At 69.2% G+C, this 111258-nt stretch carries 111 protein-coding genes, 1 other RNA gene and 2 pseudogenes (1 of these 114 only partly in view); 44 read left to right on the top strand and 70 right to left on the bottom strand.

What is annotated here, in order from left to right:
* A protein-coding gene (locus tag ACZ4WS_RS38685; protein ID WP_262505522.1) for a hypothetical protein crosses the window boundary here: on the bottom strand, positions 1–195 show its 5' portion. 129 nt of this gene lie to the left of the window's left edge; only the first 195 of its 324 coding nucleotides appear in the window; it begins with the start codon at positions 193–195; the stop codon falls past the left edge of the window.
* Between the two features lie 498 nt (positions 196–693).
* On the opposite strand from ACZ4WS_RS38685, the gene ACZ4WS_RS38680 reads away from it, so the two are divergent.
* The 4 genes from ACZ4WS_RS38680 (at position 694) to ACZ4WS_RS38665 (ending at position 3911) form a co-directional block, all read left to right on the top strand.
* A complete protein-coding gene (locus ACZ4WS_RS38680) occupies positions 694–1815 on the top strand; it encodes a hypothetical protein (protein ID WP_467987723.1) in 1122 nt (373 codons plus the stop codon).
* Positions 1812–2600, top strand: coding sequence for a hypothetical protein (locus tag ACZ4WS_RS38675; RefSeq protein ID WP_467987722.1), 789 nt, complete (start codon positions 1812–1814; stop codon positions 2598–2600). Before ACZ4WS_RS38680 ends, ACZ4WS_RS38675 begins: the two co-directional genes overlap by 4 nt.
* A 24-nt stretch (positions 2601–2624) precedes the next feature.
* Positions 2625–2813: a hypothetical protein gene (locus ACZ4WS_RS38670; protein ID WP_467987721.1), complete on the top strand. Its 189-nt coding sequence runs from the start codon at positions 2625–2627 to the stop codon at positions 2811–2813.
* A 387-nt stretch (positions 2814–3200) separates the two neighbouring features.
* Positions 3201–3911, top strand: coding sequence for a hypothetical protein (locus ACZ4WS_RS38665; RefSeq protein ID WP_467987720.1), 711 nt, complete (start codon positions 3201–3203; stop codon positions 3909–3911).
* Positions 3912–4126: 215 nt separating this feature from the next.
* Here ACZ4WS_RS38665 and ACZ4WS_RS38660 read toward each other — a convergent pair whose 3' ends face one another.
* Complete coding sequence (locus tag ACZ4WS_RS38660; RefSeq protein WP_467987719.1) at positions 4127–4597, bottom strand: hypothetical protein; 471 nt, start codon at positions 4595–4597, stop codon at positions 4127–4129.
* 114 nt (positions 4598–4711) lie between these two features.
* Between ACZ4WS_RS38660 and ACZ4WS_RS38655 the strand changes: the two genes are divergently transcribed.
* From ACZ4WS_RS38655 to ACZ4WS_RS38645, 3 genes are all read left to right on the top strand, one after another.
* Entirely contained in the window at positions 4712–5272 is a 561-nt protein-coding gene (locus tag ACZ4WS_RS38655; RefSeq protein WP_467987718.1) for a hypothetical protein, read from the top strand.
* A 365-nt stretch (positions 5273–5637) separates the two neighbouring features.
* Positions 5638–6231: a hypothetical protein gene (locus ACZ4WS_RS38650; protein ID WP_467987717.1), complete on the top strand. Its 594-nt coding sequence runs from the start codon at positions 5638–5640 to the stop codon at positions 6229–6231.
* Between the two features lie 197 nt (positions 6232–6428).
* Positions 6429–8402 (top strand): hypothetical protein, encoded by a 1974-nt coding sequence (locus tag ACZ4WS_RS38645; protein ID WP_467987715.1) that lies wholly within the window; start codon positions 6429–6431, stop codon positions 8400–8402.
* A gap of 110 nt (positions 8403–8512) precedes the next feature.
* Here the strand turns inward: ACZ4WS_RS38645 and ACZ4WS_RS38640 are convergent, their stop codons facing one another.
* The 8 genes from ACZ4WS_RS38640 to ACZ4WS_RS38605 all read right to left on the bottom strand — a co-directional run bounded on the left by ACZ4WS_RS38640 (position 8513) and on the right by ACZ4WS_RS38605 (position 14380).
* Positions 8513–8929, bottom strand: coding sequence for a hypothetical protein (locus ACZ4WS_RS38640; RefSeq protein WP_467987714.1), 417 nt, complete (start codon positions 8927–8929; stop codon positions 8513–8515).
* Positions 8926–9234, bottom strand: coding sequence for a hypothetical protein (locus ACZ4WS_RS38635; protein WP_467987712.1), 309 nt, complete (start codon positions 9232–9234; stop codon positions 8926–8928). Before ACZ4WS_RS38635 ends, ACZ4WS_RS38640 begins: the two co-directional genes overlap by 4 nt.
* Before the next feature lie 563 nt (positions 9235–9797).
* Positions 9798–10538, bottom strand: a complete 741-nt coding sequence (locus ACZ4WS_RS38630) for a class I SAM-dependent methyltransferase (protein WP_467987711.1) — start codon at positions 10536–10538, stop codon at positions 9798–9800.
* Between the two features lie 18 nt (positions 10539–10556).
* Entirely contained in the window at positions 10557–11948 is a 1392-nt protein-coding gene (locus ACZ4WS_RS38625; RefSeq protein WP_467987710.1) for a hypothetical protein, read from the bottom strand.
* Positions 11948–12715 carry a hypothetical protein gene (locus ACZ4WS_RS38620; protein WP_467987709.1) on the bottom strand — a complete coding sequence of 256 codons (768 nt, stop codon included), beginning with the start codon at positions 12713–12715 and terminating at the stop codon, positions 11948–11950. Before ACZ4WS_RS38620 ends, ACZ4WS_RS38625 begins: the two co-directional genes overlap by 1 nt.
* A gap of 40 nt (positions 12716–12755) precedes the next feature.
* A complete protein-coding gene (locus tag ACZ4WS_RS38615) occupies positions 12756–13343 on the bottom strand; it encodes a hypothetical protein (RefSeq protein WP_467987707.1) in 588 nt (195 codons plus the stop codon).
* A 154-nt stretch (positions 13344–13497) separates the two neighbouring features.
* The gene (locus tag ACZ4WS_RS38610; RefSeq protein WP_467987706.1) at positions 13498–13797 is read right to left on the bottom strand and encodes a hypothetical protein; all 300 of its coding nucleotides are present in this window, start codon (positions 13795–13797) and stop codon (positions 13498–13500) included.
* Positions 13798–13870: 73 nt separating this feature from the next.
* Complete coding sequence (locus ACZ4WS_RS38605; protein WP_467987705.1) at positions 13871–14380, bottom strand: nucleoside-diphosphate kinase; 510 nt, start codon at positions 14378–14380, stop codon at positions 13871–13873.
* Positions 14381–14957: 577 nt separating this feature from the next.
* Here ACZ4WS_RS38605 and ACZ4WS_RS38600 point away from each other — a divergent pair.
* Both ACZ4WS_RS38600 and ACZ4WS_RS38595 read left to right on the top strand, forming a co-directional pair.
* Complete coding sequence (locus tag ACZ4WS_RS38600) at positions 14958–15620, top strand: NUDIX hydrolase (RefSeq protein ID WP_467987703.1); 663 nt, start codon at positions 14958–14960, stop codon at positions 15618–15620.
* Entirely contained in the window at positions 15617–16030 is a 414-nt protein-coding gene (locus ACZ4WS_RS38595) for an NUDIX hydrolase (RefSeq protein ID WP_467987702.1), read from the top strand. Before ACZ4WS_RS38600 ends, ACZ4WS_RS38595 begins: the two co-directional genes overlap by 4 nt.
* Before the next feature lie 163 nt (positions 16031–16193).
* Here ACZ4WS_RS38595 and ACZ4WS_RS38590 read toward each other — a convergent pair whose 3' ends face one another.
* The 12 genes from ACZ4WS_RS38590 to ACZ4WS_RS38535 form a co-directional block, all read right to left on the bottom strand.
* Complete coding sequence (locus ACZ4WS_RS38590) at positions 16194–16457, bottom strand: hypothetical protein (RefSeq protein WP_467987700.1); 264 nt, start codon at positions 16455–16457, stop codon at positions 16194–16196.
* A gap of 83 nt (positions 16458–16540) precedes the next feature.
* Positions 16541–17188: a hypothetical protein gene (locus ACZ4WS_RS38585; RefSeq protein WP_467987699.1), complete on the bottom strand. Its 648-nt coding sequence runs from the start codon at positions 17186–17188 to the stop codon at positions 16541–16543.
* A 5-nt stretch (positions 17189–17193) separates the two neighbouring features.
* Positions 17194–17874 carry a hypothetical protein gene (locus ACZ4WS_RS38580; RefSeq protein WP_467987698.1) on the bottom strand — a complete coding sequence of 227 codons (681 nt, stop codon included), beginning with the start codon at positions 17872–17874 and terminating at the stop codon, positions 17194–17196.
* Positions 17871–18839 (bottom strand): endonuclease/exonuclease/phosphatase family protein, encoded by a 969-nt coding sequence (locus tag ACZ4WS_RS38575; protein ID WP_467987697.1) that lies wholly within the window; start codon positions 18837–18839, stop codon positions 17871–17873. The genes ACZ4WS_RS38580 and ACZ4WS_RS38575 overlap by 4 nt, the downstream gene beginning before the upstream one ends.
* A 40-nt stretch (positions 18840–18879) precedes the next feature.
* A complete protein-coding gene (locus ACZ4WS_RS38570) occupies positions 18880–20052 on the bottom strand; it encodes a bifunctional class I SAM-dependent methyltransferase/NUDIX hydrolase (RefSeq protein WP_467987696.1) in 1173 nt (390 codons plus the stop codon).
* 263 nt (positions 20053–20315) lie between these two features.
* A complete protein-coding gene (locus ACZ4WS_RS38565; RefSeq protein ID WP_467987787.1) occupies positions 20316–22166 on the bottom strand; it encodes an ABC transporter ATP-binding protein in 1851 nt (616 codons plus the stop codon).
* A gap of 59 nt (positions 22167–22225) precedes the next feature.
* On the bottom strand, positions 22226–22687 hold the full coding sequence (locus tag ACZ4WS_RS38560) for an NUDIX domain-containing protein (RefSeq protein ID WP_467987695.1): 462 nt from the start codon (positions 22685–22687) through the stop codon (positions 22226–22228).
* Entirely contained in the window at positions 22684–22857 is a 174-nt protein-coding gene (locus ACZ4WS_RS38555) for a hypothetical protein (protein WP_467987693.1), read from the bottom strand. The genes ACZ4WS_RS38560 and ACZ4WS_RS38555 overlap by 4 nt, the downstream gene beginning before the upstream one ends.
* Before the next feature lie 372 nt (positions 22858–23229).
* Positions 23230–24123 carry an endonuclease/exonuclease/phosphatase family protein gene (locus ACZ4WS_RS38550; RefSeq protein WP_467987691.1) on the bottom strand — a complete coding sequence of 298 codons (894 nt, stop codon included), beginning with the start codon at positions 24121–24123 and terminating at the stop codon, positions 23230–23232.
* A 97-nt stretch (positions 24124–24220) separates the two neighbouring features.
* Entirely contained in the window at positions 24221–24352 is a 132-nt protein-coding gene (locus ACZ4WS_RS38545) for a hypothetical protein (protein WP_467987689.1), read from the bottom strand.
* Between the two features lie 372 nt (positions 24353–24724).
* On the bottom strand, positions 24725–26371 hold the full coding sequence (locus tag ACZ4WS_RS38540; protein WP_467987688.1) for an aminoglycoside phosphotransferase family protein: 1647 nt from the start codon (positions 26369–26371) through the stop codon (positions 24725–24727).
* Positions 26372–26503: 132 nt separating this feature from the next.
* A complete protein-coding gene (locus ACZ4WS_RS38535) occupies positions 26504–27445 on the bottom strand; it encodes a hypothetical protein (RefSeq protein ID WP_467987687.1) in 942 nt (313 codons plus the stop codon).
* 589 nt (positions 27446–28034) lie between these two features.
* Between ACZ4WS_RS38535 and ACZ4WS_RS38530 the strand changes: the two genes are divergently transcribed.
* On the top strand, positions 28035–29219 hold the full coding sequence (locus ACZ4WS_RS38530) for an acyl-CoA dehydrogenase family protein (protein ID WP_467987685.1): 1185 nt from the start codon (positions 28035–28037) through the stop codon (positions 29217–29219).
* Positions 29220–29247: 28 nt separating this feature from the next.
* On the opposite strand, the gene ACZ4WS_RS38525 is transcribed toward ACZ4WS_RS38530, so the two are convergent.
* The 21 genes from ACZ4WS_RS38525 to ACZ4WS_RS38425 all read right to left on the bottom strand — a co-directional run bounded on the left by ACZ4WS_RS38525 (position 29248) and on the right by ACZ4WS_RS38425 (position 49179).
* Positions 29248–29808: a GAF domain-containing protein gene (locus ACZ4WS_RS38525; protein WP_467987684.1), complete on the bottom strand. Its 561-nt coding sequence runs from the start codon at positions 29806–29808 to the stop codon at positions 29248–29250.
* Positions 29801–30457: a GTP-binding protein gene (locus ACZ4WS_RS38520; protein ID WP_467987683.1), complete on the bottom strand. Its 657-nt coding sequence runs from the start codon at positions 30455–30457 to the stop codon at positions 29801–29803. Before ACZ4WS_RS38520 ends, ACZ4WS_RS38525 begins: the two co-directional genes overlap by 8 nt.
* Positions 30402–30773, bottom strand: a complete 372-nt coding sequence (locus tag ACZ4WS_RS38515; protein ID WP_467987681.1) for a DUF742 domain-containing protein — start codon at positions 30771–30773, stop codon at positions 30402–30404. The genes ACZ4WS_RS38520 and ACZ4WS_RS38515 overlap by 56 nt, the downstream gene beginning before the upstream one ends.
* Positions 30770–31183 carry a roadblock/LC7 domain-containing protein gene (locus ACZ4WS_RS38510; RefSeq protein ID WP_467987680.1) on the bottom strand — a complete coding sequence of 138 codons (414 nt, stop codon included), beginning with the start codon at positions 31181–31183 and terminating at the stop codon, positions 30770–30772. The genes ACZ4WS_RS38515 and ACZ4WS_RS38510 overlap by 4 nt, the downstream gene beginning before the upstream one ends.
* Positions 31183–32745 carry a histidine kinase gene (locus tag ACZ4WS_RS38505; RefSeq protein ID WP_467987678.1) on the bottom strand — a complete coding sequence of 521 codons (1563 nt, stop codon included), beginning with the start codon at positions 32743–32745 and terminating at the stop codon, positions 31183–31185. The genes ACZ4WS_RS38510 and ACZ4WS_RS38505 overlap by 1 nt, the downstream gene beginning before the upstream one ends.
* 717 nt (positions 32746–33462) lie before the next feature.
* On the bottom strand, positions 33463–34959 hold the full coding sequence (locus tag ACZ4WS_RS38500) for a hypothetical protein (protein WP_467987676.1): 1497 nt from the start codon (positions 34957–34959) through the stop codon (positions 33463–33465).
* A gap of 114 nt (positions 34960–35073) precedes the next feature.
* Positions 35074–35853 carry a 3-deoxy-manno-octulosonate cytidylyltransferase gene (locus ACZ4WS_RS38495; protein WP_467987674.1) on the bottom strand — a complete coding sequence of 260 codons (780 nt, stop codon included), beginning with the start codon at positions 35851–35853 and terminating at the stop codon, positions 35074–35076.
* A gap of 21 nt (positions 35854–35874) precedes the next feature.
* Positions 35875–36441, bottom strand: coding sequence for an NUDIX hydrolase (locus tag ACZ4WS_RS38490; RefSeq protein WP_467987673.1), 567 nt, complete (start codon positions 36439–36441; stop codon positions 35875–35877).
* Between the two features lie 5 nt (positions 36442–36446).
* Entirely contained in the window at positions 36447–37568 is a 1122-nt protein-coding gene (locus tag ACZ4WS_RS38485) for an adenosylhomocysteinase (RefSeq protein WP_467987672.1), read from the bottom strand.
* Between the two features lie 26 nt (positions 37569–37594).
* Complete coding sequence (locus ACZ4WS_RS38480; protein ID WP_467987670.1) at positions 37595–38596, bottom strand: NAD-dependent epimerase/dehydratase family protein; 1002 nt, start codon at positions 38594–38596, stop codon at positions 37595–37597.
* A gap of 32 nt (positions 38597–38628) precedes the next feature.
* The gene (locus ACZ4WS_RS38475) at positions 38629–39465 is read right to left on the bottom strand and encodes an aminoglycoside phosphotransferase/kinase family protein (protein WP_467987669.1); all 837 of its coding nucleotides are present in this window, start codon (positions 39463–39465) and stop codon (positions 38629–38631) included.
* Entirely contained in the window at positions 39462–40118 is a 657-nt protein-coding gene (locus tag ACZ4WS_RS38470; RefSeq protein WP_467987667.1) for a histidine phosphatase family protein, read from the bottom strand. Before ACZ4WS_RS38470 ends, ACZ4WS_RS38475 begins: the two co-directional genes overlap by 4 nt.
* A gap of 2 nt (positions 40119–40120) precedes the next feature.
* Positions 40121–40879 carry a phosphotransferase gene (locus ACZ4WS_RS38465; protein WP_467987666.1) on the bottom strand — a complete coding sequence of 253 codons (759 nt, stop codon included), beginning with the start codon at positions 40877–40879 and terminating at the stop codon, positions 40121–40123.
* On the bottom strand, positions 40876–41721 hold the full coding sequence (locus ACZ4WS_RS38460) for a class I SAM-dependent methyltransferase (RefSeq protein ID WP_467987664.1): 846 nt from the start codon (positions 41719–41721) through the stop codon (positions 40876–40878). The genes ACZ4WS_RS38465 and ACZ4WS_RS38460 overlap by 4 nt, the downstream gene beginning before the upstream one ends.
* A gap of 31 nt (positions 41722–41752) precedes the next feature.
* On the bottom strand, positions 41753–42265 hold the full coding sequence (locus ACZ4WS_RS38455; protein ID WP_467987663.1) for a P-loop NTPase family protein: 513 nt from the start codon (positions 42263–42265) through the stop codon (positions 41753–41755).
* A gap of 96 nt (positions 42266–42361) precedes the next feature.
* Positions 42362–43411 carry a glycosyltransferase family protein gene (locus tag ACZ4WS_RS38450; RefSeq protein ID WP_467987662.1) on the bottom strand — a complete coding sequence of 350 codons (1050 nt, stop codon included), beginning with the start codon at positions 43409–43411 and terminating at the stop codon, positions 42362–42364.
* Complete coding sequence (locus tag ACZ4WS_RS38445) at positions 43408–45126, bottom strand: carbamoyltransferase family protein (RefSeq protein WP_467987661.1); 1719 nt, start codon at positions 45124–45126, stop codon at positions 43408–43410. The genes ACZ4WS_RS38450 and ACZ4WS_RS38445 overlap by 4 nt, the downstream gene beginning before the upstream one ends.
* An 8-nt stretch (positions 45127–45134) precedes the next feature.
* Positions 45135–46088: a thymidylate synthase gene (locus ACZ4WS_RS38440; protein ID WP_467987659.1), complete on the bottom strand. Its 954-nt coding sequence runs from the start codon at positions 46086–46088 to the stop codon at positions 45135–45137.
* Positions 46085–47848, bottom strand: coding sequence for a hypothetical protein (locus tag ACZ4WS_RS38435; RefSeq protein ID WP_467987658.1), 1764 nt, complete (start codon positions 47846–47848; stop codon positions 46085–46087). The genes ACZ4WS_RS38440 and ACZ4WS_RS38435 overlap by 4 nt, the downstream gene beginning before the upstream one ends.
* A 92-nt stretch (positions 47849–47940) precedes the next feature.
* Complete coding sequence (locus ACZ4WS_RS38430) at positions 47941–48624, bottom strand: HAD family hydrolase (protein WP_467987656.1); 684 nt, start codon at positions 48622–48624, stop codon at positions 47941–47943.
* Between the two features lie 75 nt (positions 48625–48699).
* Entirely contained in the window at positions 48700–49179 is a 480-nt protein-coding gene (locus tag ACZ4WS_RS38425; protein WP_467987655.1) for an ATP-binding protein, read from the bottom strand.
* Positions 49180–49454: 275 nt separating this feature from the next.
* On the opposite strand from ACZ4WS_RS38425, the gene ACZ4WS_RS38420 reads away from it, so the two are divergent.
* From ACZ4WS_RS38420 to ACZ4WS_RS38390, 7 genes are all read left to right on the top strand, one after another.
* Entirely contained in the window at positions 49455–50840 is a 1386-nt protein-coding gene (locus tag ACZ4WS_RS38420; protein WP_467987654.1) for a Tat pathway signal protein, read from the top strand.
* Between the two features lie 75 nt (positions 50841–50915).
* Positions 50916–51401 carry a TrmO family methyltransferase domain-containing protein gene (locus ACZ4WS_RS38415; protein ID WP_467987653.1) on the top strand — a complete coding sequence of 162 codons (486 nt, stop codon included), beginning with the start codon at positions 50916–50918 and terminating at the stop codon, positions 51399–51401.
* A gap of 464 nt (positions 51402–51865) precedes the next feature.
* Complete coding sequence (locus ACZ4WS_RS38410) at positions 51866–52768, top strand: helix-turn-helix domain-containing protein (protein ID WP_467987652.1); 903 nt, start codon at positions 51866–51868, stop codon at positions 52766–52768.
* A gap of 12 nt (positions 52769–52780) precedes the next feature.
* Positions 52781–52978, top strand: a complete 198-nt coding sequence (locus ACZ4WS_RS38405) for a DUF397 domain-containing protein (RefSeq protein WP_467987651.1) — start codon at positions 52781–52783, stop codon at positions 52976–52978.
* 309 nt (positions 52979–53287) lie between these two features.
* Positions 53288–54664 (top strand): helix-turn-helix domain-containing protein, encoded by a 1377-nt coding sequence (locus ACZ4WS_RS38400; RefSeq protein ID WP_467987650.1) that lies wholly within the window; start codon positions 53288–53290, stop codon positions 54662–54664.
* A complete protein-coding gene (locus ACZ4WS_RS38395; RefSeq protein ID WP_467987649.1) occupies positions 54661–55545 on the top strand; it encodes an aminoglycoside phosphotransferase family protein in 885 nt (294 codons plus the stop codon). Before ACZ4WS_RS38400 ends, ACZ4WS_RS38395 begins: the two co-directional genes overlap by 4 nt.
* A 1208-nt stretch (positions 55546–56753) precedes the next feature.
* Complete coding sequence (locus ACZ4WS_RS38390) at positions 56754–58046, top strand: tyrosine-type recombinase/integrase (RefSeq protein ID WP_467987648.1); 1293 nt, start codon at positions 56754–56756, stop codon at positions 58044–58046.
* A 229-nt stretch (positions 58047–58275) separates the two neighbouring features.
* Here the strand turns inward: ACZ4WS_RS38390 and rnpB are convergent.
* The 6 genes and pseudogenes from rnpB to ACZ4WS_RS38360 form a co-directional block, all read right to left on the bottom strand.
* Positions 58276–58689, bottom strand: an RNA gene (rnpB, locus tag ACZ4WS_RS38385) — RNase P RNA component class A.
* Between the two features lie 112 nt (positions 58690–58801).
* Positions 58802–59518: pseudogene (locus tag ACZ4WS_RS38380) on the bottom strand (DMT family transporter); the annotation flags it as partial.
* A 112-nt stretch (positions 59519–59630) separates the two neighbouring features.
* A complete protein-coding gene (locus tag ACZ4WS_RS38375) occupies positions 59631–60455 on the bottom strand; it encodes an AraC family ligand binding domain-containing protein (protein WP_467987647.1) in 825 nt (274 codons plus the stop codon).
* A gap of 19 nt (positions 60456–60474) precedes the next feature.
* Positions 60475–60618: a TetR-like C-terminal domain-containing protein gene (locus tag ACZ4WS_RS38370; protein WP_467987645.1), complete on the bottom strand. Its 144-nt coding sequence runs from the start codon at positions 60616–60618 to the stop codon at positions 60475–60477.
* A 150-nt stretch (positions 60619–60768) separates the two neighbouring features.
* Entirely contained in the window at positions 60769–61347 is a 579-nt protein-coding gene (locus ACZ4WS_RS38365; protein ID WP_467987644.1) for a Uma2 family endonuclease, read from the bottom strand.
* A gap of 128 nt (positions 61348–61475) precedes the next feature.
* On the bottom strand, positions 61476–62909 hold the full coding sequence (locus ACZ4WS_RS38360) for an RNB domain-containing ribonuclease (RefSeq protein WP_467987642.1): 1434 nt from the start codon (positions 62907–62909) through the stop codon (positions 61476–61478).
* A 158-nt stretch (positions 62910–63067) separates the two neighbouring features.
* Here ACZ4WS_RS38360 and yaaA point away from each other — a divergent pair, with 158 nt between their 5' ends.
* Both yaaA and eda read left to right on the top strand, forming a co-directional pair.
* Positions 63068–63868: a peroxide stress protein YaaA gene (gene yaaA / locus ACZ4WS_RS38355; RefSeq protein ID WP_467987641.1), complete on the top strand. Its 801-nt coding sequence runs from the start codon at positions 63068–63070 to the stop codon at positions 63866–63868.
* A gap of 74 nt (positions 63869–63942) precedes the next feature.
* Positions 63943–64593: a bifunctional 4-hydroxy-2-oxoglutarate aldolase/2-dehydro-3-deoxy-phosphogluconate aldolase gene (eda, locus tag ACZ4WS_RS38350; protein WP_467987640.1), complete on the top strand. Its 651-nt coding sequence runs from the start codon at positions 63943–63945 to the stop codon at positions 64591–64593.
* On the opposite strand, the gene ACZ4WS_RS38345 is transcribed toward eda, so the two are convergent.
* Entirely contained in the window at positions 64577–64972 is a 396-nt protein-coding gene (locus ACZ4WS_RS38345) for a zinc-binding dehydrogenase (RefSeq protein WP_467987638.1), read from the bottom strand. The two genes, eda and ACZ4WS_RS38345, sit on opposite strands and share 17 nt — an antisense overlap.
* Positions 64969–65190: a hypothetical protein gene (locus ACZ4WS_RS38340; protein ID WP_467987637.1), complete on the bottom strand. Its 222-nt coding sequence runs from the start codon at positions 65188–65190 to the stop codon at positions 64969–64971. Before ACZ4WS_RS38340 ends, ACZ4WS_RS38345 begins: the two co-directional genes overlap by 4 nt.
* A gap of 99 nt (positions 65191–65289) precedes the next feature.
* On the opposite strand from ACZ4WS_RS38340, the gene ACZ4WS_RS38335 reads away from it, so the two are divergent.
* Entirely contained in the window at positions 65290–66138 is an 849-nt protein-coding gene (locus tag ACZ4WS_RS38335) for a helix-turn-helix domain-containing protein (protein WP_467987636.1), read from the top strand.
* On the opposite strand, the gene ACZ4WS_RS38330 is transcribed toward ACZ4WS_RS38335, so the two are convergent.
* From ACZ4WS_RS38330 to ACZ4WS_RS38320, 3 genes are read right to left on the bottom strand one after another with little or no spacing between them, the layout of a single operon-like run.
* Positions 66126–67505, bottom strand: coding sequence for a bifunctional RNase H/acid phosphatase (locus ACZ4WS_RS38330; RefSeq protein ID WP_467987635.1), 1380 nt, complete (start codon positions 67503–67505; stop codon positions 66126–66128). The two genes, ACZ4WS_RS38335 and ACZ4WS_RS38330, sit on opposite strands and share 13 nt — an antisense overlap.
* 20 nt (positions 67506–67525) lie before the next feature.
* Entirely contained in the window at positions 67526–68269 is a 744-nt protein-coding gene (locus tag ACZ4WS_RS38325) for a zinc ribbon domain-containing protein (RefSeq protein WP_467987786.1), read from the bottom strand.
* Complete coding sequence (locus ACZ4WS_RS38320) at positions 68266–69117, bottom strand: Nif3-like dinuclear metal center hexameric protein (protein ID WP_467987633.1); 852 nt, start codon at positions 69115–69117, stop codon at positions 68266–68268. The genes ACZ4WS_RS38325 and ACZ4WS_RS38320 overlap by 4 nt, the downstream gene beginning before the upstream one ends.
* Before the next feature lie 244 nt (positions 69118–69361).
* Here ACZ4WS_RS38320 and ACZ4WS_RS38315 point away from each other — a divergent pair, with 244 nt between their 5' ends.
* Both ACZ4WS_RS38315 and ACZ4WS_RS38310 read left to right on the top strand, forming a co-directional pair.
* Positions 69362–70567, top strand: coding sequence for a hypothetical protein (locus ACZ4WS_RS38315; RefSeq protein WP_467987632.1), 1206 nt, complete (start codon positions 69362–69364; stop codon positions 70565–70567).
* Between the two features lie 45 nt (positions 70568–70612).
* Entirely contained in the window at positions 70613–70777 is a 165-nt protein-coding gene (locus ACZ4WS_RS38310; protein WP_467987631.1) for a hypothetical protein, read from the top strand.
* A gap of 136 nt (positions 70778–70913) precedes the next feature.
* Here ACZ4WS_RS38310 and ACZ4WS_RS38305 read toward each other — a convergent pair whose 3' ends face one another.
* The 3 genes from ACZ4WS_RS38305 to ACZ4WS_RS38295 form a co-directional block, all read right to left on the bottom strand.
* Positions 70914–71852, bottom strand: a complete 939-nt coding sequence (locus ACZ4WS_RS38305; protein ID WP_467987630.1) for a 3-oxoacyl-ACP reductase — start codon at positions 71850–71852, stop codon at positions 70914–70916.
* A gap of 63 nt (positions 71853–71915) precedes the next feature.
* On the bottom strand, positions 71916–72992 hold the full coding sequence (locus ACZ4WS_RS38300; RefSeq protein WP_467987629.1) for a Zn-dependent alcohol dehydrogenase: 1077 nt from the start codon (positions 72990–72992) through the stop codon (positions 71916–71918).
* A 46-nt stretch (positions 72993–73038) separates the two neighbouring features.
* Complete coding sequence (locus ACZ4WS_RS38295) at positions 73039–73896, bottom strand: MaoC/PaaZ C-terminal domain-containing protein (protein ID WP_467987628.1); 858 nt, start codon at positions 73894–73896, stop codon at positions 73039–73041.
* Between the two features lie 269 nt (positions 73897–74165).
* Here ACZ4WS_RS38295 and ACZ4WS_RS38290 point away from each other — a divergent pair, with 269 nt between their 5' ends.
* The 4 genes from ACZ4WS_RS38290 (at position 74166) to ACZ4WS_RS38275 (ending at position 77912) form a co-directional block, all read left to right on the top strand.
* On the top strand, positions 74166–75077 hold the full coding sequence (locus ACZ4WS_RS38290; protein WP_467987627.1) for an ABC transporter ATP-binding protein: 912 nt from the start codon (positions 74166–74168) through the stop codon (positions 75075–75077).
* On the top strand, positions 75077–75796 hold the full coding sequence (locus tag ACZ4WS_RS38285; protein WP_467987626.1) for an ABC transporter permease: 720 nt from the start codon (positions 75077–75079) through the stop codon (positions 75794–75796). The genes ACZ4WS_RS38290 and ACZ4WS_RS38285 overlap by 1 nt, the downstream gene beginning before the upstream one ends.
* Positions 75797–75811: 15 nt before the next feature.
* The gene (locus ACZ4WS_RS38280) at positions 75812–77065 is read left to right on the top strand and encodes a sensor histidine kinase (RefSeq protein ID WP_467987624.1); all 1254 of its coding nucleotides are present in this window, start codon (positions 75812–75814) and stop codon (positions 77063–77065) included.
* A gap of 214 nt (positions 77066–77279) precedes the next feature.
* A complete protein-coding gene (locus ACZ4WS_RS38275) occupies positions 77280–77912 on the top strand; it encodes a response regulator (protein ID WP_467987785.1) in 633 nt (210 codons plus the stop codon).
* Between the two features lie 120 nt (positions 77913–78032).
* On the opposite strand, the gene ACZ4WS_RS38270 is transcribed toward ACZ4WS_RS38275, so the two are convergent.
* From ACZ4WS_RS38270 to ACZ4WS_RS38250, 5 genes are all read right to left on the bottom strand, one after another.
* Complete coding sequence (locus ACZ4WS_RS38270; RefSeq protein WP_467987623.1) at positions 78033–78863, bottom strand: hypothetical protein; 831 nt, start codon at positions 78861–78863, stop codon at positions 78033–78035.
* Complete coding sequence (locus tag ACZ4WS_RS38265; RefSeq protein WP_467987621.1) at positions 78863–79402, bottom strand: SigE family RNA polymerase sigma factor; 540 nt, start codon at positions 79400–79402, stop codon at positions 78863–78865. Before ACZ4WS_RS38265 ends, ACZ4WS_RS38270 begins: the two co-directional genes overlap by 1 nt.
* A gap of 51 nt (positions 79403–79453) precedes the next feature.
* Positions 79454–80872 (bottom strand): MFS transporter, encoded by a 1419-nt coding sequence (locus tag ACZ4WS_RS38260; RefSeq protein ID WP_467987620.1) that lies wholly within the window; start codon positions 80870–80872, stop codon positions 79454–79456.
* 170 nt (positions 80873–81042) lie between these two features.
* Complete coding sequence (locus ACZ4WS_RS38255; protein WP_467987619.1) at positions 81043–82260, bottom strand: lipid-transfer protein; 1218 nt, start codon at positions 82258–82260, stop codon at positions 81043–81045.
* A 10-nt stretch (positions 82261–82270) separates the two neighbouring features.
* Positions 82271–84511 (bottom strand): acyl-CoA dehydrogenase, encoded by a 2241-nt coding sequence (locus tag ACZ4WS_RS38250; RefSeq protein WP_467987618.1) that lies wholly within the window; start codon positions 84509–84511, stop codon positions 82271–82273.
* 219 nt (positions 84512–84730) lie between these two features.
* Here ACZ4WS_RS38250 and ACZ4WS_RS38245 point away from each other — a divergent pair, with 219 nt between their 5' ends.
* A complete protein-coding gene (locus ACZ4WS_RS38245) occupies positions 84731–86470 on the top strand; it encodes an MFS transporter (RefSeq protein ID WP_467987617.1) in 1740 nt (579 codons plus the stop codon).
* A 79-nt stretch (positions 86471–86549) separates the two neighbouring features.
* On the opposite strand, the gene ACZ4WS_RS38240 is transcribed toward ACZ4WS_RS38245, so the two are convergent.
* On the bottom strand, positions 86550–87488 hold the full coding sequence (locus tag ACZ4WS_RS38240) for an erythromycin esterase family protein (RefSeq protein ID WP_467987616.1): 939 nt from the start codon (positions 87486–87488) through the stop codon (positions 86550–86552).
* 170 nt (positions 87489–87658) lie between these two features.
* Here ACZ4WS_RS38240 and ACZ4WS_RS38235 point away from each other — a divergent pair, with 170 nt between their 5' ends.
* The 4 genes from ACZ4WS_RS38235 (at position 87659) to ACZ4WS_RS38220 (ending at position 91387) form a co-directional block, all read left to right on the top strand.
* Positions 87659–88309, top strand: a complete 651-nt coding sequence (locus ACZ4WS_RS38235; protein WP_467987615.1) for a class I SAM-dependent methyltransferase — start codon at positions 87659–87661, stop codon at positions 88307–88309.
* A 22-nt stretch (positions 88310–88331) separates the two neighbouring features.
* Complete coding sequence (locus ACZ4WS_RS38230) at positions 88332–89285, top strand: N-acetylmuramoyl-L-alanine amidase (protein ID WP_467987613.1); 954 nt, start codon at positions 88332–88334, stop codon at positions 89283–89285.
* Positions 89286–89443: 158 nt separating this feature from the next.
* Positions 89444–90265, top strand: coding sequence for a hypothetical protein (locus ACZ4WS_RS38225; protein WP_467987612.1), 822 nt, complete (start codon positions 89444–89446; stop codon positions 90263–90265).
* A 111-nt stretch (positions 90266–90376) separates the two neighbouring features.
* The gene (locus tag ACZ4WS_RS38220) at positions 90377–91387 is read left to right on the top strand and encodes an LLM class F420-dependent oxidoreductase (protein WP_467987610.1); all 1011 of its coding nucleotides are present in this window, start codon (positions 90377–90379) and stop codon (positions 91385–91387) included.
* A gap of 6 nt (positions 91388–91393) precedes the next feature.
* On the opposite strand, the gene ACZ4WS_RS38215 is transcribed toward ACZ4WS_RS38220, so the two are convergent.
* Positions 91394–91951 (bottom strand): hypothetical protein, encoded by a 558-nt coding sequence (locus ACZ4WS_RS38215; protein WP_467987609.1) that lies wholly within the window; start codon positions 91949–91951, stop codon positions 91394–91396.
* Positions 91952–92092: 141 nt separating this feature from the next.
* Here ACZ4WS_RS38215 and ACZ4WS_RS38210 point away from each other — a divergent pair, with 141 nt between their 5' ends.
* The gene (locus ACZ4WS_RS38210; protein WP_467987608.1) at positions 92093–92386 is read left to right on the top strand and encodes a hypothetical protein; all 294 of its coding nucleotides are present in this window, start codon (positions 92093–92095) and stop codon (positions 92384–92386) included.
* Positions 92387–92438: 52 nt separating this feature from the next.
* Here ACZ4WS_RS38210 and ACZ4WS_RS38205 read toward each other — a convergent pair whose 3' ends face one another.
* The 3 genes from ACZ4WS_RS38205 to ACZ4WS_RS38195 are packed head-to-tail and all read right to left on the bottom strand — an operon-like array spanning position 92439 to position 95688.
* Positions 92439–93509, bottom strand: a complete 1071-nt coding sequence (locus tag ACZ4WS_RS38205) for a prenyltransferase/squalene oxidase repeat-containing protein (protein ID WP_467987607.1) — start codon at positions 93507–93509, stop codon at positions 92439–92441.
* Positions 93506–94252 carry a class I SAM-dependent methyltransferase gene (locus ACZ4WS_RS38200; protein ID WP_467987606.1) on the bottom strand — a complete coding sequence of 249 codons (747 nt, stop codon included), beginning with the start codon at positions 94250–94252 and terminating at the stop codon, positions 93506–93508. The genes ACZ4WS_RS38205 and ACZ4WS_RS38200 overlap by 4 nt, the downstream gene beginning before the upstream one ends.
* On the bottom strand, positions 94246–95688 hold the full coding sequence (locus ACZ4WS_RS38195) for a glycosyltransferase family 4 protein (protein WP_467987605.1): 1443 nt from the start codon (positions 95686–95688) through the stop codon (positions 94246–94248). The genes ACZ4WS_RS38200 and ACZ4WS_RS38195 overlap by 7 nt, the downstream gene beginning before the upstream one ends.
* A gap of 240 nt (positions 95689–95928) precedes the next feature.
* Between ACZ4WS_RS38195 and ACZ4WS_RS38190 the strand changes: the two genes are divergently transcribed.
* A complete protein-coding gene (locus ACZ4WS_RS38190) occupies positions 95929–96609 on the top strand; it encodes a TetR family transcriptional regulator (protein ID WP_467987604.1) in 681 nt (226 codons plus the stop codon).
* 276 nt (positions 96610–96885) lie between these two features.
* Here the strand turns inward: ACZ4WS_RS38190 and ACZ4WS_RS38185 are convergent, their stop codons facing one another.
* A complete protein-coding gene (locus ACZ4WS_RS38185; RefSeq protein ID WP_467987603.1) occupies positions 96886–97119 on the bottom strand; it encodes a ferredoxin in 234 nt (77 codons plus the stop codon).
* A gap of 2 nt (positions 97120–97121) precedes the next feature.
* Complete coding sequence (locus tag ACZ4WS_RS38180) at positions 97122–98579, bottom strand: aldehyde dehydrogenase (RefSeq protein ID WP_467987601.1); 1458 nt, start codon at positions 98577–98579, stop codon at positions 97122–97124.
* A gap of 197 nt (positions 98580–98776) precedes the next feature.
* Here ACZ4WS_RS38180 and ACZ4WS_RS38175 point away from each other — a divergent pair, with 197 nt between their 5' ends.
* Positions 98777–99817 carry an MBL fold metallo-hydrolase gene (locus tag ACZ4WS_RS38175; RefSeq protein WP_467987600.1) on the top strand — a complete coding sequence of 347 codons (1041 nt, stop codon included), beginning with the start codon at positions 98777–98779 and terminating at the stop codon, positions 99815–99817.
* 42 nt (positions 99818–99859) lie between these two features.
* On the top strand, positions 99860–100300 hold the full coding sequence (locus ACZ4WS_RS38170) for a nuclear transport factor 2 family protein (protein ID WP_467987599.1): 441 nt from the start codon (positions 99860–99862) through the stop codon (positions 100298–100300).
* Between the two features lie 78 nt (positions 100301–100378).
* Here the strand turns inward: ACZ4WS_RS38170 and ACZ4WS_RS38165 are convergent, their stop codons facing one another.
* Positions 100379–101047 carry a phosphotransferase gene (locus ACZ4WS_RS38165; RefSeq protein ID WP_467987598.1) on the bottom strand — a complete coding sequence of 223 codons (669 nt, stop codon included), beginning with the start codon at positions 101045–101047 and terminating at the stop codon, positions 100379–100381.
* 311 nt (positions 101048–101358) lie between these two features.
* Here ACZ4WS_RS38165 and ACZ4WS_RS38160 point away from each other — a divergent pair, with 311 nt between their 5' ends.
* From ACZ4WS_RS38160 to ACZ4WS_RS38120, 9 genes and pseudogenes are all read left to right on the top strand, one after another.
* Entirely contained in the window at positions 101359–102588 is a 1230-nt protein-coding gene (locus ACZ4WS_RS38160) for a prenyltransferase/squalene oxidase repeat-containing protein (RefSeq protein ID WP_467987597.1), read from the top strand.
* Entirely contained in the window at positions 102585–103229 is a 645-nt protein-coding gene (locus ACZ4WS_RS38155; RefSeq protein ID WP_467987596.1) for an SCO2322 family protein, read from the top strand. Before ACZ4WS_RS38160 ends, ACZ4WS_RS38155 begins: the two co-directional genes overlap by 4 nt.
* A gap of 17 nt (positions 103230–103246) precedes the next feature.
* On the top strand, positions 103247–104560 hold the full coding sequence (locus tag ACZ4WS_RS38150; RefSeq protein ID WP_467987595.1) for an energy-coupling factor transporter transmembrane component T: 1314 nt from the start codon (positions 103247–103249) through the stop codon (positions 104558–104560).
* Entirely contained in the window at positions 104557–106284 is a 1728-nt protein-coding gene (locus ACZ4WS_RS38145) for an ABC transporter ATP-binding protein (protein ID WP_467987594.1), read from the top strand. The genes ACZ4WS_RS38150 and ACZ4WS_RS38145 overlap by 4 nt, the downstream gene beginning before the upstream one ends.
* Positions 106285–106352: 68 nt before the next feature.
* Positions 106353–107222, top strand: a complete 870-nt coding sequence (locus ACZ4WS_RS38140) for an ECF transporter S component (protein WP_467987784.1) — start codon at positions 106353–106355, stop codon at positions 107220–107222.
* Between the two features lie 346 nt (positions 107223–107568).
* A complete protein-coding gene (locus ACZ4WS_RS38135) occupies positions 107569–107985 on the top strand; it encodes an aggregation-promoting factor C-terminal-like domain-containing protein (RefSeq protein ID WP_467987593.1) in 417 nt (138 codons plus the stop codon).
* A gap of 212 nt (positions 107986–108197) precedes the next feature.
* Entirely contained in the window at positions 108198–109688 is a 1491-nt protein-coding gene (locus ACZ4WS_RS38130) for an AAA family ATPase (protein WP_467987592.1), read from the top strand.
* A gap of 382 nt (positions 109689–110070) precedes the next feature.
* Complete coding sequence (locus ACZ4WS_RS38125; RefSeq protein WP_467987591.1) at positions 110071–110760, top strand: YoaK family protein; 690 nt, start codon at positions 110071–110073, stop codon at positions 110758–110760.
* 168 nt (positions 110761–110928) lie between these two features.
* Positions 110929–111183 (top strand): annotated as a pseudogene (locus tag ACZ4WS_RS38120) (transposase); the annotation flags it as partial.
* Positions 111184–111258 lie beyond the last annotated feature (75 nt).

The raw sequence follows: 111258 nt of genomic DNA, 5'->3' as shown, positions 1-111258 counted from the left end.
CACCTTCAGATGCACGGCGCCGAGGATCGCGCGACCCAGCAGCACGAGCACGACGCCGGCCATCAGGGCTTGGATCACCGTCCGTCCGGTTGTCCCCAGCTGCCCAAATGGACCCCAGTCCGGGGACAGCCCGTTCACGAGGGTGCCGATGTCACCACTCGCAGCAAGATCCACCAGGTGTTGCGAAACGGGCATCCCCCGACTCCCTTCCACCCTCGCTTCGGAGGCAGACCCGAACCCGGGCCGTGACGTGGAAGGTACATACATGCAAACTTGACAACAAGTGTTTACAGATTGAGAGACTACCGCACAACGCCAGGAGTGCGGCCTGAGGGGCGCCCCCGAACTAGGCGTCAGGCGCAGGCTGCGGATCCCTCCCAGTCTCGACCGCTAGCCCTACAGGTTCTGCAAATGAGCAGCTCATAGTGACATTTGACCGATCCATGCGGTACCGGATCGCGCTCACGGGAGCCCCTTGAGTCGCCGCAAGCACTAGCGGATGACTGCGGCCCAGCGTCGCCACACACTCGACATGCCCGCCTCTCGGCAACCTCACGGGACCCAACCGCAGGTAGCTCTTACCTCGCGAGTGCGGTTCACTGATCACCCTGTCATCTACACACGTTTATGACTGAGGGTCGGATGAATGGGCTAGGGAAGACGGCCGTAGGCGTCGCCGCGGCAGGTGCCTCGGTGCTCTCGCTCTGTGTTCTCGCGGTCAGTGGTGCCACGACCGAAGCCAACGCCAACACCTGCCAGACAGGCCTCCAGCCGGTTGGAGACGGGGAAAGCGGAGCTGGCGCGGGAGGGGAAGCCCCCAAGTTCGACGGCACACAGGAAGCCAGCGAAACCCAGGTGACCGTGCCGCTACACCCAGAAGGCACGCAGAAGAGCGCAACGTGGAGCGCTCGACAGGTACGCAACGCAAGCACGATCACCAACGTTGCCCGCACACGGCACCTTTCGCCTCGGGCAGCGGTCATCGCCGTGGCGGTTGCCATGCAGGAGAGCACGCTCGACAACCTGCACCACGGTCACCTGGACAGCGTTGGACTCTTCCAGCAGCGGGCCTCACAGGGCTGGGGCACCGTCAATGAACTCACCGATCCCGTGTACGCGGCCGGGAAGTTCTACGACCAACTCATCAAGACCGACAACTGGCAGAAGAAGTCCCTGACCAAGGTTGCCGCAAGCATCCAACGTCCTGCCGAGAAGTACCGGAACGAGTACGCCAAATGGGAGTCGGCAGCCGGCTCACTCGTGGCCAAAACTTGGGGAACCCACGCCGTGACCTCGATCAGCACGGGCTGCGACGACCCTGCCGCCTCCGACGGAAAGGACCCCAACACCAAGTTCAAGGTCAAGAATCCGCGGACAGTTGCCCAGGCCATTGCCAGCGCCCGGAACGAGGCGGGCAAGACAGGCTGGTACCGGATGTGCGACAACTTCGTCGCTCAGGTCTACGGCTGGGGCTCCTCCGGATCCGCAACCGCCAACGTTCACTGGAACCGTCTCGTGGACGCAGGGCTCGCTCACCCCGGCAACGTGTCACCACCCCCAGGAGCGCTGCTCTTCTACGACACCGGCGAGTCAGCGGGGCACGTCGCCCTCTACCTGGGCAACGACCAGGTCGCCAGCAACGACGTCGGTGACGACTACCCACGCCAGGGCAAGATCGCGGTCGTTCCGCGGAAAGAGCTCACGAACGGCGCCTGGCGGCTGCGGTACCGCGGATGGGCCGAGCCGAGCTTCCCGAGCGCCGGCGGAATCAGCACCATCCCGCTCCTCCCGGACAAGAAGGTGGATCAGCAGTGAACGCAATACCTCCCGATGCGGTGCAGGTTCGGATCACTCCGGATGGGATCTGCTTCATTGACGAGGAGTACTTCACCCCACCCCCCGGCGTCACCGTCAACGAAGCCGTCCTGGCCCACCTCCAGTTGGAGGCTGCTGCGCTGGAGATGCCGATCCGCGCAGTGATCCAAGACGAGCAGGCCCGGTACACGACATCGATCCAGGTCAACACCGACGGCACGAGCCATCCCTTGGACGGCGAGGCGCGGGTCCTCGACAACCCAAACCTGCCGCAGTCGACCGTCAGGCCGGCACCTCCCACATCGCCGCACACCGCGGATCCCGTGCCAGCCGCCCGGCCGTATGAGCCGCTGCCTGAGCCCTACCGCGGACGGCTCGCTGCCGCATGCGCAACCGCCAACCAGAACCGCTTCACAGAAGCGGCCCACGATGCCGATCAGCTACTCACCGAGCTGTCCACCCAGTACGGCCCAAGCCACCTGTACACCCTGGCAGCCGGCCTCGTACGCGGTGACATCGCCTGGCTCGCCCAGGACTACCAATTCGGCCTGCAGATATGGATCTTCATGGCTCGGTCGTGGCACCTCCACCTCGGGCCACAGCACGGCTCCACCGTCCGCGCCGTCGGCAACGCACTGAGCTGCTGGTGTCGACTTCAGCCCAAGGACGCGAAGGCATTCGTCCCGCATGTCGTCAAACTCCTTCAGGACATCGCCATCCCGAACGGCGACTCGGCGGTTCAGACCATCAACCGGCAGGCGCAGAGGATTGCCCTGGCCAACTAGTGGACAAATGCGCATACTTGACGCATGAATCCCATACGCAACGGCCGCCTCATCATCTTCCTCCTGCCGTACACCCTCATAGTCACAGGAATCCTCGCCGCGTCGAAGGTCGCTGGCGCCCCGGGCGGCACCGGCGCTGCGTTCCAGGCCCTTGGCATAGCGGCCGTTGGCGGACTCTGGGCCTGGCGACGCGGTCGGCGCAACAGCTACTGATCTGCACCAAGTCGTGCTTCCGCCCCTGTCCCCCGAGTGCAGGGTCTGATGGAGTTATCCAGCAGCGTGAGCCTGCTCGTGCTGCTCTTAGGGCCGCTACCGGTAGCGGACACACCCCTCGAACCAGTTGGGGGGCGTCTGCGCGCGGTCGTCGCTGACGTCCACCAACACGGTTGCCGCAGTGGGCACCGGCGGGGCCGGCGGTTCCGCTTCATGGGCTTCGAGGAGCCGGAGCACATGGGGCGGCAACCGGTGAGGGCCACCCACGGCGAAAGGCCCGCCCTCGCCCCGATCGCGGCAGACGTGAGCGAGCCCTACCCGGTGCGGACGGGTGACCTGTAAGTGTGTCGCCGATCCGACCATCCTGGGGTGCGCGACGCTCCGGTCATGACGATGGTGGAAATCCAAGTAACCGAGGACCGTCTCGACATCACCGCCCTGGACGTTTCATTCGCCGATCTGCCTGTCGCCAGTGCGTCGGTCGCGCTGGTACGCGGGTTCTACGGTGACTTGGATGAACTGAGGGAAACACTGCGGGAATGCTTCGCCGATGACGCCTCGTGGTGCCGGGTCGGCAACGCCGTCCACACGGTGACCGACGGGGATGCCGAAGTGCGGCTGGTGCCGCGGTCGGACGTGCCGACCTGGCACGCGGACTACTTCCAGGCCGGTTGGGGAAGCCGTGAGGGGGCGCGGATTCCGCCGGAGTTTCGGCTGCAGTACGCCAGGTACGTGGACAGAAGGTATAAGGCGCGCGAATCCTGCCTCCAAGGCGAGGATCTACGCGCGGTGGCGGCCAAGGATGGGGCCGGGGGCGTCGACAAGCTGGTACGGCATCATCGTGCTCAGCTCGCCGAGTGGTACGACGCCCTAGACGTCCTGCTCCACTCGGTCCAAACCGGTCCGGACCTTCCGGAGTGGGCCACGTCGGTTGCCAAAGAGGAGCTGCTGGACTGGCACCGGACCCGCGAGTACCTGACGAGCGCCGTGCTCGAATACCACCATGGCGGCGACACCGAGCCGCGCCCCGAAACCGTGTTCGGCAATCTGTGCTTCCACTTCTCGGCAGGCTCGGTGGAACTGGTACCCGGCCTCTAAGCGGTCCCCCTGGGCCCCGGCGTGCGGCCCGGACGTGGGTCTTCGACCGCAGCTTCCGAGGCAAGTTGGCCAGCTGGTGAAGGCCAGCGCCCTGAGTATTCGCCCGGCGACGGGACACGAGCGCAAGGACCGTTGGTTGGCACGGATGATGCCGCGACTGCAGTGGCTGTGGGCCCTCCTGCCGACGGCTCCGGCCTGGCCTAGCAGCGTGCCAATTAAACGGACTCGCGGTCGGCTCCGAGATCGCGGCGCATCGCGTCGCGTAGCCGGGTGAGCGCAGCCTCATACTCGGCTCGGCTGGCGGCATACGCCTCATCCTCGGCGAGGGTGCCAACAGCGGTGAGGTCCCGCATGTCACGCAGGCGACGGAAGGCGTCCTCGGACGCGGCCAAAACGCCGGGTGCGGCCGTGATCGACATCTGGTAACGCATGCCGTAGCAAGGGGCGAAGCTGTCGCGGGCGGAGCGCTCCCGTTCACCAGGATCCAGGTCAGAGTTTCGGGCCAGGCTGCGAAAAGCGTTGCGGCTCTGGGAGAGACATGCGAGGTAGTCGCCGTACACGATGCGCCTTACGCCAACGAGGCGGTCGTCTTGCTCGCGTCGCCACCGACTGCGGTCGAGCAGGGCAGCAGAAGCGGTCGCGATCACGGCGCCGACTATGGCGCTGGCCAAAGTCATCCACGGCATGAGCGAGAAGATAGGACGGCACGTTGCTCAACCGAAACAGTGCCGAAGTGGCCATATACCAGAAGACCTTGTTGGGCGATGGTGGTGTCAGTGGCTTCTGCTATCTCCTCTGTCATGGGACTGTCACCGGAATTGCCCGCTGCCGTCTACGCCGTGCACCACCCGGACTTCGGGGCCGTCAAGACGGGCATCTGCCTGGAGCCGAGGCAACGCAGGATCGGTGTTCATCAGCGCCGCGGCTGGGTGCTGCTCGCCGACTTCGGTACCCCCACCGCTTTGGACGCCTCAGCCATCGAACGACGCGTCCTCGACGGGCTTGCGACGCCGGTGTGGGAGGCGACCGGGTTCGGCGCCCGCAAGATTGACGGATTACCTGGACACGGCCGCATCGCAGAATGCCGCCACTGCGGCACACCCCGCGCCACACCCTCCCTCCGTTTCCGGAGGGAGGGCTTCCTGACCCGCGAGCAGATGCCACAGGGCGGCAGCTCGGAGACCTTCGACGCCCGGCTGGTCAGCCCAGGGCGCATCCAGCTGGCCCTGTACTTCGCCGAAGCCGAGCAGCGGGCCCGGTATTACCCCGACCAGGAGGACGACAAGGATGCCTTCGAAGCCCGCCGGCTCCGGGTGGCCCGGCGGGTGGAGTCGGAACGCCTTCGCCGTCGTGTCTACTGAGCACCCCGATCACGACCAGAGGTGCCAGGACGCGGCCATCGTGTGGACGGGGGTCGATCTTGGCTTCTCACGTACAGCACATCTGCCGCACCCTCTACAGCGACCTGGACCACCACTACCCCCACACCGAGGACGTGCGCCGATACGTCGCTGCTGGCCATCGACTTCGCGGCCTTCGCGTGCGCCTTGAACCGGGTGACGGCTACACAGCCCCCACGGAACTTCTGCCACACGATGGATCCACCATCAACTCGGCCGAACCGTCCGTCGCCGCCTTGCGGCTCCTGCAGCGCATCCCCGCGGCCGAGGCTGGGGGCTCGGGGCGATGTTGGCGGCATGGCGGCTTCGCTCATACGGTAGCGGCCATGACCCAGACCCTCGACCAGCGCAGGGTGAGCGAGATCGCGCGTTCGCTCAACCGGTACGAATGGCGGCCCACCGTTGAGGAAATCAAGTGCGGTGCGGAGTTCTTCCAGCTGGTTCAGAGCCTGCAGGAGGCGGAGCACCCGGGCTTTCCCCGGGATACAAGCGCCAAGCCGTGGACGCTGCGCCTGCACACAGAGAATGTCGCCGTCCTGGCCGAGGAGATCACCCTGCTGCGGGAGGAATTCCTGCCCCAGTGGCGTGAGCGCCTGGCCGCCGGCTCACCGATGACCGAGTTGGTTGACCTGTACGTCCGGGGCGCGCAGCCGGTCGTGCAGCACGCGGACGCAGTCCTGGCCGCCTGGGAGCAAACCACCCTGCCGGAGCCGACCGCTGAGGAGATCGGCTACCGCACCCGGTACTCAGGTGCGGCAGCAAAGGACGTGGCGGCCCGGCTGCGGTACGACATCGCTGCCGCCTGGGAGAAGGAGCCTCCTCGCCGCTCGCTGTGGGAGGAGATGGGGCCGGCCTGGAACTTTCTGGGGGCGGTACGGTCCACGATGATGGCCGCGGTGAGCGGGGACGTTGAGTACTGAAGCGAACTCACCCCACATCTAGGTCCATTCGGCGCAGCCGGTGGATGGATCCCGCCCCCTTCTATAGCAGTCCCGCAAGAGGCACCCGCTCGGCGGCAGGGTGCGTTGGCCGCCGGGGCGCGTCCCCGGGCGCCGTGGGGTCGCAGGTTCATCTCAGCCAGGGGGATGGGCAGTTGCCTGCTGGATAGGATCTCGGCATGCCGAACAGCCTTGTACCGCACTGGAAAGCGGCGTATGCGCGAGCCCTGCAGCAGCACGCGCTGGACGGCAGCGAGCGGGACGTCTTCGCGTTGATCCTTGCACTGGTGGCCTTCGAGGACGGCGCCGCCGTCGAGGACATCTCGCTGTGGTCCGTGCGCTACCGGCTCGGTGATCCCCAGCAGTTGCACCAGACGCTGGCCGCCCTGCTGCCGGGCCCCCTGGACCACGTCGCCACCACGGTGGCGGACGGGCGGAAAGAGTTCACCCGCATCCGGATCGACGCCCTCGTCGATGAGCACGGACACTTCACCGGCCGCCCGGACCTGGAAGACCTGTTCACGCAGGAGATCGAGGCCGTCGTCCGTGACCGTGGCGCCTTTGCAGCACCCGCCCCGCTGGAAGGCCGGATCTGGCGCCGGTGGGCCGCCCTGCAGGCACCCCACGGCATCCCCTTCGAGGACACCCTCACGTCAGAGGAACTCGCAGCCCACGACGCGATGGGCCGAGACGGCGGCTATAAGGCGTCGGGCAAGACCGTGTTCGAGCACAGCGTGCAGCGCCTGATCCAGTTCCTCGACAGACTGCTCCTGCCGGCCAGCGGCGCGCCGCCTCTATACGGCGAGGTGCTGGTGACCGGCGGTGTGCACGAGGGGCGCAGCGGTCGGCTGCACGCGGTCACCTGGAGCGTCGATGACGAGCAGCGGGCGTGCTGTGAGCCGCCAGCCTCGTTCACGATCAGCTTCGATGACCGTCATGGCAGGGCGAACATCGCCCCGGCGGAGGTGATGCCCTTGCCGCAGTGGGACCGGCGCTTCGCCGTGGTGCACGCAGGACAGCCCATGCCCATGGAGTGGGGCGCCTGCGTGCTGCTGGCCGGCCCGGAGCCCGATGCGTCCTGGCAGCACAGCGTGATCACGGTGCTGGAGGACTGCTGGCAGCAAGTGGACCGCCTCGTCGTGCTCGTCCCCCACCGGCCCGACGGCCAGATGCCCTCCGATGAACAGGGACAGTGGCTTCGCGACGCCTACGCATGGGCCGATGAGATCATCAGCACGCGCGCACCGGTCCCCGGGCCCGGCGCTCTCCACAAGCCCGGACTCGCGTTTGATCTTGAAGGGGCCAGTGACCGTCTGATCCTGCACGTGGCCACACCTGACGAGGCAACCCGCCGGTGGGCGGGGCAGCATGCCGTCCCCGTGGCACCGACTCCGGCCGATGCTGCCGCCGCCGTACTCAACCGCCTCGGCCGCGGCTGGCGCCGCCAGGGCGGGGAGCGCCAGGTACGGCTCCCCGTCGTACGCAACTACGGCTACCACCAATGGCAGGATGCCCTGCGCCAGGCCGGCCGGCTGCTCGATGCCGCAACGATCGACTGGACGCACGCGGATCCCCGCCATCCGGGAGAAGCCTCCTGGTGGGCGATCACCGCACAGGTGAGGCACCCCGACGATCTCGTCACCGAGGAGTTGGTCGTCGGCCGGGGCGACGTGCTCAGCCTCATCGCCTTTCGGCGGCACCCGGTATGGACCGACAGCGAGGTCGTCCTCCTGCGCCACCCCCTCAGCCTCGGTGCCCCTCCGCCGATCGCCGGGCCGACTAGGTTCCCCCTGCGCCTGCCGACCGCGGACTTCGACAGTCCTCGCCATCTCCGAGGAGAGCACCAAGACCAAGGCGTACCGGCGCTGGCCCGCGAACTCGGCCTCGTCATCGACCGGGACCGGCTCCGTTCTCTGGACAACCGGCCGGAGTCCGCTCTCCTGGCCGCCCAGCGCCGCACCTGCTACCTGGAGTTGACCGACGACGAGTGCGAGGAGCTCAAGGCCCGGCACGAGGCGTGCGATGGCACCGCCGCGGCGGGAGCAGTGGAGGTCCACCGTGTCGCGGACCTGCTCTCCTCCCGTCTGCCAGGTGATGCGCTGGTCGACTGGGCCACCCTCGGCGTGATCATGCGGGCTGTGGTTCCCAGCTGACCCCTGCGAGAGGCGACACCACCGCGACAATGGCCCCCTGGTGATGACTGAAACCGCCTCGGTGCCACAGCACGCGCGGGACGGTGCCTGTGGCATCTCGGGTCATGGGCTTACGGGGTCGTGGCCTGCGGGACGTTGCGGATAGCGGCGAGCATTGCGAGGACTCCGGCATCGTCGGTGTTCTGGGTGGCGCGGATCAGTCCGAGGACCTGCCGGGCGATGGCGTCGTCGTCCCGGTTGCCGCGGTGACGGGCCCAGTGGAGCAGCGTCTGCCCGTACAGCGTCATCAACCGATCGTCGAGTGTGCCTGCGATCGGGGCGGGACGGCGCAGATCGGTGAGTACGGACATGGTGGCGTCGGGGACCTCGCCGACGGACGCGATCCAGTGCAGTGCGAAGCCGGCCGCGACGAAGTCGAGGGTGACCGGCGGCGGCACGCTCGCCCGGATCTGCGCCAGGCAAGCCGTGTCCTGGCGGACGACGGCCTCCAGGTAATCGACGGCCTGCAGCAGTTCGTCGCGGTTCACCGTGTTCCTCCCCGGATGATGTGCCGGGCCGAGCCGAGCATCAGCAGGGTCTGCTCGTGGTCGCCGGGAGGCGCTCCGGCCATCAGCTGCAGCCAGCCCAGCAGGACCAGGGCCAGGTCCTGGGCCTCGGTGTCGGTGGGGGTGTCGTCGGCCCATGCACGCAGAGCCATAAGGATCAGCGCCGACGCCTGCGCTCCGCGGTCGGTGGCCATCGTCTCGTGAGCCGTGTGGAGCTCGGCCTCGCTCGTGGTGTCGCTGATCTGGAATGCCTGGTTCAAGAGGGCCGGAATCAGCTCGTCTGCCATGCCGGCGATCGTGGAGGCGATCTGTCCAGGCGCGGCCAGGATCCGCGCGCTTGATGCGGCTTTCGGCGCGTCCTGCAGGAGTACGGCTTCGAGGTAGTCGAAAGCGGCTGCCCACTGAGGCGGGGACATCGTCACCGGTGCCCCCGCACACGGCTCAGCTGCGACGTGAAAGTGCTCTCCACCCGTATTCCCCTTCTCCAGCGCGCAGTTGACGCTTTGACACCCGCTGAACGGTACCGACGTTCGCGGCATCAAGGCCACAGTAGACCGCGCTCACCTGCGAGCCGGGCCCACGTCTGCCCAGTCAACGGCTCAGTGAGGGCACCGTGATGTTCCACGACCCCGCTCGTCATCCCCCCGTTGGCTGCGGGTGAATGGGCCAGCAACTGAAGCGCCGGGGTCGAGAGCGGGATGGCGGGGCGCCGCACCCATGGGCTGGTCTCCAAAATCTCTGGCTCAGTTTCGTGGAATCAGTCATGCCACGTTCGGTCGATTTCCGAGCGAGAAGGCGGCGAGGCTCGTGCGGTCGTTGCCAATCTGCAATGCGTCGAGCGCGGGCTTGGCTATTTCGTAGCGATGACGTAGATGCTGCCCCACTGCCGCTTCGGGTTGGCGATCGCGGGATCGAAGTCCCACGGGGCTACGGTACGGAAGCCCGCCTCGGTGAACATCTGTGTCAGCTTCTCATTGTCGTACGCCCAGAGGTGCGGCGTGTAGGTGGGATCGTCGTCCTGATCGCGGAAGACGTAGTTGATCAGGTCGAGGAAGGTGTTGATGTCGCCGAGGCAGTCGCGTTTGGCATACCACCGCTCGATCATCTCATCAGAGAGGATTGGATTGTCCGGGTAGTGACGGAGGACGAACGCGGCGTCGGGAACCCCTGTGACGAGCTCGCCGCCTGGGGCGAGCACGCGGTGAGCCTCTCGGGCGTAGTGCTTGGCGGAATTCGGATAGTCGATGTGCTCCAGGAAGTGCTCGGAGAACATGAACCCCACGCTGTCATTCTGCAGCGGTATGCCCTCGCGAATGTCCCAGAGCAGGTCGGCGGGCGGCACGGCGTCGATGTTGTAGAAGCCGTCGATCCGGTGGGAGCCACCTCCGATCTGAACCGTCTCGGGGGCCACGTCGATGTGCCCCTTCGGCCATGCCCGGCTGCTGGTCTGGTGGTACCTGCTGATCTCGATTTCTTTGGCGGCGGCACGCAGCGTGCGGGCGAGACCGTGGCTAGTCGAGGGCTCCTTGAGGAGGGCGGTGATCTGCTCGGCAAGGAGGTCGAGCGATGGCGTGGAACGGTTCGCGGTCATACGGGCTCCCTGTGGCGATCAGTTGGTTGAGGGCTCGGGGACCGACCACTTGTTGTTGCGCATCAGCGTGTACTTGATGTCCACGAGACGCGGCACGATGGTCAGGTTCAGTTGCTCGACGGGGTGTACGCGACCGACGTCGTCCTGCTCGGCCCGCCAGATGCGGTACTCCAAGTCGGGGTAGGCCGGGTTGATGCCGACCTCACCTTTGGGCATCGTGCCGTTGAAGGGCGCGAAGATGTCCATGTGGTTCCAGTAGTTCCACGCCTGGAGCGCCTTGTGTTGGTCGAAGTAGAAGTAGAAGTCCGGGTAGCGTCCGAAGGTGCGGAGCTCTCGGTGAATCAGGTGTCCAAGGAGCGGCCCTAGGTGGGTGGCGAGGCTGTCGAACTCCCAGCGGGTGTGGTGCCAGGCGTCCGGCACCTGGCCAGGAGTGAACAGCCTGGCGGCGACGAGGTAGCTGATCCGGTCGCGGAGATAGGCTCGGGCGTGCGCCGCGTTCACGGTGGCGTCGATCTGCCTCAGGAATTCCTCGAAGCCGGCCGGGGGCGGCCGGAATTTCGCCAGGTCGAATTTGCCTGCCATGCCGAGAGTGGCGAACAGCATGTCCTTATAGAGCCAGTTGTTGAGTTCTCCACGGGTTGCCAGCCTTTGGGTGTGCTCGCTGGTGGAATGAAGCATCAAGTATTCGGCCAGCGCCTCAAAGTACAGGTAGCCGAGAATCGGCATGCGAGGGATCGTCTCGTCCAGCAGCTCCAGGAACATGGCCGGTGCCACGTCGGCACCTCCGTAGACGATCGCCGCAGCGAGCGCGAGAAAAGTGGTGGAGTTCTTGGCGCGGCTAACAACGGTCTCGCGAAGCTCGTATCGCTCGGCGGTGGACAGCAGGTATTCGAGGTCGGTGTAAATATTTAGGTGGATCGAGCCGAGGCGCAGGTAATCGACTCCCGCGAGCCCGCGGTAGGCCCGTCGAGGACGGGTGATCTCGAATATCAGCGGGGTCGGCGTCCGGCCAGGTGTCCCGACTTTCGCCACGAAAGCAGGTGCTTCTTTGGTGAGGATGTACTCGGCCAGGTTGTGCATACGAAAGCCGCTGCCATTCGCGGTCAGCGGCGCACAGTAGATGCTGCCGACCAGGCATCCCCCGGAGGGGTAGAGGGAGCCATGCTGGCTGATCTCTTCAAGGGCGTGGGTGATGTGTAGCAAGTACAGCGGCCCAGTTCCGGTGAGTGCGTCGAACAGGGCGTTGCCACGCAGCAGGGCACCGTTGGGTGTGTCTTCTGCCCGTCGGGTCTCCCACGCGGCGGACTGCTGTCGCAGGGCGTCGGTGTGATCGTCTGTGCTGGAGATCAGTGGGGAGTCGAAGAAGGCGTGGGCGTCGGCCCACAGGTGGTAGCCGTCGCGGACGTCCATCAGCTGACTAACCCCCGCTGTTCCAGTGCCTTGAACACGGAGTCTGCGCTGTCGATGCCGGCGAGGTGCGCTGCCTCAGAAACGACGACGAGTTCGAACGCCGTGGCCCGCAGTGCGTCGAAGGCTGTGGTCCGGACCTTCGAGCTGTCTGGCCACCAGGACAGTTTCGGTTGGCGGTAGCGGTCGAGGGCGTCGGCTGCCTTGAGCAGGTCCGTGATCTCCTTGGCCTGGGCGTGGTCGGTCCTGTCGTCCGCTGTAAAGGCGGAGTACGGCACGTCGTGCAGACGCGCAGCGGTCGCTGCCCCCACGATGCGCCGGGGAGTGGCGGTCAGGTGGAAATGCGCCCAGACCGCGTCGGCGTTGTCCGTCAGCCACACCGCAGCCCGGGCTCCGTGGCCGCGGTCGTCCTTGTCATGCAGACGGCGGCAGTCGTGGACTGCTGCTGTGACGATCAGCGTGGCCGTGTCTTCCTCGGACAGGCCTGTGGCTTCTGCGAGGAGCGCGGCCAGCGCGGCGGTCCGCATGGCGTGGCGGATACCGTGCAGCGAGTCAGTGAGCCTCGGTTCGGCCAGCCACGTGACGGGGATGGCCGACCGGTAGAGGAGCCGTTGGGAGGCGGCCCGCAGCGCGTACGTCGGAGCGTCCGGGAAATTCGGCCTGTTGGCCTCGATCCATCGCACGGTGGCGTGATCCATGAACTGGTGGTGCGGAAGCTGCTTGCGTGCAGCCAGCTCGACCAGGCTGTCGGCTGGCGGGGTGGTGCTCATCGGGCCTACCCCCTCGGTGCCTCGGAAAGACGAAGGACAGTCAGGTCTGGGCTTCGATCTCCCCAGGGCCGGCGGCCTTACGGGCCTGTTCGGCAGCCTCGAACGCAGCAGTGAAGTCGGCCAGCTCCTGCTCGGTCATCAACGTGACCTCCAGCTCCTTGGCCACGGCGAAGATGCGGTCAGTCGCCTCATGCCGGGCGTCGTCACTCGCGTCGTCATCCAGTAGCACTTCGAACTCGGCGTGATGTCCCCACGCCTCGCTCCACTTGACGGCGATCTCCACGCCTCGGAAGCGGTAGTTGTGGCGCCGGTTGAACGCCTGGTGCATCTGGGCCTCGAAGCCCAGCGCGTTGAAGACCTGCACGGCCGCGGATACGTCCTCGCGAGCGATGGCGATCTCCGTCTCGGGGAATGCAACGCCCTGGCCGATCTTGCTGTGCTTGAGCGTGATCTTCGCTGATCCAGCGGCGGTGTTGTCGGTGACCTTCAGGAGCTTGTCCGGCAGGACGTAGAAGTAGATGTGCTTGTCGTCGCAGCCCAGGTCGGTGCCCTCCTGCTCCAGGCGGGCGACGAGCCGGTCGTGGGCCTCCTCGTCGAATCGGGCGCGCATTTCAATCTCTACAGGCAACGGTCTGGTCCCTTCTTTAGGCATGACTGATCCGCCCGAACCCGCGCAGGTGGCCTGTGCTGGTTCGGTAGGGGGCGGCATATGAGGTTGTACGGCGGCAGTGCGGGACAGCGCGACTGGCCGCGCACCGCCGCCTCAGTGGTCCATCGAAAGATCAGACAAGCTCGCCGAAGCGTTCACGTACAACGCCCTCGTGGAGGTAGTTCGGCAGAGCGACACCGCCGACGGAAGTGCGCCTGGTGGCGACCTGCTCCAATGTGTCGGCGGGGAAGCCTTCCAAGAGCTGGAGGCACTGCTTCACCCATTCGCGGGACTTCTCCCAGTCGCCCTCCTCCCGGAAACGGAAGGCCAGCGCGTAGGCGCTCTCCGCCGCCGCCCATCGGTCGGTCGCCAGTTCCTGCTGGAAGGTCGACTCCAGCTCCTGGACGGAGGCGGCGCGGGTCTGGTTGGTCATGGTGCCCTCTCTGCTAACGGTGGTGCCAGGTAGTGCTCAACGCGTCGAAGCGCGTGGGGTGACGTCGCCATGCTCAGTAGGTGTAGATCTCCGCAAGCGTGCGGTAGTCGTGCAGCTCGTCCTCGTCGAACCACAGCTCCACCTCCTGCTGGGCCTCCTTCGCATTGCCGGAGGCGTGCACGAGGTTGGCAACCGCCTTACCAGACGCGACGCTGGCCCCCTTGCTGTAGTGCGAGAAGTCGCCCCGGATCGTGCCGGCCGGCGCCTCGTTCGGGTACGTGCTGCCCACGATCTTGCGCACGGTGGCGATGGCGTCGAAGCCTTCGAGTACCAGCGCGATGACCGGTCCCTGCTGCATGAATCGGGCGGTGAACTCGTACACCTCAGCGCCCAGTCGCTCTTCGAGATCGAAGTAGTGGCGCCTGGTGAACTCGGCGTCCATCTGCTTCATCTTGACACCGACGACCTTGAGCGCCGCGTCCTCGAACCGGGTGATGATCTTCCCGGCGAAGCCCCGCACGAGCGCGTCGGGCTTGAGGAGCACAAGTGTGCGCTCCACCTTCTGTTCCTGCTCCTGCGCCATGGTTCTCTCTCATCTCTTCCGCAGGTGATGTGACGGACGTTCAGCGCGTCAGGGACTGAGGTTACCCGCGCCCGAAGGGGCTGATCATTTCTGCCAGTTGGGTTACGTACGCCGACGCTGACCTACTCCTCTTGTACGGCGATTCGATAGTCCGAAGGAGGTACCCGACTGGAGCAACGGGCGGCGATTCCTGCGGGTCGGCCTCGACCTGGCTGTGGCTGGCGTGCGCCGGCCCGTGCCCGACGGGGGGCAGACACGGGCCGGCTGCCGTCCGGGGGTGGTCGTGACGTCCCGCCCCGGACGGCGGTTCAGGGCGGTACTCAAGGCGCGCCATCACGCCAAGATCGCATAGGCACCAGCCAACTAGTCGATCTACAAGGGGACTTCCGCCTACCATGCGCAGACGGCTGCAGGCTCGCCAGTCCGGCATGCATGGGACGGATCGCGGGGTCTCGGTTGGCACAGCTGAGAGTCAACCGCTGATCGCATCGCTTCGCCATGAAGTGCCAGTGCAACGAGCCTGCAACTTCCGCACATTGACCATGCACCTTGCCGACCCGATCCGTGAGGCTCCGCGATGGAAGTGATCGACGTTTGGACCGGACACCGTGCGTGCATGCTCCAATCTGCTCTCCGCTTGACCCACGAGGCTTTTGCTGACCGCTTGGGCATCTCAACCCGAACGGTCGCCACCTGGCACTCGGACCCAGACGTCATACCGCGCTCGGACATGCAGCAACTCCTGGACGGCGTTTTCGAAAGCGCCCCAGCCACGGTCCGGCAGCGTTTCACTCTGCTGGTCGCGAGTTCTAGCAGCAAGAGCACGGAAGCCTCGGGGCCGCAGCCACAGACCCTGCGCGTCGCGATCGCAGTCGTCGTTCGCGACGCGGAGGTCCTCCTGGTCTGCCGTCGCGGCGACGACGCTTCCGGGATCACGTGGCAGTTCCCTGCCGGCGTCATCAAGCCGGGAGTCAGACCCGAGACCGCGACGGTCCGCGAGACGCTGGACGAGACGGGCGTGCACTGTGCTGTACGGCGAAGTCTCGGTGAGCGCGTCCATCCGGTGACGGGCGTGCAGTGCGTGTATTTCCTCTGCGAATACCTGGCAGGGGATGCGACGAACAGCGACGTGGTTGAGAACGTAGATGTGGCCTGGGTGCCGAAGAATGCGGTGGGCCGCTTTATTTCCGCCGACACGATCTACCCGCCGATCCTGGTGGCACTGGAGGAAGACGCATGATCGAGCAGACGACAGTAGAGCGACCGGGCATCGCAGCCGCGATCGTGGTCCAGGACGGTGCCGTGCTGATGGTCCGTCGCCGGGTCGCGGAAGGTCAGCTGTCGTGGCAGTTCCCGGCGGGCGAGATCGAGCCAGGCGAGAGCGCTGACCAAGCGGCCGTGCGTGAGACGCTCGAAGAGGTCGGCATGAACGTGACCGCGCTGAAGATCCTCGGAGAACGAGTCCACCCCAAAACGGGCCGAAGCATGTCGTACGTGGCCTGTGCCGTAGAGTCCGGGACTCCTTACGTCGCGGACGATGAAGAACTCGCTGAACTTGCGTGGGTCCAGCATGCCCAGATTCCTGAGTACGTGCCGTACGGCCTCTTCGATCCGGTGCAGGCTTATCTCGACGCCGCGCTGAGCAGGTAGCGCCTTGCCGCTGCAATTGGCCACTGGGCGTGCCCGGCGCAACTGCCGATCCTCGTGGGCCCCTGCTCATACGCCCCATCTCCCTTCACCCCCGCCACCCGGCCATTGCTGTGCACGGTAACGCGGATGACGGGCAGGGCTTGGCTCGGAGTGGTACGGGACATCAGGCCAGGCTGAGGCGGGTGGTGAGGGCTGCTGGATGGTCGGCATCCAGGGTATGCAGCGCGCGGTCGACGGCGGAGCGAGCCAGCTTGTGCGCGTCGGGCCACCGGAGCTGTTCGCCGAGGTTTCCGCTCAACCGGGCAGTGGTGATCACCGTGGCTGGGTGATGGGGTCCCAGAAAGCGTTCAAATGTGGTGAAGTTGCCTGCGTGAAGGGCTCGTTCCGCTTGCCGCCGTAGGTCGTCGTTCATGATGGCTGCGGTCATCAGCTGATGTCCCCTCTCCTTCTCCTTGGTGCGCCCCCGTCCTCCATGCGGCGCTGGCGCGTGTGAACGGTGCGACGGCCCTCTCAGGGCTTTCCCAGGGGAATGGCGGCAAGCGGCTCCCAGGTCATCTCCCAGCGCACGCCGCCGTCCGGTACCGGATGGGCGGTCCACTCCACTTCGAGCAGGTGGAGTCGGGAGACGGCGAGTGGAGCGTGGCTGGGCGTGATGCGCCGGAGGGCGCTCTGGAGCGGGTCCGAGTCAGCTTTCTCGTAGGCGTAGCCGAGGGATGCGTGACCGCGTCCGCTGTCATGAGCGATCGCCGGAGAGTCGTGGACTTCCCAGAGCGCGGCACGTGCCAGGTTCTGCAACGCGGTGAAGGGCTGGTCGGGGTAGGTGTCGAGCAACGTCCCTGCCCGGTTGGCGATGGGTGATCCGCACAGCAAGGTGAACGGATCGAAGTTGGAGAGCCGGGTGGTCAGTGCAGCGACGAGATCGGCACGCTGGGCCACGCCTATGCGATCGCTGGTCGCCCAAGCATCCATTTCTACGGTGACGTGCAGCAAGTCGTCGGGCAGGCACCAGATCGGATAGCCCCGCATGGCTGTACGGCAGCCAGCGGCGAGCGCGAACAGCTCGCTGTCTACGGCCGGGTCGGGCAGGATGTACAGGTGCAGCGCCCGGGCCCCTGACACCCACTCCCGGTGCTGGAAGACCGGAACGAACGGTTTCATGCCGCCTACCTCTCTCCGGGGTGGCCCAGGTGGATCTCATGAACGCGGCGGAACGTGTATCGGTTGGACACGGGGTCCTGCTTCTCCAGGACCAGCCACACAGACGAGATCCTCGCCCGGACACGGCTGCCCGGGCGCAGGCCCCGGCCCAGTTCGGAAGCCAGGCGGTCCGAACGCTGCGCCAGCTCGGGCGTGTCTGTGTCCATCAGGCCGTAGCCTCCCGTCATGTGCCCCCAGTAGTACTTCGCCGGGGAAGGCAGTCTCAGACCGGCGGCGAGAAGGCCGTCCCGCACCCGCAGATAGAACTCATGCAGCGCGGCTTCGGGGAAGACATCGGCCACGGACGCGGAGGCGGAGGCGCGGGGTGGGCCGATCTCGATGTCGATCGGTGCCAGGCTGGCCAGTTCATGCTGGAGGACGGGAGCGGCCTCGTGGAGTCGCCGCACGTCCACGCGGCTGCCCTGCTTGTCGAACCGCTCGATCTTCTGGACCGTCGCGTGTAGGTCCTCATCGGCGACCGTCGTGATCAGCTCAGGGTAGCGGTTGAGGATCTCGCGCATGCGGGCGAAGTACTCAGTGACCTGGGGCTGGTCGTGCGGCAGCCACAGCACATGCGGCAGGATCCGCTCCTCCTCCGGCGCATCCGCCGGAGCCCACAACCGCTGTTCCCTCAGGAAGCGCCTCACCGGTCGGCCTCCTCCGTGCGGATCTGGGCCGGGTCTAGAGAGATCCAGCAGATCCGGTGGTCGGATCCGGCCAGTGCCGCCTCGCTGCCGAGGACGCCGTACGCCGTCAGGGCGGGCGCGACGGGGCGGGTGGCAAGGATCAGGTCGATGCGGCGTTCGCCCCACGGGTCGGGGTCGCCCTGGCCGTCCTTCCAGTGCCCGACCGTCGCCTGCCACGGCGCACCGAGATAGGCTGCCGCGTCGACCATGTACCCGTTGCGCAGCAGGATTTCCGTCTGCTCCCGGTCGGCCAGCTGCTCGCCGCCGATGGTGCTGGCCTGGACCTGGTATTCGAGGTCGTCGTGGTCCTGCGTGGCGTATACCTCGTCGTCGTAGTAGCGCGCTATCCCGTCCGGGCCGGGTACCCGGGCGGCGGACAGGGCGTTGAAGTCGCCGACGACAACAGCGTGCTTCGCGCCTCCGGTCACGCGAAGGAGTCCCTTGAGGCGCTTGGCCTCCTCCGCGCGCCAGTTCGGACGGAAGGGATCACCGTGGTAAGAGACCATGGTGAGGGGCTCCGCTGCTCCGATGTCGAAGGCGGCCATGGTCAGTCCGTGCCAGAAGTCGGGGCTGCCTACTGGCCGGTAGCTGCCAGGGGCGTGGCTGACCGCGTCAGGGTTCCACAAAACTGCTGTGTACCAGGCGCGATGGGCGTTCGCGGCCATCGTCACCCCGTGCGGATACCCGGGGGTGGCGGGGATCGCGCCGGTCAGCCCACAGTCCACGGCGAACGCGTTGATCGTCTCGGCGGCTATGGCATCCCACTGCTCGCGCGGGTTGTTCGCCTCGTCGACCACGATCTCCTGGACGCCGAGAAGATCCGGTGCGAGTTCCCGGACAGCCGTCACCCGTGACTTCCAGGCGCTGCTGCCACGGGCGGCGATGTTGAGTTTGTAGGCGTTGAAATTTCCGATACGTACGGGCATGCGTTGTCTCCTTGGGGACGGTGGCTACTGTCCGTCTCGGTCACTGTGGGGTGACGGGCAGCGGGTCAGCGAAAGGGGTGAAGTGTGCGGGTGGGTGGTCGATGGGCAGGCCGGGGCGCCAGGCGGCAAGGATCTGTGCGCTGCACACGAACAGGCCGGACGGCAGGGCCTCCAGTGGCCACCAGCGCCAGTCACCCACGTTCTCTCCCTGCTGGTCGGCTGGTGTGCCGTCCCAGGTGGTGACGACTGCGCCCACCGTCATGCGCACGACGCTGCCGACGTGGTCGACGAGGGTGCCGAGCAGGCGGACGTCGGCAGGGCGGGCGGTCAGTCCGGTTTCCTCGGCGAGTTCGCGCACCACGGTCTCCGCCAGAGCCTCTCCGGGCTCCACGCTCCCTCCGGGCAGCTCGAACGTGCCTCGGTGGTGGCGGCCCAGCAGCAGGCCGTGCGGGCTGAGCAGGATGGCGCCGACGCCGAGCGCCGCGTGTGCCTGGGGCGGTCGAGAGGTGCGCGGGCGGGAGGTGATGCGGGCCGGACGGTGGACCTGAAAGAGCCGGTAGGAGGCGTGATTGGTCTCCTCCGGGGCGTCGAGGACGGTGATGGTCTCCACCCGCAGCCCGTACTGGACCAGGAGGTCCTCCCACAGATCCGGGGTGAGCACCCACATTTGGACGGTCAAGTCCCCGCCGCCAGCCAGGCGCAGAACCTCCGGTCGCGGGGCCACGACGGTCGCGGGGCCGTGGCCATGGGAGTTGGTGTGCAGGACGGTGAAGTACAGGCGTCCGCCGGGCTTGAGCGCCGCAGCCAAAGCAGGCAGCAGCCGGTGCGGGTCGATGAAGGGGAACGCGTTGACGGAGTAGATGACGTCGTACGGCACGGCCGCGTGCAGGTGCGTGACGGCGTCCGCACACATCAGGTTGAGCCCGGTCAGCTGGGGGTATCGGATGCGGGCGCGCTCGATCTGCGTGGGCGAGGAGTCGACGGCGTGCACCCGTGCACCATGGTCGCGGGCGAGATGGGCGGCGTGCCGGGCCGGCCCGCAGCCGAGGTCCAGCAGGCGCAGGCCCTGCAGGTCGCCGAGGATCTCGTCGCCTGGGCCGGTGCCGCCGGGACCCCAATCGATCCGCTCCAACTCCGCCAGAGGGGTGGCCCTCTGGAGGTGATGGCGGCCGTACTCCGTCCACACCTCGGTATTGGTTGCCTCGGGCTTCACCGTGCCGCTCCTTCGGTCGGCGCCAGCCAGATGCTGGCACGTGGGAGAGAGGCATCTGGGGCGAGTGCCTCGGACACCAGTCGGATGGCGGGTTGTACACAGGCCGTACGGATCTCGCCGAGGTCGAGGATCTGTTCGGCGCGCGCCGTGTGCAGGGTTGCGGGTGCCTCGTTTGGCGCGGCAGGAGTGGGAGACGGCGGTGGGAGAGGAGGAGTCACGGTGTTCCTTCGTTCTCGGGCAAGGGAGGAAGCGGTCGCCGTAGGTCACCGGTCCTGGGAAAGCGCCAGGAGCCGGGCGAACTCCCCGCCTTGGGCGGCGAGTTCCTCGTAGGTTCCCTCTTCGGTGATCCGGCCTTCCTGCATCACGATGACCTGGTCAGCGATCTTGGTGTTTTCCAGCCGATGGGTCACCACGATCGTGATGCGGTCCTCGGCCAGCGCCTTGAGCGTCTGGAAGATCTGGTGCTCGCCAGCCGGGTCGACCTGGGAGGTGGGCTCGTCCACGATCAGCAGTTCCGGGACCCGGTATAGGCCACGCGCGCACGCGACGCGCTGCCACTGCCCGCCGGACAGCTCCACACCGCTGAAAATCTCCCGGGCCAGCAGGGTGTCGAGTCCATCGGGCAGGTCCTCGACCGCTTCGCGCAGGCCCACGGCGTCGATCGCGTCCCACACCGGTTCGTCATTGTCGGTGCGGGGCTGCCCGAGGGTGACGTTCTCACGCAGCCGCAGCGGCCATTGCGCGAAGTACTGCGGGACGAGCCCGGTTGCACTCCAGACAGTCTCTGGGTCGACCTGGGCGAGATCAGCGCCGTTCCAGGTGACCTTGCCCTCGTCGGCCACGAGGATCGCCGCGAGCAGGCGGGTGAGGGTGGTCTTGCCGGAGCCGTTGACCCCGACGAGTGCGAGGATCTGTCCGCGCCGCAGGGTCAGCGAGACCCCGTCGACGGCCGGCTTGTCCTTGCCCGGGTAGCGGTAGACGACGTCTTCCACCCGGACCTCGTGGATCGGTGCCTGCACCGCCAACTCGCCCCGGTGCGGAGCCTTTTGCCCGGCCTCGTCGATGAAGTCGGCCATGTCGCCAAGGTAGAGGCTGGTATGGAAGACGGCAGCAGCACTGCGGACAACCTGGGTGAGCGCGCCCAGGGTGGTCTGGACAGCGAAGACCGCGGTGGCGGCAATCGCCAGCGCGATCCGCCCGGTGGCCGCCAGCCAGTACAACGCCGCCCATGTGGCCACCAGGAACACGCCGCCGCACACCGCCGACGCCAGCGCGATCCGCAGGGTCCGGGGCGCCGCCGCCAATGTCCGGGCGTCGGCCCGCTCGGAGAGGGTCCGGTACCAGTAGAGCAGGTAGCCGGTCATGCTGTTGGCGCGGACCTCGTCGCTGAATTTGGGGCTGGTGGCCCACCAGCGCATCATCCCGCGCGCGTTGCGGTTGGCCACGTTCGCGTAGTGGATCTCGTAGTCCACCCGCGCGGTGAGCACCGAGCCGATGCCGGCCGGGAGCACAGCCAGCAGCAGGAACGGCAGCAGCCGCCAGTCGAAGACTGACAACACCCCGCAAGCGGTGACCAGCTTGATCAGCGAGGACATCAGCTGCTGTGCGTCGGCGACCATCACATGCGTGCGCATCACCCCCATCTCGGCGGCTTCCTGCCGATCGTGGAAGCCGTCCTCGCTGTGGGTGGCCGCCTCTACCCGGCACACCGAGGCCACCAGCGTCGTGTCGGTCTCCGTGGTCAGCTTCGGCGTGATGCGCCGCTCGCCGTAGGCCGAGACTGCACCGGCGGCACGGGCCAGGGCGGCCATCACCGCCACGAAGATCAGCGCAGGCAGTGCTGCGTGCAGCCGCTCCTGGACGGTGCCGCCGTTGAGGAGCGGACGCATCGCGTGTGAGGTGGCGGCCAGCTGGCCGGCCGCAGCCAGGCCGACGGCCACCTGGCAGACCAGCAGTAGCACGACCGCCGTCCGGTCGACCGCCCAGGACATCCTGGCGATCCGCCGCAGTACCGAGGGAATCCGGGCGCACAACGCGCGGAAGGACACTCGGTCCATCGGGTTCACCGAATATTGCCCGGTGTACTTGATCTCCGCGGGCGCGGGCGGCGGCATTACCCGCCTGGACACGGCTGGATCGGGTCCAGAGCCCTGCGTGGGCACGAGCGGTCGCGTCATGCCGGGCCCCCGTTCGCCGTCACGGTGATGGTGCTGTACAGCCGCCCGACGGTGAAGTTGACCAGAACTTCTCGGGTGTAGGGGTGGCAGTCGGCGGGCGGATTCCCGGGGTCGATCCACACGATCGCGTCGTGCTTGAAGGGTTCGGCGTTGCGCGGTTCGCTCTGCCACCGCTGCGCGGTGAACGCTACGCCGATCACCCGGACCCCGTCCGTGTCCAGGTAGTGCACCAGCTGGCAGAACTCCAGGTCGTCGGCCGCGACGTGTACACCGGTCTCCTCGGCCAGTTCGCGTAGCGCGCCCTCGTCGAGGAACTCGTCCTCCTCCAGCTTCCCGCCGACCACGGTGACCTGGTTGGGGGCGGTCTTCGACGTCTCGTTGTGCCGGACGGCCAGGATGCGCCCGTCGTCGCGCTGCAGGAGCACCATCACGTTGGACGGGCTCAGGTAGGTGCTCACGCGGCCTGCACCTCCAGCGGGGCCAGCGTCGCGCGCCCGTGCTGGACGATCTCGCGGTCGCCGTTGGGCAGGCCGCAGGCGATGGCGCTCGCCGCGTCCAGGGCGGACAGGCAGCGCACGGCGCCGATGACCCTCTGGGTCCATTCCGGAATCGGTGTGGCGAAGCTCATGCCCCCCACCTCGGATCCGGACGTGAGCTATCCACCGAAAGCACGTGCATGGCGTCAACCTCGTGCACGGCACGGGCCAGAGTGGATGCGGTGACCTGGACCTGCCGTTCGACAGCGGGAGGAGCAAGCGTGAGCGTGGGAGCGGGATTCATGACTTCCTCCTGGGTGGCGGATGGTTGCGGCGACTCAACAACTTCCCTGCTGGGCAAGGCGTTACGGCCGATGAGGGACGACAGATCGGTCGAAAGTTCGACTGGGCTAGGTCGACCTTGGGAGGGCTGGGTGATGCGGCCGTGATGCGGCGTTCGATCACTCGCACAGGGGGTCGTCACCCGATCGAGGGCTTGCCGTGACGAGCGCACGCCCGAATCCCTACAGGGCGGTACTGAGGATGCGTTGCACGGTGGGGAGGTCGAAGGTGGCGACGACGAGGGCGTGGTCGGTCACCCGTCGGACGTCCTCGGTGTCTATGACCTCGACGCGCCGGAGGGCCGGCGCCCAGTCGGGGGTGCCGAGGATCCAGTCGATACGTTGCGGGGGGCCCTGGTCGGTGCGCTTCAGGCTGGCGGTGGGGGCCAGGGCCCCGGGCTGCCGGAGTACGGTGCCTGCGTGGTGGGCGAGGTCGGTGAAGACGGCTTTCGGACCGCCGGTGAGGATCTCGCTCGGGCGCGTGTCGCTGACGCGTACGCCGTTTCGCTCGATGGTGCGGTGCTGGAAGTGGACGGGGTCTTTGACCTTCGCCCAGTCGAGCGGTTCGGCGACTTCGTCGGCGGTGGGGTGGGGGTAGCTGTTGCCGTCCATGCCCGTCAGGGCGGTGCGGCCGTGGTCGGCGAGGGTGGTGAGCCGCCGGGCCTCGGTGGCGCGCAGGTCGGGATCGAAATGGCACAGGTGGCCGGATGCCAGATGAAGCGTCTTGGGGCAGCCCTTGAGGCGCACCTGGACGTGGGAGATCGCCTTCCACGGCAGATCGTGATCGGTATGGGCGACGATCTCGAACAGATGAGGATCGACCATCACGCCGGTCGGGTTCCGGCTGCGGCCTTCGCGCGGAGCCGTCATGAACGGGAACAGACCGCCGAGCGCAGTCGCCTCCTCGTACAGTGCGCGTTTGCCGTGGTCCCAGGCCCCAGTCAGCTCCTGCCGGAAGACGATGTGTGGCCGGTATGAGGCGAGGATGCGGTGCGCCAGACGACGCAGCTGGCTGCTGCCTCCGTTGTGCTCAAGGTTCCAGCAGGCAACGCGCAGTTCGGTGTCGTCGCAGGTCAACGGGCCTCCTTCTTCGACTTCCAGCGGGGTGTGTGCAGGGCAGCGCCGATCGACGGGTCGGCACAGCAAGCCGGACAGCGCCCGGCAAGCTGATGCGTCAAGCCGCGAGTGCGAAGCGGTCGTGGTAGATCTCGATGACGGCATCGAGGTCGTACGGCACGACCACGGTGTGGTGATCGGACAGGCCCTTCCGGACGATCGGGCAGGAGGGCCGCGTGGCGAGCGACATCCTCCAGGCCGGCGGTCAGCAGGTCCGGTCCGGGCGGGAGTCCGTCACCCGCTGTTCGGGGCCGATCTCGTAGTTGCGGTGGGCCCGGTGCTTCGGGCCCCTGAACTCCGCAAAGGTGGAGGTGCATACTGCCTCGGGGCCGCCGTCGTACCCGACGCTCGACAGCAAAAGGGGAACGATCCTTTCGCCGTAGGAGGTCTTCGCGCGCGCTCGGGGACGGTCCAGCCATGCGCATACGGGTTCTCCAGCGACGGAACGGGCTGAGCGGGTTGTCCCGCCTGCGGTAGGAGTTGGAACGGAAGAGATGGGCGGCACGGTCAGTGGGCGAGGCGGAGGGCGGAGTCTGTTGTGTGGTGCCGAGGGCGTGTTGCTTCAGGGGTCGGGGAGCCGGGGGACGTCGAGGGCGAGGGCAGTGTGCTCTGCGACGGACAGGTGGTCCACGGCCGCATCCAGGAGGTCAGTGCGGTGTATGCGCGCCTCGGCGTCGTCTAGTCGGATCGCGTTCCGCAGGTCCTCAACGGCGGCCAGAACGGCGAAATCGCCCAGCAGGTGCTGCTCCATCTCATCAAGGGGTCGGCCGTATCCCCTGATGAAGGCATCGCGCAGCAGAGGGCGGTTGGCCCACAGCAGCGACGGCCGGGCGAAGTCGACGGCGGCGGCCATCATCTGGGAGCAGGCGAACCCGGTCAGGCTCAAGGACCGTTGTGCACGCTGCCATCGCCACGAGGCGGGGCCGAAGGCGCCATGGCAGAAGGCACTCGGCAGCTGCGGCAGGTGTTCACGCAGGACGGCCAGTCGGCACCGAATCAGTGCGCGGTGGCCGGCGAGCACTCGGGAATCGGTCTGCTCCAGGACGTGGTCGACGTGGTCGACGTACAGCAGGGTGTTCCGCACAGCCTGGGTGTGGCGCTCGCCGACCCAGAGCGTGCTGTCGTGCAGGATGCGCAGCAACTGTCCGGCCTGGTCATGCGCGGCCTCTGTCATGTGCAGGCCCCTGTCCGGGGCGTCGTCCACGCGTTCGCCGCGTGGCTCGCGCGTCAGCAGTGCCCGCAGCCTGGGCTCGGCTCCGAGCAGGCGGGGCGCGCGTCCGGAGTCGAGGCGGCGGACGGCGTGCCGGTGCGCGTATATCTCTCGCTGGAGGTCGCCATGGGTCCGCACGACCCGCAGCTCGATGATCCCTTCCGGTGAGGACATACGCCACAAGCGGGCACCGGAGCCGTCGGTGGGCAGCGCCCACGCGGGGTGGCTACCCACCCAGCTCTTGGCCCAGGTGGCTATTTCCGCCGGGATGGGCGTCATGGTCCTTCTCGATGGAGTGGTCGGATTCCTGCTCAGCCCGTGCGGCGCCAGGGGATGGGCCCGAGCCGTTGGAATGCTGGCGTCGAAGCGGTGTGTTGGTCCCGCCGTCATCTGTGGTGGGGTGGTGTGCAGAAGTACCCCGGTGCCGGTAGACGTCAGCCGAAACGGCGGGAGGTCGGAGAGGGGCTGCGAGGGGAAGCGCGGAGAGACAGAGCGACAGGTCACGGCCTCCACCAGTACGGCGTGCGCAGCGAGGCTGCACCGGTTGTCCGCGCCGAACAGCTGGAGCAGGCGGGTGATGGAGGCGGTCACCGGGCCGACCTCGCGCTGAAGCTGGGCCGCGATATGCGGCCCCCTCAAGCCGGCCACGATGAGGTCCAAGACGACCTGGTCATCCTCATCCACGGAGGGCCGCGCGGGCGGACGGCCGGCCAGGTGCTCGCAGGTGACCAGACCGTACACGACGCCGAGCGCGGCGAGGTGTTCACGGTTGTCCGCTCCAAGCACGTGAGACAGCTGACGCGTCCGTGCGTCGACCTTGGTCACACTGGAGTAGCAGCCTTTGGCGATATCGGCGCGACGCCGCCCCGCCGCGATCAGACGCAGGATGGTCAGGTCCTCGGCCTCCAGGAGCACCGGCGCGCCAGCGGGCAGCGGCGCCGCAGGTACGTCGACCGGATCGGCCAGTGGTTTGTGCAGTTCTTCGCAGGCTACAGACATGGGCGTGGTGGGCGATCTCGATGAGGGCGGACGACGGACGCACTGCTGCCGGGCCACGGTGACCGCTCGTGCCGGTGCGGAAGGGGGGAGCAGGCGCCGGTCGGGCGACCGGGCCTTCTCGGAGTTCATAGATCAGGCGGCGGGACCGAAGCGGGCATGGGAGAGCGCGACGAGCGTGTCGAGGTCGTACGTTGCCATCTTGGTGTGGTGGTCGGAGAGGCCCGTCATGTCGACGACCTCGACGTTCACCACGGCGGGCAGCAGCCAGTCGGTGGTGTAGATGCGGTCGACGCGGTGGGCCGGGCCGTGGGTGTCGCATGCGTCCACGGTCGGGGCGACGGCCGAGAGGTCGGGGCCGCCGGGCAGGAGGGCGGCGTGCCGGGCGGCGTCCTCCAGGTGTGCGGTCAGCAGGATGCGGTCCGGCTCGGAGTCCATCACCCGCTGACCGGGAGCGATCTCGTAGCTGCGGTGAGCCCGGTGCTGCGGGTCCTTGATCTCGTCGAGCGTGGGGATCGGGTGTTCGCCGGGTACAAGCCGGTCCGGGTCGACGTAGCTGTTGCAGTCCATGCCGATCGCGAGCACGGGTAGCTTGCGCTTGACCGGGCCGTGCTCGGTCTCGTAGGTCTCGACGCGGTCGGCGAACCGCGTCACATCCTCGGCTTCGCCCTTCCGCTTGGTGGGCGAGTTGTAGGACAGGTGGGCGCTGCCCGCCACAACGTCGATGTTCTGGGTGCCGCGCACCCGCAGGGTCATCGCGGTGGGGTGCAGCAGCCATCCTGGCCACTCCGTGTCCCATACGGTGATCTGCTCGAACACCTCGGGGTCGTAGTACAGCGCGGTCGCGTGCTTTTTCGGGCCGAGTCCGCCGGCGAGCTTCAGGATGCGCTTCGACTCGCCGAACAGTTTGGATCCGCGGCCGGTCGGGGCATAGCCGAAGGTCTCCTGCCGACACAGGATCGTCGGGCGCAGCGCGGCCAGCCGCTGATGCACGGTCAGCCACTTCTGGTAGTCGCCGTTGCCGTTCAACTCGAAGTTGCAGCTGACGATCCTGATACGCCGAGACTGTGCAGACACCCGGAGGCAGTCCTTTCCATGTGGTCCAGCCGAGGAGGCCCGTTCGCGTACACGACGGGGGCGCGTACGCGAACGGGGTCTGGTTGCCCAGGCCCCCGGCCGGATGGACTGGCAGGGCGCAACCGGGCCGCACTCTCGCGGCACGCAGCGGACTACGGGAGCCGTAGTGCTGCGCGTCCGGAGTGCCTCAACTCTGGCCAGCGCAACAGCTCGTTGCTACCTGCGGCGGAATCGTTCGGCGATCGTTCGCTATCCGCCAGACCTGTCATGGGGCCGAGCATTCGTGCGCAATAGCAGCAAACGGGATTACGGGCGGTGGCGCCGGCGAGGCGAACGACCCTGAAACGATTCGACAGCGGTGGTGCAACGAAGGCGATAAATCGTCACGGTGAGAGGAGTGCTCACCTGGGACATCTGCCGGGACACGGCTCATGAATGGGAAGGGCACAGCCCGTTCGGGGCCGATCCTCCGGTTCGCTGAAGCAGCATCGGAGGTGAAGCCGTGGTCGATCTGTCGGCCCCGCGGCCGGTGCGTACGCCGTCGTGCGCACGGTGGTGGGGCCGAGGTCGTGTGTGAGGGAGGACCCTGGTGTTCGGCGGAGGCATCACTGAGCGCCACGAGCAGCTGAAGGCCGAGGTACGGGCGTTCGCCGAGACCGAGGTCGCGCCTCGTATAGCGCGCATGGAGGCGAGTGGCGTTGTGGAGCGGGACCTTGCCTGGGAGATCGCCCGGCGAGGGTGGATCGGCGTCACGATCGATTCCGCGTACGGCGGGATGGCCGCGGGCCACGTGGCGAAGGTGGTCCTCATCGAGGAGTTGGCCCGGGTGTGCGGGGCGATGGGGGCTGCGGCTCAGGCATCGCAGCTTCCTGTCGCGATGATCGACAACTTCGGCAGTAAGGACCAGAAACAGCGCTGGCTTCCGCCGATCGCAGCTGGCGAGGTCATGCCAACGATCGCCGTTACCGAGGAAGTTTCGGGCAGTCAGATCGGAGGCATGCAGGGCCGTGCCCGCCGCAGACGGGGCGGGTGGGTGCTGAATGCGCAGAAGGTGTACGTGGGCAACAGTCACCTCGCCAACCTGCACTGCGTGGTGGTGCGCACCGCCGACTCGGGCCCGGGAAGTCTGTCCGCGTTCCTGGTGGAAAGTGAACGCGACGGTGTGTCAGTGGGCCCGCAGGTGCCGGCGATGGGGCTGGCCGGGTTCTCCTTCGGCACGATCCTCTTCGAGGACGTGTGGGTGCCGGAGGAGAATCTGCTGGGAGCCGTGGGCGACGGCCGGGACGTAGCCGACTCTGCGAGTGTCCTGAACGGACGGACCAACCTGGGAGCAGTCTCCCTGGGCGTGCACCGGGCCACCGTGGATACGACGCTCGCGTTCGCGGCCGAGCGGCAACGCTACGGCCGACCACTGAGCGAACTCAGCGCGGTCGAACAGCGGTTGGGCCAGATGGTTTCGAACCTGATGACAGCCCAGACGGTCCTGTATTGGGCAGCCGACATGCTCGACCGGGGGGTGCCGTGTGACGGACAGCTGATGAACGCCAAGCTCGTCAACTACGAGCTGGGGACGGCCTCGGCGAAGCTGGGCATGGAGGTGCATGCCGCGTGCGGCCTGTTCACCGACCGCCCGATCGAACGGTGCTTCCGGGACGCGCATGCCATCTTCGCCCCGGCCGGTACTTCGGATGTACAGCGACTCAGGCTGGCGAAGTTCGCGCTGGGCACCGCGCAGCAGCCGGAGTGGGCGCAGCGATTCGCCGCTCCCACTTAGGCTGTGGGAGCGGCGGCAGCCGGCTGGGTCACAGCAACTGCTCGTGGACGCGGCTGTTGAGGAGGAACTGTGCCTGCTGGGCACGCTCCTTGATGAAGGCAAGCATCTGCTCGCCGTCCTCCTTGGGCCTCGGCTGCTTGCCGATGACGCAGACCGTGCCGATCGGCAGGGTGGGGTCTTGGGGGTCGAAGAGCGGGGCCCCCATGTAGGTGCGGATGCCGAACTCGTTGGCGACTTCGTTGGTGCGGAAGCGCGGGGAGAGGCAGACGTCGTACAGGGGCAGGGCCTTGCCGCGGTCGACGACCTCGGGGCACCAACCGTGTTCCAAGGACATCACCCGGGACATGGCGACGGTGTCGCGGGCGCTGGGGGGGACCCACAGGCCGGCGAAGTACTGCCGGTCCCCCAGGAAATTGACCATGGCCATTGCTTCGTCAGTGCCCGATTCGCGGGCGAGAGCGGAGGCGAACCGGTCGAATTCCGGGTCAGGCTCGCTGAACAGACCGAGTGCGTGGACACGGGCGAGCCGGGCCGGCGTCATTTCCCGCAGACGAGTCAGCTGGTGCGTGCCGGTGTCGGGATCAAGCATGTGTGCTCCTGGAGAGGGAGGGCAGCGGGGTGGGTGGTCGGTTACGGATCGCTTGGTCATGTGCGTGCTGAACGAGGGTGATCAGTGCATCGCGTCCCTGGCCGGTGTTGCGGGCGTCGCAGAGCACCACCGGGGTACCGGGGGGCAGGTCCAGCGCGTCAACCACTTCTTCGGGCTTGTAGAGGTCGGCGCCGACGAAGTGGTTGACCGCGACCACGAAGGGCAGTTGCTTGCTGAGGAAGTACTCCACGGCGGGAAAGCAGTCCTCGATCCGGCGGGTGTCGACGAGGACGACGGCTCCCACGGCGCCTTCGGCCAGGTCGGGCCACATGAACCAGAAGCGCTCCTGGCCGGGCGTGCCGAAGAGCAGGAGCACCATCCCCTGGCGGGGAAGTGTGATGCGGCCGAAGTCCAGGGCCACCGTGGTGGTGGTCTTGTCCTCCACTCCGTACACGCTGTCGGTATGGGTGCTGGCCTGAGTGAGGGTCTCCTCGGTCAACAGCGGTTCGATCTCGCTGACCGCACCGACGAGGGTGGTCTTACCGACTCCGAAGCCCCCCGCGATGAGGATCTTCCACGGCGTCAGCGACGCGTCAGAGTTCTCTGAGTCCTTCAAGGATCCTGTCCAAGACGATGGGGTTACGGGCATCTTCGTCCTCTCCGGCCATGGAGGGGATGAGGAAGCCCTGGTCGATGAGGTCGGAGACCACGATTTTCACCGCGTGGACGGGCTGCCGGAGCCGACCTGACAGTTCCCCTATCGAGCGGGCCTCCGGCTGGCAGAGGACGAATACCGCCTCCTCGACCAGGCCCTGCGGCGGGCTGTGCGCGGAGCTGCGTGCCCTCACCAGCGTGATCAGATCCAACTCGTGTGTGGGCACGGTGCGGCCCTGCGTGATCGCGTAGGGGCGCAGGTCTGCGATACCGGTGTCGACAAAGGGCTGTTGGTCGGAGGCCGTCATCATCCTGCTGCGGCGATACGCGGCGCGGTCGCCAGGGCCGGGCCGATGCTCTGGCCGAGCATGTTCATCTCGTATCCGATCAGGCCCACGTTCGCCTCGTGGGAGGCCAACACGGTCAGCAGCGCGCCCGGTGCAGGGTGGGTGACGAAGACGAGCCCGCTGTCGACCTCGGTGATGACCTGGCGGGCGCGGCCGACGCCGTCCGCGAACAAACGGTCGGCCCCCTTGGCCAGCGAAAACAGACTGCTGGAGATCGCGCTGACCTGGTCGGCGTCGTCGTTGTTGTCAATCCCGTAGGCATGCATGCGGATGCCGTCAGTGGAGGAGACGACAGCGGCCTGCGCATGCGCGACGCGTTCGACGAAGTCGCGCAGCAGCCCGTCGAGGGTTTCCTTCGTGGTCTTTCCGCTCATCAGGACATCTCCTCGTGGGTGGGGGCAGAGGTGGTAGTGGGAGCAGGTAGTTGAGTGGCGGGCTCGGAGGAATCGCTGGCGACGGGTGCGTGGAACCCTGCGGTGAATTGGGCCGCGAGCTGCGGATTGTGGGTGGCCTCCGGCTCCCTGGCGTCTTGGTCTTTCCGGAGTTGGGGTGCCATGTGGCTGCCGGTCCGCTTGGGCAAGGGCTTCCGGCCCGGGGTCGGGGCCACAGCATCGACAGGCGTCCCCGGGGCTGCCCCTGGGCTGCCGGGCGGTGCCGGGGCACCCGCAGTACGCGCTGTTGGGCTTCGGCCGTCGGCACCTGCGGGTTGCGGGCGATCTGGCACGGCACGAAGGGCGGCCGGCGCCGCAGCCACCGGCCGCTCCCTCCCTCCTGCGAGCAGGACACGCCCCGGTACGGGTGCCGCACCAGCGACGACGGCTGCACTGCGGGGCTGTTCGGTACCGGCCCTGTGGTGAGGCACGGGCTGCTGCTGGGGAACGAGCAGGTCGTGCGGAATCACCACGGCCGCCTGGGTACTGCCGTACCTGTTGCGCAGTAGCTCGACCCTGATGCCGTGGCGCTGGGCGAGCCGTGCGACAACGAACAGGCCGCTGCGGCCGTCCTGGATCAGGTGCTCGGCCACGTCGAAGCGGTCGGGCTCCCGCAGCAGCGCGTTCAGCCGGCGCCGCACGTCAAGCTCCAGCGGAAGCCCACGATCATCCACTTCGATCAGCAAGCCGTCCGGGACGTCCTCCGCTCGGACACAGACCTCCTGATCGGAGAACCTGGTGGCGTTCTCCAGCAACTCGGCCAGCAGATGAGTGACATCTGCGACCGCGAAGCCATGCAGGAGGCCGGCAGGCGCCTCGGTGACCTGGACACGGGCGAAGTGCTGAATCTCCTGGATCCCGTAGCGCAGCACGGCCTTGATGGAAACCGGCTGGCTGATGCGGTGCGACCGGTCGCCGCCGAGCACCAGCATGCTCTCCGCAGACCGTCTGATCTGCGTGATCTGGTGATCGACACCGTAGAGCTCGCCGAGCCGGTGCGGATGTTCCTCGTCCCGCACGACTACCTCCAGCCGGTCAAAGGCTGACACGCAATAGGACTGGAGCCTGCGGGCGACGTTCACGAACACCGCCAAGTGCTGCTGCTGCACCGCCTGGGCGACCGACGTCACTGCGAGCCCCTGGAAGGCAGAAATGGCTCGGGCAAGCTCCGCGAACGTGTGGCTTCCCTCCACCGTGTCGAGCACGGGCGGCCGAGCTGAGCGCTCACCTCGGCGTACGGCCTCCGTGTACTCCTGCAGGCCGGAGCTGCCCGTCTTCACTCGCCGGCGCAGGAACGTGAGCCATTCCCCGACCAGCTGGTCTTCTTCCTCCACCGTTCGTGCGATCAGCCGGACGTGCCGGTAGGCGATCACGAGGACGCCGCTGCCGACGGTTGTCGTGCCGACCACCAGCCAGGCCGCGTTTCCGGCGGAGAGACTTGCCGCGGCCGTAACGATCACCGCTGTGGCCAGGAGCACGAGCTCGCACGCCGCTGGCACCATCACGGCCCGTATGAGCCGACGCCGGAGGCCGTTGTCGTCCGCCGCCTTGTCGCGCGCGGCGTGCCGTCCGCTCTGGCGGCCGGCTCCCGCCGGGGCGGGTGGAAAGAGTTCAGACATCGATGTCCTTGAAAAAGACGGGTGGGCAGGCCCTTGGCTCGACACCGCATACCGCATCAGTCAGGCTCGACAGTCGACCCGGTGGCGCAGTACGTGCAGTCACCTGCTCGGGGCCGAACGCCGTGCCGCCAGAGGCAGAGGGGGCCGATCGGGAGAGCTGTCCGCCGCATCCAGCAGGACACGCGCGAGGCCAGCAGGCTCCCCCGGGAGGTGCACGGCGAGGCCCGATGCATCGTCCGCCGACGACTGGCCTCACCAACACCTCTGGTCCCGATCGGAAACCTGTTCCCAGCGGTATCGGGAGCACCGCACAGCCTGGCCCATACTGCTGATCGTTGCCAGTGCAACTTGAATCGTTCGGAGGTCGTTTCCGGCTACATGCACGCCTGCCAGCTCATCGCACTCGGCTCTGCGCATCATGGGAGATCGTTCGCGGGTCGTCGGCCAGGGCAAGCGATGTGGAAACGATTCACTCAGCCATTACCCAAACCCGCAGCGGGGAGCCTTGGTCGGCCGCCATCCCATCGGCGCCAGCTTGTTCCCGTCATACGGTCTGCCAGCACAGCACAGGCAAACAGAGACCGGCGGGAGCTTCCACAGTTTCTATCTGGCCGAGGGGGATTCGCCGAGAAAGGACAGTGCGCGCTCGATACCGCTGGGCTGGATCAGATGGCTTCGCAATTGAAGCAGGCCACTGATGCCGTAGGCGCTCAGTTCCCGGCACCGTTCGACCAGCCAACCCCAGTCGCATTCCAGGTAGTTCGCTGCTTGACGCAGTCTCTCGTGCGGCGTGCTGGCGGAGGTGATGCTGTGGGATCGTGCCTGATCGAGGGCATGGGCAAGAGAGTTGATCTCACTCTTGCTGGTCGTGCTGTTGACATGCCACACCGCGTCCGGACTCAACCAGTCGGCCACGACCGCCCGCCGCCGTGGGGCAAGTACGAATTCCGCGGTGTTCACCTGTGCCGGGTATAGACGTGCGGCCAGGCCGTAGGACTCCGTGAGAGCCATGGCGAGTAGCAGCAACAGCCGCTCGTACGGTTCGCTGCTCTTGACCGCGGATTCAGGGATGCAGAACACGCACCCGGGTGCGTCCTCTGCATCGGCCGAGCGCTCCTGGATCAGTTGCAGGACCTGGTGCCGTTCGGTGAATAGCAACCAGCCCGCGGCCTGGCCGCCGTACTGGACCCTCGACCACAGCCAAGGCGCTGCGTCGGTGGTGTCCAGGTGGCGTCGGAGATACGACGCGCATACGTGGGATCCGATCCAGGCTGCTCCGACGTCCGTGAGGTCGGGATAGGCGGCCCGAGCAGCCGCGGACCGCGGTTGGGTGAGATGGGCTTCCAGAGATCGTTGCTCGATGTGGAGTGCCTGGTCGTCGGCCAGGAGGCTGTCGTCTACGTTGAGCGCTGCCCAGAGCAGGGCGTAGACCAGCTTGTCGAGCCGGTAGGCGGCGGGGATCGGCAGTCTGTCGACCGGCATCAGCAGGTGGCGCCGCGCATGCGCGGCATCGATGACGTACAGGTCATCCGCCCCGCGCGCGCCCAGCGCCGCGATAATCAGGGCCCGCCGGCGGGCCTGGGTGAAGTACCTGAGATGCTCCCGGTCCTCGGGCCCGATGACCACGGTGTCACCTTGTGGCTCTGCCTCATACATCTGGACCGCCACCGACGTCCCGTCCAGGATCCGAAGCCCGTCGAGGTGCCAGACCCCGCCCGCACCTGGCATCGGCCCGTTGACGGACAGGTGCGAGCTGTCGAACCGGACGTCGAAGCTGTGCGCGGCGGCCAGCGATGCATCGTGAGGGACCCGTGCCAGCACCACCTTGCGCATCGGGGCCGGTCCCAGGAGTTCCTTCACGGTGTGGCCGAGCCAGAATTCGAGCAAGGTGGCAGCATCCCCCCGCGGCTCCTGTTCGCCGGCCAGCCAACGCTTGAACGTGAGTTTTGTGACGCTCACGGTCGCCAGGCGCGGATTGCCGTAGTGGTCTGCTGCCCGGGAGCCTGCATTCCCAAGTTGCCTCTGAAACACCTCGAACCGAAGCCACTGGCGCTTTTCCAGCACGGCGTACAGCAGTGTTGGACGCGTCAGCGTGTCCATGGGTCTTATTCTCCCGTTCTGTTACTTCCTACGGCGGTCTTAATTCGGTGATGTTCAGCAGGTCCTGCGGTAGCTGTCTACCTCAGGGAACTTCCGGTGTGAGGACCAGGAAGTTCACCCTGTGGCGCGAAGATCTGTTGTTGAGTGCAGGAGACGGAAGGCCCTGGCAAGATCCTCAGGTGTGTCAACGGCCACGCCCTTGTCTGCGACGGAAATCATCTGAACGCCGTGCCCGTGCTCCACCAAGCGCAGCATTTCCACGCCTTCGGCTCGTTCCAGTGGCCCCGGAGACAGCTCGGAGAACTGGCGGAGGGCGACGCCCGTGAATCCGTAGAGTCCCAACTGGCGCAAGTACCGCGGGCGGTCTCCTCGCGGATAAGGGATCGGCTGCCGCGAGAACATCAAGGCGTTTCCATCGCTTTTTAGAACGACCTTCACGACGTTGTGGTCGAGGACGGCTCCGACGTCGTCCAGCTCCGTGTAGGCGTTCACCGCGAGTGCGCCGGATGCGAGATGGTGCAGCGCATCGGAGACGGCGTCGATCGCGGTCGGCGCGATGAACGGCTCATCGCCCTGAACGTTGATGTAGGCGTCGGCGGAAAGGCGTTCAGCGCACTCCGCGACGCGGTCCGTGCCGGTGAGGTGCTCTTGGGTGCGCATGCATTCAATGCCCAGGCGATGGCAGGCGGCTTCGATGCGTTCGTCGTCCGTCGCGACGAGCACACCGTCGAGGCGTGTCGCCTCCATGCAACGCTGGTGCACGTGCCAGAGCAAGGGCTTGTCTCCGAGCTGAGCCAGGGGCTTGCCCGGGAAACGCGAGGCACCCCACCGGCACGGGATGATCGCTATGTGGCGGCGTGGGCTGGTCGGCTGTGCTGTGGGGACGGCGGTCATGGCGACTCCGGTCGGTGTGTCTCAGGAATGCGCGGAGCGGGGAAGCAGCGCCAGCTTGGCGCGGACGGTCGGCGAGGCGGTGTCCTCGGACGGCCGCCACTCGTAGCCGCTGACCTCCTCGGTCTGGAGGGTCACCGGGTGGTGTACCTGGAGCAGGAAGACGAAACGGAAGTCGATGTGCTGGTGTGCTGGCTCGCCCTTGGCAGGGTTGGCACCGATGTCGTGCACGTCGATGTCCAGGGGGACGGTCTCGTAGCCCGGGAGAGGGTGAACCGCGTCGCGGGGTATGCCGGTCTCCTCGGACAGTTCGCGCAGGGCGGCGTGGACGAGGTCCGGGTCCCCCGGTTCGGTGTGTCCGCCCGGCGCGAGGGCCTTGCCCGTTGCATTGTGACGAATGTGGAGCACGTCGCCGACGTCGTTCAGGACGATGGCGCTGCACGTGACGTGGGCGGGGAACGTCTTGCGGTGCGTGGGGTCTTCCACACCGGCCAGGGTGCTGAACAGCGGTTCGAGGAGCTGCCGCTCGCCGGGGTGGCGGGCTAGGTACGCCTCGGCGGTGGCGCGGATGTGGGCGGGTGACGGCGGCATGTGGTTCACCTGTCGAAGTGGTCGAGCCAGATCCTGGCGATGGCTTGGCGGTCGGTCGTGGGCATGCTGTGCAGGCCGGGCTGGAAGCGGCCGTGGCTCAGGGCTGCGGTGGCGGCGAGTATCTCGGCCTGGACGAGGTGGATGTAGCTGCCGACGGCTGCTCCGTGGACGAAGTTGACGGCGCCGCCGTCGGCGAGCACGTAGAAGTAGTGACCGGTGATCTCGTAGCGCGTCAGCTGGTCCCCCACCGGGATGCGCTGGTAGAGCTCGTGGAGGGGCGTGAGCTCCAGCTCGTCTTCTGAGGAGGTGACCGAGGCGAGATAGGCGCCGTTGCGCAGGGCAGCGAAGTCGTGCTGGCGCAGGGCGAGGTTTCCCGTGGCGCACAGGACGAGTTCGGCGTTCCTGACCGCGTCGGTGGTGCTTGCAGTGGTACGGAAGCCGTGCGAGTGCGCCTGCACGCGGCGGATGGGGTCCTTGTCGTAGACCGTAACCCGCAGGTCGTGGGCCCGGAGGGTCTGCGCGATGGAACGGCCGACTTTGCCGAAGCCGAGGACGCATGCGTTGCGGCTGGTGAGGATGTCGCCACGGGCGCGGACTAGGGCGTCGGTCGAGAAGACGATGGACCGGCCCACGAGGTGGTCCTCGCAGTCCTTGAGCGGTGAGCGAGCCACCGAGATGACGGGGCACTGGAGGTGATCGAGCGCCGCGTACCGCTGGTGCCCGTTCTCGGTGTCCTCGACGACGCCAAGGACACGGCCGGAGAACTTCTCGGTCACGGTGCCGAGGCTGGGAGCGAAGTAGCCGCCGATGTCCACTAGGACGACGTCCTGGCCGCCTGCAGTGTCCTCCACGTACTCCAGCGCACGGGTGGAGTCGGCGAACTGCTCCCTGCTGAGGTCGTGGACGGGATAGAGGCTCCGAACCTTGTCCAGTGTCCGCTGGTCGACGGACTTGGGCTTGGGCAGTACGGCACCGACGGTCGAGGTCGCGGACATCGCGCGCAGGAACGCCGGGCGTTCGGAGAGCAGGTGCGTGATGACGAGTGACGTGATCGGGCCGCCGGCGGGGAATTGCTCGGTGACGCGCCGGAAGAAGGCGTCGAGTCGTGCTCGCTCAGGACTCTCCACAGCAACTCCTCCTGATGTGCGTCTGATTAGGCAACTCGGCCGTACAAGGCGGGCTCGGCGGCCAGGGTCTGCATGTGGGCACGCATGCCGTTGTGGAGGTCGACCTGTGGCTTCCAGCCCAGTACCTCGTGGGCGTGGCCGGGGTGGGCGCAGGTGATGGGGACGTCGCCTTGGCGGGGGCTCTCCTGGTGCAGCTCTATGTCGCGGCCGACGAGGCTGCTCGCGATGCCGACGACTTCGAGGAGGGAGGCGTTGGAGCCGCCTCCCACGTTGATCACTCCGTGTGCGTCGGGAGCGGTGGCCGCGGCAATGGTGGCGGCAACGGTGTCGTCGATGAAAGTGAAGTCCCGACGCTGGTGGCCGTCCCCGTACAGGCGCAGTGGCTGTCCAGTCAGGGCGGCCAGCAGAACGCGGTGGGTGAACATGTCGGTGCGCTGCCGGGGGCCGTAGACGGTGAAGTACCGCAGCGCGACGACCGTGGTCGGGGAATGGGGCTGCGCGGCGTGGGCGAGGCAGAGTTGTTCCTCGGCGAGCTTGGTGACGGCGTACGGTGACGCGGGCTGCGGGTGGTCGGTCTCGATGCTGGGGCTGCCGTCGGTGGCGCCGTAGACGCTGGAGGAGGAAGCGACAACCAGGCGGGGGACGCGCATGCGGACGGCGCCGTCCAACAGTCGCTTGGTGGCGAGGATGTTGGAGGCGACGTAGTCGCTGAACTGCGCTCCCCAGGAGGGGCGGACACCGGGGATTCCGGCGAGGTGGAAGACGGCGTCCGCATCGATCAGGAGAGGATCGATCGCGCAGTTGATCAGGTCGGCGGTGACGTGCAGGTACCCCGGGAGCGACCGCAGGGGGGCGAGGTTGACCGCTGCGCTCGGGTCGGTGGCGGGGGCACGACGATCGACACCGATCACGACGGTTCCGGCCTGGACGAGGGCGTGTGCGAGATGGGAACCGATGAAGCCGGCGGCGCCGGTCACGACGGCGCGGCGGGGGAAGCTGGTGTGCGGGGGGCTCAGCTGCTGTGTCACGGGGTGTCTCCAGAAGCGGTGATGTTGACGGGTCAGCTCAGCCGGGCCAGCACGGTGCGGCCGTGGGCGGAGAGGGCGAGATCGTCCTGCTCGTATCCGCGGACCAGGGCGGTGACGGCCTCGATGGCTCCGAAGGATTCGAGAAGGCGCTGCTCGGTGTCGGTGGGGTGCCGCCCGTATCCGGAGTAGAACGCGTTCCGGAGATGGGGAGCTGCCTGCCAGCGGCGGAACTCCATGCGGGCGAAGTCCCGGATGCGGGCATCGCGCCGCATGTGTTCCAGGTCGTACAGGCCGAAGGAATCGCCCAGGTTCCAGTTCCGCGGCTGGTAGTCGAGGTGGCAGGCAGCGCTGTCCATGAGCGTGTTCGCCAGGACCTCTTCGTGTGCGGACAGCAGTCCGCGCTCGTTGGTGGAAATGAGGCCGGCGTGCTCGGCCCGGTCGATCCAGCGGGCCAGGCGGTCTGCCAGGTCGGGGCCGACGGCTCCGGAGCGTGGGATGAGGGTGGCCTGGTGGAGCAGCCGCAGGACGCGACCGGCCTCATGGTGGGCGTGTTCCTCTTCGGGCGATCCGGGGGCCACGGTGTCGGCCCGCATGCCGGCCAGCGCGGTCACCAGCAGTGTGTGCGTCCTGTCGTGCCAGCCGACCAGGTCCGGTACATGCCCGGTGAGGTGCTGCGACCAGGTGCGGTACGCCTGGACCTCTTGGACGTACCGTGGCCGGTTGCTGTGCTGCTTGGCGAAGTACCTGCGTCCCCGCCCATCGACCAGCTGGAGCAGCCGGGGCGGAAGACTCGGATCCTGCAGGACGCGGACGGAGCCGACCGTTTCACGGGCCAGTTCGAGACGCGGATCGACGGACGCCGTGATCACGAAGCGGCCTCCGTTACCGGGAGGAGCTGGTGCGAGGTGTCGTTGTGCCGGTCCAGAATCCATCGGGTTTGGTCCAGCCGGTTGCGGTGATGCTGCCAGCACGTGATCGATCCGTGCGTGACGGTGAAGCCCGCCGGGGCGCCGAGGGGAATGCCCAGGAGCAGGGTGTGGGCGGCAATCACGGTCTCGCCGTGCGCGGCGAACAGGACGCGGTCGCCCTCGTGTTCGTCTATGAGCTGTGTCAGGAAGGCGCCGGCGCGTGTGAGGTAGCCGTTCCAGGTGTCGGAGCCCAGCGCCCAGGGTGTGTCGGGGTGGGCGTGTGGTCCGCCATCCGCTGCGGTTTTCACCTCCGGCCAGGGCTTGCCGTCGGCGTCGCCGTGGATGGGGCCGTCGAGGCGCGCGTCCGTGGTGAGCGGGATGCGAAGGGCCTGGCTGAGGATTTCACCGGTCTGGATCAGGCGCAGGCGCGGTCCGGCGTAGAGCGCATCGAACGGCCTGTCCTGGTGCTCGGCGGCGAGCCGATGGGTGACCTGTTCCACCTGGGCATATCCGCGGTTGGTCAGCCCGGTGCACGTTCGCGGTCCTCCGACTAGGCCGTCGACGTTGCACTGGGCTTCGCCGTGGCGGACGAAGACGAGTTCGGTGGTGATCATGCTCAACCTCGGAATCGGGGGAAGGCTGGGGGCCAGCCGTGGAGGTAGCCGTTGCGCCCCCGGTACGGGGCGGTCAGGACGGCGTGCAGGGCGAGAAAGTCGTCGAGACGGTCGCGGTCCGTGGCACCGAGCCTTGAATCGTGGCGCCAGGCAGCCGCGTTGTAGATGGCCAAGGCGGCATCGATGGCTGTGCGCGGGAGCGGCCCGTACGTCAGCAGCAGCGTCGCGACCAGCTTCGCCAGGTCGTACGCGGCCGGGGCCAGCGTGAGGTCGTCGGTGTCGACGGTGAATAGCGCGCCCGTCTCGGTGACCAGGAAGTTGCGGGGGTTGCTGTCCTTGTAGAAGACGGCGGGGCCCTCCGCCGTCTTCTCCAGCAGCGCGAGCATCGCGTGCAGAGCGGCCTTGTTGGGCAGGTACCCCTGCTCCAGCCGTTTCCGAAGCGCGTTGCTGCGCGGGCCGAGGTAGTCAGCGAACGCGGTGCCGTCGTCGAAGCGGTGCGGTGAGTGCAGCTCGGCCGCGTGGAGGTCGCTGGCCCAGGCGTTGCCGTGGGCGTCGCCCAGCAGTTGTGCCAGGCGCGGCAGGTCCTCCGGCAGCGCTGGGCGCCCCTCGATCCACTGATAGCTCAGGCTGGTCGGCCCGATCACCCCCAGCGCCGGCAGCCGCAGGGGGCGCGCGTGCTCGGTAAGCCACCAGTGGTGACGAACGGCGGCGGCGACCTGCGCGGAGTCCGGGTAGTGCTTGGTGAAATACCCGCTCGTCATCCCGGGCCTCCCCCCGGCTTCGCCACGACATAGGTGATGCCGGAACGGACGGTGACCGGCCGGTCCGGCAGGAACTCGTGGAGGACTGCCGCCACCGCTCCCGGGTCGCCGTACAAGCCGGGAGCCAGGTCGTACTTCGGGTTGGTGGCCACGTACTCCGCGACGTGGTCGTGACCGTCGAAGGTGAACAGGTGCTCCTCGTCCTCTGTCGTCACCACGTCGAGCGAGGTGCCGACCAGTTCTGCGAGGTTGCCGCTGTGCGCGGAGACGTACAGGCTCTCGTGCCGCTCGGCCCTCGGGTCGAGGCCGGCCGCTGCGACCAGCTGATCCAACTCGCGGTAGCTGTCCAGGGACTTGGTGACCAGCACGGCCAGTCCCTCGGGGCCGAGGACACGGTTGATCTCCGCGACCACGGCCTGCGGGCGCGGCGAGTGGTACAGGCAGAACGCGGCGACGGCCAGATCGCACGAGTGGGTGGGAAGGGGGAGCTGGTGAAAGTCGCCTTGGAGGAAGCTCACCTGCACCCCAGGCAGGCGCCGGGAGCGTTCCCGGGCCTGCTCGATCAGGGCCGCAGCCGCGTCGAAGCCGACGACGCGGCTTGGGCGCAGCAGTTCGGCGAGCACCTTGCTGCTCGTGCCGCGACCGCAGCCGATGTCCAGGACGACACCGAGTCGGTCCGCTCGCGCGTGGTGTGCCCGCACCAGCTGGACAATCGTGTCCGGCACGGGCCGACCGTCGGTCTTGGCCCGCATCAGGGCGTTGGACCGGCCGGCGAGGCGAGACGGATCCCCGTAGAGGTCTGCTTGCCGTGCGGGGTCGAGGAAGGGATTGACCTCGGTCATGCCGCGCCCTCCCCTCGCGGGCGCGGAGGGCTCAGCTGTGTTGTGAGGCCACCTGGTGCAGCCAGCGGCGCGTGTGTCGCCGGTTGGTCAGCAGCACGACGTCGGCCCGGCTGGCGGCGAACTCGTCGATCTTGGCCATGACGCGGGGGCGCATCTTGCGGCGGTACGTCGCCACGTACTTGATCACACCCCAGTGGATCCGGTTGTGCACCCCGTTGCCCTTGTGACCGGCCCCGTGCCGCAGCTGTCGGGAGAAGATCCCGTACAGCGCGGAGATCGTGGACACGTCCATGAGGACCACGGTGTCGCAGGACTCCAGCCGGATCTGGAGCGTCGAGTTGTAGTTGCCGTCGATCACCCATCGCGGCTTGGCCACGAGATCCCGCTGCAGCTCGGCGAACTTGTCCATCGGCAGCGCGTTCCACTCGTCGTCGTAGAACGCGGCGTCCAGATGTGTCACCGGGGCGTCGAGGATCTTCCCCAGCTCGCGGGCCAGGTACGACTTGCCGCTGCCTCCGCAGCCGACAATGGCAACCTTCTTCATGGTGCTCCACCTTAGAGTCGCTTGCGTGCCCGAGCAGCCCGGCCGCCGGGACACATCCGGATGATCCAGGCACAGCGACCTGGAAGCTCTGTCGCATCAGGCTGCTCCTCGCTCGTCCGCGCCACGGGCGATGGTGTGCAGCACGCTCTCCAGCGCATCGACCTGCCGGCTCAGGCGGAACAAGTCCAGGCGTTCCAGACAGGCCCGTATCAGGTCCGCGTGCTGCTGACTGCCAGCGATCTTCCGGAGATAGGCGAGCCGTTCGATCACGTCTCGGGCGGAGGCCACGATCAGCTCGGCGGGCACGAACTCCTCGACACGGTGGATGTCGGCCGGAGCCAGTGGCAGGCAGCCGGCGAGCACCGCCTCGAAGATCCGCTGGGTCATCTGCCCGACCGCGGCGTACCGCTCGGGCAGCATGAGAACAGTGGCCAGGGACCTGCCGTACAGCTGGTGGGCCTCGGGGAAGGGGATCCGTCCGAGGAAGCGGACGTGCGGCCAGCGGTCGGTCTGGGTCCACTTGCCGCCGACGAGGTGCGCCACCTGTGCGGCGGCCGGGGCGAAGTAGCGGTCGAAGTGCGCGTCGCGGTCGTACTGGTTGCCGACATAGCCGAGCGCCAGGTCACGAGGCTGGGTGGCGAGTGCGACAGGGTCGGCTTGGGCCAGGAGCCGGTCGTCGACGGGGAAGAGCAGGCGGTGGGCGCCCGGCGAGGGTTCGAGAGCCGCTTCACACACGGCGGTGGTCAGGGTGCCGCGCCAGATGCTCTCGGGTCGCAGCGTGCGGTCCTTGTCCCAGATCACGGTCGGCGTGCCGCGTCGCGCGGTGTAGCGGGTGATGAGTTCGGCCTGGCGGTGCAGGTCACAGGTGTGGCCGTCGGTTCCGCACGGGGTCGTGTTGCGTCCGTCGATCGGCCAGCGCCATTCGAGGAACAGCGCGTCGATCTTCGGGGTGCCGCTGTCGAAGGCGTAGGTGCCGCCGAGGTCGTCGTCGGCTTCCAGCAGGTCGCGGTTGGCCTGGAGGAAGACGATCTCGTGCCCGCGGGCGCGGAGGGCGTCGATGAAGGGGCGGCGGTGGCTGCGGCCGCCGTCCGGGGTGTTGGTGATGCCGTTGCCGAGGAAGCCCCAGAAGCTGTATCCGATCTTCATTTGGTGATCCACCGGTCCTCCAGCAGCAGGGCGTCCAGGCCGGAGTCGGCCAGGCAGTCCAGGGCCATGGCCGGTGTCCCGCAGATGGGCTTGCCCTTGACGTTGAGCGAGGTGTTGATCAGAACCGGGACCCCGGTGCGGCGGGCGAAGGCGGTCAGGACCGCGTGCATGAACGGGTTCTGTGCGGCGGTGACGGTCTGCAGGCGGGAGGTGCCGTTGGCGTGGACGATGGCCGGCACCCGTTCGCGCGCGGTGTCCGTCACGCCGGAGGCCATGGACATGTACGGCGCCTCCTGGCCGAGCGTGAAGAACTCCCGGGCACGCTCGGCCAGGACCATGGGAGCGAAGGGCCGGAACGGCTCGCGGTATTTCACGGTGGCGTTCAGCCGCTCCACCACCCCCGGCTGGAGCGGAGAGGCGAGGATCGAGCGGTTCCCCAGGGCGCGGGGTCCGGCTTCCACCCGGCCCTGGAACAGGCCGACGATCATGCCGTGGGCGAGCTGGTCGGCGAGGAACTCCGCAGTCTCGATGCCCAGCATCTTCTGCTGCAACTCGGGCCACGGGGTGAGGTCGAGGGCGAGGTCGTGGAAGGACGGACCGAGGTAGCAGGCGCGGGCGATGCCCGACACGGGACGTCGGTTTCCCGCGTCCATGTGCAGGGCGACCGCGGCGCCGAGCGCGGTGCCGGCATCACCCGGGGCGGGGGGCACGAAGACCTCGTCGAAGATGCCGGCCTCGATGATGCGCCCGATGCTCACGCAGTTCGTGGCAACTCCGCCGCCGACGCACAGGCGGCGAGAACCGGTGATCATCCTGGCTCGCCGGGCCAGGTGCAGCATGACCTGCTCGGTGCGCTCCTGGAGCGCCGCGGCCAGATCCTGGTGGACGTCCAGGACCGGCTCCTTGGGGTGGCGCGCGGGGCACGTCTCGGCGATGAAGCGACGGGAGGTCCGGGGGTAGCCGGAGGACAGCGTGCGCGGGGGAAAGTAGGACGGGTCGACGAAGAAGCCGGTCGCTGTGGTGCGGACGGCGCGCGCGAACAGGTGCCGGAACCGCTCGGGGTCGCCGAGCGCGGCGAGGGCCATGACGGTGCCCTCCTCGTCTCCGCGACGCCACCCCAGGTGTTCGGTGGCCGCGCCGTACACGTAGCCCAAAGACGCCGGGTCATGGAGTGCCTCGACGATGCGGGTGCGCGGCCGGAGCGCGTTGTGTCCGTGGCCGATGGTGGTGGTCTGCCGTTCGCCGAGGCTGTCGACGACGAGCACCGCCGATTCCGCCCACCCCGAGGCGGCGAAGGCGGCCATCTGATGGGCCCGGTGGTGCTGAACCGGTGTGACGCGGGCGGAGGGGAACAGCCGGCCGAGAGCGCGCACGCGGTGCTGGGTGCGCCATGCCACCTTGGCGAAGCCGTGGGCTCTGGGCAGCGCCCGCTCGCGCGTCGTCGCCGACAGGGCCAGCCGCATGGCGGCCGGGGACTCGACGAGGTAGCGGGCGGGCTGGAAGTTGTACGCGACGGCGTCGACGTCGCCGGCGGTGAGCCCGGCCTCCTTCAGCAGCCACGCAACGGCATGGCGCGGATACGCCTTGGTGTGCTTGGCCTCGGACAGGCGCTCTTCCTCGACGAATCCGACCAGGTCCCCGTCGACCAGCAGCGCGGCGGCCGAGTCATGGGTGTAGGAGCACAGGCCGAGAATGACGGACGGAATGTGGTCCATGGCGAACGTCACCTGACCCCTGCCACAGCGCGGCCGGACCAGGACCCGGCACGGCGGTCCAGCTCGCTGTACCAGGACGTCAGCGCCGGGCCGAGCGGACCGTGGACCCGGTCGGCCTGCTGCCACGCCGCATCGCGCAGGCTGTTCTTCCACAACCGGTAGCTGTGCATCGTCTCGGACATGGCATCCCAGCCCGGATGCCCCGTCAGCTCCCCGGCCTGGACGTGCCGGAGCAGCGCGTCGAAGCCGTCCCACGGAGTGCCGAGGTCCGGCATGATCTCGCTCGCGGTGAGCGAGGTGAGCTGCTCGGCGTGGTCGAGGTGGTTCTCGTATATGTGCAAGGACCCCACCTGGTGGTGGAAGTCGCCGAGCTCGGCGCCGAGCCACCCCGCAACCAGCTCATGCAGGACCGTGTAGAAGAACAGGTCGTAGGGCATGCCGATCCACACGTCCTGGCCGCGCATCGTCGTCGTCATGTGCAGGCGGCCGGCGCGCAGGTGGAAGGCGAATCCGAGCGTGCACGGCACGTCCTTGTGCCCGGCGGCGTCCAGGGCCGGGTCGTAGAGCTGGATCAGAGCCCGGCGAGAGGCGGCGTCCTCCTTCAGGATGTCGACGACGCGGCGCAGCTGGTCGACCTTCCCTGCCCAGTTCCGCATCCGCGGCCCGTACGCGCCCCGCAGTACGCCGTCGTCCGCGTACCGCCGCAGCCGTGCGTTGTAGTCGAAGATCCACGGATCGTCCGAGCCGGAAAGGTGCCAGACGGTCTCGGCCACCGCGAACGCCGGGTTGAGGATCCGGGCCGGCGGCGCGTGCAGCAGACGAGCCCGGGGCTGGGTCAACCGCATGTGGACGTCGAGGACTTCGCGGGTAGCCATACCGCGGGGGGCCACCTTCTCCCCAGTCTTGGCCAGGGTGACGGCCCCGGCGAAGAGTTCGGCGACGGTGTCGGCAGTCAGGTTCATCGGGCAGGGACTCCTTCACCTCGCGGCTGAGCGGGATCAGCTGCGGAGGGATCAGCGGATACGGGATCGAGGGGCGTGGCGCCGTTAGGGCTGAGGATGAGGCGGGCGATGGCGGCAGCGCTGTCTCCGTGCCACCGGCACACGGCATCCGGCATCGGCTGGACAGGGGGCTTGTCGGGGCAGGCCAGTGCGGTGAGGGCGACGGTGAGGTCGTCGGCGCTGTGGCAGCGGTGAGCCAGGCCGTGGTCGGCCAGGCCGAGTGTGCGCTCGCCGGAGGCTCCGATTTCGAGGACCGGCACGTGGAGGAGGGCGGCTTCGATGCCGCAGGTCGAATAGGCGCTGGCCAAGGCGTCGGCGCCGGCCATGCAGCCGCGTGCGCCGACCTCCGGATCGGCCACGGCCACGCGCAGCTCGTCATCGCGGGGTTCGTCGGCGTGCGTGAAGAGGGAGGAGAACGCTTCGGGGCCCTGAGCGGGGTGCGGGGCGACGACGAGGCCCCAGTCACCGTCAGCCCTGCGCAGCCCCTCCGCGATCAGGTTGGCCTGAGCCCTGAGTCGGTCATGGCTGAAGGGCTGGCAGGCCCAGACCATGATCCGGGAAGGCACACGATCGTTGGCCGTGGCCATCAGCCGTGCCAGGTATCGCCGTTGAGCCGCGCAGTCGAGACCGGTGAGGCAGTCGAAGCGAGGCTGTCCGAGGACGTGCACTTCGGCGCTCGGATGACGCGCCCAGGCTTTCGCGAGCGGGACGTCGCGTTCACCCATGACCACGACGTGGCGACTGTGCAGGGCGGGCCAGGCCACGGCCTCTGCTGTCCACGCACCATGCTGGACGTGCACCGTGTTGAGGCCGTGGCGCTCGGCTACATGGACGGCGAGCGCGCCCAGCGGGCTCGTGTCGTTGCTGACCAGCACGGTGTGTGGCCGGGCAGCGTCAAGGACCTCGTCCAGCCGCCTCTCGATCTCCACAATCGCTCGCCACGACGGCTGGGTGCACCCTCCAGCCGTCTCCAGGACAACGGAGATCAGCCTGACGAGCCGGGCCAGGTACACGGTGTGTTGCTTCACCCGCACGATGCGGTCGCCGTCCGGCAGGTGGAGCCCGTCCACAGCGCCGGAGACGCTGAAGAGATCAGCGGGCAGTGCACCCAAACTCGCGCCCTCCGTATCCGGCGCGGTGCACCGATCGGCACCGTCGGTGGCCAGGTCGAGGAGCAGACTCCTCCCGCCCTCGCGTGAAAGGGCTTCGAGTACCGGGAGCACTGTGGCGGCGTGCCTGGATGACCACGACAACGCCACCACCTCGCTCCGCGGCCAAGCCGAAGCCACCAGTGCCGAGTCGGCGTCCGAACGGACAGAGGGGAGGTTGCGTAACTGTGCGGATCGCAGCGGATTGTGCGGAGCCGAAGCTCCGAGCACGAACGCCACACCGGACCAGGTCACGGTGTACGACCGGTACTCCCGCGAACTGCTCGACCGCAGCCCGACGAGCCCTTCGTACGGAGCGAGAGCCATAGCGCCGGGGGCGTTCCCGAAGGGCTCCCACGCGCTGAGGGCCATCAACTTACGGACGAGCTGCCCCACCAAGCGGCGCGCCGGTACGTGCTGCACGTGCAGCCATCCGGCGCCGCCTGGTGTCGCCGTGAGATGCGCGCCGTACGTTTCAAGGGCCTCCATGACCTGGTTGACGTGCTCGTCCACCTCGCCCGAGTCGAGCGGCAGGGCCTCCAGGTCCCGTGTGGTGATCCGGTCTGTCCGCACGGTGGCGAGACAGCCCTCTCCCACCAAGGCCCACGAAGGCTCTCCACCGAAGTCGGTCCGGACAAGGCCAAGAGCGCTGTGTCCAACCGCCTTCACAACAGCCCCCCTTCGACGAACGGGCCCTGGGGGGCACCGACGCCGAGGAGGTACAACAGCTGCCCGGGCGTATCGGCGACGGTGGGGCACGGCCCACTCGGACGGCCGTATCCCCAACCCGCATGGACATAGGAAACGCCGGCGCGGCGCGCTGCCTCCTGGTCGACCGCCATGTCGCCCACGTAGGTCGCCTCGGCCGGATCGACGCCGAGGTCGATCAGGGCAAGCAGGATGGGGTCCGGAGCAGGCTTACCCCGCCCGTGTCCGTCGGGCCCGCGGACTGTGACGAACGGGCAGCCGAGCCGCGCAAGAAGGGGGGTCGCCCGGGCTAGCGGCTTTGACGTCACAACGCCGAGGGACCAGCCATCAGCGGCGACCGCGAGAAGGACGTCTGTGATGCCCTCGAACTCTTGGGCCAGATGGGACGCAGCCGCAGACGCCTCGGTGTACGTCCGGTGAACTTCCTCTGCGTTGGCCAGGCCGAGGCGCCCCATGATGTCGTCGAAGGGGCGGCCGAGGTGCTCTTCGTACGCCTCGAAGGGAACGTCCACGCCGTGGACTTCTTGGACTGCACGCCACGCGATCTCCATCACAGGACGTGTGTCCACGAGAACACCGTCCAGATCGAAGAGGAGGCCACGCGGTGCCTCTAAGCCGCGGCCGTGCTTGCTCCCTGTCACACAGGGCGAAGCAGCGGGAGGTGCTTTGGGAGCCATAGCAAGGATCTCCAAATAGGGGCGAGAAGGATGGCGGGATCAGGAAGCGACGCTCGGTTCCGGACGACTGAGGAAGGCGAGCACCCGCTTGCCGGTTCCGTCCTCGGTAGGACGAGTGGTCCAGCTGTCGGCCATCGCCGATACGAGGCAAAGGCCGCGCCCGCTGGTGCCGTACTGCTCGGGAACGCGTCGGACGGGGGCGTACGGAGAGTTGTCCTCAACTTCGATGGCCACGACATCGGCTTGGACCGCGAGGGTGAGCGTGATCTCCTCGTCCCGAGTGCCCTGTGAGCCGGATGAAGCGTCTTCAACGCGTCGGCCATGGAGCTCGGCGTTGGTGGTGAGTTCGCTGACGATCAGCACGGCTTGATCCATGAGGTCTTCCAGCCCCCAAGCCGTGAGTACGTCGCGGGTGAAGGAACGGGCAGCGCTGGGGGCACGATCGTTGGCGGCCATCGTCAGGCTCTTCTGCTGTTCTGGGGCGTCGTTGCAGCCGTCCACAGTGTTGGGCTCGTTCATGCCTGCCTCCCGGCTGCGTGCGCCCGAGACGGCGACGGCCTCCGGCCCCAAGCCACTCCCAAGGCATCGATGCCAGCGGTCGCAGCGGCGGGAAGGCTCCTGGCGTCGGCACCAGACGTCTGACTGGTCTTCACCGGATTTCCTCCCGGGCAAAGGCAGTTGGTGGTTTCGTTGACCTTGAGCGAACCTCGAATGACGACGGGTTGGTATCCCCGGCCAGTCCGCGATGCCGTCAAACCCGTCAAAGATCGTTCTCTTGTGAACGGGGACGCCGGATGGCACATAGGAACGAACAACTGGCCGCTGTGATCGCGGAGACTGGCTGGTCGCAGCCCAAAGTCGCCGCGGCGGTGGTCAGGGTGGCTGCCGAGGTCGGTGCCGATGAACTGCTGACCACAAGCCGTTCGCACATCGCGATGTGGATCTCTGGCACCCGTCCCAGCGGCAGGGCACCCCGTATCTTGTGTGAGACGTTGTCTCGACGGCTGCAGCGCCCGGTCACTCTGGCGGAAATCGGGTTTCCGGCATCGCCCAGCGACCCCGACCCAGCATCCGAGTGGCGCGTCGATACGCTGACCGCGCTGGTGGATCTGGGGAGAAGCGACGTGGACTTGGAACGCCGCCAACTGCTGGCCGGCGCCGCCTACTCGGTAGGCGGCCTGGTGCTGCCCGGACAACAGTGGTGGGACGAAGCTCCGGAAAGAGCTAGGTCGCGCCCGGCTGCCACGTCCCGTCGCATCGGCATCAGCGAGGTTGCCGCGGTCCGAGAGATGACCGAGTTCTTCTCCAAACGGGACCAGCGGCACGGCGGGATGGATGGTCGCACAGCCCTCCGCCAGTACATCCTCGATGACGTCGCCCGATACGTCGGCGGTGTCTTCACCAGCGACGAAACGCGCAGACACCTTCTTGCCGCCGCCTCCGAAGCCGTCTACGTGGCCGGCTGGATGAGCTTCGATGCTTCGGAGCACGAGGCAGCACGTCGTTACCTCACCCTGGCGCTGAAGCTCGCCGCAGAAGCTGACGAAGCACCATTGGCCGGTCACATCCTTCGGGCCATGGCCCATCAGGCGATCGATTTGGGGCACCCTGGGGCCGGGGTGCGGCTTGCGACCGCATCCGTCGACCGGAAGCGGTACACCCTGGCGACACCACGTGAGCGCGCGCTGCTCGGCGTTGTCCGCGCACGCAGCCTTGCCATGGACGGACAGAGGCGCGAGGCGATAGCCGCGCTTCTCCGCGCTGAGGACGATCTCGCTGCCGCCGGACCCGGCGACGACGATCCGCATCGGGTGTGGTTCTTCCAGCAAGCTTCCCTGGCCCACGAGACGGCGCGCACTCTGTGGACCCTCGGTGACCTCGGAGGGGCTCTTCGCGAGTTCCGCAACAGCGTGCTGACCAGGAAAGCGGAGACTTTCAGCCGGACGCATGCGGTCACCTTGGGCTACATGGGCGCGGTACAGGCACACCAAGGCAACGTTGAGGCCGCCTGCCACACCTGGGCCCAAGCCCTGGACGCCATGGAAGGAGTCCAGTCGGGGAGGGCACGTGAGGCCGTCGTGAACATGCGCAGGGTGCTCTCCCCCTTCCGGAACCGAGGGATCACAGCAGCCGGAGAGATCGACGAGCGGGCTAAGGCCGTACTCGAACGAGTAGCCTGACGGCGCCGTCGTGGCGAGGACGACCACGAGCAAGCCGTGCGTCCCGCCCTGCTCACAGCGGAGAAGGGGAAAGCCGTGTCCACAAAGTCCATCGAAGTGCCTGTCATCGCAACCGTGGTTGGAGGGCACAAGGGGCGGCTCGACGACTTCAAGAGCGGCGTGGAATCGATCATCCGGCTGCATCCGGAGTTTCCGGTGGAGACGCTGCAGGGGATCGATGAGTTCTCGCACATCCAAGTCACTTGGTTTTTCAACTTCGGGTCTCCCGACGACGTCGCACTGCACGCTCGCAGCCCTCGCGACAATCCGGCCTGGCCAGCGACGGGGACCTTCGTGCACCACAACCACCGACGGCCAGCTCGACTCGCCACATCGTTCCCACGGCTGCTTCGTGTCGAAGGGCACGACGTGCATGTCACCGACCTCGATGCGGATGACGGCACGCTTGTGGTCGACGTGGTAGCGGTGTTCAAGGAGATGCTCCCCCGCGGCCCCGTTACGCAGCCGTCTTGGCCGAGCGAGATGCTGCAGGACTACTGGCGAGACGCTTCCGAACGCTAACTCGGCAGGGTGGATGGCGCCGAGGTCAATCCAGCCCCTTTCAACTCCATCGCGCCTCAAGGGCCCGTCGGTCGCGCACTGAACCTGTCCGATTTGGGGGCGACAGGCAGGCAGCGTTCGCACGGTCACCCGGTCATCAACCTCGTCGACCATCCCCGCGTGACAGGCAAGGGACTCAGCACGTTGGAGTTGAGTCGAAGGGATCATGGCGGCTGTCCTCGCGGTGGGGGTGGACACACTCGGATCGAGATCGCTCGCCGTTCCCGAGGAACTACTAATGGAACGGCTGAGGTGGAGTATGTAGCGCGTACCGCTCCTCATGTAACGCTCATGGCGGAAGTGTCCGCATGAGCGATCCGCGGTTTGCCAGGTCCGTAACGCCATGACTGTTCCGCCGTGTAACTTCCTTGTGGCTACTACGAGCCGAACCTGACACTGGAAGCACGATGTCCTGAGGGGGCCGCATGACCGACGAGCCGCACGGCTCCACGGGAGCCGTCGAGCCGACTCAAGGTCCCGGCCCGACGACCCGCCGCCGCCAGTTGGCGTTCCGATTGCTGGAGCTGCGCAAATCCAAGGGCCTCAGCGCCGAGGAGGCCGGCGAGCGTGCCGGCGTCTCCAAGGCCACAGTGAGCCGGTACGAGACCAGCAAGGGAAACGTTCGCTGGAACCAAGTTGACCAGCTCTGCAGGGTGTACCAGGCCTCCGACGAAGAACGTGACGCCCTCGTCGAACTGGCCAAGACGTCCAAGGCCACAAACGGGTGGTGGGTCCCGGACGCAGGTTCCGTGCCCAGCAAATTGGGCATGCTGATCGCCCTGGAGAACGAGGCCGACAGCCTCCGTCAGTTCGCTTCAAGCGTTGTCCCTGGACTCCTGCAGACCAGTAGTTACGCTCGGTCAATCAAGGGCACACCGGGTTACGAACTGCCGCCGGAGCAAGTCAAATCCTTCCTGGATACACGCATGCGACGACAGCAGCTGCTCGATCAGCCTAGGCGCCCTCGGTATCACGTCCTCCTCGACGAATCCGTCCTCCGTCGCCGCGTCGGAGGACCCGACGTCATGGCCGAGCAACTGGATCACCTACTCGAACGCGGCTCGGCACCGGGCACCACTGTGCAGGTCCTGCCGTTCGACCGAGGCGCATATTCCGCGGCTCTGACCGGCTTCATCATTCTCGGGGCTTCCGACCCCGCCTTCGACGTCATCTACGCAGAGAACACTTCAGGTTCGCTGTACCTGGAACAGGACGAGGAGCGTCGGCTGTACTCGGCAGCGTTCGACTACCTGCACGCCGAAGCCCTCTCGATAGAGTCCTCGGCGGAGCTGATCGCCGAGGCCCGCAAGAAGCACCTGCGCGCCTAACGAGGAAGACAAGTGATCGAACAGCCCAACTGGTTCAAAAGCAGCTACAGCGGCCAACCGTCAACAGACTGCGTAGAGGCCGCCTTCCTTGCTGCCACGCGGGTGAAGGTACGCGATTCGAAGGACCCGGACGGTCCTCACCACACCTTCGAAGGCGATGCCTGGATGTCGTTCATCAGCGCGATGAAGCAAGGGAAGATCGACTCCTAGCGAAGCCGTCTTGAACAAGCCTCGGCCCGGCGCTTCTCGGCAGCCGGGCCGAAGCGCGTTCAAGACGGCAGGCCCACCACCAGCCCCTTCAGGTTGCGACCCGCACCACGGCCGCATCTTCCGGGCTTTACCCGACGTACCGTCAAATTAGCTCAGTGCACGCCGAGATGAACTGCGGGGAGTGTTGACTGGCCTTGTTCACGCCGGTTCGCTGCTCTCCCGAGGAGTCCAACCACTCCCCGGAGATGCTGATGCGGACAGTGGACGTGCACGGCAAACTGTCCGCATCAGACTGTCGAGGGGGACGTCATGCCACAGAAGCCCAGGCCTCTCGATGACTCGCAGTCCATGGCGCATTGGTTCGGGGTGGAACTACGAACTTGGCGTGAGCTGCGAGGCCTCTCGACCACCGCCCTCGGGGCACTGGTGCACCTCAGCGGATCCTCAATCCAAAGGATCGAGAAGGCAGAGCGGCCATGCAACGCCGACCTGGCGGCTTCTCTGGACGATGCACTTGACGCAAGGGGGGCGCTGCGACGGCTCTGGCGTCGCGTCGAAGCTGATGCGGACAGCCAAGGCCGTGATGCGGACAAGTCCCAGTCCGAACCTTTGGTACAGGCCTCGAACCTGGCCGCACTGGGCACGCTAGGGGGAGGGACACGTGCTGAAGTCGATGGGAGTGACGTGGAACGTCGGTCGTTCCTCGCTGGTGGTGCCGCCGTACTGAGCCCGATGGGATTGGGAGCGCTTGGCAGTGCTGCACTGCCAAAGGTCATCCACAAAGACGACATTGAGCAGGTGTGGATGGCGTCGACCCTTCTTGCTCAGTGGGATAATCAGTATGGAGGTGCAGGTCTGGTCCGTAGTGCGTCGATCGGCTTGTACCGCTGGGCCACGTCTCTGCTTGACGTGCGATGCCCCGGTCGCCTGGAGCCCGAGCTGTTTACTGCGGTCGGCCGCCTCGCCATCGTGATGGGAGCGAGCGCATTTGATGCGTACGAGCATGACGACGCGCGGTTTTACCTGAGCGCAGGAGTCAAGTGCGCTGAACAGGCCGGAAATTGGCACCTCAGGGCGTCAGCAATGAACTGGCTGGCCCGTCAGGCGATCTGGGTCGGAGAACCAGACGACGGATTGACTCACGCAGAGAACGGCCTTGTGCGCTCCGATCGCCTGACGCCAAAGGAGCAGGCGATGTTGCATAACGCTCGCGCCCGCGCCTACGCCAAAATGCGGGACATCGACGAAGCAGTTCGAGCTATTGGCCGTTCGGACGAGATCTTCTCTCACGCCACGGAGGGCGAAGATGTCTCGTGGATGAGCTACTACGACCGCGCACAGCATCACGGCGACACAGGCCACGCGCTCTTCGACCTAACGCTGCTCGCCGGCCACTCTCCAGCTGCGGCAGCCGAACGTCTGGAGATCGCGATCGAGGAGCACGGAGACGGATACGTGCGATCCCGTGCGCTCTCCGGGACGAAGCTCGCTTCACTCCGAATGGCCACCGGCGACCCCCAGGAAGCTGTGACAGTTGGTCACCGCGCCCTCGACGAGGTTGGACGCCTTCGCTCTCAGCGCGCCGTTGACGACGTACAAGAGTTGCGACGCATCGCAGCTTCACGCAGCCGTAACGCCGGAGTCGCTGATCTGCGCGAACGCATCCGCACTACTGTTCAGGCATGACGTCTCCCCGCATCCACGAGTCGTTCGATGTTCTGCAGAAGATCGTGCAGGCGGTCGGCCTCAGTACGGACGGTGCGCAGCCCATACGCCTGGCCGAGAACGACCTATGGCGTCTTCCTGGGCAAGTCGTCGTGCGCATCGCCCGTAGGGGACAATCTGCCGCTGCGGCCCGCGAAGTACAGGTCACGCGATGGCTTGCGCAGAACAGCGTGCCAGCCGTACGGCCACTGGACATGGACCAGCCTGTATCCGTCGACGGGCGCGCAGCGACATTCTGGGAAGAACTACCGCCACACCATGCAGGAGACGAGTCGGACCTTGCCCCACTCCTACGCCGGCTGCATGAGTTGCCATCCCCAGCCTTCGCTCTGGGAGAGATAGCCCCCTTCGTGCGGATCGCGGACCGCATCAAGGCCACCCAATCTGTCAGTCGAAAAGATCAAGCGTGGCTCCTTCGACGACTAGAGGAGCTCCAGGCAGCATGGACCGACCTACCTCAGGGCCTACGGCCGTGCGTAGTTCATGGAGACGCTTGGGGCGGCAACACGGCGGTTACCTCTAACGGGGTATTTCTGATGGACTTTGAGCGCACAGCGGTGGGGCCCCCAGAGTGGGATCTGACCTCTACCGCCGTGGCTGCGGATACGTTCGGCAAGATCTCTCGATCCGAGTACGCGAAGTTCTGCGAAGCCTACGGACATGACGTCATGGACTGGGCCGGCTATCCGATAATGCGCGATATTAGAGAACTTCGGCTTACATCGTTCGCATTGCAGACAGCCGACGATGATCCCGTGATGCTGGAGCAAGCGAGATATCGAGTCTCATGCGTTCGTGGGCTTGCGGGTCCGCGGCCGTGGCACTGGAAGGCCGTAGCGTAGACGCAACTCTAGATGCGACATCTCGATCTGCACGTTGTCAAGCAGTCCGCATTGCAGCGCACTCTCTCCGTAGTGGCTCTAAGCTGTCAACGGCTGACACTAAACAGGACAGCGCCGTTTATCTTGCCACTGCATCGGGAGACTCTTCATGACGCCAGCCTCCTTTAAGACATCAGTACTCTGCCTCGCTAGTGCGTATGGCGACATCTTGGCCATGGCCCTTTCCCCTGGAAGCGATAACCAGGAAAGAGCTCTCTCATTCCTTGGCCTCGACGACGGAGCAGCGCGCAATTACGAAGAAGCCGTGCGCAAACTGCGTGTCGCACACGACGCTTGCCAGGCCGCCGGCCAACTCACTGGCCAAGCCGCAGCCCTAGAACTCTTGGGCAGCGCTGCCGAAGAGCAGGGGGACACCGAACTGGCCGGGCAGCGCTACAAGGAGTCCCTCTTCATCTACTTGGCCGTCGGCTCAGCAAGAGGTCCCGCCGTCAGGGACCGACTAGCGTCTCTGGGCTCGCCTCAGTAGGTCCGCAGTCCTCCTCATGCCCTTGGGAGCGACCCACAGAGGCCGCATCTCACGTTTTCTATCTACAGGTGTTTAAGACATCATTGGGCATAACATGCCATAGCACCCACTTCACACCTGTCGCATCCGGAGAGGTTGGGCTACCGTCACGTCGGTACATAAACACCTGTAGATGGATGGCTCTGGCGCGGTCGCATCGCGAGCTCTGCGTCCAGCCCAATCCACCACGGGTGAGGAGACGTGGCTACAGGAGGCTGGATCTTGCCGGATGCCAGGTTCAGAAGCAGGAGGGGTTCGGCTTCGAGTTCACCCGAAATTGCAGACTCGGGCGCCTCGATGAGCAAATCAAATAGGACATCCAAAACCACTCCATCGGATTCCGCCGATCGCTATATGATGCCCCGTGAGGTGGAACACCGACTTGGCATTTCACCTTCAACGCGGCGCCGGTGGACCAATCGAGGTCTTCTGCGCGCCTATCCTCTTGGCCCGTATTATCGACCCGGCCCAGGAGACAACCGGGAAGGAAATAGGAATGGCAGCCGGGTGCGCTACAGCGAGAAGCAGGTCAACGACCTTTTCGAGCGCATCAAGAGGGGCGAGCTCGCTCACTCTCCCAAACCGCCGGACTCCTAGGTGCTACGGGCTGAGAAAGGTTGACATTCTTCCATGGAAGGGGCACATGGCCGAGTCCGATGCACCGTTCGATCGGTGGCACAAGAGATACCCGAAACAGGGCGACGCGCCTTGCAAGTGCGGCACGAAGAGGAAACCGCTCTACCCGTCTTCTGACCACGGCCGCGGCCAGCAATGGCAAGCCCGCTACACGGACCCTAACGGGAAGCCGCGGCGGCCGGCCTTCGACACCTGGCAGGAGGCCCGGGACCACCTGGACGAGGTCCGAGTCGACATGCGTAACGGCACCTGGGTCGATCCTGACATCGGGAACGAGAAGGTCGAGGTCTTGGCGAACCAGTTCATCGCCGGAAGAAAAAAGCGGAACAAGAACGAGAACACAACTGGCACCTACGAGAGCCACCTCCGTACCCACATCATCCCGTTCGCGGGAAACCGGATAGCCAAGACGCTCAAGCGCCGGGATACGACGGCTCTCGTGGATCATCTGATCGACAAGCCCGGAATCGAGTCGTCCTACTACGTCGTCCAGATCTTCAAGACGTGGCGCATCCTGGTCAACTACATGGTTGATGCGGATGTCCCGCTCCCGGCAAATATCGTGTCCCGGATCGACCTGCCAGAGGTCGAGGACCGTGTCGAGGTGGTCCTCTCCCCCGAGCAGGTGGCGGACTTGGCGCGGGCCATGAGGGAAGTCCAGCCGCGGTACGAGATCCTGGTGTGGATCGCAGCGTGCGCAGGCCTGCGTGAGGGCGAGGCCTTCGGCCTCACGGAAAGCAGCGTTGCCTGGGACCAGGACCTCCTCTACGTCGAGGAGCAGCGGCAAAAGGGTAAGAAGGCGAAGCTGAAGACCAAGGCGAGCTATGCCACGCTGCCGGTCGACCACTTCCTCATGCAGCGCCTCGCTTACCATCTGGCGCATTTCAAGGGGCCTGCGCCGGTGTCCAAGGCGGCACAGCAGAAGCGCCGCCAGCGGGGCTATGTGCCGCCGCCCGACGAGGGACTGATCGTCACGACCGTACAGGGCCGGCCGCTGACACGGAGTCACTTCAACGACGTGTGGCGGAAGGCAGTGGAACTGGCCGGGCTTCCGAAAGGCACCCGGTTTCACGACCTCAAGCACTTCTACACGTCCCGGCTGGGCGCGGACAAGGACGACAGGCACGATCCGAAGACCGTGCAGGCGCTCTCCCGGCACGCCGAGTTCTCCGAGACGTGGGACACCTACGCGCATCCGCCGGTGGCCGTGCAGGGCGTGAAGGTAAGGACGTTCAGCCGTCTCTTCAGCCCGGCGCAGGCCGGCCCGACGGAGCCTGCCGACACCGAGCAGGCGGCGTAGCAGTGCTGGCAGACCTGGCCCGGGTGGCCGGGTGAACCGGTGGCTTGGGGACTTGACCCCAGTGGCCCCTGGTGTGCAAGACTCATTGACGCAACGAGGCTAACCATCGCGGCGTGAAGGGTGAGTTGGACCCGTGGAACGGCCAACCCGCCTGATTCGACCCCGATTCGACCCCGGAGGCGCAGGGAGGAGCGGACACCCGCTCTGACCAGGGCCGGAGGGGTGCGACAGGACGAGCCGGGCTGTACGCCGGGTTCTGTTCCGAGGGGTCCTCGCGGGCCCCTCGGCGACGGCCATCCATCTAGGACCGGCGTTGCCGCCGGCCTCGTGCGGTCTACCCGCGGACTCGGGCGGGCAGCCCTCGAACGTCCGCGCAGAGCCGCCTTCTCTTCCGAAAAAGCGGCCCCTCTTGACCTTGCTCCAGGTGGGGTTTACCTAGCCGCCTGAGTCACCTCAGGCGCTGGTGGTCTCTTACACCACCGTTTCACCCTTACCGAGAACCGGAGCTCTCGGCGGTCTGTTTTCTGTGGCACTGTCCCGCGGGTCACCCCGGGTGGCCGTTAGCCACCACCTTGCCCTGTGGAGCCCGGACGTTCCTCGGGGAGGTCCACAAGAACCTCCACGCGGCCGTCCGCCCGGCTCGTCTGCCGTGTCGACCATGGTACCGGGCGTGCGGCGCGCCTCGGTCCAGCGGTGGCGAGCACCGAGCCCGCCAGGATCAGGGCGAAGGCGGCGAGGATGCCGGGCGTCAGGCGTTCGTCCAAGAAGACGGCTCCCGCCGCCACCGCGACGGCCGGGTTCACATACGTGATGACCGTCGCCCGCGTCGGGCCCGCCTCCTTGATCAGCTCCAGGAAGGCCACGAAGGCGACGGCGGTGCAGATGACGCCGAGGCCGGCGAGGGAGGCCAGGACCTGCGGGGACGGGGTCGTGGCGGGCCAGGTCGCGGCCGCCGCGGGGGCGTAGACCAGCGCCGCCAGGGTGAGGCAGGGGGCCGTGAGGTGGAGCGACGGTACGTCCTTGAGGTGGCGGGCGGCTATCACGGGGGCGGTCGCGTAGCCGACGACCGTCAGCAGTACCTCGGCGAGTGAGCGGGCGTCACCGCCGGTCAGGTGCGGGACGGTGAGGACGGCGACGCCGGACAGGCCGAGGGCCAGGCCAGTGACGCGGCGGGCGCCGAGCCGTTCCGTGTCGCCGAAGAAGCGGGCCGCGGCCACGCCGACGATCGGTACGCCCGCGATCAGCAGGCCCGCGGTGGAGCTGGAGAGGTGCCGTTCGGCGTCCGTCAGGGTCCACCAGGGGACCATGATCTCGATGCACGCGAAGGCCAGCATGGGGCGCCAGTGGGCCCGTACGGTCCGGGCGAGGCCCCCTTGGCGCAGCGCGAAGGGGAGTAGCAGCGCGGCGCCCACCGCACAGCGCGTGAACACCACCATGGACGGGGAGACGCCGTCCACCGCCACCTTGATCATCAGGTAAGGGATGCCCCAAACCACTCCCATCAGGGAGAACAGAAACCAGCCGCGTGCAGTCATGCGGGCAGTGTCGGACGGGTCGGAGTGCGCTGTCTTGAACGCTGTTGCGCTACGCCGCCGGGGACACGCTCGCGCGATACGCCGCCGGGGTCACCCCCAGCACCCGCCGGAACCAGCGGGTGAGGTGTGCCTGGTCGGCGAAGCCCACGAGCGACGCCACCTCCGCCGGTCGCAGCCCGGACTCCAGCAGCCCCCGGGCCCGGTTCACCCGGTGCTGGGCCAGCCAGGCGTACGGCGGTATCCCCATCGTCGTACGGAAGGCGCGCAGGAGTTGGTAGCGGGACAGGCCCAGGTCGGTGGCAAGGGAGGCGAGTGAGGGGGGTGCCTGGAGTTCGTCGGCGAGGCGGTCGCGTACGGCGTGGGCTATGTGGGCCGCTCCCGGGACCGTGTCGCACACCGGGCGGGCTGTGGAGTGGCGGTGGGCCAGGGCCGTGAGCAGCCACGGGAGGCGGGACTCGGCCTCCAACGGGTCGGGGCAGGTGCTCAGTTCGGTGTGCGCGGCGCGGAGGGCGGCGGCCAGTTCGGGGTCGTCGAGGACGGGTTCGCGGAAGTGCGGGAGGCCGCCCAGGGTGCCTTCGGCGAGCAGGGACGGCTCCGCGTACAGGGCCCGGTAGGCGTAGCCGTCGCAGGCGGCCGGGCCGCCGGTGTGCATCTCGCCGGGTGCCAGGACGACGATCGAACCGGGGCCCGTACGGATCTGGCCGCCGCGGTAGTCGATGATCTCGGAGCCGCCCACGCACACGCCAATGGTGAACTCCTCGTGGGCGTGCGGGGCGTAGCGGTGCTGGTCGAAGCGGGCGGTCAGCAGGTCGAGCGGGGGCCCGCACCGGCCGAGGTGTGCCCTGGTCCAGCGGGCCTGTTCCCGTGTGCTCATCCCGCGCCCCCCTTCGGTCCTAGGGGTGCAACGCCTGGATGCCCCTCTTCCATGCCGCGGCCAGATCGGCGTCGCCCGGAAACCGTCCGTGGATTTCCAGGATGACCATGCCGTGGGCGAAGGCCCAGGTCGAGCGAGCCAGGTCCAGGTCTCCCCCGCACACCCGCAGCAGCGGGGCGGCGGCCCGGTCCTCCAGGCCCGGCGGCAGGGACGCGCTCGTCGAGGCCCTGGGGCGATGGTTCGGGGAGCCGGCCGGCGCTTGACCCGGCCGCGGCCGGGGTTCGGCACCGGCCGGGTAGGTGAGCGAGGGCGTTCAGAGGAAGTCTGTCGTGTCCAGGTCGAAGGCGAACGGCTCCGGGAGGGCGAGTGACTTGCCGAAGGGGAGCGTGCAGAGCTGCCGGTAGTCGTCCTTCTCGGGGTCACTGAAAAGCGTCAGTGAGCAGGCGTCGCGGTCGATGAGCAGGTAGAGCTGGATGCCGCCGCGCGCGTAGCAGCGGCGCTTGACCTCGCGGTCGGCCGCTGGCTTGGTGGACGTGACTTCGACGACCATGGCGACGCCCTCGCATGGCATCCAGGCATCGGCGCCCCGGAAAAGGCGCAGGTCCGTGGGTGCGAAGGTCGCGTCCGGGATCGCGTGGTTCTTCGGGCAGGCACCCCCGCTCTTCAGCTTCAGTCCCTTGTTCCCGGAGACGTCCATGTCCGTCCGGGACCGCCTGATCACCTGCTTCACGATCAGATTGATGTGGTCCTCGTGGTCCCCGTCCGGCGGCGGCGTCACGACGATCTCCCCCTCGATCAGTTCCGCCCGGAAACCCTCCGGGGTGTCCAGGGCGAGAAAGCCCTCCAGCAGGACCTCCGCCTGCGTGAGCGGCTCGTGTGCCATGGCGGTCATGTCACGCCCCTCCTTCGGTCGATCGCCAGACTGGGACATCGGGGGATCACCCGTCCATGAGATCGGGAACTGTTCCCTCGATCGTGGCACACGATCAAGGGCGCCGTCAGGGTTGCCCGGCCGGGCACTCACGCGGGCGCGAACTGCACCTTCGCCGTCCCCGGATCCGCCTGGGTCAGCCGCACCCGCAACCGCTCCCCCAGCGGCAGCGCGGCCGTGCCGCCCGCGATCCGCGCGAAGACCGCGGGGGACTCCAACTGCACGGTCCCGACGGTGGGTTCATGCTCCTGTACGTCCACCACGCAGCCTTCGAAGATGTCGCCGACCCTGTCCTTGAGCAGCGCGGCCTCCACGATGTCGACGCACTCGCGCTCGACGGTGCCCGCGCGCCGGGCGCCCTCGGCCATCTGTCTGGGGAGGTCGTCGAGGGCCGCGAGGACCCACTCGGGGGGCGGCTGGTCCGCGGCGGCCGCGAGGCAGAGCTCCGAGGCGTAACGGTCGGCGAGGCGGCGCAGGGGGGCCGTGCAGTGGGCGTACGGCGCGGCCACGGCGGCGTGGGAGGTGACCGCCGGGAGGACGCCGTCCCGGAACACCGTGTAGCCCGCGCCGCGCAGCAGCGTCGTGCACTCCTGGAGGAAGGCCGCGTGGTGCGGCCAGTGCGGGTCGAGGGCGCGGATGAGCTCTGCGTACGAGACATGGTGCGGCCAGTCGATGCGGAGGGCCTTGGCCGTCCGGCGGAGGCGGCCGACCGCGCCGTCGGGGGCGGCGGGCAGCGTGCGCAGCACCCCCGTGCCGTGCGCGAGCATCAGCTCGGCCGCCGTCATCCCGGTGAGCAGGGAGAGCTGCGCGTTCCAGCCCTCGACGGGGAGCGGGGCGCGGTAGACGAGTTCGTACATCCCGTCCTCGTCGAGGATCTCCTGCTCGGGGACGTTCAGCGAGATGCCGCCGCGCTCGACCTCCAGTCGTTCACGGGCCTCCCCGATCTCCTTGAGGAGGGCCAGCGGCTCCTCCGCAGTCCCCGCCCCGATCCGCTTCTGCACATGCGTGTAGTCGAGCTTGGCGCGGCTGCGTACGAGGGCACGGCGTACGTCGGTGGCCTCCGTACGGCCGTCCGTGTCGAGGTCGATCGTCCACAGCACGGCCGGGCAGGTCTGGTCCGGGAGCAGGCTGGCGACGCCTTCGGAGAGCTGGGTCGGGTGCAGCGGGACCTTCTCGTCCGGGAAGTAGAGGGTCGTGACGCGGCGGTGGACCTCGGCGTCCAGGGCGCCGCCGGGTGCGACGAAGGCGGCGACGTCGGCGATGGCGTACCGGACGCGGTAGCCGCCCTTCTCGCGGCGCGCGAGGTGCATCGCCTGGTCAAGGTCGGTGGAGGTCGGGGGGTCGATGGTGAAGAGGGGGATGTCCGTCGCGTCGTAGTCGGGCAGACGGGGTGGCCGCGCGGCCTCGGTGAGGACGTCGGGCGGGAAGCTCTCGGACACACCCAGCTCGGTCCGCAGTGCGCGGAGGGCGGCTCGCAGGGGAGCCTCCGGTGCACCGGTGACGCGTATGTGGCGGCGAGGCATACGGCGAGCGTAGGACGCGCTCCTTCACCTGGCACCCCGAGTTCGCCCGGCACTTCGCTTCGCCCGCCGGCCCGAGTTCGCCCGGCACCCCGAATTCGCCCGGCACCCCGAGCGCTTAGGCTGGCGCCGGGCCACACCACCGTTAGGAGAACCACACCGTGCTCGTGCTGCTGCCGCCCTCCGAAGGCAAGGCGCCCTCCGGCCGGGGAACCGCGCTGAAACTGGAGTCGCTGTCCCTGCCGGGGCTCACGGAGGCACGCCAGGCGGTCCTCGACGAGCTGGTCGAGCTGTGCGCCGGTGACCAGGAGAAGGCGCGTGAGGTGCTCGGGCTGAGCGAGGGCCTGCGCGGCGAGGTCGCCAAGAACACGGAGCTGCGGACCGCGGGCGCGCGCCCGGCCGGGGAGATCTACACCGGGGTGCTGTACGACGCCCTGGACCTGGCCTCGCTGGACGCGGCGGCCAAGCGCCGCGCGGGCCGCTCGCTGCTGGTCTTCTCCGGCCTGTGGGGCGCGGTCCGGGTGACCGACCGGATCCCGTCGTACCGCTGCTCGATGGGCGTGAAGCTGCCGGGCGCCGGGGCGCTGGGCGCGTACTGGCGTACGCCGATGGCCGCCGCGCTCCCCGAGGCGGCCGGGGACGGGCTCGTGCTGGACCTGCGGTCCTCGGCGTACGCGACCGCGTGGAAGCCGAAGGGCGAGGTCGCCGGGCGGACGGCGACGGTGCGCGTGCTGCACGCGCAGATGGTGAACGGGGTCGAGAAGCGGTCCGTCGTCAGCCACTTCAACAAGGCGACGAAGGGGAAGATCGTGCGCAGCCTGCTCAGCGCGGGCGCGGCGCCGAAGGACCCGGCGGAGCTGGTGGAGGCGCTGCGGGACCTCGGGTACGTGGTGGAGGCGGAGGCTCCGGCCAAGGCGGGCAAGCCGTGGGCGCTGGACGTGGTGGTGTCGGAGATCCACTGAGCAGCCACAGGTGATGCGTTGCAGCATGCGCAACGACCTTTGCGCATGCTGCACACCCCGGGCAGGATGAGGGCATGACTTCGCCGCTGCCCTCGTCCCCGCCTGCCTCCGTACTGAACCTCGCCCCCGTGGTCCCCGTCGTCGTGGTCACGGACGCCGCCGACGCCGTGCCCCTGGCGCGGGCGCTGGTCGCGGGCGGGCTGCCCGCGATCGAGGTGACACTGCGGACGCCGGCCGCGCTGGACGCGATCCGGGCGATCGCCGCGGCGGTGCCGGACGCGGTGGTCGGCGCGGGCACGGTCCTGTCGCCGGAGCAGGTGGCGGACTCGGTGGCGGCGGGCGCCCGCTTCCTGGTCAGCCCCGGCTGGACGGACGGACTGCTCGATGCCATGGAGGCGTCCGGGGTGCCGTTCCTGCCGGGGGTGTCGACCACCTCGGAGGTCGTGGCGCTGCTGGAGCGCGGGGTGCGCGAGATGAAGTTCTTCCCGGCGCAGGCGGCGGGCGGTACGGCGTATCTCAAGTCACTGGCGGGGCCGCTGCCGCTGGCGCGGTTCTGCCCGACGGGCGGCATCGGACCCGGCTCCGCGCCGGAGTATCTGGCGCTCCCCAACGTCGACTGTGTGGGCGGGACTTGGATGCTTCCCGACGACGCGCTCGCGGCCAAGGACTGGGGACGGGTCGAGAGCCTGGCGCGCGAGGCGGCCGCGCTCAGGCCACGCGGATGACGACCTTGCCGAAGGCCACGCCGCTCTCGTAGTGGCGGAAGGCCTCGTGCACCTCGTCGAAACCGAAGACGCGGTCGATGACCGGACGCGTCCCGTGCAGCGCCAACGCCTCCGGGTGTCTGGGGGTGTCCCCCAGAAAACGCAGCATGGACTCGAAGTGGGCTCGGCTGCCGACGAACACCCGGCGGATGGTCGCCAGACTCGCCGCGTACGCCGCGTTGGAGATCTCGATGCCCGGCCTGCGCGGGTTGCCGGTGATCAGCAGCACGATCTGGCCGTAGAGCGCGGCGGCGCGCATCGACTGCTCGATGGTGTCGGGTCCGTTGGTCTCGACGACGAGGTCGGCGCCACGGCCGCCGGTCAACTCCCTGACCGTCAACCCCCATTCGGGGTTCTCGGCGTAGTTGACGACATGGTCGGCGCCGAGTGCACGGCCTTCAGCGGGTACGTCCCCTTCATGATCAGCAGATCGCGCTTGTTGAGGGAGACGGCGCGGACGCGCACGAGGATCTCGCGGGGGCGGGGTTCGGGGCGGACCGCGTCGCGCTGGACGATGCCGTCGATACGGCCGAGCGTTTCGAGGTGGTACGCGCGCATGTCCGCTCCCTGAGGTGTGGTGATCAGTGACGGGTTCCATGCTGGTCGCGCCGCACGCGCACCTCAATTCCCGGCCGGGTATGACGTACAACTGACCCCATGACCACCAGCACCCCGACCGAACCCCCTCCCTTCGCTCGGGAGCTGTTGCGCTGGCGCACCGCTCGCCGGGTCAGTCAGCTGGAGCTCGCCTCGCGGGCGGGGACCACCCAGCGGTACGTCAGCTTCATCGAGCGCGGACGTTCGGTGCCCGGCCGGGAGATCGTGATCAGGCTCGCCGAGTCGCTCGGCCTGACGCTGCGGGAGCGCAACTCGCTTCTCCTTGCCGCCGGTTACGCGCCCGCGTTCGCCGAGTCGCCGCTCGACGCGGTCGCGCTGAAGCCCGTACGGGAGGCGCTGGACAGCATTCTCGAAGGGCACCTTCCGTATCCGGCGGTGGTGGCGGGGCCGCGGGGTGAACTCGTTGCGGCCAACGAGGCGTTCGACGTGCTCACGGAAGGGGCCGCCGCCGAACTGCTCGCACCGCCCGTCAACGTGCTGCGGCTCGCGCTGCATCCGCGCGGGATGGGGGCGCGGGTGGTGAACCTGGACGCGTGGGGGCAGCACATCGTGGAGAACCTGCGGGCCCGTGCCGTACGCAGCCCCGATCCGCTCCTCGACGCGCTGGTCGAGGAGTTGACGGGGTACGTACCGCCGAGCGCGCCCGGCGCGGACTATCTCGGCTTCGCCGTGCCGCTGCGACTGCGGTGCGCGGAGGGCGAGTTGAGGCTGCTCACCACGCTGACGTCATTCGCCACGGCGGTGGACGTCACGCTCGCCGAGCTCCACCTGGAGGCGTTCCTCCCGGCGGACCGGGAGGCCGCCGAGATTCTCCGCAAGCGTGCGGCCGAGCGGTCCGAGCTGTCCGAGCAGTCCGAGCAGTCCGAGCAGCAGTCTCAGCGCAGGTGAGAGGTGTCGTTGAACAACCGGACACTCGCGTTGCCGTCCGCGTAGTACGCCACCGCGGAGAGCGAGGCCGCGGACAGCTCCATGCGGAACAGGGACTCCGGTGGGGCGCCGAGAGCGAGCCGTACGAGGGTCTTGATCGGGGTGACGTGGGTGACGAGCAGGACGGTGCGGCCCGCGTACGAGGCGATCAGCTTGTCGCGGGTGGTGGCCATACGGCGGGCGGTCGCCGCGAAGCTCTCGCCACCGCCGGTCGGTTCGGCCTTCGGTGAGGCGAGCCAGGCGTTCAGGTCGTCGGGGTAGCGCTCTTGCACCTCGCCGAACGTCAGCCCCTCCCAGGCGCCGAAGTCCGTCTCCCGCAGGCCGTCCTCGATGACCACGTCGAGGCCCAGACGGGCGGCTACGGCTCCTGCGGTTTCCCTTGTTCGGGTGAGGGGTGAGGCCACGATCGCCTGGATGGTGCCGCGGGCGGCGAGTGCGGCCGCGGCTCGCTCGGCCTGCTCTCGGCCCACGTCCGACAGTGCCGGATCGGTGCCGCCGCTGCCCGAGAAGCGTTTCTGGGGAGTCAGGGGGGTCTCGCCGTGGCGCAGGAGTACGAAGGTGGCGGGGGCGCCCATGTCGGGGGCTGCGCCCCAGCCGACGGTCGGTGCCGTGGCGGCCACGTTCTGTGCGGCCCGTACATCTGCCTTCGCGGCTTCGCCGCCGGGCTCGTAGGGGGGTGCGCTGGAAGTCGTCGGGGTGCGGGCCGTCTGTGGCTGGTCGCGCCCACGCGGCGGAGCCGCAGATGTCACAGCCCCGCGCCCCTTAAGGGGCACTGCCGAACCCGGTGCCTTCAGGGCAGCGCGGGCCTTTGCCGCGCCCGCGGCCGCGTCCCCGGGCGGGCCCGACGGCTCGAGCACCGCGGACCGTGCCGCCCGCGCGTCCAGTTCCGCCGTCGACGCCGACGGCGACCACTGCTCGCCCCGCTTCCCCGCGTCCATCGCCTCGTTGGCCAGCCGGTCCGCGTGCTTGTTCTGCTCGCGCGGGATCCACTCGTACGTGACCTGGGAGGGCGGGACGATCCGGGCCGCCTCCGCAGCGAGGGGCTTCATGTCGGGGTGCTTGATCTTCCAGCGGCCGGACATCTGCTCGACGACGAGCTTGGAGTCCATGCGGACCCGGACGCGCGCGGTCGGGTCCAGTTCGCGGGCCGCTGTCAGGCCTGCCACCAGACCCCGGTACTCCGCGACGTTGTTGGTGGCGATGCCGATGTACTCGGCGCGCTCCACCAGCGTCTCCCCGGTGGCCGCGTCGATGACCACGGAGCCGTAGCCCGCGGGCCCCGGGTTGCCCCGGGAACCGCCGTCGGCCTCGACGATGAACTCCCGCACGCGACAGGCCCCTTACAGACTTACAGACCGGACTCGGACGTGCGCACCAGGATGCGACGGCAGTTCTCGCAGCGCAGCACGGTGTCCGGGGAGGCCGCCTTCACGTCGTTGACCTCGGTGATGTTGAGCTCCAGGCGGCAGCCCTCGCAGCGGCGCTGGTAGAGCCGGGCGGCGCCGACGCCACCCTGCTGCTCGCGCAGCTTGTCGTAGAGCTTCAGCAGGTCGGCGGGGATGGTGCCCGCGATGACCTCGCGCTCCTTGGTCGCCGTGGCGGCCTCGCCGTCGAGCTGCTCGAAGGCGGCGCCGCGGCGCGCGGTGGCGTCGTCGATCTTCGACTGGACGGAGGAGACGCGCTCGGTCAGCTCGGCGACGCGCTCCTGCGCGGACTCACGGCGCTCCATGACCTCCAGGACGACGTCCTCCAGGTCGCCCTGGCGCTTGGCGAGCGAGGTGATCTCGCGCTGGAGGTTCTCCAGGTCCTTGGGGGACGACACGGCACCCGAGTCGAGGCGCTTCTGGTCGCGGGCGGCGCGCTGGCGCACCTGGTCGACGTCCTGCTCCGCCTTGGTCTGCTCGCGGGCGCAGTCGCTCTCCTCGGTCGTCGCGGCGACGAGCAGGTCGCGCAGCTGCGTGAGGTCCTTGTTCAGCGACTCGATCTCGGCGTGCTCGGGCAGCGACTTCCGCCTGTGCGCGAGCTGCTGCAGGCGGGCGTCGAGGGCCTGGACGTCGAGAAGTCGGATCTGGTCGGCGGGCGCGGCGTTCAGTTGGGGGCTCCTGATGTGTCGGTATTCGAGGCCGCGTGGGCGGTCCAGGGGTCGGTGACCGTCTTGGAGACGTGGACCCTGAGGTCCCATCCGTTCCGGTCGGAGATCTCGTCGAGCTGGGCGGCGGCCAGCTCGCACCAGGGCCACTCGGTGGCCCAGTGCGCCGCGTCGAGCAGCGCGAGAGGAGTGGTGGCGCGGGCCTCGGAGACCGGGTGGTGGCGCAGGTCCGCGGTGAGGTAGGCGTCCACGCCGGCGGCGCGCACCTCGTCGAAGAGGCTGTCGCCGGAGCCGCCGCTGACGGCGACGGTCCGTACGAGCGTCTCGGGGTCGCCCGCGACGCGGATGCCCTGCGCGGTGGCGGGCAGCCGCTCGGCGGCGCGCGCGGCGAGTTCGCGGACGGTCAGCGGGTGGTCCAGCTCACAGACGCGGCCGAGGCCGCGCCGGCCGTCGGCGTCGGTCGGGTCCGGCACGAGGGGCCGTACGACGCGGAGGTCCAGCGCGCCCGCGAGGGCGTCCGAGACACCCGGGTCGGCCCGGTCGGCGTTGGTGTGCGCGACGTGCAGCGCGATGTCGTTCTTGATCAGCGTGTGCACGACGCGGCCCTTGAAGGTGGTGGCCGCCACCGTGGTCGTACCGCGCAGATAGAGCGGGTGGTGGGTGACCAGCAGGTCGGCGCCCAGCTTCACGGCCTCGTCGACGATCTCCTGGACGGGATCGACGGCGAACAGTACGCGCGTGACCTCCTGGCCGGGGTCGCCGCAGACAGTGCCGACCGCGTCCCATCCCTCGGCCCTCTCGGGGGGCCAGAGGGCGTCGAGCGCGGCGATGACTTCAGACAGACGGGGCACGGGGAAAAGGCTACCTGCCTTATGTCCGTGCCCGACCGGTCGCGGTGACTCGACCAGCGCCCCGGCGGCGGCCGGGCCCCTGGTCACCCGGGCCGCACCTCTGTCTCCCGTCCTCGTTCTGCACATCCGCCCCCGTTTCCTCAGGCGAATCGGGACTTGGCCACCCTTATGTGTGAAGCCGCCGCCCGGCGGTCCCACGTCTGTGCGTACGAAAACTACCTTCGTCGCCGGAGGTGACCGAACGATGACAGTCTGTGCCATCGAGTCCGAGTCCACGCCGGACCACGAGAACGAGTGGGTCGCCCCACCTGCCTGCGTGATCACCGCCGACGGCACCTACGCGGCACGCCTCGCCCTCGACGGCGAGTCCTGGTACCCGGAGCGCTGGACGCTGGACGGCCACGAGCCGTACGCCGTACCGCTGCCCACCCATCAGCCCGAGGAGCCCGGAACGGAGGTGCTGCCGCTGACCGACGGGCGGGTGCTGATCCACCGCGAGACGGACGGGCGGCACACGTTCTCGCTGCTGTACCCGACCGGGCCCGGCACCGGCGAGCTGCCGCTCGGTGCGGTGGAGTGTCCCGACGAGGGCACCCGGCTGCGGCTGCTGCCGCCCGCGCCGGGCGGGGAACGCGCGTACGCCCTCGCCGTCGGCCGGGGCTCCACGGCGGTGTGGCTGGTGGCGGGCGGCGCCTTCGGCCCCGAACATCTGGCCCAGGTGCCGGGCCACTGCTCGGGCGGGGTGTGGCTGGACGGCACGGAACGGCTGCTCGCGCTGGACCGTTTCCAGGACGGCCGGACCAAGACGGTCGTCGTCGACCTGGAGCGCGGCGGCGAGGTGTCGCCGCTCCTCCAGATCGCCGAGGCCAGCAACGACCGGCTGCTCCTCGCGGACCCCGACAGCGGACTCCTCCTCATCCGCTCGGACGCCCCGTCCCCGGGCCACGACCGCCTCGGCTGGGGCGTCCTCGGCAGCACCCTGCCGGTCCGCTTCCCGGAGTGCCTGCGGGCCACCGACTGCGCGGTGACGCCGTTCGCGATCCAGCCGGGGCAGGTACTGATGCCGGAGAGCTGCGCGGTCGCCCTGCGCGTCGACGGCCCGGCGGGCACCTGGCTGACCCTGTGGCGCCCCACCGAACGCCAGGTCCACCATCTCCCGGCCCCCGAGGGCTGGTTGGCGGGGACGGGCCTGTGGACCAGAGAGGGGGTGCTCCAACTGCCGTACGCGACGGGTGCGGTGCCGTGCGGGGTGGCGCGGGTGGGGATGGGGGCAGCCGAGGGGGTGGGGGAGCCGGCTCCCCCGGAGCGGGAGGCGGCCCGTCCCGTGCCACTCCAGCAGGCACTTTTGAACGGATGGGTAACGCCACCGGCCCGTCCGGCGTTTGCGTACCGGGCCGTCAAGGCCGAACCCCTGCCACCCGCCGACACTCCGGCCATGACCCCCGGTTAGAATCCCCCGGCTACAAGAAGGATCTTGTCAACGGGGTGAACACAGATGAGGGACACCAGCACCATGGATTGGCCGACCACTGACGTCCAGGAGACCGCGGCCCAGGCCGAGGGCCACGGCAAGCACCGCGGCCCGGTCTCCGGCCAGGACGACGAGGCGACCCCGCAGGGCCGCCACCGCAAGCCGTCCGGCCAGGGCAACGCGGCCTGACACAGGTCGAAGTGGCAACACGGCCCCGCTCGCCTCAAGGCGAGCGGGGCCGTTCTGTGCGGGGCTCCAGGGCCCCACGGACGACTGCTCAGCCCGGAGGGCCGACCGCCCCTGCCACCCACTCGTGCCCCGCCGCCTACTCGTGCTTGAGCCCGAGCACCTCCACCGCCGCGAACGTCTCGCCCTTCGGGCGGTCCGCGTAGTGCGGGGTGAGCAGCGCGTCCAGCTCGTCGTAGGTGAAGACGTCCTGCTTGGTGTCGAACTTGGCGGCCACACGCGGGCGTTCGACGATCGCGACCATGCCGCCGTGTACGACGAGGAGCTGGCCGTTGACGTGCGCGGCGGCCGGTGAGGCCACGTAGCCGACGAGCGGGGCGACATGCTCGGGGGCAAGGGGATCGAGTCCCTGGTCGGGTACCTCGAACCCGCCGAACACGTCCTCCGTCATACGGGTCCGGGCGCGCGGGCAGATCACGTTCGCCGTGACGCCGTACTTCGCGAGCGCCAGCGCCGTGGAGGTGGTCAGCCCGACTATTCCGCCTTTCGCGGCGGCATAGTTGGGCTGTCCGGCGGAGCCCGCGAGGAAGGCCTCGGAGGAGGTGTTCACGATCCGCCCGTACACGGGCCCGTCGACAGTCTTGGACCGCGCCCGCCAGTGCACGGCCGCGAAGTGGGTCGTGTTGAAGTGGCCCTTGAGGTGGACCTTGATGACCGAGTCCCACTCGTCCTCGGACATCGAGAAGACCATCCGGTCGCGCAGGATGCCCGCGTTGTTGACGAGGATGTCGAGCTTGCCGAACTCGGCGACCGCCAACTCGACCAACGCTCGGGCCTGTTCATGGTCGGCGACGTCCCCGGTGTGGGCGACGGCCCGGCCGCCCGCCGCGCGGATCTCGGCGGCGACCTCCTCGGCGGGCGTGGCCGACGCCTCGCCGGAGCCGTCCCGTCCGGGCTGCCCGAAGTCGTTGACGACGACGGCCGCGCCCAGCCGGGCGAGTTCCAGCGCCTCGGCCCGGCCGAGCCCGCGGCCCGCGCCGGTGACGATCGCGGACAGCCCTTCAAGTGGCAGTGACATCAAGGTCCCCTCGGGCAAGTGGCGGTGACATCAAGCTCCCTTCAGATCCAGGGAGTTGGCTGATCAGATCTCGATGCACGTACGCAGCGCGACACCCGTCCGCATCTGGTCGAGGGCCTCGTTGATCTCGGCCAGGGGCACCCGGTGGGTGATCAGGCCCTCCAGGTCGATGCGGCCCGCGCGCCACAGGGCGACGGTCCGCTCGTACGAACGCAGGACGTCGCCGCCGCCGTACATCGAGGGCAGGATCCGCTTCTCGTCGAAGAACAGCTCGAACATGTTGAGCTGGAGGAAGTCGTCCATGGCGCCCGCGCCGACGACGACGAGGGTGCCGCCGCGGCGGGTGTTCTCGTAGGCGGTGCGGGCGGTGGCGGAGCGGCCGACGACTTCGAAGACGTAGTCGAAGCCCTCGCCGCCGGTGATCTGCTGCTTGGCGCCCGGGAGTTCGTCCGGCGAGACGGCTTGGGTGGCGCCGAACCTGAGCGCGGCCTCGCGGCGGGAGGCCACCGGGTCGACGGCGACGATCTCGGCCGCGCCCTTGAGCCGTGCGCCCTGGATCGCGGAGATGCCGACGCCGCCGCAGCCGATGACGGCGACCGACGAACCGGCCTCCACATCGGCGGTGTTGAGCGCGGCGCCGAGTCCGGTGGTGACGCCGCAGCCGATGAGGGCCGCGATGTCGAAAGGCACGTCGTCGGGGATCGGCACCGCGCAGCCCGCGTCGACGACGACCTCCTCGGTGAAGGTGCCGGTGCCGGCGAAGCCGAAGAGATCGCCGTTGGGGCGCTTGAAGTTGGGCGTGCCCGCGTTCATGAAGCCGGCCAGACACAGTTCGGTCTGGCCGCGCTTGCAGGCGGGACAGACGCCGCAGGCCGGGAGCCAGCAGATCACGACCCGGTCGCCGGGCTTCAAGTGGCTTACTCCGTCCCCGACTTCGAGGATCTCACCCGCGCCCTCGTGTCCGGGGACGAACGGCGCGGGCTGCGGCAGCACGCCGCTCATCGCGGACAGGTCCGAGTGGCACAGCCCGGTGGCCCGCACCCGGATCCGCACCCTGCCGGGCCCGAAGCCCACCGCCTCGACGTCGTCGAGGACTTCGAGTTTGTCCTGGCCTATCTCGTGCTGTACGGCTGCGCGCATGGTGCGGCTCCCCTCAGGAAGAACGTCACGGTGGTGCGTACGACAGTCAGGCGTGCTCAACGATGGTGTCGGCGAGGACCGGCGCGTCGTCCCTCTCGACCGCGGTCACCGCCACCTGGACCGCGCTCTCCCGCCGCCACATCCGGATGCGCAGGGTCTCGCCGGGGAAGACCACACCGGCGAAGCGGGTGGTGTACGAGCGGACGCGGGCCACATCTCCGCCCAGGACCGTGTCGACGACCGCCTTGAGCGTCATGCCGTACGTGCACAGCCCGTGCAGGATCGGCCGGTCGAACCCGGCGAGCTTGGCGAACTCGGGGTCGGCGTGCAGCGGGTTCCAGTCGCCGGAGAGCCGGTAGAGCAGCGCCTGGTCCTCGCGGATCGGCCGCTCAACGGTCTTGTCGGGCGGTCCCGTCGGCGCTTCGAGGCGGGTGGAGGGGCCCCGGTCGCCACCCCAGCCGCCCTCGCCCCGTACGAAGATCTGGGCGTCGTTCGTCCACAACGGGCCTTCGGCGTCGGCGACTTCGGTGCGCATGACGAGGATCGCGGCCTTGCCCTTGTCGTACACGGCGGCGATGCGCCCGGTGGCGACCGCCTTGCCCTCGACCGGGATCGGGCGGTGCACTGCGATGCTCTGGCCGCCGTGCAGGACGCGGGCGAGGTCGACGTCGACACCGGGCATGGAGAGGCCGCTGATCACACCCGGTGAGCCCGCGCCCGCGACGGTGGCGAAGCTCGGCAGGACGTGCAGCCTGGATTCGAGGGTGTAGCGCAGCTCGTCGGGGTCGGTCGCGGGGCGGCCCGCACCGAGTCCGAGGTGGTAGAGCTGGACGTCCTTGTGGTCCCAGGTGATCTCGCCGGTCCGGGGTTCGGCGGCGACGGCCTTGGCGGCGTCGATGGGCATGGGGCTCCTGATCACTAGCACGAAAGACCTCGGTGCGGCCGTCCGCACCGTCGGCCGCACCGAGGTCGACACTGAGCCGCGGAACCCGCCCGTTCTAGAACGCGTTCCAGTCCGGCGACCCCTTGTATAGCCCAGCGTCCAGCACTTGTGAAGACTCCTGACACCATGTCAGATACGCGGGAGCCGGGTCGAGCGGTGACATTTGTCCTGCCCGATTCCGTACAAGCCCATCTGCCGGGCCCCACCCCCGCCTTCGTAGCGTCGTATCCATGGCACAGACGACTGGGACACCTCCGGCCGTGTCCTTCACGGGGGCGGTCAAGACCTTCGGCGACGTGCGCGCCGTGGACGGTGTGGACCTTGAGATCGCGCGCGGCGAGACGGTCGCGCTGCTGGGCCGCAACGGCGCGGGCAAGTCGACGGCCATCTCACTGCTGCTCGGCCTGAACGAGCCCGACGAGGGCTCGGTCGCGCTCTTCGGCGGGCGCCCGGAGAACGCGGTGCGCGCGGGGCGGGTCGGCGCGATGCTCCAGGAGGCGCGGCCCGTGCCGCGGGTCACCGTCCGCGAGCTGGTCTCGTTCGTGGCGGGCCGCTATCCGGCGCCGCTGCCGGTCGCCGACGCGCTGGAGCTCGCGGGCATCGCGGATCTGGCGGGGCGGCGGGTCGACCGGCTCTCCGGCGGGCAGACGCAACGCGTGCGGTTCGCGGTCGCGCTCGCCGGGAACCCCACGCTGATCGTGCTCGACGAGCCGACCGCCGCGCTGGACGTGGAGGCGCGGCACGCGTTCTGGGACTCGATGCGGGCATACGCGCGGCGCGGCCACACCGTGCTGTTCTCCACGCACTACCTGGAGGAGGCCGACGCGCACGCCGACCGGATCGTCGTCATCGACGGCGGCCGGATCGCCGCCGACGGCACCAGCGAGCAGCTCAAGCGGTCCGTGGGCGGCAACCTGGTCTCCTTCGAGCTGGCGGGCCGCGGCACGGAGGGCCTGACCCGGCTGCCGGGTGTGGTGTCGGTGGAGGTGCGCGGGGACCGGGCCCGGCTGCGGACGGACGACTCCGACGCGACGGTGATCGCGCTGGCCGGGCTGGGCGCGATACGCGGCCTGGAGGTCGCTCCGGCCTCGCTGGACGAGGCGTTCCTCGCGCTGACGGACTCTGCTCTGGAGACGGTGTGATGCTGGACTATCTGCGACTCGAAGTGCGCCGGACGCTGCGCGACACCGGCTTTGTGATCGGCGGCATCGCGATGCCGGTCATGATGTATCTCCTGTTCACCAACCTCGGTGGCGACGACGACGGCGGCTGGAAGACCGCCTCGATGGTCGGCATGGCCGCGTACGGCGCGGTGGGCTCGGCCCTCAACACCGGTGGCGGGGTCGCCGAGGACAAGGTGATCGGCTGGCTGCGGCAGCTGCGGGTGACGCCGATGACACCGCGCGAGGTGGTGCTCGGCCGGGCGCTGACCGGTTCGGTGACCGTGCTGCCCGCGATCACCGCGGTGCTGGCGGCGGGCGGTCTGGTCAACGGCGTGCGCCTGGACCTCTGGCAGTGGGCGGCGATCGCGGTGCTGTTGTGGCTCGGCTCGATCCCCTTCACGCTGCTGGGCCTCGGCAACGGCTACCGGCTGACCGCGCAGACGACCGGGGTGGCGAACATGGTGTGCAACCTGGGGCTGTCGGTGGTCGGCGGCCTGTGGTTCCCGCTCGCCCTCTTCCCCGGCTGGCTCCAGTCACTGTCCGCCTACACACCCACGTACCGCTTCGCCCAGCTCGGCACGTCCGTCGCCGACGGCAACGCACCGGCACCCGGCGCGGTCGCGGTCCTCGCAGTGTGGATGCTGGCGTTCGGTTCCTACGCTGTGGTCTCGTACCGCAGGGCCGCGCGGACCGTCTGAACGGGGAGCAGAGACATGTCATGCATGCGCAGCGTCACCGGGCGGGTGGACGCGTGGCAGGAGGCGCGGCGGCAGTGGAAGGCGGACATGGAGAAGTTCAAGGCCGGGCAGAAGGCCGCCCGGAAGTCCGGGAAGGTGTCCGCGGACCCGAACCCGGGCCCGCCGCCCACCGGGTTCGCCCTGCTGCCCTGGCTGCTGATGGGCATGGGCGCCTTCTCCAACCTCTTCCAGGGCAAGACTCCCAACCCCTGGATCGGCGGCCTGGGTCTGTTCGCCTTCAACTCCCTCTACATCTACGTGGCGTTCCGCGCCTTCGTGAAGGAGGCACGCGAGGCCCGCTCCACACGCGTGGCACTCGTCCTGATGGGCGTTCTGACCTGCGCTCTGGCCATCGGCTACGGCGGCAACTGGCTGTTGTTCTTCCCGCTGCTCGGCCTCGCGACGGGGGCGAGCCTCCGCGGCCCGTGGCTCGGCAAGGCCGGTTTCGGCCTGAGCGCGCTGGCGGGTGCCGTCGCCGGTGTCAGGGAGGGCTGGGACGCGATCAACATCGCGTACGGCACCTTCCTGTCCACCATGGTGACGGCGGCGATCCTGTCCCTCGCCGAGGCGGTACGGGAACTGCGCGCGGCCCGCGAGGAACTGGCCCGCCGCGCGGTCGAGAAGGAGCGCCTGCGCTTCTCCCGCGACCTGCACGACCTGCTCGGCCACACGCTCTCCGTGATCGTGGTGAAGTCGGAGGCGGCCCGCCGGCTGGCCCACCGTGACCTGGACGCGGCCCTCGTCCAGGTCACGGACATCGAGTCGGTCGGCCGCCAGGCCCTGACGGAGATCCGCGAGGCGGTCACCGGCTACCGCGAGGGCAGCCTCGCCACGGAAATGGACCGCGCCCGCTCGGCGTTGTCCGCCGTCGGGGTCGAGCCGGTCGTCCGCCAGTCGGGCCCGCCCCTCGTCCCCCAGACCGAGGCCCTCCTCGGCTGGGTGCTCCGCGAGGCCGTCACCAACGTCGTACGGCACAGCGGCGCGACCCGCTGTGACATCACGGTCGACGGCACCCCGGACCGCGTCCGCCTGAGGATCACGGACAACGGCGCGGGCGTGTCCCCGACCGAACCCGTGGACGGAATCGGCGGCACGGGCCTGAAGGGCCTCAGGGAACGCCTCGCGACAGCGGGCGGCTCACTGGAGGCGGGACCGGCCTCCCGCGGCGGCTTCCAGGTCAAGGCCGAACTCCCCGTGGAGATGGCGGACTTGACCGAGGCACCGGCCTAGTCGAGTCGATCCTTCGGCCACCTCGTCGCCCGGTTCGGGTCCGGTGCGAGGTCCGGTTCGAGGTCCAGTGCGAGGTCCGGTTCGTCGCCCGGTTCGAGGTCCGGTTCGAGGTCCGGTGCGAGGCCCGGGCCGTCCGAGAACTCCGCAGCTCCTCGACGCGCCGCCTCCGCGAGCGGCGCAGGTCTGCGCGCCCTACCCTTGCCCCGTGAACGAGATGCCCCGGGATCACCGGCCCGCCAAGTCCATTCGCGTCCTGCTCGCCGAGGATCAGGGAATGATGCGGGGCGCGCTCGCTCTGCTGCTGGGCATGGAGGCGGACATCGAGGTGGTCGCGCAGGTCTCGGCAGGGGACGTGATCGTGGACGCTGCGTTGACCCACCGGCCCGATGTGGCGCTGCTGGACATCGAGTTGCCGGGGATGAGCGGACTGGACGCGGCGGCCGAGCTGCGGGAGCAGGCGCCCGACTGCCGGGTGCTGATCCTCACCACCTTCGGGCGGCCCGGGTATCTGCGGCGGGCCATGGAGGCGGGAGCCGCGGGCTTTCTGGTCAAGGACGGGCCCGTGGAGGAACTGGCCGAGGCGATCCGACGGGTGCTGACCGGTGAGACCGTCATCGATCCGGCGCTCGCCGCGGCCGCGCTGAGCGCCGGACCCAATCCGCTCACCGCCCGCGAGTGCGACGTACTGAAGGCCTCGGTGGACGGCGCCACCGTCGCCGACATCGCGACGAAGCTCCACCTCTCCGAGTCGACCGTCCGCAACTACCTCTCCTCCGCCATCGGCAAGACGGGCACCCGCAACCGCATGGAGGCCATGCGGGAGGCCCGTCAGCAGGGGTGGCTGTAACCCTGGCCGGGACGGCTGCTCCTGGTGGGACCGTGTGCTCCCCGGGGCGAGGGCCGGCTCCCGGGGTGACCGCCCTCTCCCGGGGCCCGGCTTCGGAGCCGGACCCCGCTTCCTGTCACCTCACTTCGTCACCCTGACCGACTTGAAGCTCTTGCCCTCCGGGGCGAGGCACACGAACCAGTTGGTCGGGGAGCCCTTGGCCTCGCGGATCATCGGCTTGGAGTCCCGGCTGAAGCTGTCGCCCTCGGGCGCCCTCGGAACCTCCGTCATCGTGCCGTCTTTCCAGGTGCAGGTGACTTGCTGGGTGGTCGGCGCGACATCGCCGATCACCAGTCGCTGGGGTGCGTCGGCCTTGGCGGAGCCGCTCGCGTCCAGTGCCATCGCGCCGGAAACGAGGTACTCGCCCGACGCGGTGTCGCTCTTGTCGAACTCGCCCCACATCACCGTCTGCGAGTCATCGCCCACCATCAGGTGCACGAAGTACCAGTCCTTGCCGATCAGGCCCTTGGCCTCCTTCACTCCCACCGGCCGCACCCGGTACTCGCCCATCGCGGTCCACTGGCGCTGTGCCTCCGCCTGGTTCTTCGGCGCCGCCCACACGTCGAGCGTGACGCTCCAGTCCTTGCCGTTGTCGCGTGTGCTCGCCAAGGTGGTCCGCTGCGGCGCGTAGACATGCCGCTCCTTGGCCGTCGGCGGCTGGGTGGCGACCGGCGCGACGCTGTGCCCGTCACCGCCCGTCGCCCCGGCCAGCGCCAGCGTCCCCGTGGACCCGGCGATCACCAGGGCCGCGGCGGCCGCGACCGCCCAGCGGCGGGCCTTGCGGCGCCGTCCGCCACGGACCACCGCCTGGTAGGGGGCTATACCGATCTCCACCTCGTCCGCGGCCTCGGCCAGCAGGAAGGCGATGTCCCTGTGCGTCATGTCGTGGTTCGTCTCCCGGTCCGCGCTCATCACTTCCGCCCTCCGTGCGTCACCAGTTCGGCCAGGCCCGGTATGGCGCGGAGTTTCGCGATCCCCTTGGCCGCGTTGCTCTTCACCGAGCCCACCGAACAGCCCATCGCCTCCGCCGCCTGGCTCTCGCTCAGGTCCTCCCAGTACCGCAGCACCACCGCTTCCCGCTGGCGCGGCGGCAGTTGGGAAAGCGCCGTCAGCAGGGCGCCGCGGTCGTCGGCCTGGGCGATCCGGTCACCGCTGTCGGGCAGTTCGTGCGTGAGGCCGGAATCGTCCTTCGGCGCGAGGAACTCCTTGAGCCGTCTGCGGTGTTTGCGAGCATGCGCGTTGATCATCACGCGCCGTACATACGCCTCCGGGTCGTCGGCCGCGCCGACCTTGCGCCAGGCCACGTACACCTGCTCAAGCGTCGACTGGACCAAGTCCTCCGCGGCGTGCTGCTCCCCCGTGAGGAGAAATGCCGTACGCATCAACCGTGGCCAGCGGCCGATGACAAAGCTCTGGAACTCTTCGTCCCGAGCCTGCTTCCGATCCCCCATGGGCACCTCCTAGATGTTTAAAGGAGTCCGCGAGGATCGGATTTCGTTGCCTCAAGTCCGGGAAATCTTTCGCGGCAACCACACCAGCATCAGCACCGTCCCGCCCAGCAGCACGACTCCGCCCGTGCGGAACGCCAGAGCGTAGCCCTCGGTCAGTGCCTGAGCCGACGAGCCGCCCGCCGTACGGGCCGCCGCGATGGTGGACATGACCGCGAGCCCGAGTGAACCGCCCATCGTGCGCGAGGTGTTGACCAGTCCGGACACCAGCCCGGCGTCCCCCGGCTCCGCGCCCGAGGTCGCGAGCGCGGCGAGCGGTGTCGCGGCCAGGCCCGCGCCCGCCATCATCAGGATCCCCGGGAACATGATCGCGGTCAGATACGGGCCGTCCGGCGTCATCGTCGACTGCCAGCCGAAGCCCGCCGCGGCCACCAGCGTGCCGAGGGCCGCCAGATTGCGCGCCCCGACCGCCGGCATGAACCGCGGGGCCAGCTTCGAGCCGAGGACCACCGCGAGCGAGCTCGGCACCAGCGCGAGCCCGGCGCCCAGCGGCGAGTAGCCGAGCACGTTCTGCGCGTACAGCGTCATGAAGAACCACATGCAGAACATCGCGGAGCCGCAGATGAACATGGCCGCGTTCGCCGACGACACGGACCGCCGTCCGAACAGTTTCAGCGGCATCAGCGGTGCCTTCGTCCGCGCCTCGACGACGAGGAACAGGCCGATGAGCGCGAGTCCGGCGCACAGCGGCACCAGCGTCGCGGCCGCCGCCCACCCCTCGGCCTCCGTCTGCACGATCCCGTACGCCAGTGTCGCGAGGCCCGCCGTCACCAGCAGCGCGCCCGGCAGGTCCAGGCGCCGCCCGGCCCCGGCCCGGCTCTCCACCAGCCACCGCGCGGACCCGGCGAGCACCACCGCGCCGACCGGCACATTGATGAGGAGCACCCAGCGCCACGACAGCCCGTCGACCAGCAGTCCGCCGACGAGTCCGCCCGCCGCGCCTCCCCCGGCGCCGACCGCCGTCCAGGTCGCGATGGCCCGCGCGCGTGCGGCTCCCTCCGGGACGGCCGAGGTGAGGATCGTCAGCGTCGAGGGCGCGAGCACGGCGGCCCCGAGCCCCTGCACGGCCCGCGCGACCAGCAACTGCCAGCCGTCCTGGGCCAGGCCGCCACCGAGCGAGGCGAGCGTGAACAGCGCGAGCCCGACCAGGAACATCCGCTTGCGCCCGTACAGATCACCGGCCCGTCCGCCCAGCAGCATGAACCCGGCGAAGGCGATCGAGTACGCGTTCACCACCCATTGCAGCCCCGGCGCGCTCAGCCCCAGGTCGGTCCGCATGGACGGCAGCGCCACGTTGACGACGGACACGTCCAGCACGACAAGGAACTGTCCGGCGCACGCGAGCGCGACCACCACCCACGTGGGCGGCGCGATACGTCCGGATATACGGGTACCTTCAGCGGCTCGGAGCATGGGAGTCATGCTCTCAACCGCCGTACGCCCCGTGCATCAGGATTTCGCCGCACGCCGACGTCGGTCACGGGACCTAGGACCCCGTCGGTCACGGGGCCCGGGGCCCACGCAGGCGTCGGTCACGAGATCCAGCCGTCGTCATCTACACCGCCGACGCCGGCTCCCCTGTCTCAGCCCCCCGCCCGCAACAGCGTGACCACCGCCGCCCCGCCCAGCCCGATGTTGTGCGCGAGCCCGACCCGCGCGCCCGGCACCTGCCGCTCCCCCGCCTCGCCCCTCAACTGCCATACCAGCTCGGCTACTTGGGCAATACCGGTGGCCCCCAGCGGATGCCCCTTGGAGATCAGTCCGCCCGACGGGTTCACGACCCACCGGCCGCCGTACGTCGTGGCCCCGGACTCGACGAGCTTGCCGGACTCCCCCTCCCCGCACATGCCGAGCGCCTCGTACGTCAGGAGTTCGTTGACCGAGAAGCAGTCGTGCAGTTCTACGACGTCCACGTCCCCGATGCCGAGTCCGGACCGCTCGTACACCTGGCGGGCGGCCTCCCGCGACATCGGCTGCCCAACGACGTCGATGCACGAGCCGGAGGCGAAGGACTCCTCGGTGTCGGTGGTCATGGCCTGGGCGACGATCTCCACGGCCCTGTCCGCCAACTCGTGCCGCTCGACGAACCGTTCGGACACGACGACGGCCGCAGCCGCTCCGTCCGAGGTCGGCGAGCACTGGAGCTTGGTCAGCGGCCGGTGCACGACCCGGGCGGCGAGGATCTCGTCGACCGAGTACACGTCCTGGAACTGGGCGTACGGATTGTTGGCCGAGTGCCGGTGGTTCTTGGCGCCGACGGCGGCCAACTGGGCTTCCGTGGTGCCGTACTTCTCCATGTGCTCACGCGCCGCGTCGCCGAAGATCTGCGCGGTGGGCGGCGACATCTCGAAGCCGTGCCGGGCGGCCATGATCCCGTAATGCCGGGCGACGGGAGACGTCCTGCTCCAATCATCAGCGGCTCCGCCGCGGGCTCCCCCGTCGGCCCCGCCCCCGAGCGCCCCCCGCTTCATCTTCTCGAACCCCAGCGCGAGTACACAGTCCGAGATCCCGCCCTCGACGAACTGCCGGGCGAGCATCAACGCACTCGACCCGGTGGCGCAGTTGTTGTTGACGTTGTAGACGGGCACTCCGGTCAGGCCCAGTTCGTAGGCGGCGCGCTGGCCCGCGGTGGAGGCCTGGAAGCAGTAGCCGACGGGGACCTGCTCCACGTCGGCGTACGAAATCCCGGCGTCCTCAAGGGCGCCCGTGCCCGCCTCCTTCACCATGTCCCAGTACTGCCACTCCCGGGTCTCGGGCTTCTCGAACTTCGTCATGCCGACCCCGACGACGTACGCCTTCATCCGTTCCCTCTCAGTCCCTGGGCAGGCCGAGGATGCGCTCGGCGACGACATTGAGCTGGACCTGGGTGGTGCCGCCCGCGATGGTCAGACAGCGGGAGAGCAGGAAGCCGTGCACGGCGCGCTCGCCGACGCCTTCCCTCAACGCGCCTGCCGGGCCCAGGAGTTCGAGCCCCAGTTCGGCGACCTTCTGCTGGTGCGCGGTCTGCACGAGCTTCCGTACGGAGGCGCCCGCGCCCGGTTCCACCCCGGACACCTGCTGAAGGGTCGTCCGCAGCCCGACGCAGGCCAGCGCGTGCGCCTCGGCGAGCAGGGCCCCCAGCCGCGCTCCCTCGATCCGGTCCGCCCGCGCGATCAGCGCCTCCAAGCCTGTGTCGAAGGTCAACTGGTCGGCCATGTGCACGCGTTCGTTGCCGAGCGTGTCGCGGGCGACCCGCCAGCCGTCGTCGACCTCGCCGACGACCGCGTCCGCGGGCAGGGACACGTTGTCGAAATAGACCTCGTTGAAAAGGGAGTCCCCGGTGATCTCCTTCAGGGGGCGGATGTCGATGCCGTCCGTGTTCTTCATGTCGACGACGAAGTACGTGAGCCCCTTGTGCTTGGGCGCCGCCGGATTCGTCCGCGCGAGGAGGATCCCGTAGTCGGCCCACTGCGCCGAACTCGTCCACACCTTCTGCCCGTTGACCCGCCAGCTCCCGTCGGCGGTCCGCTCGGCCCGGGTGCGCAGCGAGGCGAGGTCGGATCCGGCGCCCGGCTCCGAGAAGAGCTGGCACCAGAGCAGGTCCCCGCGCAGGGTGGGCAGCAGATAGCGCTCCTGCTGCCGGTCGGTTCCGTACGCGAGGAGGGACGGTACGACCCAGGTGGCGATGCCCAGCTCACTGATCCGTACGTCCGCCGCCGCCAACTCCTGTTGCACGGCGAGCTGTTGGACGGGCCCGGCGCCGAGCCCGTACGGCGGCGGGAGGTGCGGGGCGGCGTAACCCGTGGGGGCCAGCCGGCGCCGTACCGCCGCCGGATCGAGTCCGCGCGCACCCTCGATGACCTGCCGGGCCCGCGCCCGGTACGCGGACGCCTCCCCCGGCAGCTGAAGGCGCAGCTCCCGCCGTACGCCGTCCCGCGCGAGCCCGGCGGCCCGCCGCAGGTGTACGTCCCCGGCCCCGAGCAACTGCCGTGCCACCAGCGCCCGGCGCAGATACAGATGGGCGTCGTGCTCCCAGGTGAACCCGATCCCGCCGAGGATCTGGATGCAGTCCTTGGCGCAGGAGTACGCGGCGTCGAGCGCCGCACCCGCGGCGAGGGCGGACACCAACTCACGTACGTCGTCGGACTCTTGGGCCGACCGGGCCGCGTCCCACGTGAGCGCCCGCGCCTGCTCGACCCGTACGAGCATGTCGGCGCACAGGTGCTTCACGCCCTGGAAGCGGCCGATGGGACGGCCGAACTGTTCGCGGACCTTGGCGTACTCGGCGGCGGTCTCCAGCGCCCAGGCGGCGGTGCCGCAGGCGTCCGCGGCGAGGGCGACGGCGGCGAGGTCGCGGACCAGGGCCGAGTCGACGGCGAGGACGCGGTCGGCGGGGACCCGCACCCCCTCCGCCCGGACCTCGGCGGTCGCCCGCGTCGGATCGGCGCTCTCGTGCGGCCGTACGACGAGATCGGCGGCGTCCACGGCGGCCCACACCGTCCCCGTCCCGGTAGCCCCCGAGGCGGCCAGGATCAGGATGTCCGCGTCGGCACCCGACAGCACGGGAGGCGCGGTCCCGTCGAGCACGTAGCCGCCGTCCACCGCGACGGCGGTCACGGACCCCGCGCCGAACGCCACGGCCCCGATGCGCTCCCCGCACGCCAAGGCCCGTACGAGATCATCCGTACACGTAGGCGTTCGCACGAGGCCATCCGCACACGCAGGCGCCCGTACGGGATCGTCCGCCCCCGCAGCCGCCCGTACGAGATCAGCCGCCCCCACCAGCACCATCGACGCCAGCACGCTCGCGACGTACGGCCCCGGCAACGCGGCCCGCGCCGCCTCCGCCACGACCACGGCGAGGTCGACGAGATCCCCGCCCCCACCGCCGTACGCCTCGGGCAGATGCACGGCGAGCAGCCCCTGCGCGGCGAGTCCGTCCCAGTACGAGGGTCTGCCGCCGCCGGGCGCGTCGAGCAGCTTGCGGACCTCCTCCGGCGGGACGGCCCGCGCGATCCAGCCGCGTGCCGCCTCGGCCAGCTCCCGCTGCTCCGGTGTGATCCCGATGCCCATGCGCGCCTCCCCAAGGCCCAAGGTGCGCGCAAGACTAGAACACGTTTCATTCTGACGGTAGGTCAGATACCCATCGGATGGTCAAGAATTCGTTAGTACGCCGAAGCATCGGAATAGTTGCCCAGGCGCACCGGGTTCACCTTGCACGCATCCCGCACGGATCGCCCACCCCCTTCCTCTTCGAGTACTCCTCTTCTTCCGGCCTGGAGGCCCCACGTAATGACGCACACGACGACCGACCAGCCCACGCGGAGGCCGAGCGGCGCGATCGTGCCGGTGCTCGCCTTCGCGGGCATCGTTGTCGCGGTGATGCAGACCCTGCTCGTTCCGGTCATCAAGGACCTGCCGGAGCTGCTGGGCACCGCACCCAGCAACGCCACCTGGGTGATGACCTCGACGCTGCTCGCGGGAGCCGTGGCCACGCCGATCATGGGCCGCCTCGGCGACCTCTACGGCAAGCGGCGCATGCTGCTCATGAGCCTGTCCGTGATGGTCGTCGGCTCGCTGATCGCCGGTTTCACCAGTGAACTGCTGGTGATGATCGTCGGCCGCGCGCTGCAGGGCTTCGCCATGGGCGCGATCCCGCTCGGCATCGGTCTGATGCGCGACATGCTGCCCCGCGAGAAGCTCGGCTCGGCGATGGCCCTGATGAGCTCCTCGATCGGCGTCGGCGGCGGACTCGCGCTGCCCGTCGCGGCCCTGGTCGCGCAGCACGCCGACTGGCACGCCCTCTTCTTCCTCGCCGCCGGTCTCGGCGCCGTCTCGATCGTCCTGACCCTCATCGCCGTACCGGAATCCCCGATGCGCGCCGAGGGCACCTTCGACGTGCTGGGCGCGATCGGCCTCTCCGCGGGCCTCGTCCTCTTCCTGCTGCCGATCACCAAGGGCAGCGACTGGGGCTGGACCTCTGGCACCACGCTCGGCCTGTTCGGCGCGGCGGCCCTCGTACTCGTCCTGTGGGGCGTGATGGAGCTGCGGGTGAAGGCCCCGCTGGTGGACCTGCGCACCACGGCCCGCCGCTCGGTGCTCTTCACCAACCTCGCCTCGATCATGGTCGGTGTCGCCTTCTACGCCGTCTCGCTCGTCCTGCCGCAGCTGCTCCAGCTGCCGAAGGCCACCGGTTACGGCCTCGGCCAGTCGATGGTCGTCGCGGGTCTGTGCGTGGCGCCGCTCGGCCTGACGATGATGTTCACGGCGCCGGTGTACGCGCGGATCTCCGCCAAGTACGGCCCCAAGGTCACGCTGATCGTCGGCATGCTGATCATCGCGATCGGCTACGGCGCGGGCCTCGGCCTGATGAGCGCCGCCTGGCAGACCATCGTGATCGCGGTCGTCCTGGGCGCGGGCATCGGTCTCGCGTACTCCTCGCTGCCCGCGCTGATCGTCGGCTCCGTGCCCGCCTCGGAGACCGGCGCGGCCAACGGTCTCAACACCCTGATGCGTTCGATCGGTACGTCGGTGTCGAGCGCGGTCATCGGCATGGTGCTCGCCAACACGGCGAACAACGTCGGCGGCGTCGAGATCCCGACCATGCACGGCTTCCGGGTCTCGTTCCTGATCGCCACGGGCGCGGTGGCCGTCGGCCTGCTCATGGCCCTCTTCCTGCCCCGGCAGCGCCAGGCGACCAAGCCCCAGCTGCGTGCCAGCAGCGAGGAGGACGCCGCGATGGAGCGGGCGCACGAGGTGCTCGGAGGGTTCCGCGGCCGGGTCCTGAACGCCGACGGCGACCCGGTCGCCCGCGCCAAGGTCACCCTGATCGACCGGCGCGGCCGCCAGGCCGGCGCCACGCTCTCCGCCGCGGACGGCAGCTACGCGCTCGCCGTGCCCGCCGAAGGCGCGTACGTCCTGGCCGCCAAGGCCTCCGGCCACGGCCCGCTCGCCTCGTCGGCGACGCACTCCGGCGACGAGCGTCCGGTCGAGGTGGACCTCCCTCTGCCGGGCGTGACCGTTCCGGCCTAGCGGACACCCTTGGCGCACACGCGTACATCCCCGTCGCTCACGCGGCGGGGGTGTACGCGTATTCAGGGTGTACGCGCATTCAGAGGAACTGCGCCGGGGTGACCTCCCGCACATGGAGGATCGCGTCGAACCACTCCCGCAGCGATCCTCCGGCCATGTAGTAGTCGGCGTTCGCCCCGGGATCGAAGGTGGGCCCGATGAGTCGCGTCCTGGTCGGCGCGTCGAGCCAATTCCGCACCGCATCCGGCGCGTCGCCCCGCAGGCCGAGCAGGTAGGCGGGCAGTTCGACGGCGCCCAGCACCGCGTCGGCGAACTCCGCCGGCGGGGCGGGAACCGGGTACGGAACCTTGCCGTGCTGGAACATCAGGCCGATCGACACGAACCGGGCTCCGAAGTGCTCGCGCAGATGGCCGCCCGCGTTGCGGTGCGTCGTCGGCGTGGCCGAGGGGGAGATGGTGCGCGGATCACCCTTGGCGGTGTGCACCATGCCACCCCAGTAGACGATCTTGTCTCCGGTCCGTTCGTGCCACGCGATCGTGTCCTCGGCCATGCTCAGCTCGATCTCGGCGAGGCCGTCGAGCCCGGAGGGCTTGCGCAGCGGCCGGAGGGCGGTACCGGCGAAGCGCACCGGGTCCTGCGGATGCCGACGGTTGTACGCGCGCATCCACAGGACGAGGTCGAGGATCTCCTCGGTCCGCAGGAACGGCCGCGCCTCGGCCAGCAGCGCCCGTGGATCACCCTCACCGGTTGCGATGTACGCGTCGAGCCCGAGCCTCGACGGGTCGTCCCCCTCCAGCGCGAGGGAGCGGAACCCCAGCTCCTCGACCAGCAGCCGGACGACCCGGTGCGAGGCCACGGCCAGCTCGTGTGCCTGGCGACTCGAAGCGCCGAGGGCCACGACCTGGGCATCGCCCACGATGTCGGCCAACGGCAGGAGGTCGGTCGACGGCGTCCCGGGGGCCGGCTCGGTGAAGCGGTGGGCGCGGTCCGTGATCCACTTGACTGTCTCGTCGGTCATGGCGAGAAGCCTCGGACATGAACCAAGGTTGAGGTCAACCGGTCACGCAAGGGGCCCCGTCGCGCAAGGAGTCTCCGCCGCGACAGGAGCCCCCTGCTCCTGGCTCCGGCGCGTGAGGCACCATGTGACTTCAGCCCCGCACAACGGCCCGCACCCCCTGGAGGACCCCCATGCCCGCGGCACCCAAGCCGGAGATCCTCGCCGCCTTCGAGACCGCCAAGGGGTTCATGCCCGCGGGCGAAGGGCTCGCGCTGTACGAGGCCGCCGTCGAGGCCGGGCGGCTGGGGCTGCCCCTCCTGGAGGTCGGCACGTACTGCGGGCGCTCCACGATCCTGCTCGCCGACGCGGCGCGCGAGGCCGGGGTCACGGCGATCACCGTCGACCACCACCGGGGCAGCGAGGAGCAGCAGCCGGGGTGGGAGTACCACGACCCGGCCACGGTCGACCCCGAGCTCGGCCTGATGGACACGCTCCCCACCTTCCGCCGCACCCTCCACAAGGCGGGCCTGGAGGACCACGTGGTCGCGATCGTCGGCCGCTCGCCGCAGATCGCCTCCTTCTGGCAGACCCCCCTCGGCTTCGTCTTCATCGACGGCGGCCACACGGACGAGCACGCGAACGGCGACTACGAGGGCTGGGCGCCGCACGTCGCCGAGGGCGGCCTCCTCGTGATCCACGACGTCTTCCCGGACCCGGCCGACGAGTTCACCGGCCAGGCCCCGTACCGCGTCTACCTCAGGGCCCTGGAGTCCGGCGCGTTCACCGAGGTCTCGGCGACCGACTCACTGCGCGTGCTGCGGCGAACCGAAGCGGGGACCTGAGGGCACGGTTAGAGTCGCTGGCGTGTCGTACGTAGGCCCTGACTTCGATCCTCCCCAGCCGCGCCGCTCCCGGCGCGGGCCACTGACCGTCGCGGTCGCCGCGCTCGTGCCCGGGGCACTGGCCGGGTGGCTGGTGTGGCAGGCGGTGGGCAACGACTCGGGGGGCGGGTCCGACAAGGCGGGTCCCCAGTCGTCGTCCTCCACACCGGTCTCCCCGTCCGCTTCGGCTTCCGCGACGGACGAGAACAAACCGAGTACGTCACCGACCCCGACGCCCTCCGCGTCCCGCCCCGCCGCCTCCGGCCCCCTCAAGGGCAAGGTCGTCGTCATCGACCCGGGGCACAACCCCGGCAACTTCCGGCACACGACCGAGATCAACCGCAAGGTGAATATCGGCACGAACTGGAAGGAGTGCGATACGACGGGCACGTCGACCAACTCGGGTTATACAGAAGCCCAGTTCACCCTCGACGTCTCACGGCGGCTGCGCACGATCCTTCAACAGCAGGGCGCCACGGTGAAGTTCACCCAGGACGGCGACCGTTCCTGGGGTCCGTGCGTCGACGAGCGGGCGCGGATCGGCAACGACGCGCATGCCGACGCGGTCGTCTCGATCCACGCGGACGGCTCGGCGGCCGGCAACCGCGGCTTCCACGTGATCCTTCCGGAGGCCGTCCACTCGGGCGCCGCCGACACCCGTCCGATCACCTCGCCGTCCCGCGATCTGGGCGAGCGCATCGCGGGCAACTTCGTCCGCGAGACGGGCAGCGCGCCCTCCAACTACGTCGGTGACGGCACCGGACTCGTGGTCCGAAAGGATCTCGGCGGTCTCAATCTGTCAACGGTTCCGAAGGTGTTCATCGAGTGCGGCAACATGCGCGATAGCAAGGACGCGGCGCTGCTGACCAGCGGCGCCTGGCGGCAGAAGGCGGCGCGTGGGATCTCTGAGGGAATCGTGAGTTTCCTGCGCGGGTAGCGATCAACGGATCGAACCCGGCGGACACCCTGATCGAACGGGCGATAGTGTCGTCCCTACGATGAGGGGCCACCCCCGCGCTTCGCACCTCGCGCTCACGGCGACATGGTGACAGCGACGCCTCCACCGATGACGAGACGACTGACGAAGGACCTGAAGTGAATATCCGCTCCCTCACTCGAGGCGACGGCGTGGTGATCGGAGCAGCGGTGTTGCTGTTCATCGCGTCGTTCCTCAGCACGTACGACCCGTCCGGCAGCGACTCACTGAATGCCTGGGACAACCTGGGCCTTGTGATGAGCATGTACATCGGTGGCATCGTCGGTGCGGCCCTGATCGTTGTCGCCCGCGCGCTCCCGCAGCCGCGGAAGGTCATCGGGCTCGACCTCGGCCAGCTCGGGGTGGCCCTGACGCTCTTCGCCGCGTGGACCTCGTTCTGGACCATCATCGACCCGCTGGGCGCGTTCAGCGACACCTTCGGCACCTCGAACGTCGACGCGGGCTCGGGTCTCATCCTCGGCCTGATCGCCGCCCTGGTTCTCGCCGCCGCCGCGATCGCCACCCCGCTCGTCCCCGCCCTGGCCGCCGCCCTCGTCGGCGCCCCCAAGCCCGTCGCCCCCCAGCCCTACGGCGGTCAGCCGCAGGGTGGTTACGGCTACCCGGGCGCTCCGCAGCCGGGCCAGCCCTACGGTGCGCAGCCGCAGCAGCCGCAGCCGTACGGCGCTCCGCAGCAGCCGCATCCGCAGCAGGCCGACGCCCCGCAGGCGACGCCGCCCGCCGGGGACTTCTCGCCGTTCTGGTTCGCCGTGCCGGTGGCACGTCCGCTGTTCGCGGAGGACGGTTCGCCGACGCCGATCGCCGAACTGGCGCCGGGCACCTGGTACTTGGCCGTCGAGCAGCGCGGCCCGAGCCTGGTGGCGCAGACGCAGGACGGCCGTCGCGGTGTTCTGCAGGACACGTCCGGGATCCAGCGCGGCTGACGCACGCTCCCGTACGGCCCCTCGCCCTTCCGGGCGGGGGGCCGTTGTCGTACAGTCGCCTGCCGGCAGACATAACTGACGGATCGTCAGACACGCTCGCCTGGAGGGGACATGCGGCTAGGTCTCGCACTCGGCTACTGGGGGCGCGGCCCCTCGCCGGACCACGTACCGCTGGCGCAGGAGGCGGAACGGCTGGGCTACCACTCCGTGTGGACCGCCGAGTCCTGGGGTTCCGACGCCTTCACGCCGCTGACCTGGATCGCCGCGCAGACCTCCCGCATCCGACTCGGCACGGCCGTCGCGCAGATGGCCGCCCGCTCCCCCACGACCACCGCGATGCACGCGCTCACGCTCGACCATCTCTCGGGCGGGCGCATGATGCTCGGCCTCGGCCTGTCGGGGCCGCAGGTCGTCGAGGGCTGGTACGGCCGTCCGTTCCCGAAGTCGCCGCTGACCGCGACCCGGGAGTACGTCGATGTCGTACGCCAAGTCCTCAGACGCGAGGCGCCCGTTGAGCTGGACGGGCGCTTCCACTCCCATCCGTACCGGGGCGGCGACGGCACGGGCCTCGGCAAGGCGCTGAAGCCGATCACGCACCCCCTGCGCGCCGAACTGCCCATCCTGCTCGGCGCCGAGGGCCCGAAGAACATCGCGCAGACGACCCGGATCGCGGACGGCTGGCTGCCGCTGTACTGGTCGCCGACGCGTCCTCAGGCTTACGAGGCGTCGCTGACCGAGCTGCCCGAGGGCTTCCTGGTGGCGCCGATGGCCCGTGCCCATGTCTGTGACGACCTCGCCGAGGGGCTGCTGCCCGTCAAGGCGATGCTCGGCTTCTACATCGGCGGGATGGGGCACGCGGCGCGCAACTTCCACGCCGATCTGATGGCGCGCATGGGCTTCGAGGAGGAGGCGCGCAGGATTCAGCGGCTCTTCCTGGAAGGGCGCAGGGAGGAGGCCGTCCTCGCGGTCCCCGACGCCTTCGCCGACGAGATCTCGCTCGTCGGGCCCCGTGAACGCATCGCCGAGCGGCTGGAGTTGTGGCGCAAGGGCCCGGTGACCGACCTGCTGGTCCTGTCCCCGGACCCCCACACGCTACGGGTCCTCGCCGACCTCAACTCCTAGCCGTGACTAGCCGCCCGAGAGCTGGGAGGCCGACGGCACCTGGTTCTTGACCTCGGCGCCCGCGCTCTTCCCGGCGTCCTTCACCTTGTTGATGATGTCGTCGAAGGAACTCGCCGCCGACCCGTCGCCCTTGCGGAGCTTGGACGGCAGGTTCTTGAGGGCGTCGATGCCCGCGGTGAGCGGGGCGACGGCCTTGGAGAGCAGGGGGTCGCCCTGGGCGTTCTTGGATGCGGCCTTGAGGCGGTTGTACGCGAAGGTGCCCGCGAGCCCCGCCTTGATCAGCGCGAGTGTCCGGCCCTTCGCGCCCTTCTTGAACTTGCCTGCCTTCCAGGGCTTCACGATCCACTGGTAGGTGGCTCCGGCCGCGAGCCCCGCGTTCGCCACGAACCGGGTCTTGGAGAGTTTCTGCTTCTCGAAGGAAGTGGTCGGCGTCGGGGTGGCGGCTGCCTGCGCCACGGAGGCGGTGTCCTTCGTGGTGGAGCCACTGCCACAGGCGGTGGCTCCGGCGAGCAGGGCGCAGCTGAGAGTGAGCGCCACGATCAGGCGCCGTATCGGTACGGGCACAGGGTCCTCCGGGGAAGGGAACGGTTCTCCCTGGTCCCGGGAGAACACGGCTCTCCCAGCAGCCTCACCCGGTCCCCACGGCTGCGCCACTTGACGAACCCGTTCGGGTTTCACCCGGGATTCGCGGGCTACCCGCCGGGCATGTCCCCTCGATATCGCAACGGTTCCAACCAGGCGGGGACGGTCGTCGCGATCGTCGCCGACGTGATGGCCGTCATCCTCGGCCTGTGGATCCTGATGTACCTACTGGACGCGAACCGCGCCAACGACCTGGTGCAGTTCGTCCACAACGTGGCAGCCTGGCTGGCCGGCTGGTCGCGTGACCTGTTCACCTTCGACAAGGCATGGGCACGCGTGGTCGCGGGCTACGGTCTCGCGGCCGTCGTCTACCTCTTCGTGGGCCACGCGATAGCCAACCGCATGCACCGCCACTGACCCGCCGGGCGGGCCCAGGACCTGTCCCGGCCGATCACGGCGGAGACGCGTCCTAGTCGCAGCAGTCGGGATCCAGGCCCGTCGGAAGGCGTTCGCCGCCGAAGACCGCGCAGGTCGGCTCGTCGCCGCCCAGCGCGGCGACGGCGAGCAGCAGTGAGCCGGCCGTCCAGCTGGTGAGCTCCTCGGGCCAGATCGCCTGGTCCTCGAAGACATAGCCCGTCCAGTACAGGCCGGTCTTCGGGTCGCGCAGGTGCTGGATGGACTGGAGGATCTCCAGGGCTCGGTCGGACTCGCCCACGGCCCACAGCGCGAGGGCGAGTTCGGCGGACTCGCCGCCGGTCACCCACGGGTTGGGGACCACGCAGCGGACGCCGAGTCCGGGCACCACGAAGCGGTCCCAGCCCTCCTCGATACGGGACTTGGCCTCGGCGCCGGTCAACGCGCCGCCGAGCACCGGGTAGTACCAGTCCATCGAGTAGCGGCCCTTGTCGAGGAACCGCTCGGGGTGGAGCCGGATCGCGTGCCGCAGCGCGCCGACCGCCAACTCCCAGTCGGGCTGCGCCTCTTCCCGCTGCTCGGCGATGGCGAGCGCGCAGCGCAGCGCGTGGTGGATCGACGAACTCCCGGTCAGCAGCGCGTCGTTGACCGCCGTGCCGTCGTCCTCGCGCTTCCAGCCGATCTGCCCGCCGGGCTGCTGGAGCCCGAGCACGAACTCCACGGCCGCGTACACCGCGGGCCACATCCGGTCCAGGAACGTGTCGTCACCGGTGGCCAGGTAGTGGTGCCAGACACCGACGGCGATGTACGCGCAGAAGTTGGTCTCGCGGCTGCGGTCGGTGACGTCCTCGAAGTCCCCGTCGGCGTACGCCGCGTACCAGGAGCCGTCCTCGTTCTGATGCCGCGTCAGCCACTCGTAGGCGCGCTCGGCGGCCTCGTGCTCCCCCGCCGCGTCCAGGGCCATCGCGGCCTCGGTGTGGTCCCACGGGTCGAGATGGTGTCCACGGAACCACGGTATGGCGCCGTCGGGCCGCTGCACCCCGAGGATCCCGCGCACCGTGGCGGCAGCCTGCTCGGCGGTGAGGACCCCGGGCAGGACGAGGTGTTCTGTCCGGGGCGTCGTCACGAAGCGTCCACCGCGGCGGCGTCGACGGGCAGGTGCGGCTTGGTCGCGTACGCCACGAAGCTCTTGCCGATCAGCGGGTTCAGCGCGTTCTCGGCGACCCGGGTGGCCAGCGGCTTCTTCATGATGTCCCAGACCAGCAGCTTGTGGTACGCCCGCACGGGCAGCGCCTTGTCGTTGTCGACACCGAACGCGCACTTCAGCCACCAGTAGGGGCTGTGCAGGGCGTGGGCGTGATGGGTGCCGTACGGCTTGAGCCCGGCCTCCCTGATCTTGGCAAGGAGCTCGTCCGCCTTGTAGATGCGGATGTGGCCGCCCTCGACCTCGTGGTACGCGTCGGACAGCGTCCAGCAGACCTTCTCGGGCCCGTAGCGCGGGACGGTGATCGCGATGCGGCCGCCCGGCTTCAGCACCCGGACCATCTCCGCGAGGACGCCCTTGTCGTCCGGGATGTGCTCCATGACCTCGGAGATGATCACGACGTCGAAGGACTCGTCGGGGAAGGGCAGCGCCAGGGCGTCGCCCTCCATGGCGGTCGCGGTGGCTCCGGCGGGGGCCTCGCCCGCCTCCTTCATCGCCGCGAACCACTTGGCGACCTCGCGGATCTCCTCGGCGTTCTGGTCGAGGGCGACGACCTGCGCACCTCGCCGGTAGCACTCGAACGCGTGCCGGCCGGCACCGCATCCGAGGTCCAGTACGCGGTCGCCAGGGGCGAGCGGGAACCGGGAGAAGTCGACGGTCAGCACGTGGCCCTGCTTTCGCGATCGGAGGTGGAGAGGGCGCCCGTCGCCGGGGCGAAGTCTGTCGTGGTCGTGGAGTGGCCGGGGTCCGGGGCCGCGGAGCGGTCGACGGCCGCTGCGGAGCGGCGCGTTCCCGGAGCCCCCGATCGGGCCATCGCCTCGCGGTAGTGGGCCACCGTGCCCTGGGCGGCGCGGGCCCAGGTGAAGCGCTCCAGCACCCGTTCCCGGCCGGCGGAGCCGAGCCTTGTCCGCAGCTCCGGGTCACCGAGGAGTCGGCTCAGCCGAGCGGCCAGCGCACCGGCGTCGCCTGGCGGTACCGCCAGGCACGTCTCCCCGTCGGGTCCGGCGACCTCCGGGATCGCCCCGCCGGTCGTGGCCACGAGCGGAGTTCCCGTCGCCATCGCCTCGGCGGCGGGCAGGGAGAACCCCTCGTACAGCGAAGGCACGCAGGCGACTTCGGCCGACCGTACGAGGTCGACGAGTTCGGCGTCGGAGATCCCCTTGACGAACTCGACGGCGCCTTCGAGGCCGTACCGCTCGATGGCCTGGGCGACGGGCCCGTCCTCGGCGCGCTTGCCGACGACGACGAGGTGCGCGCCGGGGTGCTCGGTGCGCACCTTCGCGAGCGCCTCGACGAGGAAGACGAGGCCCTTGAGCGGGACGTCGGCGCTGGAGGTGGTGACGATGCGGCCCGGTACCTGGGGCACGGCGGGATTGGGCGAGAAAAGGTCGGTGTCCGCGCCGATGTGGACGACGTGGATGCGCTCGTCCCGTACGCCGAGGTGGTCGACGATCTCCTGGCGTGAGGTGCCGGAGACGGTGAGCACGGACGGCAGCCGGCGCGCGACGCGCTTCTGCATGCGGGTGAAGGCGTACCAGCGGCGGACGGACGCGCGGCGCTGCCAGCCCTCGGCGGCGTCCAGCTCCAGCTGCCGGTCGACGGTGATGGGGTGGTGGATGGTGCTGACGAGCGGTGCGCCCACGTCCCCCAACAGGCCGTAGCCGAGGGTCTGGTTGTCGTGGATGACGTCGAAGTCCCCGCGCCGGGCACGCAGATGGCGGCGGGCACGCAGCGAGAAGGTCAGCGGTTCGGGGAAACCGCCGGTCCACATGGTCGCGACCTCGAGGGCGTCGATCCAGTCGCGGTACTCGTCGCGCTTCGGGGTGCGAAAGGGATCCGGCTGGCGGTACAGGTCGAGGCTGGGCAGCTCGGTGAGGCTCAGCTCCGGGAGCCCTTCGTCCAGCACCGGGTAGGGCTGGGAGCCGATGACCTCGACGCGGTGGCCGAGGCGGGCGAGCTCGCGCGAGAGGTGACGTACGTACACGCCCTGGCCGCCGCAGAACGGGTTTCCCTTGTACGTCAGTAGCGCGATGCGCAGGGGTCGCTCGCCGTCGGCGGCCACACCCTCCCCGGGGCCCGCTTCCATGGCCTCAGCGGTCACTCTCGGCCCCCTTCTCCCTGCACTTTCCCGCGACATTACGCCGGGACGCTAATCTAGAACAAGTTTCAGACTTGATCGTTCAAGGAGCACTGAATCTACCGGCAGGTAGCGCCGGTGTGAGCGGTGGATCAGGTGATTCACGCCACGACGGAGTGGCGGTGTCCGATGATTCGCGCGGCAGCCGGAAGCCCTGCCATGCTGACTCATCGCTCCCTCTCGCTGATGTCACGGAACGGACCCATGCCTGCGGAAGCCAAGGCGGACACGAAGACCGCGCGCCCGGAGTCGCAACCCGCCGCGCGCCCCACCACGCACGCCACCGCACCCCCCGCCACACCTCCGCTCACTGAGCGGCAGGAGGCGCGCCGCCGCCGGATCCTGCACGCGAGCGCGCAGCTGGCCAGCCGGGGCGGCTTCGACGCGGTGCAGATGCGCGAGGTCGCGGAGTCGTCGCAGGTCGCCCTGGGCACCCTCTACCGGTACTTCCCCTCGAAGGTCCATCTGCTGGTCGCCACGATGCAGGACCAGCTGGAACACATGCACGGCACCCTGCGCAAGAAGCCGCCGGCCGGGGACTCGGCCGCGGAGCGGGTGGCCGAGACCCTGATGCGGGCGTTCCGCGCCCTCCAGCGCGAGCCGCACCTCGCCGACGCGATGGTCCGCGCGCTCACCTTCGCGGACCGCAGCGTCAGCCCGGAGGTCGACCAGGTCTCCCGTCAGACCACGGCGATCATCCTCGACGCGATGGGCCTCGACGACCCCACCCCCGCCCAGCTCTCCGCCGTCCGCGTCATCGAGCACACCTGGCACTCGGCCCTGATCACCTGGCTCTCGGGCCGCGCCTCCATCGCCCAGGTCAAGATCGACATCGAGACGGTGTGCCGGCTAATCGATCTGACGACCCCGGACGATCAGAGCTAGGCCGAGCGCAGAGACAGGCCGGGCGCAGGCACACGAAAACCTACGAGACGGGTTCCCTTCGCCGGCATTGTCCGGATCAGGTGCTGGGGGTCGCCTTCCGGCCCTACTGCTGCCTTCCAGCCTCTCAGCTCGACCGTCGACGTCGGCCCCAGCGGATGCGATGCTGCTGCGTCTCGCCAAAGTCGGCTACTCCGGTCGAACTCCCTCACTCGCCTCGTAGGCCATTACCAGGATATAACGCCCACCGCAATATAGAACCCCCCAAAGGGAACTTTTTTAGTCCTCTGGCGGAAACACCGGCTCCCCGCTCTCCAGCAGCGTGATCATGATGGCCTCGACCGGACAGCTCTCCGCCGCCGCCAGGATCTTCTCGTTGGCGTCGGTCTCCGGGTCGACCGGATGGGACTGCATGCCGGTGTCGAGGCGGAAGGCGTCCGGGGCGTGGTGGACGCACTGGGCCGAGCCGATGCAGACGGAGCGGTCGACCTCGACCCGCCAGCGGTCGCCCATCCTCACGCCTCCCAGCCGGCCGGCAGGTGGATCATCTTGTGCTCCAGGAACTCGCCGTAGCCCTCGGGACCGAATTCCCGCCCCAGGCCCGAGTTCTTGTAGCCGCCGAAGGGGCCGAGCATGTCGAGGCTGAAGGTGTTGACGGAGTACGTGCCGGTACGGACCTGGCGCGCGACATCGATGCCGTGGGCGACGTCCGCCGTCCAGACACTGCCGCTCAGCCCGTAGTCGGAGTCGTTCGCGATCTTCACGGCCTCGGTCTCGTCGCCGTACGGGAGCAGGCAGATGACCGGACCGAAGATCTCCTCGCGGGCGATCCGCATGGAGTTGTCGACGTCGCCGAAGAGGGTCGGCTCGACGTACCAGCCGCGGTCGAGGCCGTGCGGACGGCCGCCGCCCGTCAGGATCTTGGCGCCTTCCTCCTGGCCGATGCGGATGTAGTCGAGGTTGCGCTGCTGCTGCCGCTTGGCGACCAGCGGGCCCACCTGGGTCGCCGGGTCCAGCGGGTCGCCGACCACCAGCGCGCTCGCCGCCGCCGCGAAGGCGTCCGCGAACTCGTCGTACCGCGAGCGCGGCACAAGGATGCGGGTCTGCGCGACGCACGCCTGGCCGTTGTTCATCCAGGCCGCCGAGACGATCCCGGGGACGGACGTCGTGATGTCCGCGTCCGGCAGCACCACCGCCGCCGACTTGCCGCCCAGCTCCAGCGTCACGCGGGTCAGATTGCGCGACGCGACCTCCATCACGCGCTTGCCCGCCGCGACCGACCCGGTGAAGGAGACCTTGTCGATGCCGGGGTGTCCGACCAGGTATTCGCTCACCTCGCGGTCCGCCGGGAGGATCGACAGGACGCCGTCCGGCAGTCCGGCCTCCTTGGCGATCTCGCCCAGCAGATACGCGTCCAGGGGCGACTCGGGCGACGGCTTCAGTACGACCGTGCAGCCGGTCAGCAGCGCGGGCGCGAGCTTGGCCGCCGCGACGAACTGCGGCACGTTCCACGGCACCACGGCGGCGACCACACCCACCGGCTCGCGCCGGACGATGATCTTCCCGAGGACTCCGTCGCGCGTCTCCTCGTAGGTGTAGCCGCGCGCGACCGTGATCGCCGCGTCCCACACCATCATCGCGCCGAGGGCCTGCGCGAGGATGCTCCAGGAGTACGGGGAGCCGTTCTCGGAGGAGATGACGCGGGCGATCTCCTCGTGGCGTACGGCGATCGCGTCCTTGATCCGGGTCACGACCTCGATCCGCTCATCGAGGCTCATCCGCGGCCAGGGTCCCTCGTCGAACGCCTTGCGCGCGGCGGCGACCGCCCGGTCGACGTCCGCCGTCGAGGCGTGCGGCACGCGCCCGATGACCTCTTCCGTGTGCGGCGAGATCACCTCGATGACGTCCTTGCCCAGGGGGTCGGTCAACTCCCCGCCTATGAACAGCTGTCCGTGTTCCACGAGCTCGGTCATGGCCGACTGCCTCCCCGGGGACGTTCTCTGACGCTTCATCAGATACGAGAACTGATACCAGTTCCAGTGAGATGAGTCCACGGGCCGGACTGATCGGTCGCACGGTCGACTCGGCCCCCCGGGCAGAACGGTCGACTTGGGCTCCCATTGGAACTGGTTCTAGTTATAGTGACCGGAAGACGGCGATAGGGGAGCCCATGGCGCAGGTGACCGATCACGGCGGGGGCGTACGGTCGATCAGGGTCCCCATCCCGGACAATCCCCTCGGCCACACCCTGGTGTACGTCGTGGACACCGACCGCGGTCCCGTCCTGATCGACACGGGCTGGGACGACCCCACCTCCTGGGACACCCTCACCGAGGGGCTCACCGCCTGCGGCACCTCCGTCGCCGAGATCCACGGTGTCGTCATCACCCACCACCACCCCGACCACCACGGTCTGTCGGGCCAGGTGCGGGATGCGTCCGGGGCGTGGCTCGCGATGCACGCGGCGGACGCCGCGATCGTACGGCGGACGCGGGAGAACCGGCCCGAGCGCTGGTTCGCCTACATGGCGGCCAAGCTGGCGGCCTCGGGCGCACCCGAGGAGCACGTGGCACCCCTGCGCGAGGCACGGACGTCCGTGCGCCGCCCCAGCACCTTCCCCGGCTTCACCCCCGCGCTCGCCGACCGCGAGATCGTCCCCGGCGAACTCCTCACCCTGCCCGGCCGCCGCCTGCGCGCGATCTGGACCCCCGGCCACACGCCCGGCCACGTCTGCCTGCACCTGGAGGAGGCCCACCCCGCCCAACTCCCCGGCCATGGGCGGCTGTTCTCCGGCGACCACCTCCTTCCGAGGATCACCCCGCACATCGGCCTGTACGAGGACCCGGACGACGCCACGGTCACCGATCCGCTCGGCGACTACCTCGACTCCCTGGAGCGCGTCGGCCGCCTCGCCCCCGCCGAGGTGCTCCCGGCCCACCAGCACGCGTTCGCCGACGCCCCCGCGCGCGTACGGGAGTTGCTCACGCATCACGAGGAGCGGCTCACCGGGCTCCTCGCCCTTCTCGCGGCCCCGCTCACCCCGTGGCAGCTCGCCGAGCGGATGGAGTGGAACCGTCCGTGGGACCAGATCCCTTACGGATCAAGGAACATCGCGGTCTCGGAGGCCGAGGCCCATGTGCGACGGCTGGTGAAGCTGGGGCGGGCGGAGGCGGTGACGGGGAGCGATCCGGTGACGTACGTGGCGGTGTAATGCGTTGGCTGTCGTGGACGCCGAACTGATAGCAACGACGTCATGGATCACCTCGAACAGCTCCTCGCCGAGCGCGCCTGCGAGCGGCTCATCCTCGACTTCATCCACCGTCTCGACCTCGGTGAACCCGGCACGGTCGCCGAGCTGTTCACCGAGGACGCCACCTGGGAGTGGCCGGAGGGAGCGCGGACCGTGAAGGGGCGTGAGGCGCTGCGCGACTACTTCGGTTCGCGGCCCGCCGACCGCCTCTCGCGGCGCGCGATGACGAACATCCTCGTCACCCTGACCTCGCCGACCACGGCCACCTCCACCTCGTACCTCACGACCTACCGCATCGACGGTCACACCGGAGGCATGGTCCCGGCCGCACCTCCCGTGCAGGTCGGTCACTACGAGGACACCTTCCGCCAGATCGACGGAACCTGGCTGCTCGCCTCCCGCACCGTGTTCCTGCCGTTCGGCGGGCCCACGCCCCGTCAGTGACCATGTTCACCGCACTGTTCCCGACCCGACGCCCACCGCCCCGATACAGGACTTCTGGCGGTGCGCGGCCGGCGCCGCTCAATGGAGATGAAGCAGCGTACGGATCAACTCCTCGGCCTCACCCAGGACTTCGACCTCGCGCGCGCTCATGGTCGGATTGGCCGCCCGGCGCCGTCGCGCCTCCGCGAGGCCGTCCTGCGTGACGTGCGCCGCGTTCCCGTCGAGCAGCGCGGTCAGCGTCTCGCGGGCCACCCCCGCGTACGGCTCGCCGCCGACGGCGACCTGCGCGAGGATCACGGCGGACATGCCCCAGTCCAGGCCGGGCGGGCCCTCCTCCGTGTTGGCCCAGTCGATGACCTTCGGGCCGTCCGGGGTGAGCATCACGTTGTCGGGGTGCAGGTCCAGGTGCAGGACGCGGACGGCGGGGTCGTCGGAGACCCGGGCGGGCAGGGCGTGCAGCGCGCGCAGCAGCCGGGCGAGGGTGGCGCCCGCCTCCAGCGGAGCGAGCAGCCCCTGGACGAACGCCTCCAGCATGGTCGGCCCGGTCAGCCGCTCCATCACCAGGTCCGTACGGGTCGCCGCCCGCACCTTGGGCACCGGGTAACCGTGGCCGCGTACGTGCTCCATCACTTCGGCCTCGGCGGCGGCGTCGCCCCACCCCTCCCGGTCCCGCCGCAGCACCCACGCCTCGTCGATCTCGTAGACATCCGCCGAACGCCCCGAGCCGAGCAGTCTCCCCGTTCGCATGGCCGGAACCTACCGCCCCTGCCGGCCCTGTCCACCCGGCGTCACAGGTGGCCCTCAGGTGATTCCCTACGGGCCGGTAGAGTGAGCGCGTCGTCATCACACCCGTACGGGGGGAAGCCGGTGCAATTCCGGCGCTGACCCGCAACCGTGAACCACCTGCCCGGTGGTGAGCCGGATCGCCTCGCCCGGGACGTGACCGGCTCGCGCCCTCGGCAGCCCGCCGATGGCCGGCACCGTCGAGGGATACGGGGCCGGAGCCGCCCGGATACTTCAGCGTGCCCGGTGCTGCCCGGCTCCCCGCAGGGAGAGTCATGATTGTTCGCCGCAGCGCCGCGGTACTGGCCGCCACCGCCGTGATCGGTGCCGTCATGGCACCGGCCGCCCTCGCCGCCGACTCGTCCCCCTCCGCGGCACCGTCGCAGGCGATCCCGTCCGGCCTGTACGGCTCCAGCGACCCCACGTACGACGGCGTGTGGCGGCAGTCGCTCGCGCTGCTCGCCCAGCACACCGTGGGCGTGCAGCCCGCCGCCAAGGCGATCGGCTGGCTGACCGGGCAGCAGTGCGCGAACGGGGCGTTCGCGGCGTACCGCGCCGACGCCACCGCGAAGTGCGACGCCAAGACGATGGTCGACACGAACAGCACGGCGGCAGCGGTGCAGGCCCTCGGCGCGCTCGGCGGGCACGACACCGAGACGGGCAAGGCCGTCGCGTGGCTGAAGTCCGTGCAGAACAAGGACGGTGGCTGGGGCTACACCCCGGGCGGAGCGAGCGACGCCAACTCCACGTCCGTGGTGATCGGCGCGCTGAAGGCCGTGGGCCAGAAGCCCGCCGATGTCTCCAAGGGCGGCAAGTCGCCGTACGACGTCCTGTTGAAGCTGTCGATCCCGTGCGGCGCGGACGGCGCGGGCGCCTTCGCCTACCAGCCGGACAAGAAGGGCAAGCTCGCGGCGAACGCGGACGCGACAGCGGCGGGGGTGCTCGGCAGTCTGGGCAAGGGGTTCGTGGCGGAGGCCGGTGCGGCGTACGACCTTACGCAGTGCGCCACCACTGACTCCCCCGGACCGCAGGACGCGGCGCAGAACGGCGCCGACTATCTGGCCAAGTCGCTGAAGAAGACCCCCTACCTGAAGTCCGCTCTCGCCGGCGCCAAGGACCAGCCCGACTACGGCAACACGGCGGACGCGGTCGTGGCGCTGTCCGCCGCGGGAGCGACGTCGTTGGCGAAGGAACCCCTGGCCTGGCTGGAGAAGAACTCCGCCGCCTGGGCGGCGAAGGCAGGACCGGCCGCGTACGCCCAGCTGATCTTCGCCGCCCACGCCACCGGCACCGACCCGCGTGACTTCGGCGGCCAGGACCTCGTCAAGCAGCTCGGCGCGACCGGTCCGGCGGCGAACGTGTCCGACCACTCGGCCGCCCCGAGCGACGAGAAGAAGGACGACGACAAGGGGCTCGGCGTCTGGTGGATCGTCGGCGTCGGTCTCGTCGCCGGTATCGGCATCGGCTTCCTGATCAGCGGCCGCAACAAGAAGCAGCAGCTGTGAGCCGCCGTCGGACGTCCGCGCTGGTCCTGGCGGCCCTGCTGCTCCTCGTACTCGGCGGCACGGGGCAGGCCCAGGCCGTCGGCTACCGCTACTGGTCCTTCTGGGACCTGACCGGCGGCAAGTGGACGTACGCGACGCAGGGTCCGTCGACCGCGCGGCCGTCCGACGGCGACGTCCAGGGTTTCCGCTTCGCGGTGAGCGAGGACTCGCGGCACGCCGTGCGGCCGCGCGGCGACACGGACTTCGGGTCCATCTGCGCCGGGACGCCCGCCCAGCAGGGCAAGAAGCGGGTGGCTCTCGTCATCGACTTCGGCACGACCACGGACGCGCCGTCCGGCGAGACACCACCGAGCCCCCGTACGGCCTGCGCCCGCGTCTCCTCGGACGCGACGACGGCAGAAGCGCTCGCCTCGGTCGCGAAACCCCTCCGCTACGACACCAACGCCCTCCTGTGCGCCATCGCGGGCTACCCGGAAACGGGCTGCGGCGAACAGGTCGCGGCCCACAAGCCGACGGCCTCGGCCCACCCTCAGACCAAGTCGACCCACCACGGCCCGTCCGTCGGCCTGCTCGCGGGCGTGGCCGCGGTGGCCCTGCTGGGCGCGGCGGCAATCTGGCAGGCACGACGCCACCGGGGCTGAGGTGGGGGGTGGGGACGATGACGAAGGACGACACTGAGCACGCCGTCACCGGTGCGGGCAATCGGTTCGCCCGGCGCGGGCGCACCGATACGGCTACTGCTGCTGTGGGCAATCGTCCCGCAGGGCGATGGGGGTCCCCCCGCTCTGGCGAAGCCGAGAGTGGGGGAGGGTGGGCACAGCCACCAGCGCCGGGTGCCGACCGAAGGAAACGCCCACGGCGCCCCCGTACCCGCACGCCGGAGGCAACCCGCTCCAACGCCCTCCACCCGGGCGCCTGGTGGATCTGGGCCCTGGGCCTGGGAACAGCCGCCTCCCGTACCACGAACCCCCTTCTCCTGGCCCTGCTCATCGGCGTAGCCGGATACGTCGTCGCGGCGCGCCGGACCCAGGCCCCCTGGGCCCGCTCGTACGGCGCGTTCGTCAAGCTCGCGATGGCCGTCCTCGGCATCCGGCTCGGCTTCGCCGTGTTCCTCGGCTCGCCCATCCCCGGAACGCACCTCGTCGTCACCCTCCCCGAAGTCCCCCTCCCCCACTGGGCGCAGGGCATCCGCATCGGCGGCCGGGTCACCGCCGAGGGCCTGGTCTTCGCGCTGTACGACGGCCTGAAACTGGCCACGCTCCTCATCTGCGTGGGCGCGGCGAACGCGCTGGCGAACCCGGCGCGACTGCTGAAATCACTGCCGGGCGCGCTGTACGAGGCGGGCGTCGCGGTCGTCGTCGCGCTGACGTTCGCGCCGAACCTGATCGCGGACGCCCAGCGGCTGCGCGCCGCACGCCGCCTGCGCGGCCGCCCCGACCGAGGCCTGCGCGGCCTCCTGCACGTCGGACTCCCCGTCCTGGAGGGCGCCTTGGAGCGCTCGGTCGCCCTCGCGGCGGCCATGGACGCGCGCGGGTACGGGCGGACCGCCCAGGTACCGCCCGCCGTCCGCCGTACCACCGCCGTACTGACGCTGGGCGGCCTGCTCGGCGTCTGCGCGGGCACGTACGGACTGCTGACCGCGGAGGGCGGGAGCTACGGCCTGCCCGTGCTGCTCGCCGGGCTGGCCGCGGCGCTCGGCGGCCTGTGGCTGGGCGGCCGCCGCTCGCTGCGGACGCGGTACCGGCCGGACGTGTGGGGCGTACGGGCGTGGCTGGTCGCGGGGTCCGGTGTCGCGGTGGCGGCGCTGATGGTGGCGGCCGCCTCGTACGACCCGGCGGCGCTGCGCCCCGGCGTCGTCCCCCTCGTGGCCCCCGCCCTCCCCCTCTGGCCCGCGGCGGCCGTCCTGCTCGGCCTCCTCCCCGCCTTCGTCGCCCCCGCCCCAGCCCTTAAAGAGCCCAAGGAGCCCTCATGATCCGCTTCGAGGATGTCTCCGTGACGTACGACGGGGCGGCCGAACCCACCGTCCAGGGCATCGACTTCGAGGTCCTGGAAGGCGAACTGGTGCTGCTGGTCGGCCCGTCCGGGGTCGGCAAGTCGACGGTCCTCGGCGCGGTCGGCGGGCTCGTCCCGCACTTCACGGGCGGCACCCTGCGCGGCCGGGTCACGGTCGCCGGGCGCGACACCCGCACCCACAAGCCACGCGAGCTCGCGGACATCGTGGGCACGGTGGGCCAGGATCCGCTGTCCCACTTCGTCACGGACACGGTCGAGGACGAACTCGCCTACGGCATGGAGTCGTTGGGCCTCGCGCCGGACGTGATGCGCCGCCGCGTCGAGGAGACGCTGGACCTGCTGGGCCTGGCGGACCTCCGCGACCGCCCGATCGCCACGCTGTCGGGTGGCCAGCAGCAGCGGGTCGCCATCGGCTCGGTCCTGACCCCCCACCCGAAGGTCCTGGTCCTCGACGAGCCCACGTCGGCCCTGGACCCCGCCGCCGCGGAGGAGGTCCTCGCGGTCCTCCAACGCCTCGTCCACGACCTCGGCACCACGGTCCTCATGGCCGAACACCGCCTGGAACGCGTCATCCAGTACGCCGACCAGGTCGTCCTTCTCCCGTCCCCGGGCGCCGCGCCCCTGCTCGGCACCCCGTCCGAGGTGATGGCCGTCTCCCCGGTGTACCCCCCGGTGGTCGACCTGGGCCGCCTCGCCGACTGGTCCCCCCTCCCCCTGACGGTGCGGGACGCCCGCCGCAGGGCGGGGGCGCTTCGGCAGCGGCTCGAGACACTCACGCCGGACACGGGGGCGACGCCGAACGCGTGTGCCGCCCAGGCACCCGGCGTCGAGCCGCCGCCCCTCCCCTCCCCTTCCCGCCGCCCCCGTTTCCTCTACAGGCGCACCCCCGGCGCCCCGACACCCTCACCACACGTGGCCGCCGTCGAATCCCTCGCCGTCCGTCGCGGTCGCGTCGAAGCGCTCCGCCGCGTCGACCTCACCGCCGCCCCCGGCGAGACCATCGCGCTGATGGGCCGCAACGGCGCCGGGAAGTCCACGCTGCTCGGGGCGCTGGTCGGGCTGGTCGAACCCGCCGCCGGGACCGTACGGGTCGGCGGCGCGGTGCCCCACCGGACGGCGCCGCGGGAGCTCGTACGGCGCGTGGGCCTCGTGCCGCAGGAGCCACGGGATCTGCTGTACGCGGACACGGTGGCCGCCGAGTGCGCGGCGGCCGACGGCGACGCGGGCGCCGAGCCGGGCACCTGCCGGGCCCTCGTCTCCGAACTGCTGCCGGGCATCGGCGACGACACGCACCCCCGGGACCTGTCGGAGGGGCAGCGGCTGGCGCTCGCGCTGGCCGTCGTCCTGACGGCCCGCCCCCCGCTGCTGCTGCTCGACGAACCGACCCGGGGCCTGGACTACGCGGCGAAGGCCCGGCTGGTCACCGTGCTGCGCGGCCTGGCCGCCGAGGGGCACGCCATCGTCCTGGCCACCCATGACGTGGAACTCGCCGCCGACCTCGCCCACCGTGTCGTCATCCTCGCGGACGGTGAGATCGTCGCCGACGGCCCCACCGCCGAGGTGGTCGGCGCGTCCCCGTCCTTCGCCCCTCAGGTCACGAAGGTGCTGGCCCCGCAGCCCTGGCTGACCGTCGCCCAGATCCGTGCCGCGCTGCGCACGAGCGAACCGGAGACCCGGGCATGAGCGGGCAACCGGAGAAGCGCGCCCCGAACCAGAAGACCCCCGAGCCACCGGCCGCGCACGCGCATGGCATGGCGGGCGAGCCCGGCCGGTCCCAGAGTCAGAACCCGCCCCAGGCCCAGCCCCAGCCCCAAGCCCAAGCCATCCGCCTGGGCCCCCGCTCCATCGCCGCCCTCGCCCTGGTGAGCGCCACCGGTGTCGCCGGATTCGGCTGGCCGCTCTTCGCGGGGCCGGGCTCGCAGGTCAGTGCGCACGCGCAGGACGCTCCCTGGCTGTTCGCGGGGCTGCTCGTGCTGCTCGTCGGTGTCGTCGCCGCGACGATCTCGGAGTCGGGGTTCGGGCCGAAGGCCGTGGCGATGCTGGGGGTGCTGGCCGCGACCGGCGCCGCGCTGCGGCCGATCGGGGCCGGGACAGCGGGGATCGAGCCGATGTTCTTCCTGCTGGTGCTGAGCGGGCGGGTGCTCGGGCCGGGGTTCGGGTTCGTGCTCGGGTCCGTGACGATGTTCGCGTCGGCGCTGCTCACCGGCGGGGTCGGGCCGTGGATGCCGTTCCAGATGCTCGCCATGGGGTGGTTCACCATGGGCGCCGGGCTGCTGCCGGGCCCCGACCGGCTGCGCGGGCGCGCCGAGCTGGTGATGCTCGCCGCGTACGGATTCCTCGCCGCCTTCGCGTACGGCACCGTCATGAACCTGGCCGGCTGGCCCTTCATGGACGCGCTGGCCTCGAACGTCGCCTTCGACCCGCACGACACCGTCCCCGCCAACCTGACCCGCTTCCTCGCGTACTGCCTGGCCACCTCGCTCGGCTGGGACCTGGGCCGGGCGGTCGTCACCGTGGTCCTGACCCTCACGCTGGGCGCGACCCTCCTCAAGGCACTGCGCCGGGCCACGCGCCGGGCCGCGTTCGAGACCGCGGTCACATTCGACGCACCCACTGCGTGACCTCTGTGTGATCGGACGCGTGCGGACCGTTGGCCGCGCGGTGAACCGCCCCACATGACCCACGTCACCTACGATGCGGAATCGTAGTCCATCTTGTCCGATATGTCCGTAGACGCACCCTCTCTGACCTGCGCTTTGCGAGCCAGATCACACGACGGACTTTCTACTTGTATGCGACCACCACTAGTAAAGGGGGTCATTGCGGACACCCCCCGGAGCCTGTTTCTCTAGAGCTGTCGCCAGGCGCCGACAGCCCACCCGGGTCGCGGCGCCGACGTATGCCAGACCACGCACCGCGTGGTTCCGACACACAGCGACTCTCTTGTCCCCGAAGAAAAGGTGCTCCGTGACCGTCTCCGTCATCCGCCGCGTCGTCGCCTCCCCGAAGAAGGTCCTCACCGGTGCCGCCGTGGCCGCTGCCACCGCCGGCATGGTTCTGGCCGCGGCTCCCGCACAGGCCGCTACCACCTCGGCCTCCTCCGCCCAGTCGATCGCGCACCAGATGATCCCGGACGCCGCGCAGTTCAACGCCTTCAGCAAGATCGTCGAGCACGAGAGCGGTTGGAACCCCAGCGCCACGAACGCCTCCTCCGGCGCCTACGGCCTGGTCCAGGCCCTGCCCGGCTCGAAGATGGCGTCCGCCGGCTCCGACTGGAAGACCAACCCCAAGACCCAGATCAAGTGGGGTCTGGACTACATGAACTCCCGCTACGGCAGCCCGGCCGCCGCCTGGAACTTCTGGCAGGCCAACCACTGGTACTAAGCCGACAGCTCGTACTGACGGCGCCCACAAGGCACCCACGCACGCGAAGGCGGCGGCCCCCCGATCCCCGGGGCCGCCGCCTTTGCCATGCCCGCTGCCGCTTCAGCCGAGCCCCGCACCTGTGGCGACACCGGATACCCGTGTCCCCGCAGGTGCGCTTTCGTTCTTAGAGATGTACTTCTTAGATGTACGCGACTAAAAATGAGGCACCCATGGCGCGACCGTCCCACCGCAACATCCCCAAGCCACCCCAGATCTTCGACCGGGACTGGGAGTGGAGCGAGCTGACCGCCTTCGTCTCCGACGAGGAGCCAGGTCCACGCCTCGGAGTCGTGTCCGGACGCCGTCGCCAGGGGAAGAGCTTCCTGCTCGAAGCTCTGACCGAGGCGACAGGCGGCTTCTACTTCACTGCCGTCGAGGCGACCGCCGCCGAGTCCCTGAGACTGATCGGCGAAGCGATCGGACGCTTCACCGACGCGCCCGTGCCGCCACGCCCCCGGGACTGGAGTGAAGCCTTGGAGCTCCTCTTCGACCTGGCCGCGCAGCGCCCCGTCCCGATCGTCATCGACGAGTTCCCGTATCTGGTCCGGGGCGACACATCCCTTCCCTCCCGCCTCCAGGCCACCTTGGGCGTCCGCGGCGGCCGTCATCTGCGTCGGCATCCGCGCCTTCTGCTGTGCGGCAGCGCGATGTCGTTCATGGGTGGACTGCTGTCCGGTACCTCGCCGCTGTACGGCCGCGCCGGACTCGACCTCGTCGTCCACTCCCTGGGATATCGGGAGGCGGCCTCGTTCTGGAACATCGACCACCCACAGCTCGCCGTCCTCACGCACTCCGTGGTCGGCGGCACCCCGGCCTACCGGCGGGAGTTCGTGGGCGACGACGTACCGGCGGGACTCGACGACTTCGACGACTGGGTGTGCCGCACGGCCCTCAATCCCGCGCGCCCCCTCCAGGGCGAGGCGGAGTTCCTCCTCGCCGCCGAACCAGACGTACGCGACCGCGCGCTCTACCACTCCCTCCTGGCGGCAGTCGCAGCCGGCAACCACACCAGCGGCGGCATCGCAGGCGCCGTCGGCCGCAAGGCCACCGACATCTCCCAGCCACTGACCGTGCTCAAGCGGTGCGGCCTGCTGACCGTGGAGCCGGACGCCTTCCGCGGCAACCGCACCGCGTACCGCATCGCCGAACCCCTGATCACGTTCCACCACGCGGTCGTACGCCCGAACCAGTCCCTGCTGACGCAGCGGCGCAACCCGGCGGCAGCCTGGGCCACATCCCGGGACACGTTCCTCAGCAATGTGGTCGGCCCCCACTTCGAGCACCTGTGCCGCGAGTGGGTCTCCTGGCATGCGGAACCCGACACCTTCGGCGGCCTCCCCATCGAGGTCACCTCGGGAACCGTCGCCGATTCCGCCGCGCGCGCCTCCCACGAAGTCGACGTCGTCGTACGCGGCGCGGTCGGCCAGGATCACGGCATCCTGCTGTCGATCGGCGAAGCCAAGTGGAACAAGGTCATGGACGTACGCCACCTCGACCGGCTCCGCCACATCCTGGGGCTCCTCACGGCCCGAGGCATCGACACGAGCCATGCCCGCCCCGCCTGCTACAGCGGCATCGGCTTCACCCCGGACCTGCACGCGGCGGCAGAGCGAGGGGAAGTGGTCCTCGTCGATCTGAAACGCCTGTACGGCGGCACGTAGAGACCGCGCGTCGCCGGAACACGTGGCTGCTACTGCCCGGCCCCCCAACACAACGGAAGGCGGCGGCCCCCCGATCCCCTGGCCCGCCGCCTTCGCCGTGCCGTTACCGGCTCACCGCGTCGAACCACCGCACCACCTGCGGCGCCGACACCTGGAACGACCCGAAGTGGTCCACGTCCCCCTGATTCACCGCGGTCACAGCGCCGCCGCTCCGGCGAGTCCCCGCCGGACACGCCAACTGGTCCGTGTTTCATATGCTTTGCGCGTCTCTTCTGTCATACCCGTGACGCTACGGACGCTCGCTTCGCCCGGACATCCGAGAGTCCCCCGGACCCGTGGTGGACTTGGGTCCACCCCGCCCGTCCCGCTGACCGGAGGCCGCATGACCACCGAGACGGAGAAGCCGTCATACGACCCCGAGGCGCGCGGACTGCGCCTGGTGGCCGTGCTGTTGGGGCTGACCGTGGTCAGCGGCCTGATCGACGCGGTGAGTTATCTGGGCCTCGGCCACGTCTTCACCGCGAACATGACCGGCAACGTGGTGGTGCTGGGCTTCGCCGCCGCCGGGGCACCGGGTTTCTCCGTCCCGCACACGCTGACGTCGCTGGTTTCCTTCCTGGTGGGAGCGGTGGCCGGGGGCCGGGTCGCGGTGCGGCTCGGCACCGGTTCGCGCCGCGGCTGGGCACGGATCACGCTCGCCGCCGAGACGCTGTTCGTGGGCGTATCGGCCGCGGTCGCCTTCGCCGCACCGGGCGCCACCGGCACGACGTACACCCTGATCGCCCTCACCGCCTTCGCCATGGGCCTGCGCAACGCGACCGTCCGCAAACTGGGCGTCCCCGACCTGACGACCACTGTCCTGACGATGACCCTGACGGGCCTCGCCTCCGAGTCCCGCCTCGCGGGCGGCAGCGCCCACCGCTCCCCACGCCGCACGGCCTCCGTGATCGCGATGCTCGCGGGGGCGCTGCTCGGGGCGTGGCTGGTGATCCATCACGGGCTGGGCATCCCACTGCTGATCGCGGCGGTGATGGCGGGCGTGCTGGCGGTGACGGCGTCAGGAAAGGAGTGACCTGGAGAGATCAGCGTGGACTTCACCACCATCGCGGACTGCAGTCCGTCCAGGAGCGCCGCCTCCGAGGCCTCGGTGTACCGCAGTCCGGTACGGCCCTTTCCCGCGGCGCCTGCGCGAACAGTTCGAGGGCGTCATCTGGCGGTTCCGCACTGACAGCCAATGGCGACGCCTGGGCGGGCTGCTGACAGTCCCCGGTTCGTCGCGGTGTTGGAGAGGGTCAAGGTACGCGGACCGGTGGGCCGTCCGCGCACCCGACCGGACGCGGTAGCTGCCGATAAGGCGTACTCCTCGCGGGCGAACCGCGCCTACCTGCGCAGACGCGGGATCAAGGCGGTCGTCCCGGAGAAGGCCGATCAGGCCGCGAACCGCAAGATGCGCAGCCTCAACCCGAACCCGCGGTTGCGGGGGGGGGGGGGGGGGGGGGGGGGGGGGGGGGGGGGGGGGGGGGGGGGGGGGGGGGGGGGGGGGGGGGGGGGGGGGGGGGGGGGGGGGGGG

The organism is Streptomyces sp. NPDC029292, assembly GCF_055569295.1.
Note: the sequence above shows the minus strand (reverse complement) of the source record. Positions and strands in the feature narration are given on the sequence as shown.

Excerpts from the sequence above, each read along its gene's own strand:
- ACZ4WS_RS38670 (WP_467987721.1), top strand. The coding sequence starts at position 2,625 with ATGAATCCCATACGCAACGGCCGCCTCATCATCTTCCTCCTGCCGTAC.
- ACZ4WS_RS38665 (WP_467987720.1), top strand. The coding sequence starts at position 3,201 with ATGACGATGGTGGAAATCCAAGTAACCGAGGACCGTCTCGACATCACC.
- ACZ4WS_RS38660 (WP_467987719.1), bottom strand. The coding sequence starts at position 4,597 with ATGCCGTGGATGACTTTGGCCAGCGCCATAGTCGGCGCCGTGATCGCG.
- ACZ4WS_RS38655 (WP_467987718.1), top strand. The coding sequence starts at position 4,712 with ATGGGACTGTCACCGGAATTGCCCGCTGCCGTCTACGCCGTGCACCAC.
- ACZ4WS_RS38650 (WP_467987717.1), top strand. The coding sequence starts at position 5,638 with ATGACCCAGACCCTCGACCAGCGCAGGGTGAGCGAGATCGCGCGTTCG.
- ACZ4WS_RS38645 (WP_467987715.1), top strand. The coding sequence starts at position 6,429 with ATGCCGAACAGCCTTGTACCGCACTGGAAAGCGGCGTATGCGCGAGCC.
- ACZ4WS_RS38635 (WP_467987712.1), bottom strand. The coding sequence starts at position 9,234 with ATGGCAGACGAGCTGATTCCGGCCCTCTTGAACCAGGCATTCCAGATC.
- ACZ4WS_RS38630 (WP_467987711.1), bottom strand. The coding sequence starts at position 10,538 with ATGACCGCGAACCGTTCCACGCCATCGCTCGACCTCCTTGCCGAGCAG.
- ACZ4WS_RS38625 (WP_467987710.1), bottom strand. The coding sequence starts at position 11,948 with ATGGACGTCCGCGACGGCTACCACCTGTGGGCCGACGCCCACGCCTTC.
- ACZ4WS_RS38620 (WP_467987709.1), bottom strand. The coding sequence starts at position 12,715 with ATGAGCACCACCCCGCCAGCCGACAGCCTGGTCGAGCTGGCTGCACGC.
- ACZ4WS_RS38610 (WP_467987706.1), bottom strand. The coding sequence starts at position 13,797 with ATGACCAACCAGACCCGCGCCGCCTCCGTCCAGGAGCTGGAGTCGACC.
- ACZ4WS_RS38605 (WP_467987705.1), bottom strand. The coding sequence starts at position 14,380 with ATGGCGCAGGAGCAGGAACAGAAGGTGGAGCGCACACTTGTGCTCCTC.
- ACZ4WS_RS38600 (WP_467987703.1), top strand. The coding sequence starts at position 14,958 with ATGGAAGTGATCGACGTTTGGACCGGACACCGTGCGTGCATGCTCCAA.
- ACZ4WS_RS38595 (WP_467987702.1), top strand. The coding sequence starts at position 15,617 with ATGATCGAGCAGACGACAGTAGAGCGACCGGGCATCGCAGCCGCGATC.
- ACZ4WS_RS38590 (WP_467987700.1), bottom strand. The coding sequence starts at position 16,457 with ATGACCGCAGCCATCATGAACGACGACCTACGGCGGCAAGCGGAACGA.
- ACZ4WS_RS38585 (WP_467987699.1), bottom strand. The coding sequence starts at position 17,188 with ATGAAACCGTTCGTTCCGGTCTTCCAGCACCGGGAGTGGGTGTCAGGG.
- ACZ4WS_RS38575 (WP_467987697.1), bottom strand. The coding sequence starts at position 18,839 with ATGCCCGTACGTATCGGAAATTTCAACGCCTACAAACTCAACATCGCC.
- ACZ4WS_RS38565 (WP_467987787.1), bottom strand. The coding sequence starts at position 22,166 with ATGCCGCCGCCCGCGCCCGCGGAGATCAAGTACACCGGGCAATATTCG.
- ACZ4WS_RS38555 (WP_467987693.1), bottom strand. The coding sequence starts at position 22,857 with ATGAGCTTCGCCACACCGATTCCGGAATGGACCCAGAGGGTCATCGGC.
- ACZ4WS_RS38545 (WP_467987689.1), bottom strand. The coding sequence starts at position 24,352 with ATGTCGCTCGCCACGCGGCCCTCCTGCCCGATCGTCCGGAAGGGCCTG.
- ACZ4WS_RS38540 (WP_467987688.1), bottom strand. The coding sequence starts at position 26,371 with ATGTCTGTAGCCTGCGAAGAACTGCACAAACCACTGGCCGATCCGGTC.
- ACZ4WS_RS38525 (WP_467987684.1), bottom strand. The coding sequence starts at position 29,808 with ATGCTTGATCCCGACACCGGCACGCACCAGCTGACTCGTCTGCGGGAA.
- ACZ4WS_RS38520 (WP_467987683.1), bottom strand. The coding sequence starts at position 30,457 with ATGCCCGTAACCCCATCGTCTTGGACAGGATCCTTGAAGGACTCAGAG.
- ACZ4WS_RS38515 (WP_467987681.1), bottom strand. The coding sequence starts at position 30,773 with ATGATGACGGCCTCCGACCAACAGCCCTTTGTCGACACCGGTATCGCA.
- ACZ4WS_RS38510 (WP_467987680.1), bottom strand. The coding sequence starts at position 31,183 with ATGAGCGGAAAGACCACGAAGGAAACCCTCGACGGGCTGCTGCGCGAC.
- ACZ4WS_RS38500 (WP_467987676.1), bottom strand. The coding sequence starts at position 34,959 with ATGGACACGCTGACGCGTCCAACACTGCTGTACGCCGTGCTGGAAAAG.
- ACZ4WS_RS38495 (WP_467987674.1), bottom strand. The coding sequence starts at position 35,853 with ATGACCGCCGTCCCCACAGCACAGCCGACCAGCCCACGCCGCCACATA.
- ACZ4WS_RS38490 (WP_467987673.1), bottom strand. The coding sequence starts at position 36,441 with ATGCCGCCGTCACCCGCCCACATCCGCGCCACCGCCGAGGCGTACCTA.
- ACZ4WS_RS38470 (WP_467987667.1), bottom strand. The coding sequence starts at position 40,118 with ATGATCACCACCGAACTCGTCTTCGTCCGCCACGGCGAAGCCCAGTGC.
- ACZ4WS_RS38465 (WP_467987666.1), bottom strand. The coding sequence starts at position 40,879 with ATGACGAGCGGGTATTTCACCAAGCACTACCCGGACTCCGCGCAGGTC.
- ACZ4WS_RS38460 (WP_467987664.1), bottom strand. The coding sequence starts at position 41,721 with ATGACCGAGGTCAATCCCTTCCTCGACCCCGCACGGCAAGCAGACCTC.
- ACZ4WS_RS38455 (WP_467987663.1), bottom strand. The coding sequence starts at position 42,265 with ATGAAGAAGGTTGCCATTGTCGGCTGCGGAGGCAGCGGCAAGTCGTAC.
- ACZ4WS_RS38450 (WP_467987662.1), bottom strand. The coding sequence starts at position 43,411 with ATGAAGATCGGATACAGCTTCTGGGGCTTCCTCGGCAACGGCATCACC.
- ACZ4WS_RS38445 (WP_467987661.1), bottom strand. The coding sequence starts at position 45,126 with ATGGACCACATTCCGTCCGTCATTCTCGGCCTGTGCTCCTACACCCAT.
- ACZ4WS_RS38440 (WP_467987659.1), bottom strand. The coding sequence starts at position 46,088 with ATGAACCTGACTGCCGACACCGTCGCCGAACTCTTCGCCGGGGCCGTC.
- ACZ4WS_RS38425 (WP_467987655.1), bottom strand. The coding sequence starts at position 49,179 with ATGAACGAGCCCAACACTGTGGACGGCTGCAACGACGCCCCAGAACAG.
- ACZ4WS_RS38420 (WP_467987654.1), top strand. The coding sequence starts at position 49,455 with ATGGCACATAGGAACGAACAACTGGCCGCTGTGATCGCGGAGACTGGC.
- ACZ4WS_RS38410 (WP_467987652.1), top strand. The coding sequence starts at position 51,866 with ATGACCGACGAGCCGCACGGCTCCACGGGAGCCGTCGAGCCGACTCAA.
- ACZ4WS_RS38400 (WP_467987650.1), top strand. The coding sequence starts at position 53,288 with ATGCCACAGAAGCCCAGGCCTCTCGATGACTCGCAGTCCATGGCGCAT.
- ACZ4WS_RS38395 (WP_467987649.1), top strand. The coding sequence starts at position 54,661 with ATGACGTCTCCCCGCATCCACGAGTCGTTCGATGTTCTGCAGAAGATC.
- ACZ4WS_RS38390 (WP_467987648.1), top strand. The coding sequence starts at position 56,754 with ATGGCCGAGTCCGATGCACCGTTCGATCGGTGGCACAAGAGATACCCG.
- ACZ4WS_RS38375 (WP_467987647.1), bottom strand. The coding sequence starts at position 60,455 with ATGAGCACACGGGAACAGGCCCGCTGGACCAGGGCACACCTCGGCCGG.
- ACZ4WS_RS38365 (WP_467987644.1), bottom strand. The coding sequence starts at position 61,347 with ATGACCGCCATGGCACACGAGCCGCTCACGCAGGCGGAGGTCCTGCTG.
- ACZ4WS_RS38360 (WP_467987642.1), bottom strand. The coding sequence starts at position 62,909 with ATGCCTCGCCGCCACATACGCGTCACCGGTGCACCGGAGGCTCCCCTG.
- eda (WP_467987640.1), top strand. The coding sequence starts at position 63,943 with ATGACTTCGCCGCTGCCCTCGTCCCCGCCTGCCTCCGTACTGAACCTC.
- ACZ4WS_RS38340 (WP_467987637.1), bottom strand. The coding sequence starts at position 65,190 with ATGCGCGCGTACCACCTCGAAACGCTCGGCCGTATCGACGGCATCGTC.
- ACZ4WS_RS38335 (WP_467987636.1), top strand. The coding sequence starts at position 65,290 with ATGACCACCAGCACCCCGACCGAACCCCCTCCCTTCGCTCGGGAGCTG.
- ACZ4WS_RS38315 (WP_467987632.1), top strand. The coding sequence starts at position 69,362 with ATGACAGTCTGTGCCATCGAGTCCGAGTCCACGCCGGACCACGAGAAC.
- ACZ4WS_RS38310 (WP_467987631.1), top strand. The coding sequence starts at position 70,613 with ATGAGGGACACCAGCACCATGGATTGGCCGACCACTGACGTCCAGGAG.
- ACZ4WS_RS38305 (WP_467987630.1), bottom strand. The coding sequence starts at position 71,852 with ATGTCACTGCCACTTGAAGGGCTGTCCGCGATCGTCACCGGCGCGGGC.
- ACZ4WS_RS38300 (WP_467987629.1), bottom strand. The coding sequence starts at position 72,992 with ATGCGCGCAGCCGTACAGCACGAGATAGGCCAGGACAAACTCGAAGTC.
- ACZ4WS_RS38295 (WP_467987628.1), bottom strand. The coding sequence starts at position 73,896 with ATGCCCATCGACGCCGCCAAGGCCGTCGCCGCCGAACCCCGGACCGGC.
- ACZ4WS_RS38290 (WP_467987627.1), top strand. The coding sequence starts at position 74,166 with ATGGCACAGACGACTGGGACACCTCCGGCCGTGTCCTTCACGGGGGCG.
- ACZ4WS_RS38285 (WP_467987626.1), top strand. The coding sequence starts at position 75,077 with ATGCTGGACTATCTGCGACTCGAAGTGCGCCGGACGCTGCGCGACACC.
- ACZ4WS_RS38280 (WP_467987624.1), top strand. The coding sequence starts at position 75,812 with ATGTCATGCATGCGCAGCGTCACCGGGCGGGTGGACGCGTGGCAGGAG.
- ACZ4WS_RS38275 (WP_467987785.1), top strand. The coding sequence starts at position 77,280 with ATGCCCCGGGATCACCGGCCCGCCAAGTCCATTCGCGTCCTGCTCGCC.
- ACZ4WS_RS38270 (WP_467987623.1), bottom strand. The coding sequence starts at position 78,863 with ATGAGCGCGGACCGGGAGACGAACCACGACATGACGCACAGGGACATC.
- ACZ4WS_RS38265 (WP_467987621.1), bottom strand. The coding sequence starts at position 79,402 with ATGGGGGATCGGAAGCAGGCTCGGGACGAAGAGTTCCAGAGCTTTGTC.
- ACZ4WS_RS38260 (WP_467987620.1), bottom strand. The coding sequence starts at position 80,872 with ATGCTCCGAGCCGCTGAAGGTACCCGTATATCCGGACGTATCGCGCCG.
- ACZ4WS_RS38255 (WP_467987619.1), bottom strand. The coding sequence starts at position 82,260 with ATGAAGGCGTACGTCGTCGGGGTCGGCATGACGAAGTTCGAGAAGCCC.
- ACZ4WS_RS38250 (WP_467987618.1), bottom strand. The coding sequence starts at position 84,511 with ATGGGCATCGGGATCACACCGGAGCAGCGGGAGCTGGCCGAGGCGGCA.
- ACZ4WS_RS38245 (WP_467987617.1), top strand. The coding sequence starts at position 84,731 with ATGACGCACACGACGACCGACCAGCCCACGCGGAGGCCGAGCGGCGCG.
- ACZ4WS_RS38240 (WP_467987616.1), bottom strand. The coding sequence starts at position 87,488 with ATGACCGACGAGACAGTCAAGTGGATCACGGACCGCGCCCACCGCTTC.
- ACZ4WS_RS38235 (WP_467987615.1), top strand. The coding sequence starts at position 87,659 with ATGCCCGCGGCACCCAAGCCGGAGATCCTCGCCGCCTTCGAGACCGCC.
- ACZ4WS_RS38220 (WP_467987610.1), top strand. The coding sequence starts at position 90,377 with ATGCGGCTAGGTCTCGCACTCGGCTACTGGGGGCGCGGCCCCTCGCCG.
- ACZ4WS_RS38210 (WP_467987608.1), top strand. The coding sequence starts at position 92,093 with ATGTCCCCTCGATATCGCAACGGTTCCAACCAGGCGGGGACGGTCGTC.
- ACZ4WS_RS38190 (WP_467987604.1), top strand. The coding sequence starts at position 95,929 with ATGCCTGCGGAAGCCAAGGCGGACACGAAGACCGCGCGCCCGGAGTCG.
- ACZ4WS_RS38185 (WP_467987603.1), bottom strand. The coding sequence starts at position 97,119 with ATGGGCGACCGCTGGCGGGTCGAGGTCGACCGCTCCGTCTGCATCGGC.
- ACZ4WS_RS38180 (WP_467987601.1), bottom strand. The coding sequence starts at position 98,579 with ATGACCGAGCTCGTGGAACACGGACAGCTGTTCATAGGCGGGGAGTTG.
- ACZ4WS_RS38175 (WP_467987600.1), top strand. The coding sequence starts at position 98,777 with ATGGCGCAGGTGACCGATCACGGCGGGGGCGTACGGTCGATCAGGGTC.
- ACZ4WS_RS38170 (WP_467987599.1), top strand. The coding sequence starts at position 99,860 with ATGGATCACCTCGAACAGCTCCTCGCCGAGCGCGCCTGCGAGCGGCTC.
- ACZ4WS_RS38165 (WP_467987598.1), bottom strand. The coding sequence starts at position 101,047 with ATGCGAACGGGGAGACTGCTCGGCTCGGGGCGTTCGGCGGATGTCTAC.
- ACZ4WS_RS38160 (WP_467987597.1), top strand. The coding sequence starts at position 101,359 with ATGATTGTTCGCCGCAGCGCCGCGGTACTGGCCGCCACCGCCGTGATC.
- ACZ4WS_RS38150 (WP_467987595.1), top strand. The coding sequence starts at position 103,247 with ATGACGAAGGACGACACTGAGCACGCCGTCACCGGTGCGGGCAATCGG.
- ACZ4WS_RS38145 (WP_467987594.1), top strand. The coding sequence starts at position 104,557 with ATGATCCGCTTCGAGGATGTCTCCGTGACGTACGACGGGGCGGCCGAA.
- ACZ4WS_RS38140 (WP_467987784.1), top strand. The coding sequence starts at position 106,353 with ATGGCGGGCGAGCCCGGCCGGTCCCAGAGTCAGAACCCGCCCCAGGCC.
- ACZ4WS_RS38130 (WP_467987592.1), top strand. The coding sequence starts at position 108,198 with ATGGCGCGACCGTCCCACCGCAACATCCCCAAGCCACCCCAGATCTTC.
- ACZ4WS_RS38125 (WP_467987591.1), top strand. The coding sequence starts at position 110,071 with ATGACCACCGAGACGGAGAAGCCGTCATACGACCCCGAGGCGCGCGGA.